The sequence below is a fragment of the Rhizobium sp. R86522 genome (assembly GCF_042466255.1).
Classification (GTDB): domain Bacteria; phylum Pseudomonadota; class Alphaproteobacteria; order Rhizobiales; family Rhizobiaceae; genus Allorhizobium.
On sequence record NZ_JAXHBX010000001.1, the window covers coordinates 3,882,501 to 3,997,843 of the forward strand.

The window sequence follows — 115,343 nt, forward strand, 5'->3', positions numbered from 1 at the left end:
TATCTCCCGAGATCATGTCCAGGGCGAACTGGCGGAGCTGGTCAAGGGTCATCGTGGGCGCCGGAGCGGCGAGGACATCACTTTGTTTAAATCCGTGGGCGCGGCGCTCGAGGATCTTGCCGGCGCGATCCTCGCTTACGAGACCGCCAGCCAGGACAGTGCAGCTTCGTGACACCTTCGCTTCCGCTTCTTCCGATCAGCGATCGTCTCGACCAGCTCGGCATGGCTCTCGCGCAGGGCAACCGGGCGGTGCTGTCGGCGCCCCCCGGCGCCGGCAAGACGACGATCGTTCCCTTGCATCTGCTTGGCCAGCCCTGGCGTGGCAACGGCCGGATCATCCTGCTGGAGCCTCGGCGACTTGCCGCACGGGCGGCCGCGTCCCGAATGGCCGGGCTGCTCGACGAAGCCGTCGGCGAGACCGTTGGATACAGGATGCGGCTGGACAACCGGATCAGTGGCCGGACGCGCATCGAGGTGGTCACGGAAGGCGTCTTCGTGCGCATGATCCTCGACGACCCGGAATTGACCGGTGTGTCCACCGTCCTTTTCGACGAGTTCCACGAACGGTCGCTGGACGCCGATCTCGGACTGGCGCTGGCGCTCGATGCCCAATCGGCGCTCAGGCCGGATCTGCGGATCGTCGTGATGTCGGCAACACTGGATATCGAGCGCATCGGGCAGTTGCTTGAAGATCCACCTGTCATCATCAGTGAGGGGCGAAGCTTTCCGGTCGAGATCCGCCACCGGGACCGCTCGGGCGACGAGCGGATTGAAGATGCGGTCACCGCGACCATTTTGAAGACGCTGTCGGACGAAACGGGATCGATCCTCGTCTTTCTGCCGGGACAGGCGGAGATCCGGCGGACAGTCGAGCGGCTTGAAAACAGGATCGGGCAGGATGTCGTCATCACACCTCTCTATGGCGTGCTGAGCCAGGCGGACCAGGACGCGGCGATTCGTCCGGCGGCACCGGGCAAACGCAAGGTCGTGCTGTCGACATCGATCGCGGAGACCTCGATCACCATCGACGGTGTGCGCGTGGTCATCGACAGCGGGTTGCAGCGGCTTCCCGTGTTTGAAGCATCGACAGGGATCACGCGTCTCGAAACGGTCCGGGTGTCCCGAGCTTCCGCCGACCAGCGGGCCGGTCGCGCGGGGCGAACGGAACCGGGGATTGCGATCCGGCTCTGGCATGCTGGACAAACAGCAGCCCTTCCTGCCTTCACGCCACCTGAAATCCTGTCGAGCGACCTTTCCGGCCTTGCGCTGGATCTTGCCCATTGGGGGGTTGCGGATCCAGGCCAGCTCCTTCTCATCGACATGCCGCCTGAGGCTGCCCTCAAGGAGGCGCGCCAGTTGCTGATCGGGCTCGGGGCGCTCGACGAAAAGCTGCAGTTGACCGCCAAGGGGCGACGCATGCGGGATTTCGGACTGCCACCCCGGCTGTCTGCCATGGTGCTTGGCGCGTCCGAGCATGGCGAAGCCCAAGCCGCCGCAGAGTTGGCGGTTCTCCTCACCGAACAGGGACTGGGCGGCAATGATCTCGATCTCGATGAGCGGCTGAGGCAGTTCCGCCGGGATCGCGGCGAGCGGGCCCGCAATGCCCGCAATCTCGCACAGAGGCTGTCGTCCGGCCTCAATCACCGTGAGGAAGGCAATATAGCGCCTGTTTCCGCCGGCGCCCTGCTCATCCACGCCTTCCCGGACAGGATCGCGCGCCAAAGGGGTGGGCGCGGCCGGTTCGTCATGGCCAATGGCCGGGGAGCAGAGATCCCCGCATCGGAACGCCTGGCGGGTGCCGAGCTGCTTGTCATCGCCGATCTGACCGGCAAGGCGGCGCAGGGGCGTGTGCTCGCAGCAGCCGAAACCTCACACGGCGACATCGAGACACTTCTCCCCAAGGCCATCACGACGTCGGAGGAAAGCGGCTTCGATACCGCGAGCCGCCAGGTGCGGGCACGACGGGTGACGCGACTGGGCGCGATCATCTTCGACGAACACCCCCTGCCGAAGCCAAAGGGAGAGAATGCTGCCAGAGCACTTGCCGAAGGGGTCCGCCTTCTGGGTGTCGCCGCCCTGCCCTTCTCGAAGGCGGCGGCCCAGTTGCGACAGAGGCTCGGCTTTCTTTACCGAAGCCTCGGCGAGCCATGGCCGGATACCAGCGATAACGGTCTCATTGCGAGGCTGGACGACTGGTTCGTGCCCTTCCAGTCGGGCGTGACGAGCTTTCAGGAGATCGGTGCCGGCAGCCTGCATGACGGACTGATGGCGCTGGTCCCTGGAGGATCGCAGCGGGAGCTCGACCGGCTCGTCCCGACGCATTTCACCGCGCCGACCGGACAATCCCATCCGATCCGCTACGAGGGCGATGAGCCTGTCCTGCAGATCCGGGTGCAGGAGCTTTTCGGGTTGAAGACGCACCCCACGATCGGCGGCGGCAAATTGCCACTGCTTCTGGAGTTGACCTCGCCCGCCCATCGACCCATTCAGACAACACGGGATCTTCCGGGGTTCTGGACCGGATCGTGGAAGGATGTGCGCGCCGACATGCGTGGTCGCTATCCGAAGCATCCCTGGCCAGAGGACCCTGCTGCGGCAGATCCCACGACACGAGCGAAACCCCGCGGAACCTGATGGCGCGGCAGAACAGGGAATAGTGATGACCATGGATCTGGCAGCCAAATTCGGTCCGAGCAGCCGGCGCCTGCGTCTCGAAACCCTGGTGAAGCTCCGCTGGGTGGCCGTAGCGGGGCAATTGCTGACCATTCTGGTCGTGGCGCTCTGGTTCGAATTTCCCCTGCCGCTCGTGACATGTCTGGGGCTGATCGCCGCACTGGCTGCGGCCAATTCGTTGATGTCGGTGGCCTTCCCGCCCACCTACCGCCTGGAGCCGGCGGCAGCCTTTGCGGTGCTTGCGCTGGATCTCTTCCAAATGGGTGCGCTGCTCTTCATCACCGGCGGGCTCAACAACCCGTTTGCGCCGCTGATCTGCATTCCCGTCATCATCTCCTTTGCGTCGCAGCCGAGCCGTCACTCGATCGCGCTTTTTGTAACCGCGCTCGCCTTCATCACCCTGCTTGCGTTCACACCCTATCCCCTGCCCTGGTTCGAGGGTCGCACGCTCGAGGTGCACCCGCTTCTGCAGCTCGGCATGTGGAGCTCTATTGTCTCGATGACGGCCTTTGCCGCCTTTTATGCCTATCGCGTCTCCCAAGAAGCGACCCTGCTTGCCGACGCCCTGACCGCGACCGAACTCATCCTGCAGCGGGAAAAGCATTTGCATCAGCTCGATGGTCTCGCAGCAGCGGCTGCGCATGAACTGGGTACACCGCTGGCAACGATCAGCGTGGTAGCCAAGGAGATGGAGCGGGATCTTGGTCAGGACGAGCGCTACCGGGAGGATGTGCAGCTGCTGCGTAGCCAGAGCGAGCGCTGCCGCGACATCCTGCGCCGCCTGACCTCGCTCGCCACGGAAGGCGAAGCCCACATGCGCGAGCTGCCGCTCTCCTCGATGATGGAGGAGGTCATTGCGCCGCATCGGGAATTCGGGGTGAAGGTTGAGCTGATCGAGCTGTCCGACCGGGCACTCGAGCCGGTCGGGACCCGCAATCCCGCCATTCTCTATGGTCTCGGCAACCTGCTCGAGAATGCGGTCGATTATGCCAAGTCCAAAGTCATGGTCAGCGTGGAGCATACAGCCGCCGAGGTAACCGTCACGATCGAGGACGACGGAGCCGGTTTCTCCGCGGGGGTCTTGCAAAGAATTGGCGAGCCCTATGTTACAAGCAGGCAGAATGAAACGCGCGCCGGGGGTCTCGGCCTTGGGCTGTTCATCGCAAAGACACTGCTCGAACGGTCCGGAGCCAGCCTGCGCTTCGAAAATCGCAGCCCGGAAGGGTCCGGGGCGCGCGTCATGGTGATCTGGCCCCGTGAATACATGGAATTGGACACGTCGTTATGACTTTACCTGTAGGGTCTTGGCACGCATAAGGTCGGCAGCGAAGTTTTTGGAACAGTCGCAGGAACGAGAAGATGGCAGACGCAGCATCACAGGTCGCAAAACCAGCCGCCGGCACGCAAGCAGCGGGCAGTCACGATCTCGGCCCTGACCCTTCGCTGCTGATCGTCGATGACGATGCGCCGTTTCTGCGTCGCCTGGCGCGCGCCATGGAAAGCCGCGGCTTCACGGTGGAGCTCGCCGGCTCCGTCGCCGAGGGCATGGCGAAAGTCAAGGAAGCAGCACCTGCCTATGCCGTGGTCGATCTGCGGTTGGGTGACGGAACCGGGCTCGACGTCATCGAGGCGATCCGGGAGCGCCGTTCCGACACACGGATCATCGTGCTGACAGGTTATGGCAATATCGCCACGGCCGTTACCGCGGTCAAACTCGGGGCGCTCGACTATCTGGCGAAGCCCGCAGACGCCGACGATGTCTATCTGGCACTGACCCAACGACCAGGCGAGAAGGCCGAGATCCCCGAAAACCCGATGTCGGCCGACCGGATCCGCTGGGAGCATATCCAGCGCGTCTATGAGAGCTGCGAGAGGAATGTCTCCGAGACAGCTCGTCGCCTCAACATGCATCGCCGGACACTGCAGCGCATACTGGCCAAACGCGCCCCGAAGTAATCAGACAGACTTGAGCTGGGCCGCCCATTCCGCGGCCATGAGCCTCTGGGCGGCAGTCCTCGAAAAATCGAGGGTAACCGACTTCCGCGTTGCAGGCGGAAGGCGGTGCTCGGGAGCGTCCCGCAACAGGTGGCCCGAATACCCATCCGATAGAAAGAGGCCGCAGTCTTCCGGGAAGATCTCGAGAGGCACACCGGCGTGGGTGGCAAAAAACAATCGGTCGCAGTAGCGACGATAATCCGGCCATTTCCGGTCGACGCGAAAGTCCTCGACCGAGGATTTGATCTCGACGATCCAGATCTCGCCCTTGTCTGAAAGGGCGATCAGGTCAGCACGACGTCCATTGGAGAGCGTCAGTTCCGGCAGGATGGCAAAACGCATCTCCGCCAGAAGGATCTGGACACCACGCCGAATCATCATGGCGCGATCCGACTGCCGCCCGTCGATTAAGGGGTTGTTTACTGCGACAGAGACTAAGGTCATGGACAACTCCGCTCCGCACGCTCAAGTCTGTTGCAAAAAAGCAATGCGGAGTCATTTTGCAGCGCCGAAGACATTCGGCGGAAGTACGGCACTTGCGTCGCCGAGATTAATTCAAAATAAACCATAATCAAAGATGGTCACAAGACCGTCTCTCAGCCATCACCCACGAGCTTTATCATGCGCTTCCGCAACATCTTGACCGCGCTTGGCCTGGTTATGTCCCTAGGCCTCGCGGGCTGCACAACGACGACCGGCGACAAGGCCGAAGTGGCCGAAACCACCAAGGTCGAGATCTTCAGCGACACCTATGGTTCGGTAACGGATGCAGGTTATGCCCTGCCGGCGATTCCGATCCAGAAAGTCGACAAGAAGTTTCACCGACAAATTGTCGATTATGCGACCAAGGAAAAACCCGGCACGGTCGTTGTCAACACGCGCGAGCGCTTCCTCTATTACGTGCTGCCGCGCGGCAAAGCGGTCCGTTATGGGATCGGCGTCGGCAAGCAGGGTTTTGCTTGGCAGGGTGAGGCCTATATCGCCTGGAAGCAGGCCTGGCCGACCTGGCATCCGCCGAAGGAAATGGCGGAACGGAAGCCCGAAGTCGCCAAGTATGTCGAAAAGGGCATGGAACCCGGCCTGCGCAACCCGCTCGGCGCCCGCGCCATGTATCTCTTCAACGAGAAGGGACAGGACACGCTGTTCCGCCTGCACGGCACGCCGGAATGGGCATCGATCGGAACGGCTGCTTCGTCGGGCTGCATCCGCATGATGAACCAGGACGTGATCGACCTCTACAACCGCGTCAAGCCGGGCCGGAACTCCAAGGTCGTGGTTCAGCAGTAAGCTGCACAGAAGCAGAATACGAAAAGCCCCGCCGGAGCGATCCGGCGGGGCTTTTTCTTATCGGCAAAGGCCGGCTGTCAGGCCGCAGACTTTGCCTTCAGCTCGATGCGGCGACGATGGAGAACAGGTTCGGTGTAGCCGTTCGGTTGCTCCCTGCCCTTCAGCACGAGGTCAAGCGCCGCCTGGAAGGCAACCGAGCCGTCGTAATCCTTCGCCATCGGCACATAGACCGGGTCAGTGGCATTCTGGTCGTCGACAACCATCGCCATGCGCTTCAGCGTCTCGACGACCTGTTCTTCCGTTACCACGCCGTGATGCAGCCAGTTTGCCATGTGCTGGGCGGAGATGCGGAGCGTTGCGCGATCCTCCATCAGACCGACATTGTTGATGTCCGGCACCTTGGAGCAGCCGACGCCCTGGTCGATCCAGCGGACGACATAGCCGAGAATACCCTGGGCATTGTTGTCGAGTTCCCGCTGGATTTCTTCCGGGGTCCAGTTCGGACGCGTCGCGACCGGAACCGACAGAATATCCGACAGCTTGGCGCGCGAGCGGGACTTCAGGCTTTCCTGAACGCCCGCGACATTGACACTGTGATAGTGTGTGGCGTGCAGCGTTGCTGCCGTCGGCGACGGAACCCAGGCCGTGTTGGCCCCGGCCTTCGGATGGGCAATTTTCTGCTCCAGCATGGCCGCCATCAGATCCGGCATGGCCCACATGCCCTTGCCGATCTGGGCATTGCCGGACAGGCCGCATTCAAGGCCAATATCGACGTTCCAGTTTTCATAGGCTGCGATCCAGGCGGCCTGCTTCATGTCGCCCTTGCGGATCATCGGGCCCGCTTCCATCGAAGTGTGAATTTCGTCGCCCGTGCGATCGAGGAAGCCGGTGTTGATGAAGACGACGCGGTCTCGGGCCGCGCGAATGCACTCCTTGAGATTGACGGTGGTGCGGCGCTCCTCGTCCATGATCCCCATCTTGATCGTGTTGGGAGCCATGCCGACGAGTTCCTCGACGCGGGAGAAGATCTCGCAGGCGAAGGCGACCTCTTCTGGACCATGCATCTTCGGCTTCACGACATACATCGAGCCTGCGCGGGAGTTCTTCCGGCGGCCATTCGGGCCGATGTCATGCAGCGCGACGAGAGCGGTGATCGCGGCATCCAGGATGCCTTCCGGCACCTCATGGCCGTCCCTGTCGGTGATCGCGGGATTGGTCATGAGGTGACCGACATTGCGGATGAGCATCAGAGATCGGCCCGGCAGTGTCACCTCACCGCCGTCAACGCCGGTCAGTTCGAGGTCATTGTTCAGGGAACGGGTGAAGGTCTTGCCGCCCTTCGTAACTTCCTCCGTCAGGTCACCCTTCATCAGGCCGAGCCAGTTGGAATAGACGGCGATCTTGTCCTCGGCGTCGACGGCCGCGACCGAATCCTCGCAGTCCATGATGGTGGTGAGTGCCAATTCAAGCCCGACATCGGCGATGCCGGCGGGGTCGTCCTTGCCGATCAGGCTGTCTGGATCGACGAAGACGAGGGTGTGCAGGCCATTGGTGCGGAAATAGAGGCGGTATGCCTTTTCGCTCTCACGCTTGAAGCCGACATATTGGTCGGGACTGGAAAGGCCTGTCCGGCCGCTGGCGGTCTCGACGAAGAGCGCGCCGTTTTCAAAGTCGAAGCCTGTAACGTCAGCCCAGCTGCCGCCGGCGAGCGGCAGGCTCCGGTCGAGAAAGGACTTCGCCCACGCCACGACCTTGCCACCGCGAACCGGATTGTAGCCCTTGCCCTTGTCCGCGCCATCAGCCTCGGAAATCGCATCCGTGCCGTAAAGCGCGTCGTAAAGCGAACCCCAGCGGGCATTGGCGGCGTTCAGCGCATAACGCGCGTTCATGACCGGCACGACGAGCTGCGGACCGGCGATCGACGAAATCTCCGGATCGACATTGGCCGTCTCGATCTTGAAGTCGGGGCCCTCGGGCAGGAGATAGCCGATTTCACGCAGGAAGCTTTCATAGGCGGCGAGATCGGCGGGCGCGCCGTTCTTGCGATACCAGGCGTCAATCTGGGCCTGCAGGTCATCCCGCTTGGCGAGCAAGGCGCGGTTTTTCGGCGCCAAGTCGTGAACGATCCGGGAGAAGCCGGCGAAGAAGGCATCGGCCTCGACTTGCGTTCCCGGGATCGCCTGGGTCACGATGAAATCGTAGAGGCGCTTGTCGATCGAAAGGCCGTGAGCTTCAATAGATGTCATGACGTCATTCCTCTTACTGGACTGGCTTTGGCACGCAGCATGGCTGAAACCGATTAGCAGTCAATCCGTCACAAATAAGAAATATTGTTTCCAAAATCGAAAGTCAGCCGCGTGCAGTCCTGGGGCGACCCGAGGCCGTCGCCGTGATCCGCGCTTCCACGAGCTTGCGGCGTCCCTCGATCTCAGGTGCATCGAGCTCCTCCCGGATGATCAGCACGACATCCACAGCACCACTGGCTTCGGCCCTTGCACGCGCGAGTTCGGTCGCCCTTGTCCTCGCCCTTTCCAGGGCAACGGCTTCATCCGTCGCCCGCTCGCTGTCGCCGCCGCCGGTGATCATGAAAAGCCCCTCCTCCGGCGATCCGACAGTGACGGAAACACTGCTGCGCACCTGCCCGACGACAGCGCCGACGGCATTGGCCACATCGGCATCCGCAGGCACGGCGACATCGGAAGCCAGCATCTCGGCGATCGCCGGGTAGTAGACGCCGGCCGAGGCACCGAGGCCGATCAATGGCCGGTCGAGCGAGAGGTTGAAGCGGGCGATACCCGCCTGTCGCTTGAGCGCGCGATCGATCAGCACCGATTTCGCAGGCTCGATGTCGGCAAGGCCATCTTCGGCAAGCGCTGCGGAGAGAATGACTTCGGCCGACTGGCGCGTCAGGCGATCAACGATCAACTGGGCAAGCACTTCCGGCGATGACGCGATCGGCTGGCCAGAACCATCCTTCTGTCGGATCGCCAGCGCCATGCCGAGTTCGGCCGCCTTGCGATCCCATTGGCCCTGACGCCCAAGGACATGCATGGCGTCGGATGGCGTGAGCCCACAGAGATGCACGAGGCCACGGGCGACGAGACGGTCGAGTGTCGCCTTCTGCTGGGTGAAGCTGATCAGCTGGTCCAGGGGAAGCGGCACGCTGCCGATCTTTTGAAAGAGTGCTGCCTCCTGCGGCTGGAGACCGGCCGCCAGATGATCCGGGACGCCGGTGCGGACCGCGAAGCGCCCATCGTGACGTCCGAGATGTGGCGCGCGGAGCTGGCGCTCGAGTACGTCAGTGATGGACGCTCCATGCAGGGCTGCCGCAAGGCTCAAGGGGACAAGGCGGCGTGGGCCGAGGTCGATCTTCGCCGCAAGGCCCCGGTCGTCAAAGCGGACTTCCGAATCGCCTCCAAGGCCAAAGGTGCGCATGGCGACTGCTTCCACCATGGTTCGGTAACCGCCGACGACGGCGCCATCCTGATCAAGCCGCGGCTGACCGGCCTCCATGACGGCGACGTCGGTCGTCGTGCCACCGATATCGGACACGACGGCATCATCAAGGCCGGTCAGGTGGCGTGCGCCGACGAGGCTCGCGGCGGGACCGGAGAGAATGGTCTCGATCGGTCGCAACCGAGCTTCGGCTGCCGAGATCAACGCGCCGTCACCACGCACGACCATCAGTGGCGCATGGATGCCGCGCTCCCCGAGATAGCGCTCGGCAGAGCCGATCAACCGGTCGATCATCGAGACCAGGCGGGCATTGAGAAGGGTTGTCAGTGCCCGTCTTGGCCCGCCGAGCTTGGAGGAAAGCTCGTGGCTGCAGGTGACGGGCAGGCCGGAATGCCGGCGAATGATCTCGCGCGCCCGCTGCTCGTGCGCCGGATTGCGAACCGCAAAATAACCGGCGATCGCGAAGGATGAGACATTGGCCGAAAGCTCGGGCAGTGCTGCTTCCAGCGCCGCCTGGTCGAAAAGTGTCTCGGTGCCATGAACGTCATGACCGCCGGCAATGAAGAGGACCGGATCATTGCCAAGCGCATCGGCCAGGCCATCGCGCTTCATATCGTCTGGCCCGAACCCGATCATGATCAGACCGGCGCGGCCGCCCTGCCCTTCCACCAGCGCATTGGTCGCGAGCGTCGTCGACAACGAGACGAGGCCGATCGCCGAGGGATCAATTGCTGATTCGGCAAGCACGCTTTCAAGCGCGCCGGAAATGCCGATCGACAGGTCGTGCCGGGTGGTGAGCGACTTCGCCTTGGCGACGATCCCATGCGTCTCGCTGTAGATCACGGCGTCCGTGTAGGTGCCGCCGGTATCGATGCCCAGCATGTAATCGGATGTCACGCAGTCTTCCCCATCTTCCCCGCCACTACGGCGACGCATCCCTTATGGCACAGGGCTTAGTGCGATTTCCAGCGAGGGAGCGGCAGGAACACGCCGCATTACGGCTTGCGCGGCGTGACCCGCATCGGCAGGCCGCCAGCTGGCTGGGTGGTAAGCTTCTGAACCGGCCAGGGTTTCGTCTGCGGCGTCGTCGCGAAACGATATCGCTGCATCAGCACCGCGAGCGCGATCACGGCTTCCTGTAACGCAAAGGTGGCGCCGATGCAGACGCGTGGACCGGCGCCAAATGGCAGATACTGAAAGCGGCCGATCTTCTCGCGCTCCCATGGCAGAAAGCGGGAGGGGTCAAAGATCCGTGGCTTGTCCCAGTAAAGCTCGTGGCGATGCAGCGTCCAGGGCATGACAAGGACAGTGGCGCCCTTCGCAATCTCGACGGTCTCGCCACTGGGCGCCGTATAGCGATCGTCGGCGATCGCATCGCGGTTGATTGAGGGCGCCGGCGGATAGAGCCGCATCGCCTCTTCGAAAGAGGCTCGCACATGCGGCATCTGCTCAAGCCAATCGACCGGATCGGCGCCGGACGCTATGACCTCATCGATTTCCCGCTCCATTGCGTCCATGACATCCGGACAGTGGGCCACGCAATACAAGGTCCAGGCCAGGGCACGCGCCGTCGTCTCGTGCCCGGCCCCGATGAAGGTCAGGATATTGTCCTCGATCTCTTCCGAGGTCAGACCGTCAGGTCCTTCCAGCTCGAGAAGCAATGTCAAGAAATCGTCCGGTGCGTTCTCCCGATCCGTCTTGATGATGGCCCGGCGGTGATCCATCGTCCGTCGCACGAGTTCGCGGAACTTGCGCAAGACGCCGAGACCCCGGATTTGGGTCAGGCGCGGGATCCATCTCGGAGCTTTCAACAAGTCCAGCGGATCGATCCGTCCCATGCTGTGCAGGAGATCGTCGACATCCTTGGCGAAATCGCCCTGTTCGGAGACGATCCCGCCGGAGAAGAGAGTTTCGGAAAGGATCGCATAAGTCAGTTCGGTCATGTCGACGGCGATATCGCGGACGACGCCCTCGGTCCCCGCTTCGTAACGTTCAAGAAAAAGTTCGCTCTGCTCGCGCATCTGGCGGGCGAAGCCGCGGGCATGGCGAGGAGTGAAGACCGGCGCCATGGCCTTGCGCGAGCGTTTCCACACGGGACCTTCGGCCGTCAGTAGGCCATCGCGCAGAATGGGGCGCAGGACAAGCTGGCGGATCTCGGACATCTCGTAATTCGAGGCGTTGTCGACGAGCACATGGCGGATCAGACCTGGGTCATTGGCAATGATGGTGGTCTGGCCAAAAAAGCGAGTGACGATCCAGGGCCAAGTGTAGGACGGCTGCCCCCAAAGTTCGAGCGGGTTCCTCAGCACTGTGCGGATGATTTCCAGTCGGCTGGGCGGGACCGTCCGCGGCACAGGCGCCGGCGGCTCGAAAGTCGATTTGCGCAGACTGGCGTCCATGTGATGCTCCCTCGAAGGGTTGGAGCCCCCCTGAAGGAATTAGAGCAGGGACTCCAACTCGTCCAGCCGATCATTGATCAGCCAGCCGTAATAGTTTTCTTCCGGCCAATTCGCCGCACCGCTCACCCGCTTTGCCGCCAGAGCACGGGCCCGCTGCTGCGAGCCGCCAATGTTGAAAAGCGTCGCCGTAACACCCGGGTTCCCCGAGATATCGACATCTGCGATCTGTCTGTAGTCGTCAATCGACTTGCGGATGACCGCTGCCATGAAGGCGAGCGAGATGTCGGGATCCATGATCGCCTTGTAGACGCCCGCCGCGTCGTTCTCGTCGAGCCGGGCATAGCCGGACTTCTGATGCACGAGATCCGACAGCATGAGGGCCGTCAAAGGATTGATTTGCCCCAGACCAAAGGTCTGACCCGCATAGAAGGGCTGGAAGAACACGGCGCTGAAGCGATTGTTCGGATAGGACTTGCCGCCGACGGATTTGCCGCGGAAGCGATCCTGCCACACATCTTCGCGGCAGGTCCAGAGACGGTAGGAGTCAGAATAGCCGTTGCATTCGGCAAATTCCGGCCGGCCGACGAAGTCGGCAATGCTCTCGTCCTTGTAGCCGAATCGGAAGCTGTTGCCGGCGTAAGACGCGGCCTTCACGTAATAGCTCTGGAGGCTGTCATAGGCGTCGACATTGTAGGTGTGCTCGCCGACGATGGCACCCACCATATGGATGGGCGCAATGCCATAGGCGGCGGCCGTCTTCTTGAGCTTGCCCACCAGCTTCGAGTCCGTCTTCAGGAGATCGCGGACCTTTTCATATTTCAGATCGAAGCTGGTCTTGCCCGCTTTGGTACGCCGCACGGAGGCGCCGGGAATGGCCGGCTGTTCGGCATTGCGATTTCCCGAGGGGACCTTGTCGTCAGCAAGCGACACTGCGGGCACAAGCCCGGCGAGCGTAATGGCGACGATGAGATTTCTTGCAATAGTAAGCACGATGCGCGGCCCCTGGACATTTGTCCTCGAACGGATTGCCAGCGCATTCGCGGGCAGCGTCCGACTGCGGCCCTCCTTACATAAGAGGCACCTGTATTGTCGATATGGGCCGCTTTCACTTTCCCGGCACGCCGGGGGCGAAAGCGACCCATAGATGCACAAAGATCACAGGATGTAGCGGCTAAGGTCCGTGTTGGCGGCGAGATCGCCGACATGCTCCTGCACATAAGCCGAGTCGATCATCACTTCCGAGCCACCGCGGTCCGGTGCATGGAAGGAAATCTCGTCGAGCACCCGCTCCATCACCGTCTGCAGGCGACGGGCACCGATGTTCTCAACCGTTTCGTTGAGCTGAACCGCGACATCGGCGAGAGCATCGATCGCATCCTCGGTGAAGTCGAGATTGAGCTCCTCGGTTGCCATCAGCGCCTTGTACTGGCGGATCAGGCTCGCTTCGGTCTCTGTCAGGATGCGGCGGAAATCTTCCTTGGTCAGCGGCTTCAGCTCGACGCGGATCGGCAGGCGGCCCTGAAGCTCCGGCAGAAGGTCGGAGGGCTTGGACACATGAAATGCGCCAGACGCGATGAAGAGGATGTGGTCGGTCTTCACCGGACCGTATTTGGTCGCGACCGTCGTCCCTTCGACCAGCGGCAGGAGGTCACGCTGCACGCCTTCGCGCGAAACGCCTGCACCCATGGCACCCTCGCGGGCGGCGATCTTGTCGATTTCGTCGAGGAAGACGATGCCGTCATTCTCGACGGAACGCAGCGCTTCGCGCTGGATGACTTCGTTGTCGATCAGCTTGTCGGACTCGTCGCGGATCAGGTCGGCATAGGATGCCTTGACGGTGGTCCGGACCTTCTTGGTACGGTTACCCATGGCCTTGCCGAACATTTCCGACAGGTTGAGGATGCCGATGTTGGCACCGGGCATGCCGGGAACTTCGAAGCCGGGCGCGCCGGAGCCGCTGTCGGCCACTTCGATATCGATTTCCTTGTCATCGAGCTCGCCGTTGCGGAGCTTCTTGCGGAAGCTGTCCCGTGTAGCCGGAGATGCCGTGGCGCCGACCAGGGCATCGAGCACGCGCTCTTCGGCCAGCTGATGCGCCTTGGCCTGCACTTCCAGACGCTTCTTGTCGCGGATGAGTGCGATGCCGATCTCGACCAGATCGCGGATGATCTGCTCGACATCGCGGCCGACATAACCGACTTCGGTGAACTTTGTCGCCTCCACCTTGATGAAGGGCGCGCCGGCGAGCTTGGCCAGGCGGCGGGAGATTTCCGTCTTGCCGACGCCGGTCGGTCCGATCATCAGGATATTCTTCGGCATCACCTCGTCGCGCAGATCTTCTGATAGCTGCTGGCGGCGCCAGCGGTTGCGCAAGGCGATCGCGACCGCGCGCTTGGCGTCATGCTGACCTATGATATGGCGGTCGAGCTCGGAAACGATCTCGCGCGGGGAGAAATTGGTCATTTCAGGTTGCTCCTCACGATGCCGCGGACCCGCGCATCGTCTCTTGGTGTGGAATTCGATCGGCAGCCGTCAGTCGGCGTCGAGGGTTTCGACCACCATGTTGTTGTTGGTGTAGACGCAGATCTCGCCGGCGATGGTGAGCGCACGTCTGGCGATGTCCTCGGCCGAGCGATCGGTATCCATCAGGGCGCGGGCAGCCGCATAGGCGAAGTTGCCGCCGGAGCCGATGGCGATGGTGCCGTGTTCGGGTTCCAACACATCACCATTGCCGGTGATCGCGAGCGTGATCGACTTGTCGGCCACCAGCATCATGGCTTCGAGATTGCGCAGATACTTGTCGGTGCGCCAGTCCTTGGCGAGCTCGACGGCGGCGCGCATCAGCTGGCCGGGATATTGCTCGAGTTTCTTTTCGAGACGATCGAGCAGCGTAAAGGCATCGGCTGTTGCGCCGGCAAAGCCGGCGATCACATCGCCGCCTTTGCCGATGCGGCGGACCTTGCGGGCATTGCCCTTCATCACGGTCTGGCCAAGGCTGACCTGTCCGTCACCGGCCATCACCACCTTGCCGTCCTTGCGTACGGTAACAATCGTTGTCATCAATCACCTGTCACCCGCCTCTGCGGGCCTTGTGGAACGGGCTTTGAGGCCCGGTTTGTCGGTTCCTATGTAAGTGGGCTTTCAACGATTGCAATCTGCGGCAAAAGCTCCAGCGCCGCCTTGCGGCAGCGCAATGTAACTTCTGGATATTTCACCGCCCTGCTGTTATGGGAGGGCCGAGATCCTCATGGAGCAGCCAAATGGCAGAGCGTAAAGGCGAAGTTTCCCGCAAAACCAACGAAACCTCGGTCTCGGTTTCCGTCCATATTGACGGCACCGGCACGGGCAAGATTTCGACCGGCGTGGGCTTCTTCGATCACATGCTCGACCAGCTCTGCCGCCATTCGCTGATCGACATGGATATCGATGTGAAGGGCGACCTGCATATCGACGATCACCATACCGTCGAGGATACGGGCATTGCGCTCGGTCAGGCCATTTCCAAGGCGCTCGGCGACCGCAAGGGCATCACGCGCTATGCCTCGATCGACCTTGCCATGGACGAGACGATGACCAAGGCGGCTATCGACGTCTCCGGCCGCCCGTTTCTGGTCTGGAACGTCAATTTCAGTGCGCCGAAGATCGGCACTTTCGACACCGAACTGGTGCGCGAATTCTTCCAGGCTCTCGCCCAGAACGCCGGGATCACGCTGCATGTGCTGAACCATTACGGCGCGAACAACCATCATATCGCCGAGACCTGCTTCAAGGCAGTCGCGCGCGCGCTTCGGACGGCAACGGAAGTCGATCCGCGGCAGGCAAACCGTATCCCCTCCACCAAGGGCACCCTGGTTTAAGGGGCAGTTTCCCGAGTGAGACTGCCACCTTGCTCCGGTTCGGACGTTGAAGCCGAACCGTCGAGCAGAAAGGACTGGAAGACATGCGTGTAGCTATCATCGACTACGGCTCGGGCAATCTGCGCTCGGCCACCAAGGCCTTTGAACGGGCCGCCCGCGAGGCCGGCCTTAACGCCGAAATCGAACTCACCGACAAGGCGGACCGTGTCGCCATCGCCGACCGAATCGTGCTTCCGGGTGTCGGGGCCTATGCCGACTGCCGCAAGGGGCTCGATGCCGTTCCCGGCATGCATGACGCGATTGCTGATGTCGTCGAGAAGAAGGGCCGCCCCTTCTTCGGTATCTGCGTCGGAATGCAGCTCATGTCGTCGCGTGGTCTTGAGAAGACCGTGACCGACGGCTTCGGCTGGATTGAAGGCGATGTCGTCGAAATGACGCCGTCCGATCCATCCCTCAAGATCCCGCAGATCGGCTGGAACACGCTCACACTCAACCGGCCACATCCGCTGTTCGACGGCATTCCGACGGGGTCGGACGGGCTGCACGCCTATTTCGTTCATTCCTATCACCTTGCTGCGCGCAAGCCCGAGGACGTGATTGCAACGACCGACTATGGTGGCGCGATGACCGCCTTTGTCGGGCGTGACAACATGGTCGGTGCGCAATTCCATCCCGAGAAAAGCCAGGCCCTCGGCCTGAAGCTCATCGCCAATTTCCTGACCTGGACGCCCTGAAGGGCACGGATACACTCAATGATCCTCTTTCCCGCCATCGACCTCAAGGACGGCCAGTGCGTACGCCTCAAGCTTGGCGATATGGACCAGGCCACCGTCTACAACCCCGATCCGGCAGCACAGGCGCGCGCCTTCGAAGACCAGGGCTTCGAATGGCTGCATGTCGTCGACTTGAACGGCGCCTTTGCCGGTGAAAGCGTCAATGGCGCTGCCGTTGATGCGATCCTGAAGGCGACGAAGAACCCGGTGCAGCTGGGCGGTGGCATTCGCACGCTCGACCATATCGAGAGCTGGCTGTCGCGTGGGCTGTCGCGGGTGATCCTCGGTACGGTTGCCGTGCGTGATCCGGCCCTCGTCATCGAAGCCTGCAAGCGTTTCCCGGGCAAGGTCGCCGTTGGTATCGATGCCAAGGTTGGCAAGGTTGCTGTCGAAGGCTGGGCGGAAGCCTCCGAACTCGGCGTGATCGAACTCGCGCAGCGTTTCGAAGGCGCAGGAGTCGCCGCAATCATCTATACCGATATCGACCGCGACGGGATCCTGACCGGCATCAACTGGGCCTCGACGCTGGAACTGGCCGCTGCCGTTTCGATCCCCGTGATTGCATCGGGTGGCCTCGCCTCGATCGAGGACATCAAGCGCATGCTCGAGCCGGATGCGCAAAAGCTCGAAGGTGCGATTTCCGGTCGCGCGCTTTATGATGGGCGCATCGACCCTGCGGAAGCGCTGGCGCTGATCAAGGCTGCGAGAGGCTGAGGACAAGACCATGACACTCAAGGCACGCGTGATCCCCTGTCTCGACGTCAAGGACGGCCGCGTCGTCAAGGGCGTCAACTTCGTCGATCTGATCGATGCCGGTGACCCGGTCGAGGCGGCCAAGGCCTACGATGCAGCCGGCGCCGACGAGCTCTGCTTTCTCGACATCACCGCATCCTCGGACAATCGCGACACGATCTTCGACGTCGTGGCCCAGACGGCCGATCATTGCTTCATGCCGCTGACGGTCGGCGGTGGTGTCCGTGCCGTTGCCGATATTCGCAAGCTGCTGCTGTGCGGCGCCGACAAGGTGTCGATCAATTCGGCAGCGGTGAAGAACCCCGATTTTGTGGCAGAAGCCGCCGACAAGTTCGGCAACCAGTGCATCGTCGTGTCGATCGATGCGAAGAAGGTTTCAGCTGCGGGCGAAACGGATCGCTGGGAGATCTTTACCCATGGCGGACGCCAGCCGACCGGGATCGATGCGGTGGAATTCGCGGTGAAGATGGTCGAGCGCGGGGCCGGCGAACTTCTGGTCACCTCGATGGACCGGGATGGAACGAAGAGCGGTTACGATATTGGCCTAACCCGTACGATCGCCGACAGCGTCCGCGTCCCCGTCATCGCCTCGGGCGGCGTCGGCAATCTCGATGATCTGGTCGCCGGCATCCGCGATGGTCACGCAACAGCGGTTCTCGCTGCCTCGATCTTCCACTTCGGCACCTATTCGATTGCAGAGGCCAAGGCCCATATGGCCGCAGCCGGCATCGCCATGCGTCTCGACTGACGCGGAAGGACCCGTGATGAGCAGTTTCACCCTTGCCGATCTCGAAGCCATTGTAGCCAGCCGGGCCCAGGCGGATCCAAGCCAATCCTGGACGGCAAAACTCGTGGCAGGCGGCCAGGACAAGGCTGCAAAAAAACTCGGCGAAGAGGCGATCGAGGCTGTGATGGCCGCAGTCAAACAAGACCGCGAGAACCTCGTCTACGAGAGCGCGGACCTCCTTTATCACCTGATGGTCGTATTGAAAATTGCGGACATCCCTTTACAAGCAGTAATGCAGGAACTTGAGCGCCGCACTGCTCAGACAGGCCTGAGCGAGAAGGCCAGTCGGCAGGATCCATGACGATAGCTATGCGGGACCCCGAAACGCCAGACGTCCTCGACCATTTCCAGGCGAACGGCTATTCCCCCTATCACTTCTTCGATTCCGAAGAATGGGCGCATTTCCGCGCCGATACGCCGCTGACCCTGACAGCTGACGAGGTTCACCGGCTCCGCTCGATCGATGATCCGATCGATCTCAATGAAGTCCGGCGGATCTATCTGTCGCTCTCGCGCCTGTTGTCTTCACATGTGGAATCCTCGCAGCTGTTGTTCGAGCAGCGCAACCGCTTCCTCAGCCTTTCCGACGTCTTCAAGACGCCGTTTGTGATCGGCATTGCCGGATCCGTTGCCGTGGGCAAATCGACGACCGCGCGTGTTCTGAAAGAACTTCTGGCGCGTTGGCCATCCAGCCCGAAGGTCGACCTCGTGACGACCGACGGCTTCCTGTATCCGAACGCGCATCTGGTGAAGAACGGCATCCTGAACCGCAAAGGCTTCCCGGAAAGCTACGACATCGGTGCGCTCCTGCGCTTCCTGTCGGCGATCAAGGCGGGACTGCCGAATGTCAAGGCGCCCAGCTATTCGCACTTGACCTATGACGTGCTGCCGAACGAGCACCGGGTGATCGACCGTCCGGATATCCTGATCTTCGAGGGCATCAATGTCCTTCAGTCGCGCAACCTTCCAGCCGATGGCAAGATCGTACCAATGGTCTCGGATTTCTTCGATTTTTCGATCTATATCGACGCGGACGAGGACGCGACCCACCGCTGGTATGTCGACCGCTTCATGAAACTGCGGCAAACCGCGTTCCGCGATCCTAACTCCTACTTCCATCGCTATGCGACCATCAGCGAGGACGAGGCCAAGGAGATCGCCGAGGGGCTCTGGACGAATATCAACCTGAAGAACCTCAGGGAAAACATCCTGCCGACCCGGCCACGCGCCGATCTGATCCTGCGCAAGGGTGACAATCACCTCGTCGAAACCGTGGCGCTGAGAAAACTGTAGGCGATCGATCGCCGGCTATGGATTGACCCGGCGCAGGGTCAGATTGATGCGCCCACCCGATTTCAGAAGGGTCGAGGTCCCGGGATAGATGCGGTCTACCCCGTGGAAGCAGAGGCGCCCCTCCCCTCCCAGCAAGAAAACGTCGCCGCTTTCCAGCTTCAGCGATTGGGTGCGATCGGTCCGTGCCAATCCCCCGATGCGAAACAGGCAGGTATTACCGAGAGAGATCGACAGCACCGGTGCGGCAAATTCCGTTTCGTCGCGGTCCTGATGCAGGCCCATCTTGGCGTCGTCGGCATAGAAATTGACGAGACAGGCCTCGGGGTCTTTCGGATAGCCTGAAAGCTCGCGCCAGAGATCAAGAAGAACGTCCGGGATTGCCGGCCAGGGCTCGCCCGTCATCGGGTGGGTTGACTGGTAGCGATAGCCGCGCTCCTTGTCCGTCACCCAGCCGAGCGGTCCGCAATTTGTCATCCGGACAGACATGGGCCTGCCGGAACCCGGCATGACCGGCACATAAAGCGGCGCTTCAGTGACGACGCCGCGAATGATCTCGACGAGGTTTTCCTGCTCTTCACGCGCCAGCCGGCCCGGCAGGTAACGAAGACCGGATGAAAGGCTGATCTCGGCTTTCGCTGCGGCCACGCTCAGTCCCCCGTCGGTTTTCCGCGCATCTTCTTCACATCCGAGCGGCCGGATTTCGCCTTGAGGCGCCGTTCGATCGAACCCTTGGTCGGTTTCGTCTTCTTGCGCGGCGGCGGCGGTGGCTTGGCGGCCTCGAGGAGCAATTCCTTCAACCGTTTCCGTGCATCTTCGCGATTGCGATCCTGGCTGCGGAAGCGGCTGGCCTCGATCATCAACACGCCTTCCTTGGACAGGCGTTTGCCGGCGAGCTTCGCCGCATTCTGCTTCACGCGGTCGTTCAGCGAGGGCGATCCGAGCAGGTTGAAGAAGAGCTGGACCGCAGTCGAAACCTTGTTGACGTTCTGGCCACCAGGGCCCCCGGCCAGCACGAACTGCTCCGTCAATTCCCAGCCGGCTATCGTGATGCGGTTGTTGATCTCGAGTGGTTCGCTTGCCATGTCATCGGTCTCTTGGTCAGGCCTCCATATCGGCCGTGACCGCAGCAAAGGCAAGCCGGAAGCAGAAGAGGCCCGGCAGCAAAGCTACCGGGCCTCCTTCATCTTCGGGAATTCAGTCGTTCATTCCGCCGCGAGGCGAATGCCCGGGGCCGCATCACGAACCTTGCCGTCGACATGAGCTTCGAACTTGGCGAAGTTGTCGATGAACATGCCGACCAGCTTCTTGGCCTGCGCGTCGTAGGCCGCACCATCGGCCCAAGTCGAACGCGGGTCGAGGATCTTGGTATCGACGCCATCAACGGCGACCGGAACCGCGAAACCGAAGTTCGCATCTGTGCGCATCTCGACCTTCTTCAATTCGCCGGTCAGTGCTGCGGTCAGCAGCGCGCGCGTCGCCTTGATCGGCATGCGATTACCGATCCCGTAGGCACCTCCGGTCCAGCCGGTGTTGACCAGCCAGCAATCGACCTGATGACGGGCGATCAGATCACGCAGCAGGTTGCCATATTCGGTCGGATGGCGCGGCATGAAGGGTGCGCCAAAGCATGTCGAGAAGGTCGCTTCCGGTTCGGTCACGCCCTTTTCAGTGCCGGCTACCTTTGCAGTATAGCCGGACAGGAAGTGGTACATGGCCTGTTCCGGCGTGAGCTTCGCGATCGGCGGCAACACGCCGAAGGCATCCGCCGTCAGCATGATGATCGTCTTCGGATGCGGCGCGATTCCGGTTTCCGACGCATTCGGGATGAAATGCAGCGGATAGGCGCAACGGGTGTTTTCCGTCAACGAGCCATCGTTGAAGTCAGGCACGCGGTTCTCGTCGAGAATGACGTTTTCCAGCACCGTGCCGAAACGCTTGGTCGTTGCGAAGATCTCCGGCTCGGCTTCGGCCGAGAGACGGATGGTCTTGGCGTAGCAGCCACCTTCGAAATTGAAGATACCGTTTTCGCCCCAGCCATGCTCGTCGTCACCGACCAGCGTGCGTTTTGGATCGGCCGAGAGCGTCGTCTTGCCGGTGCCGGACAGGCCGAAGAAGACAGCCGCATCGCCATCTGGACCGACATTTGCCGAGCAATGCATCGGCATGACGCCCTTCGCCGGCAGCAGGTAGTTGAGGACGGTAAAGACCGACTTCTTCATCTCGCCGGCGTAGGACGTGCCGCCGATGAGGACGATGCCATTGGTCAGGTCGCAGGCAATGACGGTTTCGGTGCGGCAGCCATGGCGGGCCGGATCGGCGCGGAAGCTCGGCAGATCGATGATGGTCAGCTTCGCCAGGAAACCTTCCAAGGCGTCACGCTCGGGACGAATCAGCAGATTGCGGATGAAGAGCGAGTGCCAGGCGAATTCGGTCACTACCCGCGTTGGCAAGGCGTTATCCGCGTCGGCGCCGCCGATCAGGTCCTGAACGAAAAGATCGCGGCCTTCGGCATGGGCCAGCATGTCCTGATGCAACACGGCGAAATGTTCCGGCGACATCGGCTTGTTGTTGTCCCACCAGATCTGGCCGTCGGTATTGCCGTCGCGGACGACGAACTTGTCCTTGGCAGAACGGCCGGTGTGCTGACCGGTCAGCGCACGAAGTGCACCATCTGCTGTCAGCTCCGCCTCGCCGCGACGGATCGCCTCTTCATAAAGAGCCGCTTCCAGGAAGTTGTAGCGAACGCTGGCAGCCTTCCCCAAGCCGATTTCCGCGATCCCCGCAGCCGGGTTCCTCACGCCGAATTCCTCCATGGTCCGCTTTCCTCTCACATGGGCCAGAACTTTGAATGAGCGAAACCTAAACGGCAGAGCAGTGAAATGCAAGGCAGCAGGGCGAAAAATATAATGATATCAATTATTTAATCGATTTAAAACGGAAAACACTCTTTTTAAATCGTTTAGTTCCGCTTCCATTCCGCCATCATCGGGGGCCGCGATGGACGGAAAACGGCGGACGAAACGAAATCCGCTGTCCCTGCCCCTTCCCCTCTGCCACAATTTGTTCCACCTTTATCCCCATATCGCACTGCCATGGAACCAGAGCTGGGCTGGACAGACCAGGAGCAGCGCAACGATGACGGAGACGTACCCTATGCAGACGATCGCCCTCGTGGATGACGACCGCAATATTCTGACTTCGGTTTCCATCGCACTCGAAGCGGAAGGCTATAAGGTCGAAACCTACACCGATGGCGCCTCGGCTCTTGACGGTCTTCTGGCCCGACCGCCACAGCTCGCCATCTTCGACATCAAGATGCCGCGCATGGATGGCATGGAGCTGCTGCGTCGCCTGCGCCAGAAGTCGGATATCCCGGTGATCTTCCTGACCTCGAAGGACGAGGAAATCGACGAGCTCTTCGGCTTGAAGATGGGCGCTGATGATTTCATCACCAAGCCCTTCTCGCAGCGCCTGCTGGTGGAGCGCGTGAAAGCGATCCTGCGACGGTCTGCAAGCCGCGAGAGCTTTGCTGCGGGTAACGGCCCTGCAAAGGGAAGCCCCGAGCAACAGGCCCGCACGCTGGAGCGCGGACAGCTGGTGATGGACCAGGAACGCCATACCTGCACCTGGAAGGGTGATCCGGTGACGCTGACCGTGACCGAATTCCTCATCCTGCAGTCGCTGGCGCAGCGCCCCGGCGTGGTCAAGAGCCGTGACGCCTTGATGGACGCGGCCTATGACGAGCAGGTCTATGTTGACGACCGCACGATCGACAGCCACATCAAGCGGCTGCGCAAGAAGTTCAAGATGGTCGATACCGACTTCGACATGATTGAAACGCTTTACGGTGTCGGCTACCGCTTCCGCGAAGCAGCGTAAGATCCCGCCGTAGCAGCCTTGATGGCTGACAGGACGGGCGAAAGGCAAAGGTTTGACCCAGCAGGTTGACGAGGGACATCTGGAGGAGACGGATTCCGGCTCCGAGCAGCGTCGGCTGTTCAGCCATCCCTTCACGCTCATCCGCCGGATCTTCGGCCACGCGCTGTTTTCCAGCCTGACGCGCCGGATCGTCTTCTTCAATCTCGCAGCGCTCATCGTGCTCGTCGGCGGCATCATGTATCTCAATCAGTTCCGCGAGGGACTGATCGATGCACGCGTCGAGAGCCTTCTGACGCAGGGCGAGATCATCGCGGCGGCCGTATCGGCTTCTGCCTCTGTCGATACGAACTCGATCACGATCGATCCGGAGAAACTGCTCGAACTGCAGGCCGGACAGAGCATCACGCCGGTTCCGAACGACGAAGATCTCGAGTTTCCGATCAATCCGGAACGCGTGGCACCGGTTCTTCGGCGCTTGATCTCCCCGACGCGCATCCGCGCCCGCCTCTTCGACGCCGATGCCAACCTGCTGCTTGATTCGCGGCATCTCTATTCGCGCGGCCAGGTTCTGCGCTTCGACCTGCCGCCGGTCGACAATGATTCCACCAGCTTTACCGACTGGATCACTCGCCTCTTCAACACGATCCTGCAGCCCGGCAATCTGCCGGTCTATCGGGAAGCGCCTGGCGGTGACGGCTCGATCTATCCGGAGGTCATGAACGCGCTGACCGGGGTTCGCGGTGCGGTCGTCCGCGTGACCGACCAGGGAGAATTGATCGTCTCTGTCGCAGTGCCGGTACAGCGCTCGCGTGCTGTCCTCGGTGTGCTCCTGCTATCAACCCAGGCCGGGGACATCGACAAGATCGTCCATGCGGAACGCCTCGCCATCCTGCGGGTGTTCGGGGTAGCGACCCTCGTCAACATCGTCGTTTCGCTGCTCTTGTCATCGACCATCGCAAACCCGCTGCGTCGCCTCTCGGCTGCCGCCATCCGTGTTCGCCGTGGCGCAAAGGAGCGTGAGGAAATCCCCGACTTCTCCATCCGACAGGATGAGATCGGCAACCTTTCCATCGCGCTGCGCGAAATGACGACAGCGCTCTACGATCGCATTGATGCGATCGAGAGTTTCGCTGCCGACGTCAGCCACGAGCTCAAGAACCCGCTGACCTCGCTGCGTTCGGCCGTCGAAACCCTGCCGCTCGCCAAGACAGACCAGTCCCGGCAGCGGCTTATGGATATCATCCAGCACGACGTCCGCCGTCTCGACCGTCTGATCAGCGACATCTCCGACGCCTCACGCCTCGACGCGGAACTGGCGCGCTCGGACGCAAAGCCTGTCGATCTCGGGGTGCTCGTTTCTAGCCTCGTCGACATCTCCAGGGAAATCCGCAGCGGCAAGAAGGCCGTTCAGATCGACTACGTGATCGATCAGAAACCCGGATCGAACCAGCATTTCGTGGTCCACGGGCACGACCTGCGTCTCGGACAAATCGTCACCAACCTGATCGAGAATGCACGGTCCTTCGTGCCAGAAGACAGCGGCCGGATCCTCGTCAAGCTGTCGCGCAATCGCACGCGGTGCCAGATCCAGGTGGAGGACAACGGGCCCGGCATTCAGGCCGAGGACATCGACCGCATCTTCGAGCGTTTCTATACCGACCGACCAGAGGGCGAGAGCTTCGGCCAGAATTCCGGTCTCGGACTTTCGATCAGCCGACAGATCGCCGAGGCCCATGGCGGCACCCTGCGGGCCGAAAACGTCGTGGACCCGGCATCGGGCCGCATCACCGGCGCCCGCTTCGTCCTGTCCCTGCCCGTAGAAACTGCGGCATGACGGGCGAGACCCACAACATCCACGCGACGGCGATCAGCGTCGATGGTCTCGGCTTGGCATTTGTCGGGACATCGGGCAGCGGCAAGTCGAGCCTTGCTTTCGATTGCCTCGCAGAAGCCAGGCTCGCCAATATCCCGGCTGCGCTAATCTCGGATGACCGTGTCATCATATCGCTTGAGAACGGCCAGGTCTTTGCCTCCTGCCCCGAACCGATCCGCGGTCTGATCGAACTCCGATACAGCGGTATCGTCTCCGTCGATCATGTGGACCGCGCCGAACTGAGCTATATTGTGCTGCCGGTCGGCGCGGATGAAAGACATCGGTTGCCGCCGGACGACGAGCAAGCCGAGCTTATCGCGGGACTTAGCCTTCCGGTCGTCAGGGTGCCGATGTGGAGCCGTTTTCCACTCAGCCTGATCTTGGCGCGTATTCGAACCCTTGCAGCGAACCGGCAATTTACACGCTGATTTGGCTTGCACTTCCCGCTTTGATCGACAAGATGGCGTCCTACTGATGGACGAAACGCCAATCTTGAGCTATTTGGCGAGAGTTGCGCTAAGGGGCAGTAGAGAATGATCGGACTTGTGCTTGTCACGCATGGCAAGCTGGCTGAAGAGTTTCACCACGCGGTGGAGCACGTCGTAGGCCCACAAAAATGCATCGAGACCGTCTCGATCGGCCCCGAAGATGACATGGATCAGCGTCGTCAGGACATTCTTGATGCCGTGTCACGTGCCGATGATGGCCATGGCGTAATCATCCTCACCGACATGTTCGGTGGTACGCCCTCGAACCTCGCGATCTCCGTGATGAACACCGGCCGGATCGAAGTGATCGCCGGGGTCAATCTGCCGATGCTGATCAAGCTTGCCGGCGTTCGCGGCGACAACGACATGGATCGCGCCCTCGTCGAGGCCTCCGAGGCTGGGCGCAAGTACATCAATGTTGCAAGCCGCGTCTTGAGTGGCAAATGACTGCGATGGCCGACCCGATCTCCCGCGATCTTTTGATCATCAACAAGCGTGGCCTCCATGCGCGCGCCTCCGCCAAATTCGTACAGACCGTCAGCGGCTTCGATGCGAGCGTCAGTGTCTCCAAGGATGGAACGACTGTCGGCGGCACCTCGATCATGGGTTTGATGATGCTGGCGGCAAGCCCGGGGTGCTCGATCTGCGTCTCGGCTTCGGGCAGTCAGGCCGAGGACGTCATGAACGCACTTGCCGCTCTGGTCGCGGACCGCTTTGGTGAAGAGATGTAAAGCATCGCGACATAAAGACATAAAGACTTCTTTATGTCAGATTGCGTTTGATGCGGTTCCCTGCTAGAAGACGACCAGCCCTGCAGCCAGATCTGCGGGAGAGCCAGTTAATCCATCCGCCATGAGATGCGGATCGGGTCGGATCCAGCCGGAGAATCCCATGAGCAAACATGACTATGTGATCGCTGATATCGGTCTTGCCGATTTCGGCCGCAAGGAAATCAGCATCGCTGAAACCGAAATGCCGGGCCTGATGGCCTGCCGCGAAGAATTCGGCGCGAGCCAGCCGCTGAAGGGTGCACGGATCACCGGTTCGCTGCATATGACGATCCAGACCGCTGTTCTGATCGAAACGCTCGTCGCGCTCGGTGCCGATGTCCGCTGGGCATCCTGCAACATCTTCTCCACCCAGGACCACGCCGCTGCAGCGATCGCCGCTGCCGGCATCCCGGTCTTTGCGATCAAGGGCGAGTCGCTCACCGATTACTGGGAATACACCGACAAGATCTTCCAGTGGACCGACGGCGGCTTCTCCAACATGATCCTCGATGATGGCGGCGATGCCACCATGTACATCCTGCTCGGCGCTCGCGCCGAAGCCGGCGAGGACGTTCTTTCCAATCCGCAGTCGGAAGAAGAAGAAATCCTGGTTGCGCAGATCAAGAAGCGTCTCGCCGCTTCGCCTGGCTGGTTCACCAAGCAGCGCGATGCGATCAAGGGTGTCACCGAAGAAACCACCACCGGCGTGCATCGCCTTTATGAACTCGCCAAGAAGGGCCTCCTCCCCTTCCCGGCCATCAACGTCAACGACTCGGTCACCAAGTCGAAGTTCGACAACAAGTATGGCTGCAAGGAATCGCTGGTCGACGGCATTCGCCGCGGTACCGACGTGATGATGGCCGGCAAGGTCGCTGTCGTCTGCGGTTACGGCGACGTCGGCAAGGGTTCGGCCGCCTCGCTGCGCGGCGCCGGCGCCCGCGTCAAGGTGACGGAAGTCGATCCGATCTGCGCCCTGCAGGCCGCCATGGACGGCTTTGAAGTGGTCACGCTGGAAGACGTGGTCTCCTCGGCCGACATCTTCATCACCACGACCGGCAACAAGGACGTCATCCGCATCGAGCATATGCGCGAGATGAAGGACATGGCGATCGTCGGCAATATCGGCCACTTCGACAACGAGATTCAGGTCGCTTCTCTGAAGAACCTGCGTTGGACGAACATCAAGCCGCAGGTCGACATGATCGAGTTCCCGAAGGGCAACCGCATGATTCTGCTGTCTGAGGGTCGTCTCTTGAACCTCGGAAATGCAACGGGTCACCCGTCCTTCGTGATGTCTGCGTCGTTCACCAACCAGGTTCTCGGCCAGATCGAACTCTTCGCCAAGACCGACGAGTACAAGCCGGGCGTCTACGTCCTGCCGAAGCACCTCGACGAAAAGGTCGCTCGCCTGCACCTCGAAAAGCTCGGCGTGAAGCTGACGACGCTCTCGGACGAACAGGCCGCCTATATCGGCGTCACGGCGCAGGGTCCGTTCAAGGCAGAACACTACCGCTATTAAAATATAGCTGGATAATATCTACATCTAGTGGGCGGCGCCTTGACAAAGGCGCCGCCTTCTTTTTTGGACGCTGGCCTTCCCGACCCTATCCATCGAAGGTATTGTTTTAGGACTTGATTCGTGAACTGCACGAGCGGTCCGCGAATACGGATGTCTTGTCGACGATGCGGCACATAATGAGACGGAGACAGACCGAGAATGTCGGTAGATCAACGCGCCCCGCGTCAGCGGGATACGGCTATGACGGCCGGTTTTTCGAGCCTCTGGCGGCCAGTTTCTGAGCAAAAACACGGGATGCTTCACGAGCTGTCCCATCGTCCCGCCTTGGCGATGAGAAGGCGTGTTCTGGCTTGCGGAAGTGCGCTCGCGAGCCTGTTTGCTCCGGGCCTTGCGTATGCGCAGGCGACGACCGCCATGCGCGGCTTCAACAGCATCGACGTCGCCGGATATGCGGTGCTTCTCGGTTCGGTTTCGGCCGCCCTGATCTTCGCGGCTGTTCTCTTGCGTCAACGCAACAAACTCGATGGCGAAGTGCGCGAACTGCGCTCCGCCTATTCGGACAGCCAGCAGAAGATCTCACGCTATCAGACGCTGATTGCCGACAAGAATCGCCGCACGGTGATCTGGGACGGTCACAACGGCCGCGCCGAGCTTCTCGGACAGCTCCCGGCGGAGACGGGTGCTCCCCAGCAGGATCCGGACTTTCTGGCGTTCGGACGCTGGCTGAAGCCTCATTCCGCCAGTGAGGTGGAGCGCGCAATCGAGGCACTCCGGCTGAACGCCAAGACTTTCGATCTCGTGGTCGAGACCCAGCGCGGAGACGTTCTGGAGGTTCAGGGCAACCTCTACGGTGGCCGCGCCTATGCGCATTTCGTGGCGCTGGACAATCTGCGTGCAGAACTCGCTGAACTCAAGATCGAACGCAACCGGTTGCGAAGCTCGATCGCGACCTTCGAATCGCTGCTCGATTCGATCGAACAGCCGGTCTGGCAGCGGGATAGCGACGGGCGTCTCGTCTGGGTGAACCAAGCCTATAGCGATGCCGTTGAATCCACGTCACCGCAACAGGCGGTGCAGGAAGGACGCGAGATCCTGGGCACTCTGACGCGTGAGAAGATCAAGGCTTCCGCAACGCCGGAATCACCGTTCCACGATACCGTTTCGACCGCCGTCCGCGGCGCACGCACCTTCTTCGACGTCGTCGATGTGCGGGGGCCTGGCGGCTCCTGCGGCATGGCAATCGACGTCTCCTCCTCCGAAACACTCAGGGAGGAACTTGCGCGGACGCTTAAGAGCCACGCCGATACGCTCGATCATCTCGCGACCCCGGTTGCGATCTTCGACGCTGATCGTCGCCTGCAGTTCTACAATCAGGCTTTCCTCCAGCTCTGGGGTCTCGAGACCAAGTTCCTTGAAAGCCGACCGGATCATGCCGAACTGCTCGACCGCTTGCGCGCCGCGCACAAGCTGCCGGAGCAGCTGAGCTGGAAAGCCTGGAAGGACAATTGCCTTTCTGTCTATCGGGCGCTCGAAACCCAGACCGACCTATGGCATCTGCCCAACGGCCAGACGCTGCGCGTGATCGCCTCGGCTCACCCGCAGGGCGGCGCGACCTGGGTCTTTGAAAACCTGACCGAACAATTCAATCTGGAAACCCGCTACAATACGCTGGTCCAGGTGCAGGGCGAAACCATCGACCATCTGTCGGAGGGTGTTGCCGTTTTCGGGCCCGATGGCCGGATTCAGCTCTCCAACCCCGCCTTCCGGGCACTCTGGGGCATCACCGAGACCCAGGCGGCGGTCGGCACGCATATCCGGCTGCTCGAAGCCGCCTGTGCGCCGTCCTATGACAAGCCGGACGGCTGGAAAGCCTACGGCAAGATGATCACCAGCTTCGAGGACGAACGTCCTTCCAGCCAGGGGACGCTCGAACTCTATTCCGGCCTCGTCCTCGACTATGCCGTGACGCCACTGCCCAACGCACAGACCATGCTGACCTTCGTCAACATGACGGACAGCGTCCGGGCGGAACGGGCCTTGAAGGAGAAGAATGAAGCGCTGCGGAAGGCCGACGAGCTGAAGAACGATTTCGTCCAGCACGTCTCCTACGAACTTCGCTCGCCGCTCACCAACATCATCGGCTTCACCGATCTTCTGAAGACACCGACGATCGGTCCGCTCAACGAGCGGCAGGCCGAATACATCGATCATATTTCGACGTCGTCGTCCGTCCTCCTGACCATCGTCAACGACATCCTAGATCTCGCGACCGTGGATGCCGGGATCATGCAGCTCGACTATTCAGAGATCGATCTGAGCGACCTGCTCGACGATGTCTCCATGCAGATGACCGATCGGCTCCAGGAGAGCAGCGTGACGCTGGAGATTGCTGCCCCTGCCCAGCTCGGCCACCTGATCGCAGACCGGCAGCGGTTGAAGCAGATCCTCATCAAGATCCTGACGAACGCCGTCAATTTCGCACCCGAAGGCAGCGTGGTTTCCATGAAATGCTGGCGCGACGGCACCGACTTCTCGTTCTCGGTGACTGACAGTGGCTGCGGCATGAGCGCCGATCTCCTGTCCTCGGCCTTCGATCGATTTTCGACGAGCGCCAAGGGTGGCAAGCGCAGCGGACCGGGCCTTGGTCTGTCGATCGTCCAGAGCTTCGTCAATCTCCACAAGGGAGACGTCAAGATCGAGAGCGAGCCAGGTCAGGGTACCACGGTTCATTGCCGCATCCCCAATGCCAGTATACCGCAGATGATCGCCGCCGCAGAATGAACTCCGAGCCGTCCACGCTTGTCGTTCACCTCGCCGATGATGCCGCCACGGCACTGTTCGGCGAGGATCTGTTGCTGGCACTTCAGGTCGGCGATTGTGTCGCGCTGGACGGCGATCTCGGGGCCGGCAAATCGAGTTTGAGCCGGGCATTCATACGCGCCCTGGCCGATGATCCCGATCTTGAAGTGCCCAGCCCGACATTCACGCTGGTTCAGAATTATGATCTCAGTATTCCCGTTGCCCACTTCGACCTTTACCGGCTCTCCGATCCGAGCGAACTGGATGAACTGGGGCTGGAAGAAGCCTTGGCCGATGGCATATGCCTCGTCGAGTGGCCGGGCAAGGCAGGCCGCGCGCTTCCTAGAACCCGGATCGAGATCGAGTTTCAATTCGCGTCCAATGGCGGGCGAAACCTGGTAATCCGCGCGCCAGAGGCAAAACTGGCCCGGCTTCGGCGCGTGGATGAAATCCGCCGCTTCCTGAAGAGATGCGGATACGGAGATGCCCATCGACGGCATTTGACGGGCGACGCTTCCAACCGGGCCTATGAGCACGTCTATCCTGCCGACGGCAGTGCCCGCCTCGTCCTGATGGATGCGCCCAAGCGGCCGAACGGTCCGCCGATCCGGGACGGCAAGCCCTATTCGCAGCTCGTGCATCTGGCCGAGGATGTGCGTCCCTTCGTGGCCATCGGACAGGCGCTGCGCGAGCGCGGCTTTGCCGCTCCCGAAGTCCTGGAACAGGATCTCGACGCAGGTCTGTTGCTTCTCGAAGATCTCGGCGAAGGCGGTGTTCTCGACGAACAGGGAAAGCCGATCGCTGACCGCTACCGTGCCAGTGCGGCTTGTCTGGCCGCCATTCATGACACGCCCTTCGATCGGGAGATCGTCATTGCGGGCGGGCATAAACACGTCATTCCCGATTTCGATCGCGCGGCGATGAAGTTCGAGGTGGAGCTGCTTCTTGACTGGCACCTGCCCTGGAAACGCAAGGGGCAACAGGCGACAGCGGAAGAACGTGCCAGCTATCTCGCCATCTGGGACCAACTGATCGACGAGTTGGCGGGCTCCGATACGTCCATCGTCATGCGTGACTTCCACTCGCCCAACATCATCTGGCGCGATGATCGCGAAGGGCATGACAGGGTCGGCCTTATCGATTTCCAGGATGCGATGATTGGCCCCTCGGCCTATGATCTCGTCTCGCTGGTCCAGGATGCGCGGGTGACGATCGAGCGGCCGCTTATGGACCAGCTGATGGCCGACTATCTTTCAGCGCGTGCCAGGAAAGCGGATTTCAACGAAGCCGCATTCCTGAAAAGCTGGGCGATCATGTCGGCGCAGCGCGCCTGCAAGTTGAACGGGCTCTGGGTGCGCCTCAAGGACCGGGACGGCAAGCCGGGCTATATGCGCCATCTTCCCCGCACACTCTGGCACTTGAGCGTTGCTTTTGAGCATCCTGTTCTCGCCCCCTTGCGGAACTGGTGCATAGAGGCTGGAATCGAGCTTCCCGAATCACCGGCCTGAGCAAATGATCATCAAGCAAGCCATGGTGCTCGCGGCCGGACTCGGTACGCGGATGCGCCCCATTACAGAGACGACCCCGAAGCCGCTGGTTCAGATCGGCGGAAAGCCGATGATCGACTATGTGCTCGACGCGCTTGTTGAAACCGGTGTCAAGACGGTCGTCGTCAACGTGCATCACCATGCCGATCAGATGGAGGCCCATCTCGCCGGGGAGACACGGGCCGAGATCCGGATCTCCGACGAACGGGAGCGGTTGATGGATTCGGGCGGTGGTCTGGCCAAGGGCCTCAAGCTGCTCGACCAAGACCAGCCGGCACTCGTCATGAATGCGGACCTGTTCTGGGTCGGAGAACGGGATGATGAGCCGCGCAATCTTGTCCGGCTGGCGCAACAGTTCGATCCCTCCCGGATGGACATTGCGATGCTCTGTGTCGAGCAGGAACGGACCAAGGGCCACAACGGCAAGAACGATTTCTCGATGGCGGATGACGGCAAGCTCACCCGCTATGTCTCGGGCGCACCGAACCCGGTCGTCTATGCCGGGGCCTTAGCGCTGATGCCGCATCTCTTCGACGATGCGCCGGATGGCCCCTTCAACCTCAACATCTATTTCGATCGTGCGATTGCCGCCTGTCGGCTATTCGGTACGGACCTTAATGGACAGTGGCTGACCGTCGGCACACCCGACGCGATCGCGCCTGCCGAAGCCGTGGTGGCCCGCTACGGCAGGGGCCTTTGAGATGGTGAGCAAGGCGCCGCGTCTGCTGACGATCCCTCCAGGCCGGCCCTTCCTCAGGACGCTGACGGAAGCGCTGCTCGACGGTCGTCTCACCGACGGTTTTCGCTATGACCCCGCCGATCCGCTTACGCTCGCAGGCGTCACTCTGCTGGTTCCCACCCGGCGCGCAGCCCGCGTGTTGCGGTCCGAGTTCGTCGATCTGCTCGGCGGACGCGCGGCGATCCTTCCCGATATTCGCACGCTGGGTGAAACCGACGACGACAGCGGCTTTTTCGACCTCGATGCGCCGCAGTTGATGGATCTCGCCCCGGCGGTGAGCGGGACCGTCATGCTTCTGGAACTCGCCCGGCTGATCCTGGCCTGGCGCAACCAGCTGCCCGACATCGTCCGGTCTATTCATTCGGATACGCCGCTCGTCGCGCCCGCGAGCCCGGCAGATGCCGTCTGGCTGGCTCGGGCCCTGGTCGAGCTGATCGAAGCGGCGGAAACCGAAGGCTGCGACTGGAAGGACCTCGAAAAGCTGCAATCGGCGGATTTCGGCTCCTGGTGGCAGCTGACGCTCGAGTTTCTGACGATCGCAACGGAGTTCTGGCCTGCACGGCTGCAGGAGCTGGTGCGGTCGTCTCCGGCACGCCACCGCGATGCGGTGCTGAGGGCAGAGGCCGAGCGCTTCCGCAGGCAGGGTTCGGCCGGCCCCGTCATCGTTGCGGGCTCCACCGGCTCGATCCCGGCAGCGGCCGAGCTCATTGCTGCGATTGCCGAACTCGACCAGGGGGTCGTGGTGCTGCCCGGGCTCGATCTCGACATGCCGGATGAGGACTGGGCGAAGCTCAACGACCGCGAGATCTCGGTGATCCGTCCAAGCCCTGCCGTGCGCGGGCATCCGCAATATGGCCTTGCACATCTGCTGCGGCATATGAAACTTGAACGCGCCGATGTTCAGGCTCTCGAAGCCTCCGATCCGGCGCTCCGGGATCGAGCCGAATTTCTGTCGCGTGCCATGGCGCCCGCCGAGGCGACCGACACCTGGAAGGCCTGGCGGCAGGATATCGACGATTCACGCCTGCTCGCGGCATTTCGCGATGTCGCCCTGATCGAGACGGCCAATGAGCGCGAAGAAGCAACGGCGATTGCAATTGCGCTCCGGCTGGGGCTCGAAGAGGTTTCCGACAATCCCGAAAGCCGGGTGGCGCTGATCACGCCCGATCGCGCGCTGGCGCGGCGTGTGATGTCCGAGCTCGCGCGGTTCGGGATCGAGGCGGATGATTCCGCGGGTACGCCGATGACCGGGACCCAGGCTGCGATGCTGACCCAGGTGGTGGCCGAGGCCTGCCTGCGTCCGGGTGACCCTGTGGCGATCGTCTCGCTCATCAAGCATCCGCTGGCACGCTTCGGCTTCACGGTCGAGGATATGCGCAAGGCCGCCGACGCGCTGGAACGCATCGCGCTGCGTGGCGGTCTGAAGAGCCTCGACCTTGCCGAGATGGAACCGTTGTTTGCGGAAGGGCTCGAAGCGCATCTGGCCGACCGTCACAAGCCGCAATGGCGCATCTCGATTGCATCACAAGAGATCGAGCTTGCTCGTCTGCTGGCGGGCCGGGTAGCCCAAGCGGTCGAGCCGCTCGTCTCGTCCGTCATACGGTCGACCGACGGGCGCGTGCTGTCGCAGAGATTGACCGTCAGCGATTGGGCAGAGCGCACGGGCCGCGTGCTGGAAGCCGTCACTGTCGACGAGCGGGGTGACCTTGCCGGTCTCTGGGGCGATGCGGCGGGCGAGGCTCTGGCGCGGCTTCTGGCCGAAGTTCTGGAGACGGACGGGCAGATCGAGGCGGACGGCCCGCAATGGGTTGATATCCTGACGGCGCTGATGGCCGGCCAGGCGGTCAAGCCACGCGCCATGCGGCATCCGCGCGTCTTCATCTTCGGGACGCTCGAAGCACGCCTGCAGAATGTCGACATGATGGTCATCGGCGGCATGAACGAGGGGAGCTGGCCCAGCCAGACCAAGAACAATCCCTTCCTCTCGCGCGTCATGAAGACCGAAGTCGGGCTTGAGCCACCCGAACGCCAGATCGGCCAGGTGGCGCATGACTTCCAGATGGCCTGCGGCACCCGCAAGCTGATCTTCTCGCGTTCGCTTCGCCAGGGGTCCGCGCCGACGGTTGCCTCGCGCTGGCTGCAGCGCCTGATGGCGCTCGGCGGGCCCGTGCTTGAAGACGAGATGCGAAAGCGCGGCCAGATCTATCGCCGTTACGCCGATCTCATCGACCAAGGCGAAAACCAGGCACCGGCTCAGCGCCCCGCGCCACGGCCGCGCGCCGAACTGCAGCCACGCTCCTTCAGTTTTTCCGAAGTCGGACGCTTCCGGCGCGATCCCTACTCGATCTATGCGCGGCGAATCCTGCGTCTCGATCCCGTCGATCCCTTCAACCAAGATCCGGGGGCGGCCGAGCGTGGAACTCTCTATCACCGTATCGTCGAGCGGTTTATCCGCGAGGATCATGACCCGGCCCGGCTGGACGCGCTCGATATCCTGCACCGGATCACCGATGAGGAGTTCCTGACGGAGGCTCTGCCGCTGCACATCGATATCGTCTGGCGGCAGCGCTTCTACAGTGTCGCCTCGGCCTTTCTCAGCTGGGAGCGGCAGCAGAGACCGGAAATCAAGCGCTCGCTGACGGAAGTCAGAGGCAATGTGCAGCTTCGCCCTGTTGATATCACCATTAGCGGGATAGCGGACCGGATCGATATCCGAGGCGGCGGCTTTGCCGATATCATCGACTACAAGACGGGCCTCAACCCGAGCGCCAATCAGGCGCGCAGCCTGCTTGACCCACAATTGGCGCTGGAGGCGGCGGCCCTTCTCCAAGGCGCCTTCAAGCCTGCCGGTGACGTGAAACCTCTCAATCTTGTCTATGTACGCCTGAGACCTGGCGATCGCTTTTCGGCAGACCAGGTGAACAACGAAATGGCAACGCGGGGCGACAGCAAGAAGTCTGCGCTTGAGCTTGCCACGCAATCGGTCGACGAGCTCGGCCGTTTCGTCCAGGCGCTGCAGAGCGGCGAGCGCGGTTACGTCTCCCGTCTGATCCCGGCTGAACAGAACGCCTATGGCGGCGAATACGACCATCTGGCGCGAGTTGCGGAGTGGTCGACGGCGGAAGCCGAGGAAGGAGCCGGCGATGAGTGATCAGCGCTTTGCCCTGGACGAGCTACCGACCGGCAGCGATCCGGCCACCTGGCTCGGCTGGACGACGCTCGCCCAGTCAAAAGCATCCCATCCCGGCCAGTCGGCCTGGGTGTCGGCGAATGCCGGCTCCGGCAAGACGCATGTGCTGACGCAGCGGGTGATCCGGCTTCTGCTGGCCGGCGCCCGCCCCTCGTCCATCCTCTGCCTCACCTATACCAAGGCCGCCGCCTCCGAAATGTCGAACCGCGTCTTCGAGCGCCTCGCGGAATGGGCAACGCTGGATGACCTCGAACTTGCCAAACGGATTGCGGCCATCGAGCAGAAGGAGCCGGATCGGGCGACGCTCGCGGCCGCACGGCGGCTGTTCGCCAAGGCTCTGGAAACGCCCGGTGGGCTGAAGATCCAGACGATCCACGCCTTCTGCGAAGCGTTGCTGCACCAGTTTCCACTCGAAGCCAATGTCGCCGGGCATTTCAACGTCCTCGACGATCGCGCCGCGGTCACCGTTCTGGCGGAAGCGCGACGATCGCTGCTGACGGCCACGTCGACGGAGAATGATGCAGCTCTCGCCGAAGCCTTCTCGCAGGTCTTGAGCATTGCCGATGAAAGCGGGCTCGAAGGCTTGATTGCCGATACCGTCGCCAACCGCCATGCTGTCAGAGACTTCCGGCAGCGGGCGGAACGGACAGGAGGCCTTGATGCGACCCTGCGGAAAGGCCTCGGCATCGGTCCGCTGGAGAGCGAGACCAGCCGCGCCGAGGATTACTGGCCGCTTGCCGGTTTGTCCGGCGGCAATTTCAGTCGCTACATCCAGCTTGCCCTCGAAAAGGGCGGCGAGAAAGTGCGGGCTGTCGCGGAAGTGCTGGAACGGGCGCTGGTGGAAGCCGATCCGCTGGAGCGAGCGAAGCTTCTGGACCAGGCTTTCCTGACGGCACAGGAAGCGCCAAAGGCCGACAGCTCGCTGATTGCCGCCGCCATGACCAAGGTCGCGCCTGATCTCAAGGATGCTGTCATCGCAGCCCGGGATCATGTGGTCGCCATGCGGGACCGGCTGCGCATTTTCCGCATGTACGAGGCGACGCGATCGGCGCTGACGCTCGCCGTGCGTCTCGACACGGACTACGAGGAACTGAAGAAGCGGCGTTCGCAGCTCGATTTCGAGGATCTGATCGTGCGAACCGCGCGGCTTCTGACGCGCGGCGATGTCGGCGCCTGGGTGCATTACAAGCTGGACCAGGGCATCGACCATATCCTCGTCGACGAAGCGCAGGATACGAGCCCAGTGCAATGGGATGTCATCCGGTCGCTGCGCGAAGACTTCTTTACCGGTTTGAGTGCCCGGCCGGGGATCCGCACCTTCTTTGCGGTTGGGGACGAGAAGCAGTCGATCTATTCCTTCCAGGGGGCGCGCCCGGAGCAGTTCTCGCAGGAAGCGCGCCAGACCGAGCGGGCGGTCACGGAAAGCGGGCAGAACTTCAACACGGTGCGTCTGCCGCTCTCCTTCCGCTCGACGCAATCGGTGCTTGCGGCCGTCGACCAGGTCTTCAGCCTGCCGGAAAACAGCCGGGGCCTCAGTGCCGGCGGGGACCCCGTCATCCACCAATCGAGCCGCATCGGACATCCGGGGACCGTCGATGTCTGGGACATGATTGCGGCGGAGAAGCAGGAGAAAGACGAGGACTGGACCGCCCCCTTCGATGCGACGCCGGAAAGCGCACCTTCGGCAATTCTCGCACGACGCGTGGCGCATCAGATCAGCCAGATCGTCGGACGGGAAACGATTATCGAGAAGGGCAACAAGCGGCTGATCCGCCCAGGCGACATTCTCGTGCTCGTGCGCAAGCGCGATGGTTTCGTCAATGCGCTGACACGCGCGCTGAAACGCCCGTATAACGTACCGGTCGCCGGTGCAGACCGCCTGAAGCTGACAAGCCATATTGCCGTGCAGGACATGCTGGCGCTTGGGCGTTTCCTGCTGCTGCCCGGAGACGATCTGTCGCTCGCTTCGCTCCTGAAGAGCCCGCTCTTCAACCATTGCGAAGACGACTTGATGCAGCTTGCTGCCGAGCGGCCGGAAGCGCAGAGCCTCTGGGCGAGACTGACAGAGCAGGCTGAGACGGATACAGCCTGGAAGAAGACCTACGACCGGCTCACACTGTTTCTCGAACAGGCGCGGGAGTACTCCGTCCATGATTTCTATGCCCGGGTGCTCAGCGTTCATGGTGGTCGAAGGGCCTATCTTGGGCGCCTAGGCTCCGAGGTCAGCGACATCATCGACGAGTTCCTGACCTTTGCCCTCTCCTTCGAGACCAGCGGATTGCCCGGCTTGCAATCCTTCGTTTCGACGCTCGAGATGGAAGCGCCTGAGGTCAAGCGCGAACAGGACAAGGAGCGCAACGAAGTCCGGATCATGACGGTTCATGCCTCGAAGGGACTTGAGGCGCCAATCGTCTTCCTGATCGATGGCGGCTCGAAGCCCTTCAATTCGAACCATGTGGCAAAGCTCAGGATCATCGGGACGGCTGAAGGCATGCCCTTCCCGATCTGGGTGCCGTCGAAGTCGCTCGGCAATTCGATCTCCGCTGCCGACATGGATCGGCGCAAGGATCAGGCCGAGGAGGAATATCGCCGGCTGCTCTATGTCGCGATGACCCGCGCTGCCGACCGTCTGATCGTCGGTGGTTATCGCGGCGTGCAGGACACGGGCGAGATCTGGCACAAGATGATCGCGCGGGCGCTGAGCGCCGACGAAACGCGCTGCAAACAGGTCGAATTCACCGGGCCGGATGGCAGCTGGGCCGGATTGCGCTGGTCTCTCGGCGAGGCAGAGCATGATCTGCCGGTGACCGAAGAGGGCGCCGAAAGCGAGGAGAGCCACAGCCTTCCCTCGACGCTCTGGAAGCCGCTGCCGCCACCGATCAGCCTACCGAGACCGCTCAGCCCATCGGGTGCCGGCAGCATCGTCATCGACGAAGACGAGGATGCGTTGACGGCCTCTGCGCTGTTCTCGACGACGGAAAAGGCGGATCTCGCTCTGCAGCGCGGGCGGCTCATCCATAGGATGCTGCAGAATTTGCCGGGCGTTCCGGAGGGTGACCGCCGTGAGGCAGCTGAGCGTTATGCAGAACGTGCTGCCCGGTTCTGGCCGGCAGAGCAGCGACAGAGACTGGTCTCTACTGTGATCACCGTTCTCGAAGACGAGGCGCTTCGCCCGCTGTTCGATACCGGCAGTCGCGCGGAAGTTTCGGTCATGGGCACGATGCGGCTGAAGGGAGAATTGCGTGCGGTCTCCGGCCGGATCGACCGCATGACCGTGCTTGCCGACCGGGTGATCATCGCCGACTACAAGACCAACCGGAATCCACCACTGGAGGCGGCCCAATGCCCCCTCTCCCATCGGGTGCAGCTCGCCATCTATCGCGAGATCCTGCAGCCGCTCTATCCTGGCAAACAGGTCGACTGCTGGCTGATCTACACCGAAAACGGCAGCCTCATTCCCCTCGATGACAGCCTTCTTCAGCGGTCCCTTGCCGACCTCGAAACATCATGAGATACCGCATATTGAAATTGCTGCCGCGCGGCATCACATATCTAGTCAATTCCGTATTTATGAAGGGAGAGCCCCATGGCTACCGTTAAAGTCGACAAGTCCAATTTCCAGGCCGAGGTTCTCGACGCTTCCGAACCAGTTGTCGTGGATTTCTGGGCTGAATGGTGCGGCCCGTGCAAGATGATTGCCCCGAGCCTCGAAGAAATCTCCAACGAACTCGCCGGCAAGGTGAAGATCGCCAAGCTCAACATCGATGAAAACCCGGAACTGGCTGCCCAGTTCGGTGTTCGCTCGATCCCGACGCTTGCCGTCTTCAAGGGTGGTGAAGTGGCCGATATCAAGGTGGGTGCGGCTCCGAAGACTGCGCTTTCCAGCTGGATCGCCGGCGCGGCATAAGCCTTTCGCCATTGATTGAATAAAGGAAAAGCCCGGTTACAGCCGGGCTTTTTTCATTTGGGGATGGTGCCGTTTTCGGCGAGCACATTGCCCGCCAGATAAAGCGAGCCGCCGATCATGATGCGGGGCGGAACGCCATCTTCACTGCGTTCGCGGATTGCGTCCAGCGCCTGGCCAAGCGACTCCATCGGAAGGGCCTTCAAACCAGCCTCAGCTGCCGACTGGGCAAGTGCCACCGGGTCGAGGCCAACGTCAGAGCCCGTTATCGGGACAGTGTAGACGTTATGGGCGATATCCACGAAAGCGCGGAAGAAGCCGATCGGATCCTTGGTGTTGATCATGCCGATGACCAGATGCAGCGGTCGCGCCTGGCGTTCTTCCATGGATGCCATGGCCTCCGCGATCACTTCGCCTGCGCCGGGATTGTGGCCTCCGTCGAGCCAGATTTCAGCGCCGGCCGGCGCACGCTCCACCAGCCGACCCTCGGTGAGCTTCTGCAGGCGGCCCGGCCATTCGACCGACAGCATGGCCTTTTCGGCGATCTCTTCGGTGACGGAGTAGCCGGCTGCCTTGACCGCACGGATGGCGGTTGCGGCATTGCCGATCTGGTGCCGACCCGGCAGACGCGGCAGCGGCAGGTCCATCAGACCGAATTCGTCCTGGTAGACGAGCCGTCCGAATTCTTCGTACGCCAGGAAATCCTGGGCGAAGACGGTGAGAGGACAGCCGAGGCGTTCGGCCGTGCTGATCAGCACATCCTTGGCGCCGTCGAACTCCTGGTGTCCAATCACCACGGGGACGCCGCGCTTCATGATTCCGGCCTTTTCGGCGGCGATCAGTTCGACGCGATCGCCGAGATAGGCCTGATGATCGAGCGAGATCGGCTGAATGATGCAGACAGCCGGCTTTTCGACGACATTGGTGGCGTCGAAGCGGCCGCCAAGACCGACCTCCAGCACGACGACGTCGGCAGGCTGTTCGGAAAAGAGAATGAATGTCACCGCCGTCAGGATCTCGAAGACGGTGATCGGTTTGCCGCCGTTTGCCTCGGCAACGCGGCGCAGAGCATCGGCAAACAGTTCATCGTCGACGATCTGACCGGGGCCACCCTTTACGCCGATGCGATAGCGCTCATGCCAGCGCACCAGATGCGGCGAGGTGTGGACGTGGACGGACAGGCACTGGGCCTCCAGAAGCGCCCGGCAAAAAGCCGAGGCCGACCCCTTGCCGTTTGTGCCGGCCACATGAATGACCGGCGGCAGCTTCAGATGCGGGTTACCCAGAACCTCAAGGAGGCGGCGGATACGGTCGAGCGACAGATCGTAGCCCTTGGGGTGCAGCCCCATGAGTTTTTCGATCTCGGCATCGGCCTGGCTGACGATGGGGGCTGTCATCACTTTCGTTCCGCGACCGCGGCCTCACAGAAAACGCGGCTCAGGCCGAGGCCTTCTCGACCGGCTCTGCCACCTTCGCAGGGACCGCCGTGTCGTTGGCAGGGCGCTTGGTCATAATCTTCAGGACGCGCGCGAGCGTGTCAGGAATGTCGTGACGCTTGACGACCATGTCGACCATGCCGTGTTCCAGCAGGTATTCCGAGGTCTGGAAGCCTTCAGGCAGCTTCTCGCGGATCGTCTGCTCGATAACGCGCTTGCCGGCAAAGCAGATCTCGGCACCCGGTTCGGCAATGTGGAGGTCGCCCAGCATGGCGTAAGATGCCGTTACGCCGCCCGTAGTCGGGTTGGTGAGGACGACGATGTAGGGCTGGCCGGCTTCCTTCAGCATGTCGACGGCAACCGTGGTGCGCGGCAGCTGCATCAGCGAGAGGATACCCTCCTGCATGCGGGCGCCACCCGAAGCCGGGAACATGACCAGCGGGCACTTTTCCTTGATGGCGCGTTCGAAGGCCTTCACGATCGCTTCGCCAGCGGCAATGCCGAGCGAACCGCCCATGAAGTTGAACTCGTGGACGACGGCAACGAGCTTCAGGCCCTGCACCGTGCCGACGCCGGCAACGATCGTGTCTTCCTGATCCGTCTTCACGCGGCTGTCACGAAGACGGTCGGTGTATTTCTTGGAATCGCGGAACTTCAGCGGATCCTGCGCGACTTTCGGCTGCGGCAGGGCTTCGAACTGGCCTCCGTCGAAGAGATCGATCAGGCGCGACTTCGCCGGCATCTTCATGTGATAGCCGGAAGCCGGGATCACCCACTTGTTCTCTTCCAGGTCCTTATGGAAGACCATCTCGCCCGTTTCCGGGCACTTGATCCAGAGATTTTCCGGAACTTCGCGGCGACCCAGCATGGAATTGATGCGCGGGCGCACATAGTTGGTGATCCAGTTCACGCGGCTTACTCCTGATATTTAAAGCCCATATGGGATGCTTATTCGGCAGCAGCAAGGCGTGCAGACCGCACGCCGGTTGCCAGTCCGCGCACCAGCGTGGCGACGGCCTGAACCGTATCCGCCGTCGCTTTGCCATCGGCTGTGAGATTTGTAGCAACCTGATTGACGATCGCGGTCCCAACCACGACGCCATCGGCATTGGCGCCGATCAGGCGGGCATGCTCGGCGGTCTTGACGCCGAAGCCGACGCAGATCGGCAGGTCTGTATGCGCCTTGATGCGCTGGACGGCACCGGCAACACGCGAGGGATCCGGCAGTGCCGAACCGGTGATGCCGTTCATCGAGACGTAATACACGAAGCCCGAGGTGTTCTTGAGAACGGTGGGCAAACGCTTGTCGTCGGTTGTCGGGGTTGCCAGACGGATGAAGTTGATGTCCCGGCTACGGGCCGGGATGCAAAGTTCGTCATCCATTTCCGGCGGCAGATCGACAACGATCAGGCCATCGATGCCGGCAGCCAATGCGTCGTCGAGGAAACGCTCGACGCCATAGACGTAGATCGGGTTGTAGTAACCCATCATGACGATCGGCGTTTCGTTGTCCGTCTTGCGGAATTCACGCGCCAGATCGAGCGTGCGAACGAGGGTTTGGCCGGCTTTGAGGGCCCGCTGGCCGGCAAGCTGGATCGCCGGGCCATCGGCCATGGGATCCGAGAAGGGCATGCCGAGCTCGATAACGTCGGCGCCGGCTTCCGGCAGAGCCTTCATGATCGCGAGCGACGTGTCGTAGTCCGGATCGCCACCCATGAAATAGGTGACGAGAGCCGGGCGGCCTTCTGCTTTCAGTGCAGCGAAACGTTGGTCCATACGCGCAGTCATGATCAGAGCCCCATACCGAGAATCTTGCCGACAGTGAAGATATCCTTGTCGCCGCGGCCGCAGAGGTTCATCACAATGATCTGGTCCTTGTCCATCTTCGGGGCGCGCTTGACGACTTCGGCGAGCGCATGGCTCGGCTCGAGCGCCGGGATGATGCCTTCGGTGCGCGTCAGCAGCTGGAAGGCGGCGAGCGCCTCGTCGTCCCTGATCGGAACGTATTCGACGCGGCCCATATCCTTCAGCCAGGAATGCTCCGGGCCAATACCCGGATAATCGAGGCCGGCGGAGATCGAGTGACCTTCCTTGATCTGGCCGTCGCCGTCCTGCAGCAGATAGGTGCGGTTGCCATGCAGGACACCGGGCGTACCTGCGGTCAGCGAAGCGCAGTGCTCCTCGCCTTCGAGGCCCTTGCCACCGGCTTCGACGCCAACGATGCGGACACTCTCGTCATCCAGGAAGGGATGGAAGAGGCCGATCGCGTTCGAACCACCACCGACGGCAGCAATCAGCATGTCCGGCAGGCGGCCTTCCGCAGCCAGCATCTGCTCGCGCGTTTCGCGGCCGATGACCGACTGGAAGTCGCGGACCATTTCCGGATAGGGATGCGGGCCGGCGGCTGTGCCGATCATGTAATAGGTGTCGTCGACATTGGTGACCCAGTCGCGCAACGCCTCGTTCATTGCGTCCTTGAGGGTGCCATGGCCAGAGGTTACCGGCTTCACTTCGGCACCGAGCAGCTTCATGCGGAAAACGTTCGGCGCCTGGCGCTCGACGTCGGTCGCGCCCATGTAGACGACGCAAGGGATGCCGAAGCGAGCGGCGACCGTGGCAGAGGCCACACCATGCTGGCCGGCGCCGGTTTCAGCGATGATACGGGTCTTGCCCATGCGCTTGGCGAGCAGGATCTGGCCGAGGCAGTTGTTGATCTTGTGCGAACCGGTGTGGTTCAGCTCATCGCGCTTGAAGTAGATCTTTGCGCCACCGAGTTCTTCGGTCAGACGCTCGGCGAAATAGAGCGGGCTTGGGCGACCGGTATAATGGGTGTTGAGATGCGCCAGTTCGGCCTGGAATTCCGGATCCGTTTTCGCCTTTTCCCATTCCGCCTGCAGGTCCAGGATCAGCGGCATCAGCGTCTCGGCGACGAAACGGCCACCGAAGATGCCGAAGCGGCCGTCTTCGTCTGGACCTTCACGGAAGGAATTGGGTTTCGGTGACTGGTTCACTTGACACTCCCTGAAACCGGCTGTGCACGACTTGCCTCGGCAACGGCCGCAAAAAACTCATTCATTATCTGCAGATCCTTGACGCCCGGCGCAGATTCCACGCCAGAGGATACGTCGATTGCCCGTGCTCCGGTTTCCCGCAGGGCCTCTGCGATATTGGCCTTGTTGAGGCCTCCGGAAAGCATGTAATCGACGCTGTCGTCAAGCGAACGCAAGAGACGCCAATCGAAGGTGACGCCATTGCCGCCGGGCAAATCGGAGCCCACAGGCGGTTTGGCATCGAAGAGAAAACGATCAGCAATCCCGATATAGGGCTCGATACGCCTCAGGTCATCGGCATCGCGAATGGAAAATGCCTTCATAATCGGAAGACCGGTGACCGCCTTGACTGTCAGCAGCCGTTCCGGGCTTTCGTGGCCATGGAACTGCAGGATATCAGGACGCATAAGCGCAATAATCTCGTCGAGATCGTCATTGTCTGCATCGACTGTCACCGCGACGCTTTTCACCCGGCCGCGAACGCGGTCTGCGAGCACACCTGCGATATCAGGCTCGATGTTGCGCGGGCTCTTTTCAAAGAAAATGAAGCCGATATGGCTCGCGCCGCGGTCGGCCGCACGATCGACCGCCTCCGGCGTCTTCAGTCCGCAGATCTTGATATCGGGTCTCATGGCAGCGAAGTCGCACGAAATCAAAAAAGAGTCGAGCCAATTTGCGACAGAGGCTGAAAGGTCGCGGGGTCAATCAGTCGAAGTCTATAGCATGAAGGGCCGAGCCATGACGCTTCAGCCAGGACTTCGCTTCGTCCATGGGTGGGCAGAGCTCCTTGCAAAGTGCCCAGAAGGCCGGACCGTGGTTCATCTCCCGCAAATGCGCAACCTCGTGAGCAGCGAGATAGTCGATGACCAGAGGCGGCGCCATGACAATGCGCCAGGAAAAGCTCAGCTTGCCGTCCCAGGAACAGGATCCCCATCTGCTGCGGGTATCCTTCAGCGTCATGCTCTTGACTGGCTTGCCGACATTTCTGGCATGCAGAGCCACGAGGCGCTCGAGGTCATGGCGTGCTTCCTTCTTGAGGAAATCGGCGACGCGCCTCGGCAAATGGTCCTCAAGGCCGCTGACGCTGAGGACATGGCCAATCTCGCTGTCGATCGATTGGGTCAGGCCGCGCAACTGACCTGTATGGACGATACGATGGGGAATGCCTCGGAGTAGAATGTCTCCGCCATCCTCAATGGCGCCGACCGTTTTCTGGCGCTTGAGCTTGGTGCTGAGCCAGCCCTGGTGGCGATCGAGAAAGTCATCGATGTCCCGTTCGCGCAGCCCTGGCGGAATTGTCATCTTCAAAGCGCGCCCGCCGGGCTCGATCCTGAGCGTGATGCGGGTCGCGCGGCTGTTCTTTCTGATGGTCAGCGGAATGGACCGTCCATCCACGGCAATCGCCCGCTCCAGCTGGATCGCCGGGGCTCTCTGCGGTGTCAGCTTTTTCAGCAGGGGAAACATGCGTGTGTTCTAGCCGATTCGGGAGCTCTTCTTGCAACAAAAAAGGTCGGCGCACGAGCGCCGACCCCGGTTGCGACAGGATGGCTCGACCGGTCAGTTGCCGGTGAAACCCTGGGCGGGACCGCCCTCGCCTGAAGTCTTCATCTGCTGACGGTCGCGCATGAAGCGGTCGAACTCTTCCTGGTCCTTCGCCCGACGCAGTTCGCGGGCGTAGTTGTCGAATTCGGCACGCATCTCATCGAGACGGCGACGTTCTTCGTCGAGACGCTCGAGTTCGGTCTTGCGCCACTCGTCGAAGGCGACATTCCCGGTTGAGGCAGGCGCAGTATAGCTGTTGGAGCGGCACCAGGCGAAGGCACTATCCGCCTTCTGATTGGCTTCCCGCTTGAAGTTCTGAAACTTCTCGCCGAACAGGATATAGGCAAGCATGGCCAGACCGAGCGGCCAGAAGACCATGAAGCCGAGCACCATCAAGGCGACGGTTGCCGGAGTCCAATCCGGCCGAAGCAGTGCTGACTGGTTCATCATCGATAACCTCGTTTTGCGCGGACAGCGGAATGCCGTCCGATGGTTTCGATGTGGGAAATGCCGCCCTGCCCTTCAAGAAAGAAGCGGACCCAATCGGAGAACCGACTGAATCCGCTTCTTAAATTCGGAATGACGAAAATGTCAGAGAGCCTTGCCGCCCTTGATGACCCGCTTAACCGGAGTGGTGGTCTTGGCCTTCTTGCCGTGTGTGCGGGCGAATTCGACAATCCGCGGCGCGATTTCGCGACGGAAACGCGAGCCATTGAAGACGCCGTAGTGGCCAACGTCCGGCTGCATGTAGTGCAGGCGCATATCGTCGGGGATGTTGGTGCAGATCGTCTGCGCCGCCTTGGTCTGACCGAGACCCGAGATGTCGTCGTTTTCGCCTTCGACTGTCAAAAGCGCGACGTTGCGGATCGCTGTCGTGTCGACGCGCTTGTTGCGATGCATCATCTCACCCTTGGGCAGGGAGTGCTTGATGAACACCGTCTCGACGGTCTGAAGATAGAATTCCGCCGTGAGGTCCATGACCGCCAGATATTCATCGTAGAAGTCGCGGTGCTTCTCGGCCGGTTCCCCGTCGTTCTTGACGAGGTGCATGTAAAACTCCTTGTGCGCAATCATGTGCCGATCAAGGTTCATCGACATAAATCCCGAGAGCTGCAGGAAGCCCGGATAGACCTGACGCATGAAGCCGGGCTGCGGCCACGGCACCTGCATGATGACGTTGTCGCGGAACCATTCGAGCGGCTTGTCCTGGGCCAGTTGATTGACGGCCGTCGGGTTGATGCGCGTGTCGATGGGGCCACCCATGAGTGTCATCGAGGACGGTGCGCAGACGTCCCCCTCACCTTCCATGACGGCGACGGCGGCCAGCACGGGAACGGAGGGCTGACAGACCGCGACCACATGGGTGTCAGGACCGAGGTGATGAAGGATGTCGATGACGTAATCGATATAGTCGTCGAGATCGAAATCGCCTTCGGTCACCGGCACCATACGGGCATCGATCCAGTCGGTGATGTAAAGGTCCGCACTCGGCAGCAGTGCCTCTACCGTCCCACGGAGCAAGGTCGCGTAGTGGCCCGACATGGGTGCGACGATGAGGATGCGCGGACCCTTTTCGGTGCCGGCTGGAAGATGGCGCTTGAAATGGATCAGGTCGCAGAAAGGCTTGCGCCAGACGATTTCTTCCTCGACCGTGACGCTTTCATCCCCGATCCTGGTTGTCGGGAGGCCGAAGGCGGGCTTGCCGTAGCGGCGCGTCACACGTTCGAAAACTTCAAAGCCCGCTGAGAATGAACGCCCGACGACCGTATGGGACCAAGGGTTGAGCGGGTTTCTCCATGCCAGGTTCATCGCGTCCGCTGTTGCCCGGAATGGCGCCATGAATGCATGGTTCAGTTCATAGAGCTGATAGAACATGGGTTCTGTACCTTTTTGTCGGACCAGAGGGTCCGCGTTCATTCGCTACACTAACAGACTTTGTGCATCGCAAAAGCCCGGATTATCCCTCCTTTCGCAGCACATAAAGTCTCATGACTTCGGATGATGTTCGAAAAGCCTTAAGGTTCCCTCCCCTCGATGGGGTTAATCAACGATCACAGTGTTCACCCGAATTTGCAGCCGCGACCCTTTCCGAGGCTTGCGAATTGATGTTTGTTCCATCCGTCATCCCAAGACATGTGTGAAGGAACACCATGACCAGCAGCAATCACCGCCAGTCCGAATACAATGTGGACCCGATCTTTCTCGATCGATGGTCGCCGCGTGCCTTTGACGGAAGCACGATGCCGAAGGAAGATCTCCTGACCATCCTCGATGCCGCCCATTGGGCGCCGTCAGCGTTCAACTACCAGCCCTGGCGCTTCATCTACGCCCTGAAGGGAACACCTGAGTTCGACAAGTTTCTCGCTATCCTGATCGAGTTCAACCAGGGTTGGGCCAAGAATGCCGCGGCCCTCGTCTTCATCTTTTCCGACACGCTGAGCCGTCCGGCTGATGGTTCGGAGCCGAAGTCCTATCGCAGCCACAGTTTCGACGCGGGTGCTGCCTGGGGTCTGCTCTCGGTTCAGGCCATCAAGTCGGGCTATTTCGCCCACGCGATGACCGGCTTCGACTTCGATCGGGCCGTCTCCGAGCTGGGCGCGCCTGATGGTTTCCACATCAACGCAGCGGTGGCCATCGGCAAGCTGGGTGACAAGGAAGCGCTGCCGGAAGGTCTGCGTTCGAAGGAAACGCCGAATGGTCGCAAGGCTCTGGCTGAAGTGGCATTCGAGGGACGTTTCTGAGCCCGCGCATTCATGGTTTCACGTGAATCACGTTAACCATCTCAACAACGAAACCTGTTGATCAAGAAAAAGGGCCGCTCCTGAGGAGCGGCCCTTTTGACTTGCCATCTGCAGATCTCAGATGTCGAGGTTGGCGACGCTGAGCGCGTTGTCCTGAATGAACTCGCGGCGAGGTTCGACCTCGTCGCCCATGAGGCGCGAGAACAGGCCGTCGGCGTCGGTCGCGTCGTTGACCCGGACCTGAAGTAGAGAGCGTACGTTCGGATCGAGCGTGGTTTCCCATAGCTGCTCGGCATTCATTTCACCGAGACCCTTGTATCGCTGCATGGAAAGGCCCTTGCGGCCGGTTGCAAAGATCGAATCCAGAAGGGCGCGCGGGCCGGACATGTCGCTACGGCCGTCCTTACGGGTGAGAACCGGCGGTTCGGAGTAGATCTCGCGCAGGCGGGCGGACATCTGGTCCATGTGGCGAGCGTCCGCCGAACCTATGAGGGCCACATCTACGGCAGCGACTTCCTTGACGCCGCGGACCATACGCTCGAAGCGAAGGCCGCCTTCGTCGGTGACGAAACCTTGCCAGCCCCGTTCGGTGTCTTCGGCGATCATGTCGAGCCGGCTTGCGACAAGCGCTGCTGTCGCTTCCGCCTGCTGGCGGTTGCCCGTCAGCTCCGGGTTCAGCGCGCCGGCAATTGCTGCCTGCTCGATGACATTGCGGTTGTAGCGGGAATGCATGCCGTCGATGAGTGACCGCAGACGCAACGCGTCCTGGATCACGTCGCGCAGGTCCTGGCCGGCGCGGACTTCGCCATTGGCGAGCGTCAGCGTTGCCTCTTCGAGACCCATGGTGATCAGATAGTCTTCCAGCGCCTTCTCGTCCTTTAGGTACTGGACGGACTTGCCGCGCGAAACCTTATAGAGCGGCGGCTGGGCGATGTAGAGATGGCCGCGCTCGATCAATTCCGGCATCTGACGGAAGAAGAATGTCAGCAGAAGCGTTCTGATATGTGCGCCGTCGACGTCAGCATCGGTCATGATGATGATCTTGTGGTAGCGCAGCTTGTCGGCGTTGAACTCGTCCTTGCCGATGGATGTGCCGAGCGCTGTGATCAGCGTGCCGATTTCCTGGCTCGAGAGCATCTTGTCGAAGCGGGCGCGCTCGACGTTGAGGATCTTACCACGCAGCGGCAGGATCGCCTGGTTTTCGCGCGAACGGCCCTGCTTCGCGGAGCCACCTGCCGAGTCACCCTCGACGAGGAAGAGTTCGGATTTGGCCGGATCGCGCTCGGAGCAGTCGGCGAGCTTGCCGGGGAGAGAAGCGATATCGAGTGCGCCCTTGCGGCGGGTGAGTTCACGCGCCTTGCGGGCGGCTTCGCGGGCAACAGCGGCCTCGACCACCTTGCCGACCAGGATCTTGGCTTCCGTGGGGTGTTCCTCGAACCAGGTGCTGAGCGCTTCGTTGACGAGGTTTTCGACGACCGGGCGTACCTCGGACGAAACGAGCTTGTCTTTCGTCTGGGACGAGAACTTCGGATCCGGTACCTTTACCGAGAGGACAGCCGAAAGACCTTCGCGGCAGTCTTCACCCTGCAGCGACACCTTCTCCTTCTTGGTGATCCCCGAGCTATCCGCATAGGACGTCACCTGACGGGTCAGAGCGGCGCGGAAGCCGGCCATATGGGTGCCGCCGTCGCGTTGGGGAATGTTGTTGGTGAAGCAGAGCACATTCTCGTGGTAGCTGTCATTCCACCACATGGCGACTTCGACGGTGATCCCATCCTTCTCACCCTTGATGGCGACAGGCTTGTCGACGAGCGGCTTCTTGGAGCGATCGAGATAGCGGACAAAGGCTTCGAGACCGCCGTCATAGAGCATTTCTTCCTGGCGGATGTCGGACTTGCGCTTGTCGGTCAGAAGAATGCGGACACCGGAATTCAGGAAGGCGAGCTCGCGAAGGCGATGCTCGAGCGTTCCATAGTCGAAATCGACCTTGGTGAAGGTCTCGGTGCTCGGAAGGAAGGTGACTTCCGTTCCCGAACGGCCCTCATATTCACCGATCACCTTCAGCGGACCGTCGGCTACGCCATGGGTAAAAGTGATTTCATGCAGCTTGTTGTTGCGGCGGATCTTGAGGGTGAGTTTGACCGATAGCGCATTGACGACGGATACGCCGACGCCGTGCAGACCGCCGGAGACCTTGTAGGAATTCTGGTCGAACTTACCGCCGGCATGCAGCTGGGTCATGATGACCTCGGCAGCCGAAACGCCTTCGCCGGTGTGGATATCCGTCGGAATACCACGACCGTTGTCGGTTACCGTGACCGAACCATCCGCGTTCAAGGTGACCGTGACGATGTCAGCGTGACCAGCCAGGGCCTCATCGATCGCGTTGTCGACGACTTCATAAACCATGTGGTGAAGGCCCGAGCCGTCGTCTGTGTCACCGATATACATGCCGGGGCGCTTGCGGACGGCGTCCAGTCCCTTCAGAACCTTGATCGAGTCAGCGCCATATTCGGCCGGTGCATCATTTTCCGCGATCGGCAAGTCGGTCATTCAGCAATCTTTCCAGTCAATTCTCAAAGGCCCGGCTGATTCGAATCAGCAGCTTCAAGTGGCCCGACTATAGGGGTTTTGGCCTGAGTTCCAAAGGCGAGGGCGTTGTTTCTGGTGGATAGAGAGGGCTTTTCAACCCCTTCACGGCCGTTTTTTGGCGCCATCCAGAATATCCTGCATGTCTCGTATCACATCCGGGGAGAGCTGGCGAATCAGCTTCGAAAGATCGTTGGCGAAAGCCGTGTATTCCGGCTTCATGCCTGATGTGTCCACGACCACTCGTGGATCGGAACGGCCGGCCGTCGAGAAGAGCTCCTCCGCCTCGTCCCAGATAATGTTGAAATAGCCTGCAACGCGCTGGAGAAAGTCGAAATTTGGTAGGCCGCGCCGGCCGTGTTCGAGTGCCGAGAGATAGGCTGGAGAGACCCCGATCGCTGCGGCCATCTCCTTCTGAGAGACACCCTTGCGTTCCCGCAACTGCCGTAACGCGTCACCGAAAGGCGTCATCAGCGCTCCTGTCCGCGGCGGGAGAGCCGCACATAAAGAGCCCCCTCCCCGCCATGCTGACGTGCGGCAGGCTCGTAGGAGGAAATCAGGAAACGGAATTCCGGCAGGGAAAACCAGAGCGGCACCGCGCGCTTCAAGGCGCCTTCACTCCCCAGCGAGCTTCCCTTGCCAGTAATCACGAGGACATGGCGCAAACCCCGATCATGCGCCCGGATGAGGAAATCGAGCAGCATTCCATGCGCCTCACTCTGGATCAGTCCGTGCAGATCGATCCGAGCTTCAAGCGCCAGGTGACCGCGAGAGAGCTTGCGCTTGACCGGTTTTTCGAGGGGGTGGTGGATTCGGGGTGCGGACTTACGCTCAGGATCAGTGGCCGAGGTCGACGATGAGATGGCGGTCCGATTGAGAGCGGGCACGTCCTTCTCTTCTACCGGAGTCTCGAACTGATCTTCGAAACTCAGCAGGTCTTCCATACGTCCGGGCATCGGGCGGGTCGAACGCGCGACCTTGCCCCAGAGGATGCGATCTTCCGGATTGAGCTTTGGTCCACCCGACACTCAGACAAACCTCTCTGCCGCCTGCTTCGGGATGAGTATATAGAAGTCGGCTGCGTTGCGCACGGCCCCTGCCAACTCGCCCGCCTCATCTCCGGAGCCCGTAAAGATATCCCCGCGTGCAGGTCCGACGATTGCAGAACCGGTATCGAGCGCCAGCATGGTCCGCGCGAAATCGCGTCCGCCATCCATATGCGTCAATCCCTTGGCATGGATGAAGAAAGGAAATCCGAAAGTATGGATTTGGCGATCAACCGCGAGAGATCGGCCCGCAATCAGCGGTACCTTGGCGGCCGCAATCGGACCACGGGTGAGATCGTCAACCTCCGCCTCCCGGAAGAGGATGTAGGATCGGTTGTGCCAGAGGATCTCGTCGACGCGATCCGGATGAGCAGCGAGCCAGGCCCTGATCGACTGCATGGAGATATTGGCTTCCGGGATCTCCCCCCTATCGATCAGCAGGCGCCCAATGCCGGAGAAAGGATGACCGGCCTTGGCCGCATAGGTTATCCGACGCAGGCGTCCATCGGGATATCGCAACCGTGCAGCACCCTGGACATGGGCGAAGAACACATCGACCTTCGAGCGAGCCCAGGCGATTTCGAGCCCTCTGCCTTCGAGCCAGCCCCGATCAATGTCGCGGCGATCCGGATACGGCTTGAGGCCATTGTCTGTGCGTAGAGCGAATGCGTAACCGACTTCAAGGTCGGCGGTTCGGTTGGCGTCATCCACGTCCACGAGATCCAGAGGACGACGATAGAAGGGATGGCGGTATTCGTCATCGGGCCGATCGCTGACAGCGACTTCAGGCTCGTAGAATGCCGTGACCAGACCTGCGTTTTGGCCGTTGGGCTCGACCAGGAAGGGTCGCGTTCGCTGTTCGAAGAAAAGCCGCGCCTGAGCTGCGTTATCCGGACTGTGCGTCGATGCAGCGTCCAGCAGAGGCATCAGATCTTCGGCGGTCAGTCCCAAGGCACCTGGCTTATATGGTTTGACCGACTGCAGGTATCTCCTACAGTCGGTCAAGGCAGGCCAAAGGGATGACGGATCGTCGGATGACCAGCCGGGCAGATCATCGAAGGATGCCGGCCTCAGACGACAGGCGCTGAGATCGTTCATTGTTCTGCTTCGGTCGCGATCAGCTTCCAGTTCGGATCGCGCGAGCGCACATCGCGGGCGAAGGTCCACACGTCATTCACCTCGGACACCGCCTCGGCATCGCCATCAATGATGTCGCCCACCTTGTCGTAGGTGGCCGTGATCAACTGGCTGACGATGCGAACGGTCACCTGCTCCTCGTTCTCACGAGCGGATGCCTGGATGATGTCCGCCTTCTCGATGCCGACAAAAGTCGACTTCACGATCTCGCCGCGGCTCTCGCGATCGGCGATTGCGCTTTCGAAACCGTCGAAGACCTCGCGGGAGAGCAGTCCTTTCAAAGCCTTCCGGTCGCCATCGGCATAGGCCATGACGATCATCTCGTAAGCGATCTTGGCACCGTTCAGGAATTCCTTCGGGTTGAAGCTCGCGTCGTGGCGCAGAAGTTCGCGCAGCTGATCGTTCAGGGCTGTGCCGGCAGGCGCGTAGGCGTCCACGGCCACATAGCGATCTTCAGCGTTGCCATCCTCGCGGCGCGGAAGGGTGACAACCTTGCCATCGTCTCGCGCTGCACCCTTGGCCAGATCGCGCTGTGCGAACGGATCGAACGGCGGCTTTTCATGGCCCGTGCGTCGTCCAAGCACGCTACGGAGCTGAAAGAAGATCAGAACCGCCGCGACCAGGAAGAACAATGTAACGAAATCACTAGACCCCATGAATACCGCCAGGCTTGATTGAATTTGATTTTTCCTTCTCCCATATAGTCCGCAGCGCCGCATCATTCAAATGGCGCAATGCATTCTTTGCATCGAGTAAGCGCCGACTCTTGCGATATCCGGATCACAAAGGCGTTTGGAGCAGCCCATGCGCCTTCCCCTGGTGCTTTTTCTCATCGCACCGCTCATTGAAATCGCCAGCTTTATCCTGGTCGGGCAAGCCATCGGCGTGTTGCCGACCCTGGCGCTGATCATTCTGTCGGCATTCGCAGGTGTCATACTGCTTCGCTATCAGGGGGCGGGTATCCTGCGCCGATTGCAGAGCGAGGCGCAGCGAGGCATGGATCCCGGACGGGAACTGGTTCACGGTGCACTTCTGGTGGTGGCTGCCTTTCTTCTGATCGTGCCCGGCTTCTTTGGCGATATCATCGGAATTCTGCTCTTCCTACCCTTCGTTCGTGATCTCGCCTGGCGTCTGATCAAGCCGCGGCTCGTTGTCCGCAGCAGTTTTTCCGAGGCAGGTTTCAGGACGAGCCGCCCCAAAGACGAGAATGTGGTCGACCTCGGCGACGACGAGTATCAGCGTGAACCGGACCCGAACTCGCCTTGGCGGGATCCGCGGATCGGCCGCGACTGACGCTCCGCGGCACTGGCCGGCAGGGTTGTAAGCGCCAGTTTCAAATGTTAGATGGCCTTAGCAATTCATCTTCAAGGACACGCCCTATGGCCGACAACAATCAGGGAACGGCTTCTCCGTCCCTCAATATTCTCGCCCAGTACATCAAGGATCTTTCGTTTGAAAATCCGGGTGCACCCCGCTCGCTTCAAGCGCGCGACAAGGCGCCGGCCATCAACATAAACGTCAATGTCAATGCAAACCCGCTTTCCGACAACGACTTCGACGTCGTCCTGGCGCTGAATGCGGAAGCCAAGGATGGCGACAAGGTCGTGTTCGTGACCGAACTGATCTATGGCGGCGTCTTCCGCATCTCAGGCTTCCCGCAGGAACACATGCTGCCGGTTCTCTTCATCGAGTGCCCGCGCCTGCTCTTCCCCTTTGCCCGTCAGATCATCGCCGACGCGACCCGCAACGGCGGCTTCCCGCCGCTGATGATCGATCCGATCGACTTCGCCCAGATGTTCGCTCAGCGTGTTGCCGAAGAGCAGTCCCGCGCGAAGACGCAGTCGGTGCCGAACTGAGACAGCATTCTCTATCTGCCAAAGCAAAGGGCCCTTTTGGGCCCTTTTTTCATGCGTCGTATTTTGACCAGATCGCTTTGCCGCCAAGACGCCCGACGAGTTTGGCATGGCCTTCCACCTCGGCCGCAGAGAGACGTGGTGCAAGAGCACGCGGACGGTCGTAGCTGATCTCGATCACGTCATCGACTTCGCTCGTCTGGCTCCGGCGCGTGTCGATGGTCGTCAGACCCAGTGCTGCCTGCCGCCCGCCGAGCATCTCGATATAGACTTCGGCCAGCAGTTCGGAGTCGAGCAGAGCGCCGTGCTTCGTACGGTGCGAGTTGTCGATGCCGTATCGACGGCAGAGGGCGTCCAGCGAGTTCGGCCCCATCGGATGCTTGCGGCGTGCGAGCGCCAGCGTGTCGATCACCATATCGGACGGGACCGGTGCGAGGCTCAGGCGCTCGAACTCAGCGTTGATGAAACCCATGTCGAATGAGGCGTTGTGCGCGATCCACTTGGCGCCTTCAAAGAATTCCTGGAGCTCGGAAACGATCTCTGCGAAGACCGGCTTGTCCTTCAGAAATTCGTCGGTGATACCGTGCACCGCCAATGCATCGGGATGAACCTTTCGGTCGGCAGGGTTTATGTAGACATGAAAGGTGCGACCGGTTGGGAAATGGTTGAGCAATTCGATGCCACCGATTTCGATCACCCGGTCGGCCTTGTTGTCGAGCCCGGTCGTTTCCGTATCGAAAATGATCTCACGCATTGTCTGTCCGCTCCGCCTGTTCGCGTAGTCCTTTGACGATCGTTTTGACCTGCGCCCGCGCGCTGTCAATCCCGTGACCGGTATCAATGACGTAATCGGCCCTCGCACGCTTCTGGGCGTCCGGAACCTGCCTGGAGAGGATCAACTGGAACTTCTCTTCGGTCATCCCAGGCCGTGCCAGCACCCGCGCTCTCTGCATCTCGGGTTCGCAACTCACGACAACGATCCGGTCAACACGCTTTTCACCGCCGGTCTCGAACAACAAGGGAATGTCGAGCACGACAAAAGCATGGCCGAGTGCGCGTTGCTGCTCGAGAAAAGTCAATTCCCTGTTCCGCACCAGAGGATGCACGATCGCTTCGAGCTCTTTAAATTTAGCCGGATTCTTTGCCAGATTCGCCGACAGTTTGGCGCGATCGACAATGCCGTCGACAATGGTATCGGGGAAGATGCGTGCGACGGGCTCGACGGCTTCCGAGCGGTAGAGTTCGTGAACCACGCGATCCGCATCATTGACGGGCACACCTTCGTCGGCAAAGAGCGCAGCCGTTGTGGACTTGCCCATGCCGATCGAGCCTGTGAGCCCCACGATGATCATGCATGCGCCTCGATGTCGTCGAGCACGAGTTGGCGCAACTCAGCAGTCACTTCGGGCTTTTGTCCGAACCATCGTTCAAATCCAGGCACGGCCTGGTGCAGAAGCATGCCGAGACCATCGACCGTCGGCAGACCAATCTGCTCTGCCTGCTGAAGGAAGGGTGTCTTCAAAGGGACGTAGACGATATCGGTGACAAGGGCGTCGTTCTTCATCCTGTCAAAGGGAAGAAGGGGCGCAGCCGTGCCATCCATGCCCAAAGATGTCGTGTTCACGAACAGCCCGGCACCTTCCAGAAGGGAATTGAGGGCGTCCATGCCGTGCGCATGGAGCGGTGCCCCGAACCTGTCCACGAGTTCCCGGGCGCGATCGACCGTCCGGTTGACGACATGAACTTCTGAGATGCCGCGATCGCGAAGAGCCTGCAGAATGGCACGGCTGGCTCCCCCTGCTCCCAGAACCACGGCGCGATCGACCTTATCCCATCCCGGGTGCTGTGCATCGAGATTTGCAACAAAGCCGATGCCGTCGGTGTTCGTCGCGTGAAGCAAGCCGTCTTCACGCCAGAGCGTATTGGCTGCTCCGAGCTCTTCTGCCACCGGGTCAATCCGATCGACAAGTCTGCTCGCCGCCTCCTTGTGCGGGATCGTGATGTTGCCGCCCCGATAGGAACTGTCTGCGTCTTTGAGACGAAGCATGAAATCGCCAAAGTCCTCCGGGGCCACCGCAATCTTCTCATAGGTACCCGGCAGACCGTAGGATTGAAGCCAGTGCCCATGGATCACAGGCGAGCGAGAATGCTTGATTGGATAGCCGGCGACAAAAGCACGAGCAAAAGATGTTTCACGTGAATCACGCATGGTTAATCTCGTGCTGACGAAGGGCTGCGAGGAGAGGCAAAAGCGGTAGGCCGAGAATGGTGAAATAGTCGCCGGCGATGGCATCAAAGAGCTGAATGCCCTCCCCTTCGAGCTGATAGCAGCCGACGCTGGACAAGATCGACTTGCCGTTGCGCTCGATGTAGCCGTCCAGGAACTCATCTGAAAAGTCACGAACCTGCATGCAGGCTTTCGTCACGTCGCTCCAGATCAACTCGCCATCCCGAACCAGACAGACTGCGCTATTCAGGAAGTGTGCCTTGCCGCGCAGGCTGATCAAGGTCTGCCGTGCCTCATCCAGAGAAGCGGCCTTGTGAAAGATCTGGTTTCCGAGAGACATGGTCTGGTCGCAGCCGATGACGAAGGCGCCTGGAGCGCGCTCCGACACATCCACGGCCTTGGCCAGCGCCAGGTGCCGGGCAACCGATACCGGGTCTCGTCCTGCGAGCGGCAGATTTTCCTCGATCGCTCTTTCATCCACCGTCGCCGGGATCGCGATAAAGTCGAGGCCGGCATTTTTCAGAAGCATCTGGCGCGCCGTGCTGCCCGACGCGAGAATCAAGGGTGAGCCCATGCTGAGACCTTCGTGATGGTAGTGTCCTGAATTAGCGCGGCTTGGGACGCAGAGCAACAATCGCCGCCGCCGTCTCCTCGATCGACCGGCGCGTCACGTCGATCAGCGGCCAGTTGTTGCGCGCACACAGCGAACGGGCATATTTCAGCTCTTCCGTGATTGAGGCCCGGTCGACATACTCGCTGCGGTCATAGCCGGTTGTCGCGCCAAGGACCCGGTTCTCGCGAACCTGGGAAATCCGATCCGACGTGGCGATGAGACCAACGATCAGAGGCCGTGTTGCTTTCAGCAATCCGTCGGGCAGCGGAACGCCCGGGACGATCGGCAGGTTCGCGGTCTTGATGCCGCGGTTGGCGAGATAGATGCTCGTCGGGGTCTTGGAGGTGCGGCTGATGCCGATGATCACGACATCGGCCTGATCATAATCCTCCGGCGCCTGGCCATCGTCATGGTCCATGGTGAAATTCAACGCTTCAATGCGTGCGAAATATTCGGCGTTCAGAACATGCTGAGCACCGACGCGGCCGCGGGACGGCGCGCCCAGATAGTCCTGAAACTTCTCGATGATCGGGGCCAGCACGTTGACGCAGGGCAAGCCCAGTTCATGACATCCCGTTTCGACAAGTGCTGCGAGATCCTGGTCGACGATCGTGTAGAGCACGATACCGGGTTCGCGATCGAGCGCATCGATCAACGCCTTGATCTGTTTCTTGCTGCGGATCAGGGGATAAACATGCTCGATGGCATTTGAACCGCGAAATTGCGCGGCGGCTGCTCGGCCTGCCGAGATCAGAGTCTCCCCCGTTGAGTTAGAAATCAAGTGGAGATGGAAGAAGTTTTTCCGGTTCTCCACGTTCTTCACCGCACCCTGTTGATAGTCTGGGATAAACAGAGGCCACGGCGGGCGGGGCGGACCAGGGACGGGAAAAGTGCCGATTTATCCACAATTGGACCCCGAGAGGCTCTCGATTCCAGGGGGTTGTGAATTACGGTAATGACAGAAGATTGTTCTTCGCATTTCGACTCCTTCTCCTCCGTTAACCCGGATTCTGTCCGGATCGCAAATCCATGGAATCACGGGTTAATTTGCAGTTATCCCCATTATCCCAGAGCCGGAGCGAACTTGGTGGCCTCGACTATCGACTGAGATCCCGGATTGCGAACAAGCTGTGATCGTCGATTAATCCTTGATAGTCAGAGACTCTTAGAAATAGAAGAAGATTCAATATCTCTTTTCTTTTTTGAAAGGGCTTGAGCCTTGAGCACGCCGAACCGAAAAGTCCTCGACGTTCTGAATGGGAAAACGGTCACACCACCGCCCATCTGGCTCATGAGACAAGCAGGCCGTTATCTCCCGGAGTATCGGGAAACACGGAAGAAGGCCGGGAGCTTTCTCGATCTCTGTTACTCCCCCGAGTATGCGACGGAGGTAACCCTTCAGCCGATCCGCCGATATGGCTTTGATGCAGCCATCCTGTTTTCGGATATTCTGGTCATCCCGGATGCGCTTCATCGCAACGTGACCTTCACTGAAGGCCATGGTCCGCAGATGGACCCCATCGACACGGACGGCATACTGGCGCTTTCGCAGGAAGGCGTCCTGGATCACCTCAAGCCGGTCATGGAGACGGTTTCACGGCTGCGTGGGGCACTGCCCAACGAAACCACCCTGCTTGGCTTCTGTGGAGCTCCCTGGACGGTGGCGACCTACATGATCGCTGGACATGGCACACCCGACCAGGCGCCTGCCCGTCTCTTCGCCTATCGTCATCCGGAGGTTTTTGCCCGTCTCCTCGATTTTCTCGCCGATGTCTCCGCCGACTACCTCGTCGCGCAGATCGATGCCGGTGCAGACGCCGTGCAGATCTTCGATTCCTGGGCAGGTGTTCTGGGCGAGGCGGAATTCGAGGCTTTCGCCGTGCGGCCCGTTCGCCGCATCATCGACTCGGTCAAGTCGCGTCGTCCTCAGGCGAAGGTGATCGCCTTTGCCAAGGGCGCGGGGATCTTGTTGAAAAATTTTCGTGAGGTCACCCGTGCCGACGCCATCGGTCTCGATTGGTCGGTTCCGTTGAGCTTCGCTGTCGAGCTGCAGAAGGATGGTCCGGTTCAAGGCAATCTGGATCCGATGCGTGTCGTTGCTGGTGGCGCAGCGCTCAAGGACGGCATCGACGCGATCCTCCAGGCGCTCGGCCATGGACCGCTGATCTTCAATCTTGGCCACGGGATTACGCCGCAGGCTGATCCGGAGCATGTGACCGAACTCGTCGCCCAGGTTCGGAGTTTCGGCTAACCATGGAAAAGCAGATCGACGACAAGCCCGGGATGCGCGCAGCGAGAAAGGCTGCGTCCGCTCTCGTGTTTTTCGGGATCGTCGGTGCCGGTATCATGCTGGCCGGACCAGATCAGGCTTACCCCTGGATCAAAGCGCTGCATGTCATCGCGATCATCTCGTGGATGGCAGGCATGCTCTACCTGCCGCGACTGTTCATCTATCATTCGGACTGTGATCCATCGTCACAGCAGGCAAAAACGTTTGCCGTCATGGAAACCAGGCTGATGAAGGTGATCATGACGCCGGCGATGGTCGTTTCCTGGATTCTGGGATTGTATCTGGCCTGGCAGGTTTTTGCGTTCCAGGGTGGTTGGCTGCATGCCAAGATCGCAGCCGTTGTCGCATTGTCCGGCGTTCACGGCTATTTCGCCAAGGCTGTCAAATCGTTCGGGCGTGGCGAGTACGTGGGAACGCCGCGTTACTGGCGCATGATGAACGAGGCGCCTACCCTGCTGATGATCCTGATTGTGGTCCTTGCGGTCGTGAAGCCCTTCTGATCGCGGCGCGATCACGCATTATTTTCGGTGGTGCCGGCTTTTCGCTTGCGGTCGAATCCGCGAGTCGCTATTTTCGCGCTACTTCCTCCCTTGGCTTGCGTACTATTCAGTCATTTGCGGCTCTCGCGATCGTACCGAATTCCACCAGCTCGCCGTTCCCCTTGAAAATTCTATCTGACGTGGTCCCTCTTCATGGCTGAAATGAAGCTACAAGAACTCAAAAGCAAATCGCCGACCGATCTCCTGACCTTTGCTGAATCGCTCGAAGTTGAAAACGCGAGCACGATGCGCAAGCAGGAGCTGATGTTTGCGATCCTGAAGATGCTGGCGAGCCAGGATGTTGAGATCATCGGCGAAGGCGTGGTGGAAGTCCTGCAGGATGGCTTCGGTTTCCTGCGTTCGGCCAATGCGAACTATCTCCCAGGCCCTGACGATATCTACATTTCGCCCTCACAGATCCGCCGCTTCTCGCTGAAGACCGGTGATACCGTCGAGGGTCCAATCCGGGGACCGAAGGAAGGCGAACGCTATTTCGCGCTGCTGAAGGTCAACACGATCAATTTCGAGGATCCAGAAAAGATCCGCCACAAGGTGCATTTCGACAACCTGACGCCGCTCTATCCGAACGAGCGCTTCAAGATGGAACTCGATGTTCCGACGTCGAAGGACCTGTCTGCACGTGTCATCGATCTCGTGGCGCCACTCGGCAAGGGCCAGCGTGGCCTGATCGTCGCACCACCGCGCACCGGTAAGACGGTCATTCTCCAGAATATCGCGCATTCTATCACGGCCAACCATCCGGAATGTTATCTGATCGTCCTTCTGATCGACGAACGTCCGGAAGAAGTGACCGACATGCAGCGTTCGGTCCGCGGTGAAGTCGTGTCTTCGACCTTCGACGAGCCCGCGGTTCGTCACGTTCAGGTGGCAGAAATGGTCATCGAGAAGGCCAAGCGTCTTGTCGAACATGGCCGAGACGTCGTCATTCTGCTCGATTCCATCACGCGCCTCGGCCGCGCCTACAACACCGTTGTGCCGTCGTCCGGCAAAGTCTTGACCGGTGGTGTCGATGCCAATGCATTGCAGCGCCCGAAGCGCTTCTTCGGTGCAGCGCGCAACATCGAAGAAGGCGGTTCGCTGACGATCATCGCAACGGCACTGATCGACACTGGTAGCCGTATGGACGAAGTCATCTTTGAAGAGTTCAAGGGCACCGGTAACTCGGAAATCGTTCTCGATCGGAAGGTCGCGGACAAGCGCATCTTCCCGGCCATGGACATCCTCAAGTCCGGTACGCGTAAGGAAGATCTGTTGGTCCCGCGCCAGGATCTCCAGAAGATTTTCGTTCTGCGCCGTATTCTTGCGCCGATGGGCACGACCGATGCCATCGAATTCCTCATCGACAAGCTCAAGCAGACGAAGAACAACGGCGACTTCTTCGACTCGATGAACACCTGATGTGGTGCCGGTTTCGGCCGGCAGCCTCAGGCTTCGCCTGTGAGTGATCTCGTGACCGCTCGTTCCGATACGATTTGTGCTCTTGCGTCCGGCGGTTTACCCGCCGGCGTTGCTGTTATCAGGGTCAGTGGTCCTAGCAGCTTCGAAGCTGTCAGTCAGATGGTTGGCTCACTGCCCGAACCGCGCCTGGCAGCCTTGCGGACATTGCGGACCACGAGCGGTGAGTTTCTTGATCGGGGTCTTGTTCTCGTTTTCCCAGCACCCAATTCCTTCACCGGTGAGGACTGTGTGGAATTGCATCTGCATGGTGGCCGCGCCGTTGTGAACGCGGCACTTCGATCATTAGCCGGATTCAACGGGATTAGATTGGCCGAAGCCGGAGAGTTCTCGAAACGCGCGTTTGAAAACGGCAAGATGGATCTTGTCGAGGTCGAAGGTCTCGCCGATCTCCTTAGCGCCGAGACCGAGATGCAGAGAAGGCTTGCGGGTGAACAGGCCAATGGTCATCTGTCCGCTGTCTACGACGAATGGCGTGAGAAACTTGTATTCGTACGCGCCATGCTCGAAGCAGAACTGGACTTCAGTGACGAGGGCGACATTCCAGGTTCGGTGTCCGATCGTATCTGGGCCGACGTCGGCGAGCTAAAGTTACAGGTGGACCGGGCAATCGGCAATCTTCGGGCCGGCGAGATCATCCGTGATGGTTTCAAGGTGGCCCTTGCCGGCCTGCCGAATGCCGGGAAATCAAGCCTGATGAATGCGTTGGCGCAGCGCGACGTGGCAATTGTGACACCTGTAGCCGGTACGACGCGCGATGTTGTTCGCTGTGAACTGGACATCGACGGATACAAGTTTGAACTCTCCGATACTGCTGGTCTCAGAGACACAGACGATCTGGTTGAGCAGGAGGGGATCCGTCGTGCGTTCAGGACGATCAATGATGCAGACCTTGTTCTGCATTTAATCGATCTGTCCGAGCAACCGAAAGCGCAACCGATAGATTTCGACCGCCCCACACTGTGTATCGGGACGAAGAGCGACCTTGCCAGCAATCTAGTGCCTAACTCTGCTTGCGCTTTCCACGTTTCATCAGCGTCAGGAGAAGGGCTGGAAACCCTGAGGCTACGGCTGCTTGATGCGGTGCGTAGCCATACGCAGGTCGAGAGCCTTGCAATTCCCAGTCGTTTGAGGCATGCAGAGCGCCTTCGGCTCGCGTCGAGACATCTTGCGTCCGCGCTCGAGGGTAGTTCGTTGCCCCTCGAGATCCGTGCCGAAGAGCTGCGACTGGCGTCCGTCGAATTGGCGAGAGTGACCGGTCGAATCGATACCGAAACGCTTTTGGGTAAAATCTTCTCCGAATTCTGTGTCGGGAAGTGATTCACGTGAAACAGGCTGTACCGCGATCATGTCTGAGAGACATTTCGATGTAATTGTTGTTGGTGGCGGTCATGCCGGTACCGAAGCAGCCGCAGCGGCTGCACGCATGGGTGCAAAAACCGCGCTCGTGACCCACAAGGCTGAAACAATCGGCGTCATGTCCTGCAATCCGGCGATTGGCGGCTTAGGAAAAGGGCATCTTGTCCGTGAGATCGATGCGCTTGACGGCATTATGGGTCGCGCGGCGGACGAGGGCGGCATTCAGTTTCGTATGCTGAACCGGAGGAAGGGCCCGGCTGTTTGGGGGCCGCGCACGCAGGCGGATCGAAAGCTTTATCGACGGGCTGTTCAGCGTTTGCTCGCGGAGATTCCTAATCTCGACATCATCGAAGGTGGCGTGGTCGGATTTGTTCGTGACTCTACCGAAATAAATGGTGTGATCCTTGGTGACGGGCTGCAGCTTCGTGCTGCAGCAGTCGTCTTGACAACCGGTACCTTTCTCAACGGTCTGATCCACATCGGTGACAGAAAGATTGCTGCTGGCCGTGTTGGCGAGGCCCCTGCCCTGGGTGTCAGCGATGACTTGGCAGCGTTGGGCCTGAAGCTTGGTCGCCTCAAGACCGGGACCCCGGCGCGCCTCGATCGCAAAACGATCCGCTGGGACGAGCTTGAACTTCAGGAAGCGGATGAGAATCCCATCCCATTCTCATTCATGACGGAAACGGTAACGACGCCACAGATCGCTTGCGGTATCACGCGAACGACGACTGAAACCCATCGGATCATCCGGGAGAACATCGACCGCTCTGCCATGTATTCCGGCCAAATCGAAGGTGTCGGTCCGCGGTATTGTCCGTCCATTGAGGACAAGATCAATCGCTTCGGCGATCGTGATGGTCATCAGATCTTTCTCGAGCCGGAAGGATTGGATGACGACACCATCTATCCGAACGGAATCTCGACCTCGCTGCCGGAGGATGTCCAGGAGCTGTTCATACGGTCGATCCCAGGCCTCGAGAATGTCCGAATCCTCCAGCCCGGTTATGCCATCGAGTATGACTATGTCGATCCACAGCAGCTGGACCTATCTCTGGCAGTGAAAGGTATGAAGGGTTTGTATCTCGCTGGTCAGATCAATGGTACAACTGGTTATGAAGAGGCCGGGGCTCAAGGCTTGCTGGCAGGGATCAACGCAGCCCGGCTCGCGGCCGGTGAAAGCGGTTTCTCCTTCAGCCGTACGGATTCTTATATCGGCGTAATGATCGATGACCTGACATCGCGCGGCGTTGCAGAGCCCTATCGTATGTTTACCTCGCGGGCCGAGTATCGGTTGTCGTTGAGGGCTGACAATGCCGACATGCGGCTTACGCCCTATGGCATTGAGCTTGGTTGCGTATCTTCTGAACGGGCCAGAAAATTTGAGACTTATCGCGCTCAGCGGGAAGGGCTGTATGAACAGCTTGGAGCGCTTACCGCCTCGCCTAATGAGATGGCTATCGCCGGAGTTGCGATCAACCAGGATGGTCGTCGTCGTTCGGCTCGAGAGATCCTGTCCTATCCGGACATAAGCTGGGATCAGGTTGTTCAAGTCTGGCCCGAACTAAAGTCCACGGATGCGAAGATCGCAACCGCCGTCGAGATCGATTGCCTCTACCATGTCTACCTTGAAAGGCAGTCGGCGGATATCGAAGGCTTGCGGGCCGAGGAAGAGCGCGTGATTCCCGATGATTTCGACTATTCGGTGTTATCTGGTCTCTCTAATGAGCTGAAGGCCAAGTTGATTGCCAGAAAGCCCCGCAATATTGCCCAGGCAAGTCGGCTCGAAGGGATGACTCCTGCGGCTGTCGCTTTGCTTGTCGCCCACCTGCGCAAAACCCAAGTTAATAAATTGGCATCCTGATATGCAAAGAACGAAAAGTGCCCCTTATGGAATCGATGTTTCACGTGAAACGCAGGAGCGCCTTGATCGCTTTGCCAACCTCTTTCTGAAATGGGCTGCTAGAATCAATCTCATAGCGCCTTCGACGCTGGAACAGCTATGGACGCGGCATATTGCGGACTCGTTGCAACTCCGAAACATTGTGCCGACACCGGGCCAGTGGATCGATCTCGGAAGCGGCGGGGGATTTCCGGGTATCATCACGGCGATCACCCTGGCGGAAAGCCAAGCTGGATGGGTCGATCTCGTCGAAAGCAACAATAAGAAGTGTGGCTTCCTGCGGACGGCGATTTTGGAGACAGGCGCTCGGGCGTCCGTGTACCCTCTCCGGATCGAGGATGCCTCTTCGAAGCTTCCCGCGCCCGACTTCATATCCGCGCGTGCACTTGCCGAACTTGATTTGCTGTTCGCTTATGCCCATCCCTGGGCACTTGCCAATCCAAATCTGAAGTTGATTTTCCATAAAGGTCGGGATTACCAGTCCGAGATCGATAAAGCGCGTGGTCGCTGGGACTTCGATCTGGTAAAACATCAAAGCGTTGTCGAGGCAGATTCCGTGATCTTGGAGATCACCTCTCTGACGCGCAGGGTTTAACGGTTCGGGTGCCAAATGAGTCTCGAGAAAAACCGCATCATCACCATCGCCAACCAAAAGGGTGGCGTGGGCAAGACCACGACAGCGATCAACCTGGCGACAGCCCTGGCGGCGATCGGAGAGCGTGTGCTCATCGTTGACCTGGACCCGCAGGGAAATGCCAGTACCGGCCTCGGTATCGACCGTCGTGACCGGCGCCTGTCTTCCTACGATGTGCTGATCGGGACCCATTCGGTCAGCGAAGCGGTCCTCGAAACGGCTGTGCCGAACCTCTCGATCGTCCCATCAACGATGGACCTGCTCGGTTTCGAAATGGAAATCTCGCAGCAGGCGGATCGGGTCTTTCGTCTGAGAAGAGCCCTCAACCAGGATGATGCGCGCGCTTATAGCTATGTGCTGCTCGACTGCCCGCCCTCGTTCAACCTTTTGACGATGAATGCCATGGCGGCGGCGCATTCGGTTCTGGTGCCTTTGCAGTGCGAGTTCTTTGCGCTCGAAGGTCTCAGCCAGCTGCTCGACACCATCAACCAAGTGCGTCAGACGGTGAATCCGACCCTCGATATCCAGGGAATCGTCCTGACGATGTTCGATTCCCGCAATAATCTCGCGCAACAGGTGGTCAGCGATGTCCGCGAGCATCTCGGCGAGAAGGTTTACGCGACGCTCATTCCGAGAAATGTGCGGGTCTCCGAAGCGCCATCGTATGGTAAGCCGGCTATCCTTTATGATCTCAAATGCGCCGGCAGCCAGGCCTATCTGCAGCTGGCTTCGGAAGTCATTCAGCGCGAGCGGCAGCGCAAAGCCGCCTAATCTTCGTACAAGGGTGTGAGTATGAGCGAAGACGTATCGAAACGGCGCCTCGGGCGTGGACTTGCAGCGCTGATCGGCGAGATGGATCAGCCAGTTCCCGTCGGCGAGGCGCGCCCGACCGTTAGCGCGGACCGGACCGTTCCGATCGAATTCGTGGCCCGTAGCCCGAAGAACCCTCGCCGGTATTTCGACGAGGCCGAACTTCAGGATCTGGCCGGATCCATTCGCCAGCACGGGATCGTTCAACCTGTCGTCGTACGGACCACGAGCAGCGATCGCTACGAAATCATTGCTGGCGAACGTCGCTGGCGCGCGGCACAACTCGCCGGCCTCGTTGAGATCCCCGTCATCGTTCGCGATGTCGATGACCGGACAGCACTTGAACTGGCGATCGTCGAAAACGTTCAGCGCGCCGATCTCAATCCGCTGGAAGAAGCTCTTGGCTACGAGCAGCTCATCGCCGAACATGGCTATACCCAGAATGATCTGGGTGAGATCATCGGCAAGAGCCGCAGCCATGTTGCCAACAGTCTTCGACTGTTGAAACTCCCTGATCCGGTTCGGGACATGCTGGCTGATGGCAGCCTCTCAGCGGGTCATGCGCGCGCGCTTGTGTCCACTCCGGATCCCCTCGTTCTTGCCAAGACGATCGCCCAGAAGGGGCTTTCCGTTCGCGATGCCGAGAAGCTGGCGCAGAACCATATCAAGGCACAGCAGTCCCCTGCGCCCGCGGATGTGCGTGAATCCAAGGATTCCGATACCATCGCCCTGGAGCGCAGCCTCTCAGATCGCCTCGGATTATCCGTGTCGATCAACCACAAGGGCGGCGGCGGTCAGTTGAAGATCAATTACAAGACGCTCGATCAGCTCGAAGAGATCTGCCGCTTGCTCGAAGCACGCTGATCAGGCGCGGCGATTCCTTCGAGCTGACTGAAGCGTTGTCGCAAGAAGCGTCTGGATTGCCAGATTGTCTTCAAGCTGCGCGTTCTGCCGGCTTTGGAGGATCGCGGTGTTCAGTCTTGCGCTTTCCCGGGCCAGCTCAGAACTGTTCCAGTTCCGTAACGCTTTCTCGATTATCGGTTTGCGCTTGAAGTGAATTCCCCGCCCATGCGTCTGCATGGCCTGCGAAGCCTGCTGCTGGCGCTCTTCCATCTCGAGGCGCATGGTTTCCAGCAGCTGCATCTGTTTCATCGTGCCCTGCAGGACGAGGAAGACAGCGGTCTTGGAGGCAATGACCTTCTGGACGGCATGGAGAAATCCATCAGGATCGCCTGACAAAACGGCATCGACCACTTCGTCAGTCGATACTGCGCTCGCATCGCCAACGATCTCGAGCACATGGTTCTCGTCGATCAACTCGTCCTTCATGCAGTAGATGACCAGCTTCTGTATTTCATTGCGAGACGCAATCCGATCGCCACCAATCGATTCCAGCAGAAGTTCGCGTGCTGCCGGCGTAATGCGCAAATTGGCAGCCGCCAGTTCCGCGTCGATCAGGCTATTCAGTGCTCGTGCATCATCCTGGTAGCAGGCGATGCAGGCGATGCTGCGCTCTCCCTCGGCGACCTTGCGAAGTGCTGACCCCTTCTTGAGGTCACCGGCTTCGATCAGAAGATAGCTGCCCTCGGGTGGATGTGCCGCGAGATGCGCCAAACCGTCGACTAACTGTTTCTCGTTGGCGGCGCCTCGAACCCAAATCAGCTTCTCACCGCCGAACAGCCCGAAGGCGTTGACCTCGTCGATGAGGCGACCCGGATCAGATTGGATGTCGGAGGCATCCAGACGGATCAGTGCAAAGCCGTCGTTGAGATCAACACCGGTTGTCTTTGCAACCTGTGAGGCGCGCTCTGCAACGAGTCCACGATCAGGCCCGTAGATAACGAACATCCGATAGTGCCTGGCCGATTTGGCCAGGAACCCTTCGAATTCATGCGATTTGACCTCAACCATGGCCGCAGATCAGCGACCGAGAGCCATGGCAAGATCGGCATAGATGATTTCAGCAAGCTCGCGGGCGGCCCGTGTCTCCGCGTCACGCACGGCACGGAGCTTTGCGAACTCCTGCCGCGGATAATCGAAGAGAGCTACCCCCGAACGACGGCCTGTCTTCAGCACCGTGTCGTCCGATATCCGCTTCAGCGTATAAGTGCCCATGACGACGGCTCGACCCGAGTTTGCCGTATCGGAGGTTTCATCGAGAAGAATACCCTCGACACCACCGCTGACAGTCAGGTCGACCCGATATTCCGGGGTCTTCGTTTCGTCACCGCCGCTGGTCAAGAAGATCAATCGGTTGCGCGTCTCGAGGCCGATGCGGCTGGTCGCTTCGGAATAGGCGATCGCAGCCAATGCGCCGCGGGTTTCGCCATTGGTGTCCTGATAGAGCGGACGAGCCTGGCAGCCCGCCATCAGCAGAGCCGTGCCGATCAGAACCGAGCGCCGAAGCAGCTTGGAAGGCTTGAATTCAGAGGACAATGTTCACGATCCTTAGCGGGACAACGATGATCTTCTTCGGGGCCTGGCCATTGAGAACGGCTTTGACGGCGTCGAGCGCCAGAACGGCTTCCTGGACGGCATTCTGGTCTGCGTCGCGCGCGATTGTCAATTCGGCACGCTTCTTACCATTGATCTGCACCGGCAGAACGATCTCGTTTTCGGCGACCAGCGCCTCGTCGAACTGAGGCCAGTCTGTCTTGGCGATCAGGCCGTCATTTCCGAGAACTGACCAGCATTCCTCGGCGAGATGCGGGGTCATTGGAGCGATTAGGTGCACCAGGATCTCTGCTGCGTTGCGGGCAGCGGCCAGGTATGCTGCATCTCCCTGCCCTGCCGCAACATTCGTCAGCGGTGCAGCCAGCGCATTGACCAGTTCGTAGATGCGCGCAATCGCCTTGTTGAAGGCCAGCTTGTCGAGGTCACCCTGGACAGCCTTCAAGGTCTTGTGCGCCGCCTGCGAGATTACCAGTCCGTCGCCGTCCTTAGCCGGATTCGAAGGTACGGACTTCAACCGCTCGGCAGCTTCCGAGACGAGACGCCAGACGCGTTGAACGAAGCGGTGCGCGCCTTCGACGCCCGATTCCGACCAGATGACGTCACGATCTGGAGGCGAGTCTGAGAGAACGAAGAAGCGGGCGGTATCGGCGCCGTAGGAGCCGATGATGTCATCGGGATCGACGACATTCTTCTTCGACTTCGACATCTTTTCGATCGAGCCGATCCTGGCTTCCTGACCATTGCTGAGCAGGAACGCGCGACGTGCACCATCGGTCTCTTCGATACGCAGATCTGCCGGGGCGACCCACTCGCGCTGCAGACCTTCGCCGATGCTGTAGGTTTCGTGCACGACCATGCCCTGGGTGAAGAGGCCCTTGAAGGGTTCCTTCAGATCGAGATGACCGGTTTCGCGCATGGCGCGCGTGAAGAAGCGCGAATAGAGCAGGTGCAGGATCGCGTGCTCAATGCCGCCGATATACTGGTCGACCGGCAGCCAGCGGTTGGCAACGGCGGGATCCGTCGGATTGTCTTCCCAGGGTGCCGTGAAACGCGCGAAATACCAGCTCGAATCGACGAAGGTATCCATGGTGTCCGTCTCGCGACGGGCGTCTTTGCCGCAGTGGGGGCAGGCAACGTGTCGCCAGGTCGCGTGACGGTCGAGAGGATTGCCCGGCTTGTCGAAGCTGACGTCGTCAGGCAGCTTCACCGGCAAATCCTTCTTCGGGACCGGCACGACGCCGCAGTCATCGCAATGGATGACCGGGATCGGGCAGCCCCAATAGCGCTGGCGGGAGATACCCCAGTCGCGCAGGCGGAAATTGACCTTGCGTTCGCCCTGCGGCGTGCCGTTGAGCTGCTGGGACGAAAGGCGGTTTGCGACGTCTTCGAAGGCTTCCGCTGTGGAGAGCCCATCCAGGAAGCGCGAATTGATCATCACGCCGTCATCGGTGAACGCGGTGTCGCCGACTGCAAAGCTTGCGGCGTCACCATCCCTCGGCATAACGACCGGGACGACGGGCAGGTCATACTTGCGGGCGAAATCGAGGTCGCGCTGGTCGCCGGAGGGGCAGCCGAAGATCGCGCCCGTGCCGTATTCCATGAGCACGAAGTTCGCGACATAGACCGGCAGCTCCCAGTTCGCATCGAGCGGGTGCTTCACGCGGATACCGGTGTCGATACCCTTCTTCTCGGCCGTCTCCAGCGCTGCGAGCGACGTGCCTGCATGGCGGCATTCCTGGCAGAAGGCGTCTACGGCTGCGTCGCGCGCGGCGGCTTCCTTGGCCAAGGGGTGATCAGCGGCGATTGCCAGGAAAGATGCGCCAAAGAGGGTATCGGGCCGGGTGGTGTAAACGGTCACTTCGCCGGCTTCGCTGCCGGAGGCGACTTCCCAGCGGATGGCCATGCCTTCCGAGCGGCCAATCCAGTTCTTCTGCATCAACCGGACCTTTTCCGGCCAGTTATCGAGTTCGTCGAGCGCGTCGAGCAGGTCCTGGCTGAAGTCGGTGATCTTGAAGAACCACTGGGTCAGTTCCCGCTGTTCGACCAGCGCGCCGGAGCGCCATCCACGGCCATCGATGACCTGCTCATTGGCGAGCACGGTCATGTCTTCCGGGTCCCAGTTGACCTTGGAGTTCTTTCGATAGACCAGGCCCTTTTCCAGGAAGTCCAGGAAGAGGTGCTGCTGGCGATGGTAGTAGTCGACGTCACAGGTCGCGAATTCGCGCGACCAGTCGAGCGACAGGCCCATGGACTTCAGCTGACCGCGCATGGTCGCGATGTTCTCATAGGTCCAGGCCTTGGGGTGGACCTTGTTCTTCATCGCGGCATTTTCCGCCGGCATGCCGAAGGCGTCCCAGCCCATCGGATGCAGCACATTGTAGCCCCGTGCCCTTTTGTAGCGTGCGACGACATCGCCCATCGCATAGTTGCGGACATGGCCCATATGGATGCGTCCCGACGGATAGGGGAACATCTCAAGCACGTAGTATTTCTCGCGCGGGTCGGCATTGTCGGTCTCGAAGACCTTGTCTTCGGACCATTTCGCCTGCCAACGGGGCTCGGCGTCGCGCGGATTGTAACGTTCGGTAGCCATGGATCGCATTTCCGGGAATAGCATCAAAAAGAGAGGGCCGACCTTCATCATGAAACCGGCCAAGCGTCAAGTTTTTGAGGCATTCGCAAGGCCTTTCCCGCCAAGCGCTTGCCATGGCCGCAGCCTGCCTTTAACCCCTTGCCGAAAGATCTGATGACACCAGATATCGGGCAGATGAAAACGAGGGTTGGGCATGTCGGTTGAAGAGCGGCTCCAGGACGTCCGGGGCAAAATCGCTAAGGCTGCACAGGAGGCCGGTCGTGAGCCGGATTCGATTTCACTCGTCGCGGTTTCCAAGACCTTCGATGCCGAGCATATCCGCCCGACGATTGTCGAGGGTCAGCGGGTGTTCGGGGAAAACCGTGTGCAGGAAGCCCAGGGGAAATGGCCTGATCTGAAGGCGGAAACCCCTGATCTCGAACTGCATCTGATCGGCCCGCTTCAGTCGAACAAGGCAGCCGATGCTGTCGCGCTGTTCGATGTCATCGAGACAGTCGATCGCGAGAAGATCGCCCGAGCGCTCGCAGAGGAGACAAAGCGGCAGGGCCGGTCGATACGGTTTTACATCCAGGTCAACACCGGTCTCGAGCCTCAGAAGGCGGGGATTGCGCCCGATGATGTTGGGTCTTTTGTCGCGCTTTGCCGCGATGAACTTGCGATGCAAGTCGAGGGCCTCATGTGCATCCCGCCGGTCGATGAGAATCCCGGGCCACATTTCGCTCTGCTTACCAAACTCGCCGAAGAAAACGGGCTTTCGAAGCTGTCGATGGGCATGTCCGGCGATTTCGAGACCGCCATCGGCTTTGGAGCAACGAGCGTCAGAGTCGGATCGGCAATTTTTGGCACACGTTAAGTTGCCTTAGACCTTCGGCATAGCGCTTTGGTCTCTCTTTCCTCCTTCCTTCGTCGATCCTAAAATGATGCCAAAGGCGAAAGCCTCAAGCGTTGTCATGGGAGGATCGACATGCGCGAGAGCTATCAGGACATCTACGATTCCTGGACAGCAGATCCGGAGGGCTTCTGGGCCACGGCTGCGGAACAGGTTCATTGGTTCAAGGCGCCGGACGCGGTCTTCGACGCCTCACAAGGCACCTATGGTCGCTGGTTTCTCGGTGGAGAGACCAATACCTGCTACAATTGCATCGACCGTCATGTGGAAGCCGGGCGTGGTGCTGATACGGCCGTCATCTATGACAGTCCAATGACCGGTCAAACGGCACGTTACAGTTATGACCAGGTGCTGACGGAAGTCTCTGCGATAGCGGCCGTCTTGCGCAATCACGGCGTCGCGAAGGGCGATAGGGTCATCATCTACATGCCGATGATCCCGGAAGCCGTCTTCTCGATGCTTGCCTGCGCGCGTATCGGCGCCGTGCATTCCGTGGTCTTCGGCGGCTTTGCGGCGCATGAGCTCGCGACCCGCATCGACGATTCCGGCGCCAAAGTGGTTATCGGCGCGAGCTGCGGTCTCGAGCCTGGACGTATCGTCCCCTACAAGCCGATGCTCGACCAGGCAATCGACATGGCTAAGGTGAAGCCCGATTACTGCCTGATTTTGCAGCGCGACCAGTATCACGCGCCGCTCCGCTACGAGCATGGCGATGTCGATCTGGCCCAGGCGATCGAACAGGAAAAGATCAACGGCTCGTCTGTCGAATGCGTGCCGGTGGCCGCGACCGACCCGCTTTACGTTCTCTATACATCGGGAACGACCGGTCAGCCCAAGGGCGTGGTGCGCGATAATGGCGGCCATATGGTCGCTCTCAACTGGACCATGAAGAACATCTACGGCGTCAAGCCTGGAGAAGTCTTCTGGGCCGCCTCCGACATCGGATGGGTCGTCGGCCATTCCTACATTGTCTATGGTCCGCTCTTGGCCGGCAATGCCACCGTGATCTTCGAGGGCAAGCCGGTGGGCACGCCGGATGCCGGCACCTTCTGGCGTGTGGTGAGCGACCATGATGTGAAGGCGCTGTTCACGGCGCCGACGGCCTTCCGTGCGATCCGTCGTGACGACCCCGAGGGCGAACATGTCGCGCGCTATGACATCTCCGGTCTTCGCGCACTCTTCCTGGCCGGTGAGCGGGCCGATCCGGAAACGCTGAAATGGGCAGAACGGATCCTGAAAATTCCTGTCATCGACCATTGGTGGCAGACGGAAACAGGTTGGGCGATCGCCGCAAACCCGGCGGGCTTGGGGCTGCTTCCCGTGAAACACGGATCCCCGACCAAGGCCATGCCGGGTTACACGCTCGAAGTGCTCGACGACGCGGGACATCCGGTCGCTCCTGGCACGCTTGGAAACATCGTCGCGAAGCTTCCCCTTCCTCCGGGTTGTCTGGTTACCTTCTGGAATGCCGACGAGCGTTTTCGCGCCTCTTGCCTCGAAGAGTTTCCCGGCTACTACAAGACGGCGGATGCCGGCATCATTGACGAAGACGGCTATGTCTTCGTCATGGCGCGGACCGACGACATCATCAATTGCGCTGGTCACCGTCTCTCGACCGGTGCCATGGAAGAGGTCTGCGCCATGCATCCCGATGTGGCGGAATGCGCTGTTATCGGGATTGCCGACGAATTGAAGGGACAGATCCCCTGCGGCTTCCTGATCCTGAAGAAGAATGTGCATCGCGACCATGCTGTGATCGCCAAGGAAGTCGTTCAGTTGGTGCGTGACGAAATCGGGCCAGTGGCAGCTTTCAAGATGGTACTGATGGTCGATCGTCTGCCGAAGACGCGCTCGGGCAAGATCCTGCGTGGCACGATGCAGAAGATCGCCGACGGTCTGCCCTGGAAGATGCCCGCGACGATCGACGATCCTGCGATCCTCGACGAGATCACCGCCGTGTTGCAGGCGCATGGTCAGGTCCCGGCATCCACCAAAGCGGTTGCAAGCACCTGAACCATCAGGCGGGCAAGAAAAAACCCCGGCCGCCTTGGGCTGCCGGGGCGCATCGCTTGTACCGATCTCTGATCAGTACTGGTCGTCTTCGTCGTCATTCTTGCGGTCGGACTTGAGCGACTGCAGCTTGGCGAAGACGGCGTTGGCGTCGATTTCCTTCTCTTCTTCGCGCTCGTAGCCGAAGCCGAGGTTTTCAGTCTCGCTTGCAGACTGCAGAGTCGCGCCGAGTTCGGCAGCGGTCGGCAGCGGACGACCCTTCGATGCCTTTTCGACTTCGAGATCGAGGTCGATCTGGCTGCAGAGGCCAAGCGTGACCGGGTCCATCGGTGCGAGGTTGGCCGAGTTCCAGTGCGTGCGCTCGCGGATCTGCTCGATCGTCGACTTGGTGGTGCCGACGAGACGCGAGATCTGGGCGTCCTTCAGTTCCGGATGGTTGCGAACCAGCCAGAGGATGGCATTCGGACGATCCTGACGCTTCGAGACCGGCGTATAACGCGGGCCGCGGCGCTTCGAGTCGGGGACGCGGACCTTCGGCTCGGAAATCTTCAGCTTGTAGTTCACGTCCTTTTCAGCGCGTGCGATTTCGTCGCGCGAGAGCTGGCCGGTCGCAATCGGGTCGAGGCCCTTGATGCCCTGAGCTGCTTCGCCGTCTGCAATTGCCTTCACCTCGAGCGGGTGCAGCTTGCAGAACTGCGCGATCTGGTCGAATGACAGCGCGGTATTGTCGACGAGCCATACAGCGGTCGCCTTCGGCATGAGCAGTGTCTGGGCCATGGATACAATCCTTCTGAGGGTCCGCGCCGGTTGTCGCGGGCCGTGGGTTTAAACCACTATTTCCGGGAATTCGGCGTCCTTATAGCGATTATGTAACGAAATTGCAATTCGCGAAGTCACGAATGACCTTTGTCTAATTGCTGGCCATGTTGCACCTGCTATGAATGGCGGCGATAGGCCGGGGAGGACGGTCCTGGTCGCCATTAGTGGCCCGTCAACATGAGGAGGAGTTCATGTCAGCCAAAACCTATCCGGTGCTGAAATCGGCAAAAACCCGCGCCCTGATCGATGATGACAAATACCAGAAATGGTATCAGGAGAGCATCGAGGACCCCGAGAAGTTCTGGGGCAAACACGGCAAGCGGATCGACTGGTTCAAGCCGTATACGAAGGTCAAGAATACGTCCTTCAAGGGCAAGGTTCCCGTCAAGTGGTTCGAAGACGGCCTCACCAACGTCTCCTATAACTGCATCGACCGCCACCTCAAGACGCATGGCGAACAGACCGCCATCATCTGGGAAGGCGACAACCCCTATATCGACAAGAAGATCACCTATAACGAGCTCTACGAGCATGTTTGCCGTATGGCGAACGTCTTGAAGAAGCACGGCGTCAAGAAGGGTGATCGCGTCACCATCTACATGCCGATGATTCCGGAAGCGGCCTATGCAATGCTGGCCTGCGCCCGCATTGGTGCCATCCATTCGGTCGTCTTCGGCGGCTTCTCGCCGGAAGCACTCGCAGGCCGTATCGTCGACTGCGAATCAACCTTCGTGATTACCTGCGATGAGGGCGTTCGCGGCGGCAAGCCGGTGCCGCTCAAGGAAAACACCGACATCGCGATCGACATCGCCGCCAAGCAGTATGTCATCGTCAACAAGGTTCTGGTCGTGCGCCGCACCGGTGGCAAGATCGGCTGGGCACCGGGCCGCGACATCTGGCATCACCAGGAAGTGCATACGGTCAAGGCAGACTGCCCGCCGGTGAAGATGAAGGCAGAAGATCCGCTGTTCATCCTCTACACCTCCGGTTCAACGGGCAAGCCGAAGGGTGTCATGCACACCACGGGCGGTTACCTTGTCTATGCCTCGATGACGCATGAATATGTCTTCGACTATCACGATGGGGACGTCTACTGGTGTACGGCCGATGTCGGCTGGGTCACAGGGCACTCCTACATCGTATACGGGCCGCTTTCGAACTGCGCGACGACGCTGATGTTCGAAGGCATTCCGACCTTCCCCGATCAGGGACGGTTCTGGGAAGTGATCGAGAAGCACAAGGTCAACATCTTCTACACCGCCCCGACCGCGATCCGCTCGCTGATGGGTGCGGGTGACGATTTCGTCAAGCGTTCGGACCGTTCGTCGCTCCGTCTTTTGGGTTCCGTCGGCGAGCCGATCAATCCGGAAGCCTGGGAATGGTATTACAACGTCGTCGGCGAGCAGAAGTCGCCTGTTGTCGATACCTGGTGGCAGACCGAAACCGGCGGGATCATGATCACGCCGCTGCCGGGTGCGACCAATCTCAAGCCGGGTTCGGCAACCAAGCCATTCTTCGGGATCAAGCCTGAGCTTGTTGACAATGAAGGCAATGTTCTGGAGGGGGCGACCGACGGCAATCTCTGCATCACCGACAGCTGGCCTGGTCAGGCACGCTCCGTCTATGGCGACCACGACCGTTATGTGCAGACCTACTTCTCCACCTACAAGGGCAAGTACTTCACAGGTGACGGCTGCCGCCGGGACGAAGACGGCTATTACTGGATCACGGGCCGCGTCGACGACGTCCTGAACGTGTCCGGTCACCGCCTCGGAACGGCGGAAGTCGAATCGGCTCTGGTTTCGCACCACCTCGTTTCCGAAGCGGCCGTCGTCGGCTATCCGCACACTATCAAGGGCCAGGGCATCTATTGCTATGTCACCCTGATGTCGGGTCACGAGGGCAATGATGCGCTCAGAGCCGATCTGGTGAAGCATGTGCGGACGGAAATCGGTCCGATCGCGACGCCGGACAAGATCCAGTTTGCACCCGGTCTGCCGAAGACGCGCTCGGGCAAGATCATGCGCCGCATTCTGCGCAAGATCGCCGAGGACGATTTCGGCGCGCTTGGCGATACCTCGACGCTGGCCGATCCGGCTGTCGTGGACGACCTGATCGCGAACCGCCAGAACAAGATCGCCTGATCAAAACAGATCTCAATCAAAAGAGGGGCTTCCGCCGGGAGCCCCTTTTTCGTGTCAGTCATTTGGGCAGGGCCGCTTGCTTTTCGTCCGCCCGTTATAGGGTTCGACCAGACCTGCCTGTAGGAGAAGCTCCGCCGGTCGAGTGCCATTCGACAATTTGAGATCGGCGACTACGCGGCCGAAATACTTGTCGCCGGAGATTGCGGTCAACTGCACCATCCGCTCGCCCTCGACCAGGCTCGTGAGCTCGCTCTTCGCCTCAAGGGCCGCCTCACGAAAGGCGGGGCATTTCGACCCCAGCTCGGGCGCATCGATGCCGCGCAGGCGCACATAGGTGCTAACCTTGTGATCTGGCCAAGGCATTGCTTCCACAAGGACCGTGTCGCCATCGATGATCTTCACGACCTCGGCCGTAACAGGCCCTTCGATCTGGCGGCTGGATGCGCTTACCGGCGCTTCGGACGCCAGCATCAGGAAAACTGTCAAAGGAACAAGTGCTGATCGGAACATTCTAGGAATGTATTCCGACATTTGACCCAAATCAATGGGTAATTATTCCTCAAAAATCGATCGCGCGACCCTTGATCTCCCAATCTCCGAAGCGCGCTGGATCGGCACCACCGCGTCCGCCGATTTCGGGCGGCATCTGCTGAGCTTCCTCCTTCCGGCGTCGCTCCTCCGCTTCGGCGAGTGCCCGTTTCGCAGCCGGGCTCAGTTCACGCGGCTTTTCCTCGACACTGCCTTCGGCTTCACGATCTTCTGACATCACATCGTCCTTTGCTGAGACGGCATTTCATGCGCAAACATTGAAATTGGGGTCGGCGCTTTTTAAATCAACAGGCGAAAACGGCAACAGAATTGCCAAGAGCGCTGCTTTTAGAGGACCACGACATGAATACCATGCGGACTGCCATGCTGCTCGCCTTCATGACTGCCCTCTTCATGGGCGTCGGCTTCCTGATCGGAGGCAGAGGCGGTATGATGATTGCCTTCGTTGTCGCTGCGGGCATGAACTTCTTTTCCTATTGGAATTCTGACAAGATGGTGCTGCGCGCCTATCGCGCCCAGGAGGTCGATGAGCGGACGGCTCCCGAATTCTACGTCATGGTGCGGGATCTGGCGCGCAATGCGGGTCTGCCCATGCCGAAGGTCTATGTCTTCGACAACCCGCAGCCGAATGCCTTTGCGACAGGGCGCAATCCGCAGAATGCAGCCGTTGCTGCGTCCACCGGGCTGTTGCAGCGGCTCAGCCCGGAAGAGGTCGCAGGTGTCATGGCCCACGAGCTGGCCCATATCGAGAACCGCGACACGCTCACCATGACCATCACCGCCACACTGGCGGGTGCGATCTCGATGCTGTCGAACTTCGCCTTCCTGTTTTCCAGCGGGCGTGACGATCGCAACAATCCGCTCGGCTTTGTCGGTGTCCTCATCGCGATGATTGTTGCCCCGCTGGCTGCCATGCTGGTCCAGATGGCCATCAGCCGGACGCGCGAATATGCGGCCGACCGCCGCGGGGCGGAGATCTGCGGGCAGCCCCGCTGGCTCGCATCGGCCCTGCAGAAGATCGCCGGCGACGCGTCTCACATCGAGAACGTGGAGGCGGAGCGCAATCCGGCGACCGCCCATATGTTCATCATCAATCCCTTGAACGGTCAGCGGATGGACAATCTCTTTTCGACTCATCCCAACACGCGCAATCGCATCGAAGCGCTAATGGCCATGAGCGATATCCGGCCTGGGGGATCGACGCCGCCTGAGGCCCCTGTTAAGGCAACGCGAACTGCGCGTTCTGTTCCGACCACCGGTTGGGGACGCGGTAAAGCCGAACCACCCAAGGGACCATGGTCTTGAACGACACATCGACGGGCAAACCGAAAAGCAAGCACAATGGCAACAGGAAGCATGGAGATCATGCCTCTCGGCAGCCCTTGAAGCCGGGGCTCGAAGCCCGAATTGCCGCAAGCCGGATCCTGGCAGCGGTAATCGATCGGAAGACGTCGCTCGACGGCATGCTGGATTCAGAGCATGGCAATCCTGCATTTTTGCCGTTGAACGATGCCGATCGCGGCCTCGTGAAGGCCATCCTTCAGAGCGCACTGCGCCATCTGCCGCGGATCGAGGCGATAATTGCGGAACTGCTAGACACTCCGCTGCCGGACGGCGCCCGCTCCCTGCATCACCTTCTGATCGTGGCTGCGGCGCAGATGCTCTATCTCGATGTGCCCGATCATTCGGCTGTTGACCTTGCTGTGGAGCAGGCCAATGGCGATCCCAGAAGTCGTCGTTTCTCGAAGCTGGTAAATGCCATCTTGCGCCGCATCGGTCGTGAGAAGGCGGAGCTTCTCGCTGCCGTGGATGATCTTCCCTGTATGCCGGATTGGTTTATGGCGCGCCTGACGGCAGTCTATGGTGATCAGCGAGCACTTGCGATCGCTGCGTCCCAGCTGGAGTCCCCGACGATCGATTTGACCGTAAAGTCGGATGCAGCCGGCTGGGCTGCGCGGCTTGGCGGACAGGTTTTGCCGACCGGCAGTGTCCGTCTCGAGCGGTTTCGTGGATCGGTGACCGCACTCGAAGGTTTCGAGGATGGTGAGTGGTGGGTGCAGGATGCCGCCGCCGCGATTCCGGCAAAGTTGTTCGGTGATCTCACAGGAAAACGGGTTGCCGATCTTTGCGCCGCACCTGGCGGCAAGACGGCACAGTTGGTGCTCGCCGGCGGCGATGTTCTGGCCGTCGAGCAATCGAAGTCGCGCCTGAAGCGTCTGGAGTCCAATCTCCAGCGCCTGGGAGTTTCGGTCGAAATCCGGTGTGCGAACCTGCTCGACCTCGACGAGAACGAGACGTTCGATGCGATCCTGCTCGATACACCCTGTTCATCGACCGGCACGACGCGTCGCCACCCGGATGTTCTCTGGACGAAGAATGCGGCCGATATCGCCAAGCTCGCCGAGCTGCAGGAGAAGTTGCTGCGTCACGCCGTAACACTGTTGAAGCCGGGTGGCTGTCTGGTCTTTTCCAACTGCTCCATTGACCCTTCCGAAGGCGAAGAGATTGTTGCCCGGGTGTTGGCGGAGATCCCTGACCTGCGCCTGCAGCCGATCGATCCGGCCGACTGGCCCGGACTGGAAGCAGCGATCACCGCCAAGGGTGAATTCAGGACCACGCCCGACATGCTTCGAGAAAATGGCGGGCTTGATGGCTTCTACGCCGCGGTCATTGCTAAAACTTAACTAATATCTCAATAAACCTGTTGGGAAGTCTGCGTGAACGTGGACCGTTGCTCCGCATGACCGGGGCACGGCGATATGACTTGTCATTTCGTGCCCATCGCCAGGAGCCCGAAGGCCCTATCCCTTCGCATTGCTCGGGCTCGGACAACCGGAATGGCTGGATCATCATGATCTGGTGACAGGAACCATTATGCGAATCAATGATCGCGTCCGACTGATCTCGCTGCACGTCGCCGAAACCTGGCGACGCATGCGGCAGGCGGCTGCCATCGTTATGCCTTCGGCGGTGCAGCGCGGGGCTTTCCGCGTGAACCGAGTCGTCGTGGCACCGACAGATCTCAGGGCGATCGACTCGTTTGTGGCGGATGAGATCGTCAACGGGCGCTTTCCACTCGCCGGACGTGTTCTGGATACCGAGGGTCAATCTCCCTTCGAACTGGAGCTGCCGTCCGTCCAGTTTGCACGCCGCCTGCACGGTTTTGGCTGGCTGCGCCATATTCGCGCCGACAAGACGGCTGCCGCCTGCGACAACGCGCGATGGATCACGGACCAGTGGATCAGCCTGCATGGCGGCCGTAGCAAGGGTGTCGCCTGGGACAATGAGGTCGTGTCCCGGCGGATCATCAGCTGGCTTTCGCATTCACCGATCGTGCTGCACGAAGCCGATGCGGGCTTCTACCGTCGGTTCACGTCCTCACTTGGGCAGCAGGTGCGCCACCTTCAGCGCCGTGCTGATTCGATGCCCGACGGTCTCCCGCGCCTCAAGGCGCGCATCGCCATCGCCATGGCGTCGATCGCAGCCGAGGCGCGTCCGGCGGCAGTCCGCCGCGCGGGACGGTTGCTTGACCGGGAGCTTGAGCGGCAGGTTCTGGCGGATGGAAGCCATGTCTCGCGCAATCCGCAGGCCTCTGTCGATCTGCTTTTCGACCTTCTGCCTCTGCGCCAAAGCTATATCAATCTCGGTCATGAGGTTCCCGCCAAGCTTATTCCGGTCATCGACCGCATGTACCCGGCCGTGCGTTTCTTCCGCCACAGCAGCGGCGATTTGGCTCTGTTCAACGGTGCAAGTTCCTCGCTGGCCACCGATCTCATGAGTGTTCTCAGATATGACGAGACGGCTGGGCAGCCCTTCAAGGCCTTGCCGCATGGGGGCTATCAGCGGCTTTCCGGTGGTGACACGACGATCCTGGTCGACACAGGCAAACCCCTCTCGGCACGGCTTTCGAGCACGGCCCACGCCGGTTGTCTCTCGTTCGAATTGTCCTCCGGACGGAACCGTTTCCTCATCAATAGCGGCTCACCGCGCTTTGCAGGGGAGCGGCTCCGTCAATTGGCGCGTGCTACGGCTGCCCATAGCACCGTGTGCATTGGTGACGTTTCCTCGGCGCGGATCGCGCAGTCGTCCCGCCTCGGCACGATCATGCTGTCGGGCCCCTCCAAAATCGAGGTCGAACGACAGACCGGTCCCGATGGCAGTGACCGGCTGTCGGCACGGCACGACGGCTATGTGAAGCGTTTCGGTGTCCTGCATGAGCGAGAGATCCGGATCAACGAGCAGGGCACCAAGATCGCCGGGCGGGACCGCCTGCTGTTGCCGGACGGCCTGCCGACTCCCAATCTGCCGGGTGCAGAGGTCATTGCGCGTTTCCATGTTCATCCGACAATCACCGTCGAGCGTTCCGACGATCGGAAGATCAGGCTGGTGGCTCCTGATGGCGAGAGCTGGTCCTTCTCCATCCCGGTCGGCGAAATCGCCATTGGTGAAGATGTCTTCTTCGCCGATGTTTCGGGCATCCGTCCGTCGCAGCAGCTGGAGATCGTCTTCGAGGGGCCGGAAATACGCTGGTTTCTCGCGCATCACGCCTGATGGCGGGGATCTTGCGGTTTCCTCACAGGTGAAGCTGTGCTAGGCGGCGGCATCGCGCCCGCTGCCGCATTTCCGGGCGCCCGCCAGCTCGGAGTGAACCATGGCCGTCGTTTCCAAAAAGATCCCCGCCCCTGACCTCGTGCGCGTGCGTACCGCACTTCTCTCGGTGTCCGACAAGACCGGTATCGTCGAATTCGCGCAGGCGCTGCACCAGCGCGGCGTACGTCTTCTGTCGACTGGCGGCACCCACAAGGCTCTTGCTGCGGCCGGCTTGCCGGTCATCGACGTCTCCGAGATCACGGGCTTCCCCGAGATCATGGATGGCCGCGTCAAGACGCTGCATCCGCTGGTCCATGGTGGTCTGCTGTCGATCCGGGATGATGCAGAGCATGTCGAGGCGATGAAGGCGCATGGCATCGAAGCCATCGATCTCTCGGTGATCAACCTCTATCCCTTCGAGCAGGTTCGCGCGGCCGGTGGCGACTATCCGACCACCGTTGAAAACATCGACATTGGTGGACCGGCCATGATCCGCGCTTCGGCGAAGAACCACGCCTATGTCACGGTCGTCACCGATGCTGCCGACTATGCCGAGGTGATTGCCGCGCTCTCCGAAAATGACGGCCAGACGACCTATGCGCTGCGCCAACGGCTTGCGGCCAAAGCTTATGCCCGCACCGCTGCCTATGACACTGCGATCTCCAACTGGTTTGCAGAAGCGCTCGAGATCGAGATGCCTGCCTACCGGACCGTTGGCGGCGTCTTGAAGGAAAAGATGCGCTACGGCGAGAACCCGCATCAGAGCGCGGGCTTCTATGTCACCGGCGACCACCGTCCCGGTGTTGCGACCGCGACGCTGCTGCAGGGCAAGCAGCTTTCATACAACAACATCAACGATACGGATGCGGCGTTCGAACTCGTCGCCGAATTCCCGCCGGAAAACGGCCCGGCCTGCGCGATCATCAAGCATGCCAATCCTTGCGGCGTCGCGACAGGTTCAAGCCTGGTCGAGGCCTACAAGCGAGCGCTCGCCTGCGACAGCACCTCGGCGTTCGGCGGCATCATCGCGCTCAACCAGCTCCTCGATGCCGAGACCGCGCAGGAAATCGTCAAGCTCTTCACCGAAGTCATTATTGCGCCTGAAGTCACCGACGAGGCCAAGGCGATCATCGCCGCCAAGCCGAACCTGCGCTTGCTGACCACGGGCGCCCTGCCCGATCCGCGCGCCCGCGGCGTCATGGCCAAGACGGTCTCCGGTGGTCTGCTTGTCCAGAGCCGCGACAATGTCATGGTCGAGGATCTCGACCTCAAGGTGGTGACCAAGCGCGCGCCGACCGCCACCGAGCTCGAGGACATGAAGTTCGCCTTCAAGATCGCCAAGCACGTGAAGTCGAATGCCGTCATCTACGCCAAGGACGGCCAGACCGCCGGCATCGGCGCCGGCCAGATGAGCCGCGTCGATTCCGCCCGCATTGCAGCGCTGAAGGCCGAAGACGCTGCCAAGGCTCTCGGCCTTGCGGCACCGCTGACCAAGGGGTCGGCCGTTGCATCCGAGGCATTCTATCCCTTCGCTGACGGTCTTCTGGCAGCGATCGCAGCAGGTGCCACGGCTGTCATCCAGCCCGGTGGTTCGATGCGCGACGAAGAAGTGATTGCAGCCGCCGACGAGCACGGCGTGGCGATGGTCTTTACCGGCGTCCGTCACTTCCGCCATTGAGGAAGCCCGATCGCTGATGAAAACAAATGGCCGGTGGGGCGATCCACCGGCCTTTTTTTATAGGCTCGTCCCCTTGTCCGTTGCCGGGTAATTCGTCCTCAAGAGAAGGACGAGGCCGCCAATCAGAAAAACCAGCAGTGTGGCCATGCCGGCGCGTGGCGAGCCCGACCAGGCCGTTACCACCGAAAAGGAGAGCGTCGCGAGGAAGCTCGTCGCGCGACCTGACAAGGAGTAGATACCGAAATAACGGCCGGCTTCGTGCAGTTCGACGCTGCGGGCGAGATAGGAGCGCGACGAGGCCTGGACAGGGCCGAAGGACATGCCAATCAACAGGCCGTAGAGGACGTAGGCCTTTTCGGCGGGGGTGGCGAACAGTCCGTCGGTGCCTGTGATCGGCAGGCTCACCAGCCCGAAGAGGGTGAAGTCGACGCCGGTCGAGATGATCCCGAAGGTGGCAATGATCAGCAATCCTAAGCTCACCAGGACCACCACTTTGGAGCCGAGTGCCCTATCCACGCGACCGGCCACGAGGCAGCCGAAGATCGCGACGATGTTGAGGATGATCCCGTAGATGCCGATTTCCATCGTCGACCAGCCGAACATGGCTGCAGCGAAGACACCGCCCAGCACGAGAAGTCCGTTGACGCCGTCCTGATAGATCATACGGGCGATGAGGAAACGCAGGATATTGCTGCGGTGGCGTAATTCGCCAAGTGTCGAGCGGATCTCGCGAAGACCCGACCGGACGGCCGCTCCGAAAGCTTTGCCCTTCGCTGCATCCGGGGTGAAGAAGAACATCGGCAAGATGAAGATCAGATACCAGACCGCGGAAATCGGGCCGGTGATGCGAGCATCCTCGCCGGCTGCCGGGTCCAGCCCGAACAGCGGATCGAACCCGATCAGCGTCTTTCCGGTCGTCGGGTTGCCGGCAAGGAAGAGCACCACGAAGATCAGCACGATCATGCCGCCCATGTAGCCCATGCCCCAGGCAATGTTGGACACGCGCCCGACATCCTGCTGGCTGACGAGGCGCGGCATCATGGAATCATTGAAGACGATGGAAAACTCCGCTGCGATACTGGCGAGGATCATCAACAGCATCACGAGAGCGACGGGCGATCCCGGAGCGGCTGTCCAGAGAAGGGCGAGGCAGGCGATCTTGATCAGCGCGAAGAAGGCGATCCAGGGCTTCCTGGACCCGGACTCGTCGGCGATTGAACCGAGAATGGGTGCAAGGATGGCAATGATGACGCCGGAAATCGTCGCGGCATTGCTCCAGGCGGTCTGTGCGCTTACCGGATCATCGGTCATCCGCGAGACGAAATACGGACCGAAGATGAAGGTCGTGACTACGGTGAAGAAGGGCTGCGCTGCCCAGTCAAAAAACATCCAGCCACGGACACCCCTGTCGATGGGGCCGTGGCTGGTCTTCACGTCTTCACTTGTCGTCACAGGCATCCCCCAGAGGCTCTAAAGCCCCGGGACAGTGTCACCTCACGTGGTCCTGTGCAAGATCACCCAGAAGTCCGGCAGCGACCGCGAGCTTGGAAATGCTCGGTTCGCCGCTGTCGACGATCGATGCCAGTTCCTTGCCGATCCGCTCGACACGGTTCTTGTCCGTCGCGATCCATGCCTGAACCGGTTGTGGATCCTGGCCGTGGCTCGTCAGCGCCACACAGACGATCTGTCTGCGTGCCTGACCGATCCGGTCGAGGCTGCGCGTCAGGGCCAGACTGTCATAGTGGTCCGTCGTCTGGATCCGTCCGGCATTCTCGATGATGCGGCCGATACGGAAGGCCTCGGAGACAGCGAAGAAGCCGCGCATGGCTCCAGCGAAATCGGCGCCGGTTCGCTCGGCAATCTGCAGGATCTCGGGCAGCAGCTGCATGGTCTGCAGATTGACGACCTCAGCCGCCAGGGCTTGCGGTGCGCCGGCTTCGATGAGGGCGGCAATCTGGTCGTCGAAATGCTGTCGAAGGGCGGCCGGAACCGTCTTCTTGAACACGGGTGACGCCGAAGCCACCGCAGCCTTCAACTGCGTCACGGCATCGCCGATCGATCCCTTGACGAAGCCGGTATCGATCAGCAACCGGGTCATGGCCGCATAGATCTCCGAGATGATCGCGTAGAGCCTGTTCTGCGTCTGCCCCGGGATGCGGGCGTCCAGGGCGTCGATCTTGTCCCAGAGCGGCGTCAGACCGAGCGCCTCGCGGGTGACCAGTGCGGCCTTGACGACGGTGTCAGGAGAGCTCCCCGTCGCGTCGCAGACCGAAACGACAAAACCGGGGCCGCCTCGGTTGATGGCGTGGTTGGCAAGAACCGTCGCGATGATTTCACGGCGGAGGCGATGTGCAGCGATGTCGGTCGCAAAGGTATCGCGCATGGCGGCCGGGAAGTAATTGAACAGCGTCGCCTCGCAGTAACTGTCGTCCGGAAGATCCGACTCGATCAACTGATCGAAGAGCACGATCTTCGCATAGGAGAGAAGCACGCCGATTTCCGGTCGGGTCAGCGCCTTGCCCGAGACGTAGCGCTCTGCGACGCCTGCGGAATCCGGAAGTGTCTCGACCTTGCGGTTAAGGCGTCCCATGCCCTCGAGATAATCCATGAGCCGGCTCAGCTCTTCGCGGTTGCCGGCACCCTTGGCTTCAGTAAGTGAGATCGACAGCGACTGGAGATAGTTGTTGCGCAACACGAGATCTGCAACTTCGTCCGTCATCTCGGCGAGCAGCACATTGCGCTTCTCCCGTGGCAGACGCCCCTCCAGCATGGCCGGGCTCAGGGCGATCTTGATGTTGACCTCGACGTCCGAGGAATTCACCCCGGCCGAGTTGTCGATCGCATCGGAATTGCAGCGGCCACCATTCAAGGCGTAGGCGATACGGCCCTTCTGGGTCACACCCAGGTTGGCACCTTCGCCGATGACCTTGGCGCGGACATCCGCGGCGCTCACACGGATCGCATCATTGGCGCGATCACCGACCTCGGCGTCGGTCTCCGCCGCCGCCTTGATGTAGGTGCCGATGCCGCCGAACCAGAGGAGATCGACCGGCGCCTTCAAGATTGCCGTCATGATGTCCATCGGCGTGGCGGTGGTCGTTGCAAGGCCGATTGCCTCGGCCGCCTCCGGGGTGAGTTTCACGGATTTCTCTGCACGAGAGATGATCATCGCCCCGGCCGACAGGGTCGAGCGGTCATAGTCCTGCCAACTGGATCGCGGCAGGTTGAACATCCGCTTGCGTTCGGCAAACGAGATGGCCGGATCGGGATTGGGATCGATGAAGATGTCGCGATGGTCGAAGGCCGCGATCAGCCTGATCTGTTCCGACAGCAGCATGCCGTTGCCGAAGACGTCGCCCGACATGTCGCCGACGCCAGCCACGGTGAACGGCGTCTTCTGGATGTCGGTATCGATTTCACGGAAGTGACGCTTGACCGTTTCCCAGGCGCCGCGGGCGGTAATGCCCATCTTCTTGTGGTCGTATCCAGCAGAACCGCCAGAGGCGAAGGCATCGTCGAGCCAGAAGCCGGCTTCCTGAGCGAGGCCGTTCGCCGTGTCGGAGAAGGTCGCCGTGCCCTTGTCGGCGGCCACGACGAAATAGGGATCATCGCCATCCGGCCGGAGGGTCTCCGCTGGCGGAACGATCTCACCGGCAACGATGTTGTCGGTGATCGACAGGAGGGTGCGGATGTAGGTCTTGTAGGCTTCCGTGCCGGCTGCGAACCAGGCTTCGCGGTTGGTCGCAGGGGGGAGCTGTTTGGGGAAGAAGCCGCCCTTCGCACCGACCGGCACGATCACGGCATTCTTGACTTGCTGCGCCTTGACGAGGCCAAGCACTTCCGTGCGGTAGTCCTGCGCGCGATCCGACCAGCGCAGACCGCCTCTGGCGACCTTGCCGAAGCGCAGATGGACGCCTTCGACCTCGACGCCGTAGATGAAGATTTCGCGGAACGGACGCGGTTCGGGTAGGCCTTCCAGCTTGTGCGGATCGAACTTGAAGGCAAGCATCGGGCGATCGCTCTGTTGATAGCCCTTCTGGTAGAAGTTGGTTCTGAGTGTCGCCTCGATCGCATTGATGTAGCGACGCACGATGCGGTCTTCATCAAGGATCTTGACGTCGTTCAGCTTGCTTTCCAGCGCGTCAAGCAGTTCTGCGTGGCGGGTCTTGCGGCTTTTCTCAGCCAGCGAGACATCGAAGCGGTTCTTGAAGAGGGTCACCAGGTCGGCTGCGATGGCCGGGTGTTTGGTCAGCGTTTCCGCCATGTAGGTCAGGGGATAGACCGCGCCGGCCTGCCGGAGATAGGCGGCATAGGCCCTCAGTACCGATGCTTCGCGGGCAGTGACGCTTGCCGCCAGGATCAGGCGGTTGAATGCGTCGTTATCGACTGCACCCGTAAAGGCCGCAAGAAAGGCCTCTTCAACCTGTGTCGCATGCTGTTTGATGTCGAAGTTTATCCCGTCTGGAACCTGCAGTTCCATGTCGTGGAGAACGACAACACTCTGGTCGTCGTCGGAGCGACCGATGCCGATGTCGAAGGTGCGCTCGCTGATCACCCGGAAACCGAGGTTTTCAAGCAGAGGGACACGACGCGACAGGGGCAGATGATCACCCATGTGGAAGATCTTGAGATAGAGAAGCGGGCCGCGCTCGTCCGTCACCTGGTGGAATTCGAGCGACAGCGGGGCTCCTGCGATGCAGGCCTTGATGTGCTTGAGATCGCTGACCGCCTCTTCGGGGGTAAAGGCTTCCTCGAATGCCTGCCCCACTTCAAGCGTCGGCGCGCCTTTGCCGGCAAGGGCCGCGAACCGATCCGCCCAGCGAGCAGTGATCTGGCGAACCGCCTCTTCAAGCGTTGCTTGAGGGATCTGAGGAGTCGTCCCTTCGCGTCGGCCGATGATGATGTGCACGCGGGCCACGCCGCCTTCGGGGAAGGCCGGATAGAAGGCTGAAACATGCCCCTTGTAGACGGACTGGAAATAAAGGCCGATCTTCTCGCGGACCATGGAGTTGTAGTCTTCGCGGGGGACGTAAACGATCAGGGAGACGAAACGATCGAAATGGTCGATGCGCGGCAAGACGCGCACCCGCGGGCGTTCGGAGAGATCGTTGATCTGTTCGCAGAACTTTGCCAGCAGGTCGGGTGTGATCTGGAAGAGGTCGTCGCGGGGATAGTTTTCCAGCGTGTTCTGCAGCATGCGGCCGGAATGGCTACGAGGGTCGAAGTCGAAATGGGACACGACCTTCTCGACCTTGGCGCGCAAGAGCGGGATCTGATTGACCGAGCGCGTATAGGCGGTGGCTGTAAACAGGCCGACGATGCGGAGCTCGCCTGCGACCTTGCCGTTCGGTCCGAAGCGCTTGATGCCGACATAGTCCATGTAGGCGCGGCGGTGGACGACGGATTTGACATTCGCCTTGGTGACGATGAGGTAGTCGGGACCTTGCAGGAAGGCGAGGATCTCGGGGGTCGTCGTCACCTGGTTCTGCCCCTGGCGAAGCACGCGAACATCAGGGTCCGAGAGAATGCCGAGGCCGCTGCCCTTGTCGCGCTCAACGGTCGCTTCGGCTCCATCGCCCGAATAGGTGTATTCCCGCATGCCGAGGAAGGTGAAATTGTTGTTACGGAGCCACTCGATGAAGGCAACCGCCTCGTCGCGCTCGGCTTCGGTCCGTCCGGCAGACAGGTCCCGAAGCTCGGAAAGCGCTGTTTCCAGCAGATTCAGCATGGGCTTCCAGTCGGTCGCCGCCATCTTGACCTGCGCCAGCACGTTCTGGAGCCGCCCTATCAAATCGGCGGACTGCTCCGCTGAGAGCGGCGCCAGATGAAGTTGAATATAGCTGACCTTGATCGCACCTTCCGGATCCGAATCCGGGTTGGAGAGCGAGATGTCACCGCGCGGTGTCACGGCTAGGATAGGATGGACCGCCATATAGATGTCGCGATAGTGGCTGGTCACCTCGCCCATCAGCGAATCGTAGAGGAAGGACTTGTTATGGTCGACGATGGAGAGAACGCTGACCGGAATGCCGTTCGGGCTCACGCCCTCGATGGTATCGATGCTGATATGGGGTGTCGTGCGATCCCAACCCGCAATGTCACTTGCGGCTCTCGAGGCCGATCGTGCCAGCATGGACGCTTCGTAGCGATCCAGGTCGTCGTTGCTTGCCCTTCCGAATATGACTTTGGGCGATACATGGGCTCCGCCCTGTTCTCGCGCCATCTGCTCCGCATTTTCCAGCAACTCATCCCGCTTGCTGAACCCGGTCCTGCCCATGTACCCCTCCGTAAATCGCGCCTTTGCGCTTCATCTTCACGCAAATGGCTTGCAAAAGTATGTATGGAACAGGAATAGGAAAAAATCAGGCGAAAATATGCGGTCAAATTCGTAATATTCAGGAAATTTTTGTACCAGATGGTGTCTTTCCAGTTCGATTGCTGGCTTAGAAAGCGAATCACATAAAATGCGCGAATTCAGCAAGGGTGCAGTTATCGTCATTTCGAGCCATGTGGTCCGAGGATCCGTGGGCAACAGAGCCGCCGTGTTCGCCCTGGAAGTCCTGGGTCGGCCAGTCTGGGCACTTCCGACAATCGTGCTTCCCTGGCATCCGGGACATGGTCCGGCGACGCGTCTGCGATTTCCCGATGACGACTTCGACAGCGTGATCGATGACCTGATCAGGGCGCCCTGGCTCGGAGAGGTTTCCGCGATATTATCCGGATACTTCGGCAGCGCCCGCCAGCCGGCAGCCGTGGCTCGTCTCGTCGAAGCTGCAAAAGAAAAGAATCCGGATCTGATCTATGTGTGCGATCCCGTGATTGGCGATCTCGGAGGACTTTACGTGCCGGTCGAAACCGCAACGGCCATCCGAGAGCGGCTCATTCCGCTTGCCGATCTTGCGACACCCAATCGCTATGAACTGCAGTGGATGGCAGGACGCGAGCTGCCAAGCAACCAGGCGATCATAGAAGCGGCGGGCGATCTCGGACCGAAACGCATGCTGGTCACCTCCGCGGTGCCAATGATGGCCAAGGGAACAGGAAACCTCCTGCTCAGCGGTCGCTCGGCCCTGCTCGCCGAGCACCGGCTCATCGACAATCCGCCAAACGGCCTGGGCGATCTCCTGGCCGCCGTCTTTCTGGCGCGTCTTCTCGAAGGCATGGACGAAGAAAAAGCGCTGCAACTGGCGACGTCCAGTGTCTTCGAAATTCTGATGCAAACAGCCAAGCGCGGCGGTGACGAGCTGACTCTGGAGAGTGACGCCTCCAGCCTTTCGACCCCCATGGCCATGGTACAGATGCGCCGCCTCTTGCATCCCGCCGTGCGGAGGCCCGGTAGCGGCTCCTGATTTCCCAGGCAATTCTCTGGCGGCACTTGGTTGCCAGTGCCGTTCACGCGCTGTAATCGGTAGCGATGAGCCAATTTCCCTCCGCACTTCTCAACGGCTATCGCAACTTCATGAGCGGCCGGTATCACGATCAGCGTGACCGCTATCGCGTCCTTGCCGAGCAGGGGCAAAAGCCCAATACGCTGGTGATTGCGTGCTGCGATTCCCGGGCTGCGCCCGAGGTGATCTTCGATTCCATTCCGGGCGAGCTCTTCGTTGTCCGCAATGTTGCCAATATGGTGCCGCCCTACGAGCCGGACGGGCAGTACCACTCAACCTCGGCTGCCCTCGAATTCGCCGTCCAGGCCTTGCGTGTGCAGGACATCATCGTCATGGGCCACGGGCGATGCGGCGGTATTCGTGCAGCCCTTGATCCGAACGCCGAGCCACTCTCGCCGGGAGATTTCATCGGCAAGTGGATGAACCTCGTCGCGCCCGCTGCCGAGCAGATCCAGGGCAACTCCACCATGACGCCAGCCGAGCGCCAGACGGCCCTCGAGCGCATCTCCATCCGAAATTCGATTGCCAATCTGCGGACTTTCCCTTGCGTGAAGATCCTTGAGGAGCGCGGCAAGCTGCGCATCCACGGTGCCTGGTTCGACATCAGCAATGGGGAATTGTGGGTCATGGACCCGAAGACCAGGGACTTCGAACGGCTCGGTGCCGAGACCGGCAATTGATCAGCCTGTTATCGACTTTCACCTTTACCTGAAATGCGAAACGGCGGCCCGTGGCCGCCGTTTGCTTGTCGATTATTCGGCGTCGATCCGCGCGCCGATATAGGCAATTGCCTGCTGGTAGACGCTTGCGGCATTCCAACCCTGGATGGCGGCGTAGTTCGGCTCACCCTGCTGATAGCCGGCGCCTGGCTGCCAGCCATGGCCGCGCAAAAAGTTTGCGGTCGATGCGAGAGCGTCGGCGCGCGAACGGACCATGTCGATATGGCCATCGCCGTCACCGTCGACACCGAAGCGAATGACGTTGCGCGGCAGAAACTGTGTCTGGCCGATTTCGCCGTGGGCTGCGCCCTTGGCGTTCACATCGAGGTTGCCGGCCTGAACGAGTTCCAGCGCTGCGTAGAACTGGTCGGTGAAGAATGCGCTGCGGCGGCAATCGAAGGCGAGCGTGGCGACGGCCGAGAGGGTGTGCTCCTTGCCGAGGAAGGAGCCGAATCCGGTCTCCATGCCCCAGATGGCGATCAGCGGACCTGCCGGGACGCCATAACGCTTCTCAAGCCGTGCAAAGAGAGCCGCGTTGTTCTTCTTCATCGTCTTGCCGCGGTTGATGATAGTCTGTCCGCCGCGCTTCTGCATGAACTGATCGAAGGAGAGCTTGAAGCTCTTCTGACCGCGGTCTGCACTGATGGTGCTGCGGCTATAGTTGACCGCGGAGAAAACCTTATCGAGCATGCGCGGGCTGAAGCCCTGGGCAGCAGCCTGCTGCTTGAAAGCGGCGCTCCAATCTTCAAAGCCAGCGGAAGTGTTGCTGCAAGCAGCGGCGGCGGCGTGTTGCGTGCCGGCGAACAGCGCGACGACGGAAACGAGAGCCGCCGACAAAGTGGATGTCAGTCGCATTGATGCCTCATAACGGACTGTGGAGGGCGATTCGGCCGCACCATGCCAGTGAAAGATGACTTTGTCATCCGTCCAAAGCTAATGTAGGGCCGTGAAGGTCTCAAATCGGATCACTTTCAGCTGAAAGCGCCGTTCGAGGCTTCCCGTGTTCAATCGGGAAGCCTCTGCAGTAATAGATCAAGCGGCTGCGCGGGGCTTGATCAAGCCGCGATTGACGAGCAGCTCGGCAATCTGGATGGCGTTGAGGGCTGCACCCTTGCGCAGGTTGTCGGAGACGACCCACATGTTGAGACCGTTCTCAACCGTCGCATCCTCGCGGATACGGGAAATAAATGTGGCATCTTCTCCGGCGCATTCGACGGGCGTGATGTAGCCGCCGTTTTCATGCTTGTCGATGACAAGGCAGCCCGGAGCCTCGCGCAGGATGTCGCGGGCCTGATCGGCTGTGATCTCGTTCTCGAACTCGATGTTGACGGATTCCGAATGACCAATGAAGACCGGAACGCGCACGGCAGTGCAGGTCACCTTGATCTTCGGATCGAGCATCTTCTTCGTCTCGGCCAGAACCTTCCACTCTTCCTTCGTGTAGCCGTCTTCCATGAAGCTATCGATATGCGGGATGACGTTGAAGGCGATGCGCTTGGTGAACTTCTTCGACTCGACCGGATCGGCGACGAACACGGCGCGGGTCTGCGTGAACAGTTCGTCCATGCCTTCCTTGCCGGCGCCGGAAACCGACTGGTAGGTCGAGACGACGACGCGCTTGATCTTGGCGACATCATGCAGCGGCTTCAGAGCTACGACGAGCTGGGCGGTCGAGCAGTTCGGATTGGCGATGATGTTGCGCTTCTTGAAATCGACGATGGCGTCCGGATTGACTTCCGGAACGATCAGCGGAACGTCCGAATCGTAACGCCAGGCCGAGGAGTTGTCGATGACGACGCAGCCCTGCGCGCCGATCTTCGGCGACCACTTCTGGGAGATGGTGCCACCGGCCGACATCAGGCAAATGTCCGTGTCGGAGAAATCGTAATTGTCGAGGTTGGAAACCTTCAGGACCTTGTCACCGAAGGAGACTTCCGTGCCCTGCGAGCGCGCCGAGGCAAGTGCCACGACTTCCGATGCCGGAAAGCCGCGCTCGGAGAGGATGTTCAGCATTTCGCGCCCGACATTGCCGGTTGCGCCTACGACTGCAATCTTGAAACCCATGTCTATGCTCTCTTTCTGTCTCTCCTCGGGTGGTGAGGGGGAAGCTCGCGACGGGTGCGCAACCTTCCTTGTCCCCGGCCGTGCCGGGGAGAGAGCGGTGGCCGAAGACGTCAGACGGTTTTCGTCGTCGTTTTGGCCTTGGTCGTGGATGCAAGAGAAAGGCATGCGCCACCGGCAGCAGACTGCTGCAGGGGGTGGAAGACCGCAAAGGGTTGCCCGAAAGCGTGCATGGACCGAATTCCTCTTCGCGGCGAGGGATTACAAGGTTTTCAGCGCGAGTCAAGCCGACACACCCGCCGCTTCGGCGAAAAGCGAAGGTGTTGGGATCGATCGCAGTGTCACCGTTACACTCCGGCGCTTGTCTCGCCTGTCAGCACGTGGATAAACAAGCAGGTTGACCGGAGTAGTTGCATGAATCTCGAAATTCGCGACCTGATCCCTGACGACCTTCCGCAGGTGACTGCAATCTACGCAGACGCCGTGGTCAACGGAACCGCAAGCTATGAGCTCGTTTCGCCCGATCTCGAAGAGATGTCGGGGAGATTTGCCGCCCTCAAGGCCAAGGGCTATCCCTATCTCGCGGCGGTCGATGAAAAGGGATTGCTTGCAGGCTATGCCTATGCATCGGCCTTCAGAACCCGTCCGGCCTATCGATGGCTCGTCGAAGATTCCATCTATATCGCCCCTTCGGCTCGCGGTCGCGGTGTCGGGAAGGCTCTGCTGAGAGAACTGCTGATACGGTGCGAGGCGCTGGGTTTTCGCCAGATGATCGCGGTCATCGGCGGTGCGAGCGAGGCGTCCATGGCGGTGCATCGCAGTTGTGGCTTCGAACCCGCCGGACGCCTGGTCGGAACCGGCTTCAAGCATGGCCTGTGGCTCGATACGGTCTTCATGCAGAAGGTGCTGGGCGAGGGGAATTCGACCATGCCCGATCTGTCCAGCTATCCCGGCACGATGCCTTGATCGTCAGTCGAGGGCTTTCAACGCCTTGTCAAAAATCTTGAGGACCTGGCGAAGGTCGTGGCCGCGCTTCAGGATCCGGCCATCCGTTGCGATAACCGAAAATGCGCCCTGCTTGGCCGCAAGCTTCGGATTCTTTTCGATGCGGTAGAGCGGATATTCGCCTGACCTTTTGAAGACGGAAAAGACGGCTCGATCCTTGAGGTGATCGATCGCATAGTCGCGCCATTCACCCTCCCCGACCATGCGGCCATAGATCCAGAGGATCGCGTCCAGTTCGCGGCGATGGAACGTGACGGGAAGAGGGTCGAAGGATTGCCTGTATATGCCGAGATCGACTACGCCGGTGGCGCTTTTCTCGGCTCCCTCGTCTTCACGGCGCTGCCCTTCCGGCTGCTCTGTCATCAATGCTCCATGAGCTGCGATTCATGACGGCTGGGTGACAGTGTGCCTGACATGCCCGAAATTGCAAGCTTATCGGGGTCCCGCGACCATGGTCTCACCGTCCCCTGCTCAGGAATCGACTGAGCAGCAGCTCACGCAGCCGTGCGGCGATCGGCGACAGACGTTTGCCGCTCAGGGTGATCAGATGATAGGGCGTCACTTCGATTGGCGTATCGAGTTTCAGCGTGGTCAGGTCGCCGACGGGCGTCTGTCGACAGAGAAGATCGGCGACTTCACGCGACATGGGAGCGATCGCGTTGGACGAGGCGAGCATCGCGATCATGACCAGAAGAGATGTGGTGTTGACAATGTTGCGCGGAATGGGGGCGCCTTCTTCGATGAAGACATTCTCCACCGCCTGGCGCAGGGGGGTGCCGGGCGCCTGCATGACCCAGGGGAAATGGGCCATGTCCGAGATGTTGAGCCGGTCCACGTTGACCAGCGGATGAATGCGGTGCACGACGATCTCCACCTCTTCCATGGTCGCGCCGTCGACATGGAACTGTCGCGCGTCGATGCCGGCCGGGATGCGCCCGAGAACGAAGTCGTACTGGCCTGACAGAAGATCGCGGATCATCTCGCCGCTCGGTGCAACGTCGACATGTATGTCGACGGTGGAGGCTTCAGCCTTCAACGCGCGGATGGCGGGCACAACGTAACCGACCGCTCCGCCGGTGACGGCGCCGATCCTGACCTTGCCTGTCAGCCCGCGCTGGATGGCTTCCACCTCGCGGGCGGCTTCGCGCATTTCCTCCAGTACGTTCTGTGCACGGCGAGCAAGCGCACTGCCGACAGCTGTCGGCTCCATGCCTTTGGGCGTGCGGACGAAGATCGGTGACCCGACATAGCGTTCGATTTCGCCCAACATGCGGGAAGCCGCAGGCTGCGTCAGCGCAAGCTCCTGAGCGGCCAAGCTTAATTGCCCGAGCTCCGCGATCGAGCGGATGAGGTTCAGATGCTTTGGTTGCAATCGGTGGACATGAATTTCGGCCATAAAGGACATATCAACCATGGTATGCAGAAAGTCAAAATAATCATTTGATCGGTATATTGGCCACGATAAGACTCGCCACGGAGCTGGGGGCTGCCGCGTCAGCCGCTCGTTCTTGTTTCAGCGAGTGCCAGGAGGAGCTTGGCCTCGCACGGTATGACCAGGGAGGTTACCATGAAGAAACTTGGCGCCCTGATTGCGTCGCTCGCAATCGGCATCGCATCATTCGCGCCCGCGTCCTTCGCACAGGACAAGGGCATGGTCGGCATTTCGATGCCGACGAAGACGTCGACCCGCTGGATCTCCGATGGCGAGACCATGGAAAAGCTGTTCCAGGACGCTGGCTACACGCCGGACCTGCAGTTCGCTGACGACGACATTCCGAACCAGCTGGCCCAGATCGAAAACATGGTCACCAAGGGTGCCAAGGTTCTCGTGATCGGCGCCATCGACGGCACCACGCTCTCCGACATCCTGCAGAAGGCCGCCGATGCCGGCGTCAAGGTCATCGCTTATGACCGCCTGATCCGTGACTCGGGCAATGTCGACTACTACGCCACCTTCGACAACTTCCAGGTCGGCGTTCTCCAGGCAACCAGCCTCGTTGATGGCCTCAAGGCCAAGTTCCCGGACACCAAGCCGTGGAACGTCGAACTCTTCGGCGGTTCGCCTGACGACAACAACGCCTTCTTCTTCTACGACGGCGCCATGTCGGTTCTGCAGCCGCTCATCGACAGCGGCGACATCGTGATCAAGTCCGGCCAGCAGGGCATGGACCAGGTCGGTACGCTGCGTTGGGACGGCACCGTTGCCCAGGCTCGTATGGAAAACCTGCTGTCCTCGACCTACACCGAAGACAAGCTGCATGGCGCTCTGTCTCCTTATGACGGCCTCTCGATCGGCATCCTGTCTGCTCTCAAGGGCGTAGGCTACGGTTCGGGCGACATGGCGATGCCGGTTGTCACCGGTCAGGACGCCGAGCTGCCCTCGATCAAGTCGATGCTTGCCGACGAGCAGTACTCGACCGTCTTCAAGGACACCCGCGAACTCGCCAAGGTTGCCGTCTCGATGGTCGAAGCCATCATGGAAGGCAAGGAGCCCGAGATCAACGACAACGAGACCTACAACAATGGTGTTAAGGTCGTTCCGTCCTACCTGCTGAAGCCTGTCGCTCTCGACAAGTCGAATGCCAAGGACGTTCTCGTCGGCGCCGGTTACTACACCGCCGATCAGATCGACAACTGATCCTTCGGATCGCATCCGGGTCCGCGATCCGTCGCGGACCCCTTTTCTATACGCATTGAGGGAGCTCGCGCCTCCGGCTCGATCCAGATAGGATCGCTGGCTTGGTGCAGGAATTCTGTACATGGACAACATCATTCTCGAGATGCGCGGCATCACAAAGACATTCCCCGGCGTGAAAGCGCTGGACAATGTCAGCTTCAAGGTGCGCGAGGGGGAGATCCACGCGCTGGTCGGCGAAAATGGCGCCGGCAAGTCCACGCTGATGAAGGTCCTGAGCGGCGTCTATCCTGCGGGCACCTATGACGGCGATATCTATTACGACGGCGAAGTCCGTCGCTTCGGCCGTATTTCCGACAGCGAGGAACTCGGCATCATCATCATTCACCAGGAACTGGCACTCGTGCCGCTCCTGTCGATCGCCGAAAACATCTTTCTCGGCAACGAGATCGCCGACAAGGGCGTGATCCACTGGCCCCAGACCTTCGCGCGGACGAAAGAGTTGCTGGCGAAGGTTGGCCTGAAGGATTCTCCTTCCACCCGCATAACCGACATCGGTGTCGGCAAGCAGCAGCTGGTCGAAATCGCCAAGGCGCTGTCGAAGAAGGTCCGGTTGCTCATCCTCGACGAGCCGACCGCTTCTCTCAATGAAACGGATTCGGACGCGCTGCTGACGCTTCTGATGGAATTCCGCAAGCAGGGGATGACCTCGATCATCATCTCCCACAAGCTCAACGAGATCCGCAAGGTCGCCGACAAGATCACCATCATTCGTGACGGTGGCACTGTCGAAACGCTCGACTGTCACACGCAGGAAATCACCGAAGACCGGATCATCAAGGGGATGGTCGGCCGTGACATGGAAGACCGTTATCCGAAGCGCGATCCGAAAATCGGCGACATGCTTCTCGAAGTGAAGAACTGGAACGTCTTCCACCAGAACCACCGTGATCGTCAGTTCCTGCACGATATTGCCTTCAACGTTCGGGCGGGTGAGGTCGTCGGTATCGCCGGGCTCATGGGCGCCGGCCGCACCGAGACGGCGATGAGCATCTTCGGCAAGTCCTGGGGTCACAAGATCACCGGTGACGTCTGGATGCATGGCAAGCCGGTCGACGTCTCGACGATCCCGAAGGCGATCGATGCCGGACTTGCCTACGTGACCGAAGACCGCAAGCATCTCGGTCTGGTCCTTCAGAACAACATCAAGGAAAACACCACGCTCGCCAATCTCGACGGCGTTTCCAGCGGCACCGTCATCGACGATCGCAAGGAAGCCAAGGTGGCGGCCGACTATCGTCAGAAGCTTCGGATCCGCTCACATTCGATCTATCAGGAAGCCGTCAACTTGTCCGGCGGCAACCAGCAGAAGGTCGTGCTGTCGAAGTGGTTGTTCACCAACCCCGAGATCCTGATCCTCGACGAGCCGACCCGCGGCATCGACGTTGGCGCAAAATTCGAAATCTACACCATCATCAACCAGCTTGCCGCCGAAGGTAAGGGCATTCTGATGATCTCATCGGAAATGCCGGAACTGCTCGGCACCTGCGACCGCATCTACGTCATGAACGAAGGTCGCATCGTCGCGGAACTGTCCAAGGAAGAAGCAAGCCAAGAGTCCATCATGCGTGCCATCATGCGCTCTGGGGAGAAACACTAATGGCCATCGACACAAGAACCGAAACCCCCAAGGTCTCCGTGGGCGACTATCTGCGCAACAACATCCGCGAATACGGACTGCTGCTTGCACTCGTCGTCATCATGTTGCTGTTCCAGTTCCTGACCGACGGCGTTCTCTTCCGCCCGGTCAACATCACCAACCTGGTGCTGCAGAACTCGTTCATCGTCATCATGGCGCTCGGCATGTTGCTGATCATCGTGGCGGGGCATATCGATCTGTCGGTCGGCTCGATTGTCGCCTTCATCGGCGGCATATCGGCGATCATGCTGGTCAAATGGGGCTGGCATTTCTCCCTCGTCGTTCCGCTGTGTCTGATGCTCGGCGGCATCATGGGTGCCGCCCAGGGCTACTGGGTCGCCTATCAGAAGATCCCGTCCTTCATCGTGACGCTCGCCGGCATGCTGGTGTTCCGCGGTCTGACCTATGTGGTCCTGCAGGGACGCCCGATCGGTCCGTTCCCGAAGGAATTTACGCTGCTGTCGACCGGCTTCATCCCGGATTTCATGCCGCTGACGGATGTTGCGACGACGGGTATCGCCAACCATGTCGCGATCATCGTGGTCGTGCTGCTCGTTGCTCTCGCCATCTTTAACGGCATGAAGCACCGTCGCCTGAACGAAGAGCATGGCACGGAAAACGAACCCTTCGTCTTCTTCGCCGTGCAGATGGGCATCATCAGCGTTGTCGCGATCTTCCTCGGCTATCAGCTGGCGACCTATCGCGGTCTGCCGAACGTGCTCGTCGTCATGGGCATTCTGATTGCCCTCTATTCCTTCGTCACCACCCGCACGACCATTGGCCGTCGCATCTATGCGCTGGGCGGCAACGAGAAGGCCGCAAAGCTCTCCGGCATCAATACCGAACGCCTGGTGTTCCTGACCTTCGTCAACATGGGCGTTCTCGCAGCGCTCGCCGGCATGATCATTGCGGCGCGCCTCAATTCGGCGACGCCGAAAGCCGGTGTCGGCTTCGAACTCGACGTCATCGCGGCCTGCTTCATCGGCGGTGCTTCTGCATCCGGCGGCGTGGGCAAGATTACCGGTGCTGTCATCGGCGCCCTGATCATGGGTGTCATGAACAACGGCATGTCGATCATGGGTATCGGCATTGACTACCAGCAGCTCATCAAGGGCCTCGTGCTTTTGGCTGCTGTCTTCTTCGACGTTTACAACAAGAACAAAGCAGTCTGAGGATAGGCTTATGTTTCTCTCGCAATTGAAGGCTGGCGGCATCATTTGCCGCCAGGGTGAGGCTGCGCGCCTTGTCCCTGGATTTAACTCCACATACGAACTGGCCAAGGCGGCGATAGCCGCCGGGACCTCCGTGGCCGCCCTGATCGAAAAGCAGGGCCAAGGCGACACCGTCGACCTCGTCGCGCTTGCGGCCGAAGGCAAGCTCGATTGCCCGGTCCGTCATCCGGATCCGGCCCACATGTACCTGACCGGTACGGGTCTCACCCATACGGGTTCGGCATCTGCGCGAGACAACATGCATGCGGACACCGCCGGCATGAGCGACTCGATGAAGATGTTCCGCATGGGTCTGGAAGGCGGCAAGCCGAAGCCCGGCGAAACCGGCGTACAGCCCGAGTGGTTCTACAAGGGCAACGGTTTCAACGCTGTCGCACCCGGCGACGACCTCGTGTCGCCATCGTTCGCTCTCGATGGTGGTGAAGAACCCGAGATGGCCGGTTATTACATCATCGGCGACGATGGCACCGCGCATCGCCTGGGCTTCTCCGTCGCTAACGAATTTTCCGACCACGTGACCGAGAAGATCAACTATCTCTTCCTCGCCCACTCCAAGCTGCGTCCGGCCTCCTTTGGTCCGGAACTGCGCGTCGGCGCCCTACCTGACCACGTCGAAGGTACCTCGCGCATCGTGCGCGGTGGCCAGACCGTATGGGAGAAGCCGTTCCTCTCGGGTGAGGCAAACATGTCGCACACGATCGCGAACCTTGAATACCACCATTTCAAGTATGCGCTCTTCTGCCAGCCCGGCGACCTTCACATCCACATGTACGGCACGGCCACGCTTTCGGTCGCTGACGGGTTCGTCACGCAGGAAGGTGACGTGTTTGAAATCGAGTCGCCGCAATTCGGTCTTCCGCTGCGCAATCGCCTGGCAAAGGCTGCTGCAGAGACCGTCAAGGTGAAGATGCTCTGAGCGGATCGGCCCTCCGACCCGCCCATTCAACAGAGACAGGACGATAGCCATGAGCAAGTTCAAACCGGCGGCCTGGCCGCGCCAACTGAGATCGCAGCACTGGTATGGCGGCACGTCGCGTGACACCATCTACCACCGTGGCTGGATGAAGAACCAGGGTCACCCGCACGACCTGTTCGACGGTCGTCCCGTCATCGGTATTCTGAACACCTGGTCCGACCTCACCCCCTGCAATGGCCATCTGCGCGAATTGGCCGAAAAGGTGAAGGCCGGCGTTTGGGAAGCCGGCGGCTTCCCGGTCGAGATCCCGGTTTTCTCGGCGTCGGAAAATACCTTCCGCCCGACGGCCATGATGTATCGCAACCTTGCGGCGCTCGCCGTCGAGGAAGCCATGCGCGCGCAGCCGATCGATGGTGCGGTCCTGCTAGTCGGCTGTGACAAGACCACGCCGTCGCTGGTGATGGCTGCCGCTTCCACCGACCTTCCGTCGATCGTCGTGACTGGCGGTCCGATGCTGAACGGCTATTTCCGTGGTGAGCGCGTCGGATCCGGCACCCACCTCTGGAAGTTCTCCGAAGCCGTGAAGGCCGGCGAGATGACCCAGGAAGAATTCGTCGAAGCGGAAGCTTCGATGTCGCGTTCCAGTGGTACCTGCAACACCATGGGCACCGCCTCGACCATGGCCTCCATGGTTGAAGCGCTCGGCATGGCTCTGTCCGGCAATGCCGCGATCCCGGCCGTCGACAGCCGCCGCAAGGTGATGGCGCAGCTTTCGGGTCGTCGCATCGTGCAGATGGTCAAGGATGATCTGAAGCCTTCCGACATCATGACCAAGGAAGCCTTCGAAAACGCGATCCGCGTCAATGGCGCGATCGGTGGATCGACCAATGCCGTCATCCACATGCTCGCCATGGCGGGCCGTGTCGGCATCGATCTCACCCTCGACGACTGGGATCGCCTGGGCCGTGACGTACCGATGATCGTGAACCTCATGCCGTCGGGCAAATATCTGATGGAAGAGTTCTTCTATGCCGGTGGCCTGCCTGTCGTCATCAAGATGCTCGGTGAAGCCGGCAAGCTTCACAAGGACGCACTGACTGTCTCTGGCGAAAACATCTGGGACGAGGTCAAGGATGTCCGCAACTGGAACGAGGACGTCATCCTGCCGGTCGACAAGGCGCTGACCCAGCAGGGCGGTATCGTCGTCCTGCGTGGAAATCTCGCACCCAAGGGCTGCGTGCTGAAGCCGTCGGCTGCCTCTCAGCATCTGATGAAGCATCGCGGCCGTGCCGTGGTCTTCGAAGACATCGATGACTACAAGGCGAAAATCAACGACGAGGCGCTCGATATCGACGAAACCTGCGTCATGGTCCTCAAATACTGTGGTCCGCGTGGTTATCCGGGCATGGCCGAGGTCGGCAACATGGGCCTGCCGCCGAAAGTCCTGCGCAAGGGGATCACCGACATGGTCCGCATCTCCGATGCGCGCATGTCCGGTACCGCCTACGGCACTGTCCTGTTGCACACCTCGCCGGAAGCGGCGCGTGGTGGTCCGCTCGCGATCGTCAAGAACGGTGACTTCATCGAAGTCGATGTCGAAGCCCGTCGGGTGCATCTCGACATCTCGGACGAGGAAATGCAGCGGCGTCTGGCCGAATGGCGCCCGCCGGTCGAGCCGCCGGCCAGTGGTTATGCCAAGCTCTTCCACGATCACGTCGAGGGTGCCGATACCGGAGCAGACTTCGACTTCCTGAAGGGTTGCCGCGGTTCGCCGGTCGGCAAGGACGCACACTGAGGGATATCAAGATGGCAGAACGTATCCCGCTGGCGCTGGTCGGCATCGGCAAGATTGCCCGCGACCAACATATTCCGTCGATCGCAGGCGGTGACGACTTTGTCGTTGCCGTCGGCGTCAGCCGGCATGGCAAAGTCGACGGTGCGGAAAACTTCACCGATTTCGATGAGTTTCTCGCAGCGCGCCCGGATATCAAGGTCGTATCGCTCTGCACGCCGCCTGAAGTCCGCTTCGACATGGCAAAGGCTGCGATTGCTGCCGGTCGCCATGTGCTGATGGAAAAGCCGCCTGCAACCACACTCGGCGAAGCGGAGGCCCTTTCGGAGCTTGCCGCCAAGGCTGGCGTCACCTTGTTTGCCACCTGGCATTCGCGCTTTGCGCTCGGTGTTGAGCCTGCGAAGCAGTGGCTCGCAGACAAGGTCATCCAGTCGATCTCGATCGTCTGGAAGGAAGACGTGCGTCGCTGGCATCCCGGCCAGGCCTGGATCTGGGAACCGGGCGGCTTCGGCGTCTTCGATCCCGGTATCAACGCGCTTTCCATTCTGACCGAGATCGTCCCCGGGCATATCATGGTCGAGAAGTCGGTTCTTGAATTCCCTGAAAACAAGAAGCAGCCGATCGCCGCTTCCATCGCCATGCGGACCGTCGAAGGCGCGCCGGTTACGGCCGAATTCGACTGGCGACAGGAAGGCCCGCAGACGTGGGACATCACAGTCCAGACGAATGCCGGCGAGTTGCGTCTTTCAAAGGGCGGCTCGGAACTCTATATCGGGGGTAAGGAACAGGCGTCCGGCCCGGACCGCGAATATGCTGGAATCTACGAACGCTTCGCCCACCTCATCCGCTCCCGCCAGAGCGACACCGACTATCAGCCGCTGCGCATCGTGGCGGATTCGTTCCTTTGCGGGGAACGAAAAGTCGTCGCTCACTTCGAAGACTGACATCAAAAGGAGGCCCATCCCATGGCCTATACACCGACTGGAAAACACCTGATCGCCGGCAACTGGGTTGCCAGCACGGATACTTTCACCTCGTCGCCTGCCACGGGCTCCTCCCACACGTTTTCGAAGGGCACGCCTGCCCTGGTCGATCAGGCGGTCAAGGCCGCCGAAGAGGCCTTCGAAACCTATGCCTATTCGACGCGCGAAGAACGGGCCGCCTTCCTCGATGCCATCGCTGAGGAGATTGATGCACGCGGCGACGCGATCACCGAGATTGGCTCCCAGGAAACCGGCCTGCCGGAAGCCCGCCTGATCGGTGAGCGCGGCCGTACCACCGGCCAGCTTCGCCTGTTTGCCGCCCATATCCGCAAGGGTGATTATCTCGACCGCCGTCACGATGAAGCCCTGCCCGACCGCAAGCCGCTTCCGCGTGCGGACCTCAGAATGGTCCAGCGCCCGATCGGCCCGGTTGCCGTCTTCGGTGCCTCAAACTTTCCGCTTGCCTTCTCGACGGCTGGTGGTGATACGGCTGCAGCCCTCGCTGCCGGCTGCCCCGTCGTGGTCAAGGCGCATGATGCCCATCCGGGCACGGGTGAAATCGTGGCGTCTGCAATCGATGCTGCCATCAAGCGTTGTGGCGTGCATCCGGGCGTTTTCTCGCTCGTGCATGGCGGCAGCCGCGATGTCGGTCAGGCACTGGTCCAGCATCCGCTGATCAAGGCGGTCGGTTTCACCGGTTCGCTCGGTGGTGGTCGCGCACTCTTCGATCTCTGCGCCCAGCGCCCTGAACCGATCCCGTTCTTCGGCGAGCTCGGCTCGGTCAACCCGATGTTCATGTTGCCGAAGGCTGTTGCCACCCGTGGCGAAGCCATCGCCAAGGGCTGGGTCGGTTCGCTGACCATGGGTGCCGGCCAGTTCTGCACCAATCCGGGCATCGTTGTGCTGCTCAAGGGCGCCGACGCCGACAAGTTCGTCGAGACGGCAACCGAGGCCCTTTCGGGTGTCGGACCGCAGACCATGCTGACCGACGGAATCGCCAAGGCCTATCGTGACGGTGCCACTCGCATCGCTGGCACCGAGGGCGTGCGCTCAGTACTCACCTCGACCTGCGACCTGCGCAATGCCACCCCTTACCTGTTCCAGACCACCGCAAAGGACTGGCTCGACAATCACGTCCTCGGCGAGGAAGTCTTCGGACCGCTCGGTCTGATCGTCATCGCGGAAAGCGAAGACGAAATGGTTGCCATGGCCCGCAGCCTTTCCGGCCAGTTGACGGCATCTCTGCATGTTGACGCCGGTGACGAAGCGCTTGGCAAGCGGTTGATGCCGATCCTGGAGCGCAAGGCTGGCCGCGTGCTCGCCAACGGCTTCCCGACTGGTGTCGAAGTGGCCAACTCGATGGTCCACGGCGGCCCCTACCCGGCTTCCACGAACTTTGGCGCGACCTCGGTCGGTACGCTGTCGATCCGTCGCTTCCTGCGGCCGGTCTGCTACCAGGACATCCCGGCGGCGCTTCTGCCGACCGATCTCGCCTGAGGACATCCCGTGACTGCATCAGCCTTTGCCGCGCTCGTCGATTGGGGCACCAGCAACCTGCGTATCTGGCTCGTTGACAGCCAGGGCGCGGTCCTTGGTGAAAGGCAGTCACCCGAGGGAATGGGCAGCCTGGATAAGGCTGCCTATCCTACCGTGCTGGAAGGGCATCTTTCCGCACTCGGCGCGCCATCGGATCTCCCGGTGGTGGTCGCCGGCATGGCCGGTGCCCGCACCGGCTGGCGGGAAGCGCCCTATGTGGAAACGCCAGCACCCCTGGTCGGCCTGTTCCAGCATGCGGTCCAGCCGGAGGGCGTCAATCGCCCGGTCTATATCCTGCCTGGCGTCTGCCAGCGCGAGGGCGGTGCCTTTGACGTCATGCGCGGCGAGGAAACGCAGTTGGCCGGTGCCCTGGAGCAGGGCCTCGACAATGCCCTCTTCTGCCTGCCTGGAACCCATTCCAAATGGGCCTTGGTCGAGAACGGTCAGGTGAAACGCTTCTCGACCGTCATGACCGGTGAGCTGTTCAATCTGATTAGCCGGCAATCGATCCTGCGGCTTTCCGTTCCGGAAGACGGTGATGCGGAAGCCGATCCCGACATTTTCGACGCTGCTGTTGATCAGGCGCTGCAGCCAGGGTTTGCGCTGACCTCCGTGCTGTTTTCGATCCGTGCCGAAAGCCTGCTTGCTGGCCAAGGCGCAAAGGTCAATCCGGCAGCTCGTCTTTCTGGCCTTCTCATCGGTGCCGAGATCGCTGCCATCCGCGATGACCTTCTGCGCCACGGAAAGGCCTATCTGATCGGTACGGGCAAGTTAACTCGTCTTTATGCGCGCGCCATCACCAAGGCCGGCGGTGAGCCTGTACTGCTTGATGGCGGCCTGCTGGTACGCCGTGGCCTGCTCGCCTCGGCGCTTTCGCTTTTCGATCATGAATTCAAGGACTGAACGATGACTGCCTCCGTTGCCTGGCCCGCCCTTCGCCGCAACCTCGTTGCCATCCTGCGCGGCATCAAGCCGACCGAGATCGAGGCAACCGTCGATGTTCTCATCGAGGCTGGCTTCGAAGCGATCGAAGTGCCGCTGAATTCCCCTGATCCCTTCGTCTCGATCGAAAAGGCGCGCAAGCGCGCTCCCGCAAACGTGCTGATCGGCGCCGGCACCGTGCTCGAGGTTGCCCAGGTCGATCGCCTTCATGACGTCGGCGGAAATCTGCTCGTCACCCCGAATGTCGAACCCGACGTTATCAGGCGTGCCGTCGCCCATGGAATGGTCGCAATGCCGGGCGTGTTCACGCCGACCGAAGCGCTTCTCGCTGCCAAGTGTGGTGCTGCTGCGCTGAAGTTCTTCCCGGCAAGCGTTCTCGGACCAGGCGGTATTTCGGCGATCAAGGCCATCCTGCCACCGAATCTGCCGATCGGCGCGGTCGGCGGTGTTTCCGATTCCAACTTTGCCGATTACTGGAAAGTCGGCGTTCGTGCCTTCGGTCTTGGCTCCAGCCTGTACAAGCCGGGCGACGATGCCAAGCTGATTGGCGAGCGTGCGGCTAAAAGCGTGGAGGCCTACGACGCCCTGCAGGGCTAAGTGGGAACGACCTTATCTGCATTAAGAGCCCGTCCGCCTGCCGGACGGGCTTTTTTCGTTTCAACTTATGAATATCGCGTGTGACCGATATCACGCGTCAAATCAGATAAACGTGCAGCTGCCCAAATTTGAACATACCTGCGCCGCTTTTTGCGATATAGTATAACTAACTTGGTTGGCGCGGTGCGCCAAAAGGTCCGGTCTGGCGCATTGACCCCTTACCCCCAGCCCCCCAATGCTTCCGGGCCGGACCACACCAGGTTGTTTTCCCTCACAGCGTATTCGGCTTCACCATCATCATCGTCGCACCGACGATATGGGAGGGGTTTCCTTTTTCATCTGCCGTTTGCAGCAGGATCGCACAGCCGTCGCTCTTGTCGTCGCCCATGCGTCTGGCGGGCAGCGTGATGTCCAGGGGCTTCCCGTCCCACATGCCGACAGTCTGCACATCGGTCACGCTGTGCCAGTAGTCCAGGTTCTGTCCGGTGTTTTCACCCTTCAGGACCTCGACGGTCTGATGCTGGCGGAAGTAAACGACGACAACATTGGCCTTGCCGCGTCCGGCACCCACCGAAATCGTCAGTTGGTCGTCGTGCCGCGAGGCGCGGATGGGCACAAGCAGGCCCTTGCCGGCAGACTGGAGCTTCTGGAGGCGGCGGTCGATATCCGTTGCGTCGGTACCCTTCAGGTGCTCCCGACCGTTGAGAACCGCTTGGGGCGTGTAAACGCCGCTTCGGCCAAAGGCCTTCGCATAGGCATATTGCCGCTCGGTGTTCTCGGGCGTGGCAAGCGTATCGGCCCAACCGAGATAATTCCAGTAATCGACGTGATAGGAGAGTGCCACCACCTCGCCCTGGCGGACCAGTTTCTCGAAGGCGCGATCGGCAGGTGGGCATGAACGGCAGCCCTGCGAGGTGAAGAGCTCGACGACACCCTTAGGTTCGACAAATTCCTCGGCCGTACCTTGCCCCGGAAAGAGGAACAGGCTTGCGGCGGCGAGGGCCACCATTGCCCATGCCGTGACCCATGCCGTTGTCTTGTCAGAATTCTTGTGCCGCATGCTATCGAGATGCCTTCACTTGAGTGCAGCACTGATAGCGCCAAGAGCGCCATGCGGGAAGTCACGATGGGGTGAAACTTTCGGCACCGGCCGAGCGTGCTGGTGCAAAAGAGAAGGCCGCCGGTTTCCCGGCGGCCTCTCTTGGTTTTGTGCTTTAACCGATCAGGCGGCGAGATCGCGCAGAACGGTCTGCAGGATGCCACCATTGTTCATGTAGGTCACTTCGTCGAGCGTATCGATGCGGCAGAGCAGCGGTACGTCCTTCACGGTGCCGTCGGAGTAGGTGATCTTGGCGATCTTCTTCTCGCGCGGCTTGATGTCGCCTTCCAGGCCTTCGATCGTCACGATCTCGTCGCCCTTGAGGTTCAGCGAAGCCCAGGTGGTACCTTCTTCGAAGGTGAAGGGCACGACGCCCATGCCCACGAGGTTCGAGCGGTGGATGCGCTCGAAGGACTGGGCGATCACGGCCTTGACGCCGAGAAGGTTGGTGCCCTTGGCTGCCCAGTCGCGCGACGAACCGTTGCCGTATTCGACGCCGGCGAAGATGACGAGCGGAACGCCCTCTTCCTTGTACATCATGGCTGCATCATAGATCGACAGCTCTTCCTTGGACGGATAGTGGACGGTGTAGCCACCTTCCTTGCCGTTCGGGCCGAGCATGTGGTTGCGGATGCGGATGTTGGCGAAGGTGCCGCGCATCATGACTTCATGATTGCCGCGGCGTGTGCCGTACTGGTTGAAGTCCGCCACGCCGACGCCGTTGTCGGTCAGGTAGGCACCTGCCGGAGACGCTGCCTTGATCGAACCGGCCGGAGAGATGTGGTCGGTGGTGATCTTGTCGCCGAAGAGACCAAGGACGCGGGCGCCGTTGATGTTCTTCAGGCCCGAGCCAGTCTTGCCCATGCCGACGAAGTAAGGCGGGTTCTGGACATAGGTCGACTTGTCATCCCAGGCATAGGTCTGACCGGCGGGGACCTGAACGGCCTGCCAGTTTTCGTCGCCCTTGAAGACGTCGGCATACTTCGATTCGTAAAGTTCGCGCGTGACGTATTTCAGGATGAACTCCTGGATCTCGTGCGAGGTCGGCCAGATGTCCTTGAGGAAGACCGGGTTGCCGTTCTGGTCTTCACCGAGCGGCTCCGTGGTCAGGTCCTTCTGGACCGTGCCGGCAAGCGCGTAGGCAACGACCAGCGGCGGAGATGCCAGGTAGTTGGCCTGGACGTCAGGCGAGATGCGGCCTTCGAAGTTACGGTTACCCGAAAGTACGCCTGCGGTGATCAGGCCCTTGTCGTTGATCGTCTTCGAGATTGGCGCCGGCAACGGGCCGGAGTTGCCGATGCAAGTGGTGCAGCCGAAGCCGACGAGATTGAAGCCGAGGGCATCGAGTGAAGTCTGAAGGCCCGACTTGGCGAGATATTCGCCGACAACCTGAGATCCCGGCGCAAGCGAGGTTTTCACCCACGGCTTGGACTTCAGGCCCTTGGCAACGGCGTTGCGCGCGAGAAGGCCAGCTGCAATCAGCACGCTCGGGTTCGAGGTGTTGGTGCAGGAGGTGATTGCGGCAATCGCCACGTCGCCATGGCCCAGGTCGAAGTCCGTGCCTTCAACCGCGTAGCGGTTCGAGAGCTGGCCGGGCTTCTTGTAATCGCCTTCGAGCGCCGTTGCGAAGTTAGGAGCAATGGTTTCGAGCGGCAGGCGGCCTTCCGGACGCTTCGGGCCGGCCATGGACGGGACAACGTCGCCGAGATCGAGTTCCAGCGTGTCGGTGAAGACGAGATCCGAACCGTCGCTGTCACGCCACATGCCCTGAACCTTCGAATAGGCTTCGACGAGGGCGATACGGTCCTTGGTGCGGCCGGACATGGTCAGGTAGTTGATGGTTTCGCCATCAACCGGGAAGAAGCCGCAGGTCGCGCCGTATTCCGGACCCATGTTGCCGATCGTTGCACGGTCGGCGAGCGACATCGAATCAAGGCCGGGGCCGTAGAATTCGACGAACTTGGAGACGACGCCCTTCTTGCGCAGCATCTGCACGACGGTCAGAACGAGGTCGGTCGCGGTCACGCCTTCCTTGACCTTGCCGGTCAGCTTGAAGCCGATGACTTCAGGCAGCAGCATGGAGACCGGCTGGCCGAGCATGGCGGCTTCGGCTTCGATACCGCCAACACCCCAGCCGAGAACGCCGAGACCGTTGATCATCGTCGTGTGGCTGTCCGTGCCGACGCAGGTGTCCGGGTAGGCGGTGGTTTCGCCGTCCTCATCCTTGGTCCAGACGGTCTGGCCGAGGTATTCCAGATTGACCTGGTGACAGATGCCGGTGCCGGGCGGCACGACGCGGAAATTCTTGAACGCCTGCTGGCCCCACTTCAGGAAGCGGTAGCGCTCGCCGTTGCGCTCGTATTCGAGTTCGACGTTGCGGGCGAAAGCTGTCGGCGTGCCGAATTCGTCGACGATGACAGAGTGGTCGATGACGAGGTCGACCGGAACCAGCGGGTTGATCTTTTCCGGATCACCACCGAGATTGACCATGGCGTCGCGCATGGCAGCGAGGTCGACGACGGCGGGAACGCCGGTGAAGTCCTGCATCAGCACGCGGGCCGGGCGGTAGGCGATTTCTGCCTCGGTCAGGCCCTTGTTAGCAAGCCATTCGGCAACGGCCTGAATGTCCTTCTTGGTGACCGAACGGCCATCTTCGTTACGGAGAAGGTTCTCGAGAAGCACCTTCATCGAGTAAGGGAGCTTCGATACACCGGCAAGACCGTTCGCTTCGGCCTTCGGGATGCTGTAGTAGACATAGTCTTTGCCGTCGACGGTCAAGACCGACCGGCAATTGAAGCTGTCGAGAGATTTAGCCACGGATAGAAACCCCGCATATTCTGATAGCCAACACAATCGTGCGGACGCCTATGCACTTCATGCACATCAGGATGCGGGTACGACCATTTCCGCTGTCCGCACGTGAAAATCGCTCCTCGCGATATTCAAGTTCGGCACAAGGATGAACTTCACGCCGGCCGCTGGCGTGGTTGCAGGTCTTATAGATAATTTCTAAGAAAGGCGCCAGACCGACGAAGGACGAAAACGGAATTTTTTATGAGGCAGGCCTCATCCTGCCAGAAGGCGACCATGATCAGGTTCGAAGCCGAAAATCTCTCAGCGCGCCGTGGCGAGGATCTGATTTTCGTTAATGTTTCCTTTAAGTTGGCTCCAGGAGAAGCGATGGTTCTGACGGGCCGAAACGGCTCCGGAAAATCGACGCTTCTGCGCGTCATTGCCGGACTTCTTCGTCCGGAGACAGGCCGGGCGGTCTGTGTCTCCGACGCGGACGTAGAGGCCCGGCCCGCCGGAGAATTCAGCCATTACCTCGGCCATCGAAACGGCATGAAGCGCGAACTGACGGTCGCCGAGAACCTCGCCTTCTGGAAATCCTTCCTCGGCGATATCGGCGGAGGAGTGGGGCTCAGCGTGGAGGAGGCGGCTGCGGCCGTCGATCTTTCCGGCATCACGCATCTTCCGTACGGCTATCTTTCTGCCGGACAGCAGCGGCGCTTCGCCATGGCGCGGCTTCTTGTCGCGCATCGCCCGGTCTGGATCCTCGACGAGCCGACGGCTGCACTCGACCGCAAGGCGGACGCGATGTTCGAAGAGCTCGTGCGCCGTCACCGGCAGTCTGGCGGTATCGCACTTGCCGCAACCCATCAGCCGCTCGGGATGGAAGGAGCCCAGACCTTGGAGATGCTCGGCTTCGATGGCGTCGAATTGGAGTATTCCGCATGATGGCGCTTTTTCTCCGGGATCTGAAACTCTCCGTCCGTGCCGGCGGCGGCGCGATGATCGGTGTCCTGTTCTTCACCACGGTCGTTGCCGTCATCCCCTTCGGTGTGGGGCCGGATCTCAATCTGCTCTCGCGGATCGGACCTGCCATCGTCTGGATCGGGGCCCTGCTCTCTGCCCTGCTCGGCCTCGATCGGTTGTTCCAGGCCGAACGCGACGACGGGTCGCTCGACATTCTGCTGATGCAGGAAACACCGCTCGTGCTCACAGTGCTTGTCAAATGCCTGGCGCATTGGGTTGCGACCGGTCTGCCGCTCGTGATCGCCTCGCCCCTTCTCGGCCTTTTCATGAACATGGATGAGGTCGCCATCGGCGCCGTGATGCTGACACTGCTGGTCGGATCGCCGGCGATCACCTTCATCGGTGCGGCCGGTGCCGCGGTCGCCGTCGCCCTGCCCCGCGGTGGTCTGCTGGTGTCCATTCTCGTGCTGCCGCTTGCCGTCCCCGTGCTGATCTTCGGTGTCAGTGCCTCCTATGCGGCGGTGGAGGATCCTGCCCCTTTCCTGCCGCCCTTCATGTTCCTTTCGGCCATCACGCTTCTCTTTGCCGTGATCGGACCCGTGGGTGCGGCCGCCGCCTTGCGCAGTTCAGGCGATTGAGACAATTCGGCTTGACTAGGATCAATTGCAGGGCCGGCTGAGACAGGCTAGAACAAGGCATGACCGACAATAGCATCGCCCTGACCAAGATTATCGATCTCGCCAACCCGACGCGATTCCTCGCTTTTGTCGAGCGGGCCCTGCCGTGGTTCGTCGGCATTACCGCGCTCCTCTTTGTCGTGGGGCTATACCTTGGTTTCACGTCAGAGACGGACTACCAGCAGGGTGATACCGTGCGCATCATGTATGTGCATGTGCCTGCCGCTTGGCTCTCGATGATGTGTTATTCCGTGATGGCACTCTCGGCGATCGGCACGCTGGTCTGGCGTCATCCGCTGGCGGATGTCAGCCACAAGGCTGCTGCCCCCCTCGGGGCGGCCTTTACGCTGATTGCTCTCGTCACTGGTTCGCTGTGGGGCAAGCCCATGTGGGGCACCTGGTGGGTCTGGGATGCTCGCCTCACCTCGGTCTTCGTGCTGTTCCTGATGTATCTGGGCCTGATTGCGCTTAATCGATCCATGGACGACCCGTCCAAGGCTGCGCGTGTCAGCGCCGTCCTGATCCTGGTCGGCTTCGTCAACATCCCGATCATCAAGTTCTCGGTCGACTGGTGGAACACGCTGCACCAGCCGGCCAGCGTCATGCGCCTCGACGGTCCTACCATCCATCCCGAGTTTCTCTGGCCGCTCCTCGTCATGGCTCTGGCCTTCACCCTCCTCTTCTTCACGCTGCATCTGATGGCGATGCGCAACGAGATATGGCGCCGCCGTGTCGGCGCACAGCGCCGCATGGCAGCCCGTCAGGCTGGCCGGGAGCATCAGGCATGACGCACGCCTTCTACGTCATTGGATCTTATGTACTGACAGCTGCCATCTGTCTCAGCTTGGCCGTCTGGATCTATCTCGACGGTCGGGCCCGACAGGCGGAACTGAAAGCACTTGAAGGACAGGGCATTCGCCGCCGTTCGGCCTCTGCCGGACAGGACACGTCGGCATGACCGAGCGCAGCGAAACCGAAGTAGCCGGTTCCAAGGGGCGTGGGCGGTACTTCATTGCCGCCTTGCCGCTCGTCCTGTTTGCCGGTCTGGCTGCCGTCTTCATGACCCAGCTTCAATCCGGTCGCGACGTATCGGAGATCCCGTCGGCCCTGATTGGGACCAAGGCACCGGTACTCGATCTTGCCGCTCTTGAGGGCTCCGAGCTCCCAGCACTGACCACGGCCGCCATTTCCGGCAAGCTGACGCTGGTTAACGTGTTTGCCTCCTGGTGCGTGCCCTGCCGCCAGGAACACCCGATGCTGCTCGAACTCTCCAAGGACCCACGCGTCAATGTCGTCGGGATCAATTACAAGGACCGCAACGACAACGCGCTTCGGTTTCTTGGCGAACTCGGCAATC

The 115,343-nt window shown here is 60.6% G+C and carries 100 protein-coding genes (2 of these 100 cut by a window edge); 58 read left to right on the forward strand and 42 right to left on the reverse strand.

Features of this window, described 5'->3' with window-relative positions; translation table 11 throughout:
- The 4 genes from SJY08_RS18820 to SJY08_RS18835 form a co-directional block, all read left to right on the forward strand.
- A protein-coding gene (locus SJY08_RS18820) for an ornithine cyclodeaminase family protein (RefSeq protein WP_377277549.1) crosses the window boundary here: on the forward strand, nucleotides 1–172 show its final stretch. Its footprint begins 782 nt before the window's first position; the window shows 172 of its 954 coding nt (coding positions 783–954); the start codon falls outside the window, past its left edge; it ends in the stop codon at nucleotides 170–172.
- Complete coding sequence (gene hrpB / locus SJY08_RS18825; RefSeq protein ID WP_377277551.1) at nucleotides 169–2,634, forward strand: ATP-dependent helicase HrpB; 2,466 nt, start codon at nucleotides 169–171, stop codon at nucleotides 2,632–2,634. Before SJY08_RS18820 ends, hrpB begins: the two co-directional genes overlap by 4 nt.
- A 25-nt stretch (nucleotides 2,635–2,659) precedes the next feature.
- Nucleotides 2,660–3,961 carry an ActS/PrrB/RegB family redox-sensitive histidine kinase gene (locus SJY08_RS18830; protein ID WP_054149969.1) on the forward strand — a complete coding sequence of 434 codons (1,302 nt, stop codon included), beginning with the start codon at nucleotides 2,660–2,662 and terminating at the stop codon, nucleotides 3,959–3,961.
- Nucleotides 3,962–4,032: 71 nt separating this feature from the next.
- On the forward strand, nucleotides 4,033–4,629 hold the full coding sequence (locus tag SJY08_RS18835; RefSeq protein WP_054149970.1) for an ActR/PrrA/RegA family redox response regulator transcription factor: 597 nt from the start codon (nucleotides 4,033–4,035) through the stop codon (nucleotides 4,627–4,629).
- Here SJY08_RS18835 and SJY08_RS18840 read toward each other — a convergent pair whose 3' ends face one another.
- Entirely contained in the window at nucleotides 4,630–5,112 is a 483-nt protein-coding gene (locus tag SJY08_RS18840; RefSeq protein ID WP_054149971.1) for an MmcB family DNA repair protein, read from the reverse strand. It lies immediately after the preceding gene.
- 177 nt (nucleotides 5,113–5,289) lie between these two features.
- Between SJY08_RS18840 and SJY08_RS18845 the strand changes: the two genes are divergently transcribed.
- Nucleotides 5,290–5,955, forward strand: a complete 666-nt coding sequence (locus SJY08_RS18845; RefSeq protein ID WP_054149972.1) for a L,D-transpeptidase — start codon at nucleotides 5,290–5,292, stop codon at nucleotides 5,953–5,955.
- A gap of 77 nt (nucleotides 5,956–6,032) precedes the next feature.
- On the opposite strand, the gene SJY08_RS18850 is transcribed toward SJY08_RS18845, so the two are convergent.
- From SJY08_RS18850 to hslV, 6 genes are all read right to left on the reverse strand, one after another.
- Nucleotides 6,033–8,201, reverse strand: a complete 2,169-nt coding sequence (locus tag SJY08_RS18850; protein WP_377277554.1) for a malate synthase G — start codon at nucleotides 8,199–8,201, stop codon at nucleotides 6,033–6,035.
- 103 nt (nucleotides 8,202–8,304) lie between these two features.
- A complete protein-coding gene (locus SJY08_RS18855; protein WP_377277556.1) occupies nucleotides 8,305–10,308 on the reverse strand; it encodes a hydantoinase/oxoprolinase N-terminal domain-containing protein in 2,004 nt (667 codons plus the stop codon).
- Between the two features lie 98 nt (nucleotides 10,309–10,406).
- Complete coding sequence (locus SJY08_RS18860; RefSeq protein ID WP_377277558.1) at nucleotides 10,407–11,810, reverse strand: cytochrome P450; 1,404 nt, start codon at nucleotides 11,808–11,810, stop codon at nucleotides 10,407–10,409.
- Nucleotides 11,811–11,849: 39 nt separating this feature from the next.
- Entirely contained in the window at nucleotides 11,850–12,776 is a 927-nt protein-coding gene (locus tag SJY08_RS18865; protein ID WP_377278666.1) for a DUF1402 family protein, read from the reverse strand.
- Between the two features lie 189 nt (nucleotides 12,777–12,965).
- Nucleotides 12,966–14,273 carry an ATP-dependent protease ATPase subunit HslU gene (gene hslU, locus SJY08_RS18870; protein WP_054149976.1) on the reverse strand — a complete coding sequence of 436 codons (1,308 nt, stop codon included), beginning with the start codon at nucleotides 14,271–14,273 and terminating at the stop codon, nucleotides 12,966–12,968.
- Between the two features lie 69 nt (nucleotides 14,274–14,342).
- Nucleotides 14,343–14,870 (reverse strand): ATP-dependent protease subunit HslV, encoded by a 528-nt coding sequence (gene hslV, locus SJY08_RS18875; protein WP_054149977.1) that lies wholly within the window; start codon nucleotides 14,868–14,870, stop codon nucleotides 14,343–14,345.
- A gap of 200 nt (nucleotides 14,871–15,070) precedes the next feature.
- On the opposite strand from hslV, the gene hisB reads away from it, so the two are divergent.
- The 6 genes from hisB to coaA all read left to right on the forward strand — a co-directional run bounded on the left by hisB (nucleotide 15,071) and on the right by coaA (nucleotide 19,273).
- Nucleotides 15,071–15,667, forward strand: coding sequence for an imidazoleglycerol-phosphate dehydratase HisB (hisB, locus tag SJY08_RS18880; protein ID WP_054149978.1), 597 nt, complete (start codon nucleotides 15,071–15,073; stop codon nucleotides 15,665–15,667).
- An 83-nt stretch (nucleotides 15,668–15,750) separates the two neighbouring features.
- Nucleotides 15,751–16,401, forward strand: a complete 651-nt coding sequence (gene hisH / locus SJY08_RS18885) for an imidazole glycerol phosphate synthase subunit HisH (protein ID WP_377277562.1) — start codon at nucleotides 15,751–15,753, stop codon at nucleotides 16,399–16,401.
- Between the two features lie 18 nt (nucleotides 16,402–16,419).
- The gene (hisA, locus tag SJY08_RS18890) at nucleotides 16,420–17,154 is read left to right on the forward strand and encodes a 1-(5-phosphoribosyl)-5-[(5-phosphoribosylamino)methylideneamino]imidazole-4-carboxamide isomerase (protein ID WP_377277564.1); all 735 of its coding nucleotides are present in this window, start codon (nucleotides 16,420–16,422) and stop codon (nucleotides 17,152–17,154) included.
- A gap of 10 nt (nucleotides 17,155–17,164) precedes the next feature.
- Nucleotides 17,165–17,941, forward strand: a complete 777-nt coding sequence (gene hisF, locus SJY08_RS18895) for an imidazole glycerol phosphate synthase subunit HisF (RefSeq protein WP_069042711.1) — start codon at nucleotides 17,165–17,167, stop codon at nucleotides 17,939–17,941.
- A gap of 16 nt (nucleotides 17,942–17,957) precedes the next feature.
- On the forward strand, nucleotides 17,958–18,281 hold the full coding sequence (locus tag SJY08_RS18900) for a phosphoribosyl-ATP diphosphatase (protein WP_054149982.1): 324 nt from the start codon (nucleotides 17,958–17,960) through the stop codon (nucleotides 18,279–18,281).
- Entirely contained in the window at nucleotides 18,278–19,273 is a 996-nt protein-coding gene (gene coaA, locus SJY08_RS18905) for a type I pantothenate kinase (RefSeq protein WP_377277567.1), read from the forward strand. The genes SJY08_RS18900 and coaA overlap by 4 nt, the downstream gene beginning before the upstream one ends.
- A gap of 15 nt (nucleotides 19,274–19,288) precedes the next feature.
- On the opposite strand, the gene SJY08_RS18910 is transcribed toward coaA, so the two are convergent.
- From SJY08_RS18910 to SJY08_RS18920, 3 genes are all read right to left on the reverse strand, one after another.
- The gene (locus tag SJY08_RS18910) at nucleotides 19,289–19,918 is read right to left on the reverse strand and encodes an alpha-ketoglutarate-dependent dioxygenase AlkB family protein (RefSeq protein ID WP_377277569.1); all 630 of its coding nucleotides are present in this window, start codon (nucleotides 19,916–19,918) and stop codon (nucleotides 19,289–19,291) included.
- A gap of 2 nt (nucleotides 19,919–19,920) precedes the next feature.
- Nucleotides 19,921–20,355 carry an alternative ribosome rescue aminoacyl-tRNA hydrolase ArfB gene (gene arfB / locus SJY08_RS18915; RefSeq protein ID WP_377277571.1) on the reverse strand — a complete coding sequence of 145 codons (435 nt, stop codon included), beginning with the start codon at nucleotides 20,353–20,355 and terminating at the stop codon, nucleotides 19,921–19,923.
- A 120-nt stretch (nucleotides 20,356–20,475) separates the two neighbouring features.
- Complete coding sequence (locus SJY08_RS18920) at nucleotides 20,476–22,086, reverse strand: phosphoenolpyruvate carboxykinase (RefSeq protein ID WP_377277573.1); 1,611 nt, start codon at nucleotides 22,084–22,086, stop codon at nucleotides 20,476–20,478.
- A 340-nt stretch (nucleotides 22,087–22,426) separates the two neighbouring features.
- Here SJY08_RS18920 and SJY08_RS18925 point away from each other — a divergent pair, with 340 nt between their 5' ends.
- The 12 genes from SJY08_RS18925 (at nucleotide 22,427) to trxA (ending at nucleotide 39,984) form a co-directional block, all read left to right on the forward strand.
- The gene (locus tag SJY08_RS18925; protein WP_006724182.1) at nucleotides 22,427–23,152 is read left to right on the forward strand and encodes a response regulator transcription factor; all 726 of its coding nucleotides are present in this window, start codon (nucleotides 22,427–22,429) and stop codon (nucleotides 23,150–23,152) included.
- A 52-nt stretch (nucleotides 23,153–23,204) separates the two neighbouring features.
- The gene (locus tag SJY08_RS18930) at nucleotides 23,205–24,986 is read left to right on the forward strand and encodes a sensor histidine kinase (protein WP_054149987.1); all 1,782 of its coding nucleotides are present in this window, start codon (nucleotides 23,205–23,207) and stop codon (nucleotides 24,984–24,986) included.
- A complete protein-coding gene (locus SJY08_RS18935) occupies nucleotides 24,983–25,453 on the forward strand; it encodes an HPr kinase/phosphorylase (RefSeq protein ID WP_377277576.1) in 471 nt (156 codons plus the stop codon). Before SJY08_RS18930 ends, SJY08_RS18935 begins: the two co-directional genes overlap by 4 nt.
- Nucleotides 25,454–25,558: 105 nt before the next feature.
- Nucleotides 25,559–25,960: a PTS sugar transporter subunit IIA gene (locus SJY08_RS18940; protein WP_006724185.1), complete on the forward strand. Its 402-nt coding sequence runs from the start codon at nucleotides 25,559–25,561 to the stop codon at nucleotides 25,958–25,960.
- Nucleotides 25,957–26,244 carry an HPr family phosphocarrier protein gene (locus SJY08_RS18945; protein WP_054149989.1) on the forward strand — a complete coding sequence of 96 codons (288 nt, stop codon included), beginning with the start codon at nucleotides 25,957–25,959 and terminating at the stop codon, nucleotides 26,242–26,244. The genes SJY08_RS18940 and SJY08_RS18945 overlap by 4 nt, the downstream gene beginning before the upstream one ends.
- A gap of 160 nt (nucleotides 26,245–26,404) precedes the next feature.
- The gene (gene ahcY, locus SJY08_RS18950; protein ID WP_054149990.1) at nucleotides 26,405–27,802 is read left to right on the forward strand and encodes an adenosylhomocysteinase; all 1,398 of its coding nucleotides are present in this window, start codon (nucleotides 26,405–26,407) and stop codon (nucleotides 27,800–27,802) included.
- Between the two features lie 240 nt (nucleotides 27,803–28,042).
- Nucleotides 28,043–30,583 carry an ATP-binding protein gene (locus tag SJY08_RS18955; RefSeq protein WP_377278669.1) on the forward strand — a complete coding sequence of 847 codons (2,541 nt, stop codon included), beginning with the start codon at nucleotides 28,043–28,045 and terminating at the stop codon, nucleotides 30,581–30,583.
- Nucleotides 30,580–32,109: a tRNA (adenosine(37)-N6)-threonylcarbamoyltransferase complex ATPase subunit type 1 TsaE gene (tsaE, locus tag SJY08_RS18960; RefSeq protein ID WP_377277578.1), complete on the forward strand. Its 1,530-nt coding sequence runs from the start codon at nucleotides 30,580–30,582 to the stop codon at nucleotides 32,107–32,109. The genes SJY08_RS18955 and tsaE overlap by 4 nt, the downstream gene beginning before the upstream one ends.
- 4 nt (nucleotides 32,110–32,113) lie before the next feature.
- Nucleotides 32,114–32,848 (forward strand): nucleotidyltransferase family protein, encoded by a 735-nt coding sequence (locus tag SJY08_RS18965; RefSeq protein WP_377277580.1) that lies wholly within the window; start codon nucleotides 32,114–32,116, stop codon nucleotides 32,846–32,848.
- Nucleotide 32,849: 1 nt separating this feature from the next.
- Nucleotides 32,850–36,038: a double-strand break repair protein AddB gene (gene addB, locus SJY08_RS18970; protein WP_377277582.1), complete on the forward strand. Its 3,189-nt coding sequence runs from the start codon at nucleotides 32,850–32,852 to the stop codon at nucleotides 36,036–36,038.
- Entirely contained in the window at nucleotides 36,031–39,588 is a 3,558-nt protein-coding gene (addA, locus tag SJY08_RS18975) for a double-strand break repair helicase AddA (protein ID WP_377277584.1), read from the forward strand. The genes addB and addA overlap by 8 nt, the downstream gene beginning before the upstream one ends.
- A 75-nt stretch (nucleotides 39,589–39,663) precedes the next feature.
- Nucleotides 39,664–39,984, forward strand: a complete 321-nt coding sequence (gene trxA, locus SJY08_RS18980; RefSeq protein WP_069042721.1) for a thioredoxin — start codon at nucleotides 39,664–39,666, stop codon at nucleotides 39,982–39,984.
- A gap of 53 nt (nucleotides 39,985–40,037) precedes the next feature.
- On the opposite strand, the gene SJY08_RS18985 is transcribed toward trxA, so the two are convergent.
- The 8 genes from SJY08_RS18985 to SJY08_RS19020 all read right to left on the reverse strand — a co-directional run bounded on the left by SJY08_RS18985 (nucleotide 40,038) and on the right by SJY08_RS19020 (nucleotide 47,884).
- Nucleotides 40,038–41,378 carry a bifunctional folylpolyglutamate synthase/dihydrofolate synthase gene (locus SJY08_RS18985; protein ID WP_377277587.1) on the reverse strand — a complete coding sequence of 447 codons (1,341 nt, stop codon included), beginning with the start codon at nucleotides 41,376–41,378 and terminating at the stop codon, nucleotides 40,038–40,040.
- Nucleotides 41,379–41,418: 40 nt separating this feature from the next.
- Nucleotides 41,419–42,327 (reverse strand): acetyl-CoA carboxylase, carboxyltransferase subunit beta, encoded by a 909-nt coding sequence (accD, locus tag SJY08_RS18990; protein ID WP_054149997.1) that lies wholly within the window; start codon nucleotides 42,325–42,327, stop codon nucleotides 41,419–41,421.
- A gap of 38 nt (nucleotides 42,328–42,365) precedes the next feature.
- A complete protein-coding gene (trpA, locus tag SJY08_RS18995; protein ID WP_069042723.1) occupies nucleotides 42,366–43,205 on the reverse strand; it encodes a tryptophan synthase subunit alpha in 840 nt (279 codons plus the stop codon).
- A 2-nt stretch (nucleotides 43,206–43,207) separates the two neighbouring features.
- Nucleotides 43,208–44,428: a tryptophan synthase subunit beta gene (gene trpB, locus SJY08_RS19000; RefSeq protein ID WP_054149999.1), complete on the reverse strand. Its 1,221-nt coding sequence runs from the start codon at nucleotides 44,426–44,428 to the stop codon at nucleotides 43,208–43,210.
- Nucleotides 44,425–45,099 carry a phosphoribosylanthranilate isomerase gene (locus tag SJY08_RS19005; RefSeq protein ID WP_377277590.1) on the reverse strand — a complete coding sequence of 225 codons (675 nt, stop codon included), beginning with the start codon at nucleotides 45,097–45,099 and terminating at the stop codon, nucleotides 44,425–44,427. Before SJY08_RS19005 ends, trpB begins: the two co-directional genes overlap by 4 nt.
- A 73-nt stretch (nucleotides 45,100–45,172) precedes the next feature.
- Nucleotides 45,173–45,931, reverse strand: coding sequence for a M48 family metallopeptidase (locus SJY08_RS19010; RefSeq protein WP_069042724.1), 759 nt, complete (start codon nucleotides 45,929–45,931; stop codon nucleotides 45,173–45,175).
- A 93-nt stretch (nucleotides 45,932–46,024) separates the two neighbouring features.
- Nucleotides 46,025–46,456, reverse strand: coding sequence for a DUF2852 domain-containing protein (locus SJY08_RS19015; protein ID WP_377278672.1), 432 nt, complete (start codon nucleotides 46,454–46,456; stop codon nucleotides 46,025–46,027).
- 144 nt (nucleotides 46,457–46,600) lie between these two features.
- Nucleotides 46,601–47,884: a polyhydroxyalkanoate depolymerase gene (locus SJY08_RS19020; RefSeq protein ID WP_069042725.1), complete on the reverse strand. Its 1,284-nt coding sequence runs from the start codon at nucleotides 47,882–47,884 to the stop codon at nucleotides 46,601–46,603.
- A gap of 275 nt (nucleotides 47,885–48,159) precedes the next feature.
- On the opposite strand from SJY08_RS19020, the gene SJY08_RS19025 reads away from it, so the two are divergent.
- Nucleotides 48,160–48,750, forward strand: a complete 591-nt coding sequence (locus tag SJY08_RS19025; RefSeq protein WP_377277593.1) for a nitroreductase family protein — start codon at nucleotides 48,160–48,162, stop codon at nucleotides 48,748–48,750.
- 117 nt (nucleotides 48,751–48,867) lie between these two features.
- Here the strand turns inward: SJY08_RS19025 and gyrB are convergent, their stop codons facing one another.
- The 5 genes from gyrB to SJY08_RS19050 form a co-directional block, all read right to left on the reverse strand.
- On the reverse strand, nucleotides 48,868–51,303 hold the full coding sequence (gene gyrB, locus SJY08_RS19030; RefSeq protein ID WP_377277595.1) for a DNA topoisomerase (ATP-hydrolyzing) subunit B: 2,436 nt from the start codon (nucleotides 51,301–51,303) through the stop codon (nucleotides 48,868–48,870).
- Between the two features lie 141 nt (nucleotides 51,304–51,444).
- On the reverse strand, nucleotides 51,445–51,810 hold the full coding sequence (locus SJY08_RS19035; RefSeq protein ID WP_054150005.1) for a helix-turn-helix domain-containing protein: 366 nt from the start codon (nucleotides 51,808–51,810) through the stop codon (nucleotides 51,445–51,447).
- A complete protein-coding gene (locus SJY08_RS19040) occupies nucleotides 51,810–52,367 on the reverse strand; it encodes a Smr/MutS family protein (RefSeq protein ID WP_377277597.1) in 558 nt (185 codons plus the stop codon). Before SJY08_RS19040 ends, SJY08_RS19035 begins: the two co-directional genes overlap by 1 nt.
- Entirely contained in the window at nucleotides 52,368–53,483 is a 1,116-nt protein-coding gene (locus tag SJY08_RS19045; protein ID WP_377277599.1) for a murein transglycosylase A, read from the reverse strand.
- On the reverse strand, nucleotides 53,480–54,178 hold the full coding sequence (locus SJY08_RS19050) for a Tim44/TimA family putative adaptor protein (protein WP_377277601.1): 699 nt from the start codon (nucleotides 54,176–54,178) through the stop codon (nucleotides 53,480–53,482). The genes SJY08_RS19045 and SJY08_RS19050 overlap by 4 nt, the downstream gene beginning before the upstream one ends.
- Before the next feature lie 148 nt (nucleotides 54,179–54,326).
- On the opposite strand from SJY08_RS19050, the gene SJY08_RS19055 reads away from it, so the two are divergent.
- Both SJY08_RS19055 and secB read left to right on the forward strand, forming a co-directional pair.
- Nucleotides 54,327–54,815: an FxsA family protein gene (locus tag SJY08_RS19055; protein ID WP_069042727.1), complete on the forward strand. Its 489-nt coding sequence runs from the start codon at nucleotides 54,327–54,329 to the stop codon at nucleotides 54,813–54,815.
- A gap of 86 nt (nucleotides 54,816–54,901) precedes the next feature.
- Nucleotides 54,902–55,378: a protein-export chaperone SecB gene (gene secB / locus SJY08_RS19060; RefSeq protein ID WP_377277603.1), complete on the forward strand. Its 477-nt coding sequence runs from the start codon at nucleotides 54,902–54,904 to the stop codon at nucleotides 55,376–55,378.
- 49 nt (nucleotides 55,379–55,427) lie between these two features.
- On the opposite strand, the gene dnaQ is transcribed toward secB, so the two are convergent.
- Genes dnaQ through SJY08_RS19085 form a run of 5 tightly spaced genes read right to left on the reverse strand, consistent with a single transcriptional unit; the run spans nucleotide 55,428 to nucleotide 59,029 of the window.
- Entirely contained in the window at nucleotides 55,428–56,129 is a 702-nt protein-coding gene (gene dnaQ, locus SJY08_RS19065) for a DNA polymerase III subunit epsilon (protein WP_377277605.1), read from the reverse strand.
- Nucleotides 56,122–56,727: a dephospho-CoA kinase gene (coaE, locus tag SJY08_RS19070; RefSeq protein ID WP_377277607.1), complete on the reverse strand. Its 606-nt coding sequence runs from the start codon at nucleotides 56,725–56,727 to the stop codon at nucleotides 56,122–56,124. Before coaE ends, dnaQ begins: the two co-directional genes overlap by 8 nt.
- Nucleotides 56,724–57,584, reverse strand: coding sequence for a shikimate dehydrogenase (locus tag SJY08_RS19075; RefSeq protein ID WP_377277609.1), 861 nt, complete (start codon nucleotides 57,582–57,584; stop codon nucleotides 56,724–56,726). Before SJY08_RS19075 ends, coaE begins: the two co-directional genes overlap by 4 nt.
- Entirely contained in the window at nucleotides 57,577–58,176 is a 600-nt protein-coding gene (locus SJY08_RS19080) for a Maf family protein (RefSeq protein WP_300890190.1), read from the reverse strand. Before SJY08_RS19080 ends, SJY08_RS19075 begins: the two co-directional genes overlap by 8 nt.
- Before the next feature lie 31 nt (nucleotides 58,177–58,207).
- On the reverse strand, nucleotides 58,208–59,029 hold the full coding sequence (locus tag SJY08_RS19085) for a pyruvate, water dikinase regulatory protein (protein WP_377277612.1): 822 nt from the start codon (nucleotides 59,027–59,029) through the stop codon (nucleotides 58,208–58,210).
- 405 nt (nucleotides 59,030–59,434) lie between these two features.
- On the opposite strand from SJY08_RS19085, the gene hemE reads away from it, so the two are divergent.
- The 8 genes from hemE (at nucleotide 59,435) to SJY08_RS19125 (ending at nucleotide 68,087) form a co-directional block, all read left to right on the forward strand.
- Entirely contained in the window at nucleotides 59,435–60,466 is a 1,032-nt protein-coding gene (gene hemE / locus SJY08_RS19090) for a uroporphyrinogen decarboxylase (protein ID WP_377277614.1), read from the forward strand.
- Nucleotides 60,467–60,468: 2 nt separating this feature from the next.
- Nucleotides 60,469–61,005, forward strand: coding sequence for a protoporphyrinogen oxidase HemJ (hemJ, locus tag SJY08_RS19095; protein ID WP_377277616.1), 537 nt, complete (start codon nucleotides 60,469–60,471; stop codon nucleotides 61,003–61,005).
- A gap of 192 nt (nucleotides 61,006–61,197) precedes the next feature.
- Nucleotides 61,198–62,463: a transcription termination factor Rho gene (gene rho / locus SJY08_RS19100; RefSeq protein ID WP_085942900.1), complete on the forward strand. Its 1,266-nt coding sequence runs from the start codon at nucleotides 61,198–61,200 to the stop codon at nucleotides 62,461–62,463.
- Nucleotides 62,464–62,514: 51 nt separating this feature from the next.
- Complete coding sequence (gene mnmE / locus SJY08_RS19105) at nucleotides 62,515–63,840, forward strand: tRNA uridine-5-carboxymethylaminomethyl(34) synthesis GTPase MnmE (protein ID WP_377277618.1); 1,326 nt, start codon at nucleotides 62,515–62,517, stop codon at nucleotides 63,838–63,840.
- A gap of 28 nt (nucleotides 63,841–63,868) precedes the next feature.
- Complete coding sequence (mnmG, locus tag SJY08_RS19110; RefSeq protein ID WP_377277620.1) at nucleotides 63,869–65,740, forward strand: tRNA uridine-5-carboxymethylaminomethyl(34) synthesis enzyme MnmG; 1,872 nt, start codon at nucleotides 63,869–63,871, stop codon at nucleotides 65,738–65,740.
- Between the two features lies 1 nt (nucleotide 65,741).
- On the forward strand, nucleotides 65,742–66,374 hold the full coding sequence (rsmG, locus tag SJY08_RS19115; protein ID WP_377277622.1) for a 16S rRNA (guanine(527)-N(7))-methyltransferase RsmG: 633 nt from the start codon (nucleotides 65,742–65,744) through the stop codon (nucleotides 66,372–66,374).
- Between the two features lie 15 nt (nucleotides 66,375–66,389).
- Nucleotides 66,390–67,184 carry a ParA family protein gene (locus tag SJY08_RS19120; RefSeq protein ID WP_054150020.1) on the forward strand — a complete coding sequence of 265 codons (795 nt, stop codon included), beginning with the start codon at nucleotides 66,390–66,392 and terminating at the stop codon, nucleotides 67,182–67,184.
- 21 nt (nucleotides 67,185–67,205) lie between these two features.
- Nucleotides 67,206–68,087 carry a ParB/RepB/Spo0J family partition protein gene (locus SJY08_RS19125; protein ID WP_054150021.1) on the forward strand — a complete coding sequence of 294 codons (882 nt, stop codon included), beginning with the start codon at nucleotides 67,206–67,208 and terminating at the stop codon, nucleotides 68,085–68,087.
- Here the strand turns inward: SJY08_RS19125 and holA are convergent, their stop codons facing one another.
- From holA to leuS, 3 genes are read right to left on the reverse strand one after another with little or no spacing between them, the layout of a single operon-like run.
- Nucleotides 68,088–69,134, reverse strand: coding sequence for a DNA polymerase III subunit delta (holA, locus tag SJY08_RS19130; RefSeq protein ID WP_377277625.1), 1,047 nt, complete (start codon nucleotides 69,132–69,134; stop codon nucleotides 68,088–68,090). It abuts the gene before it with no gap.
- Between the two features lie 9 nt (nucleotides 69,135–69,143).
- Nucleotides 69,144–69,659 carry a hypothetical protein gene (locus tag SJY08_RS19135; protein ID WP_300890198.1) on the reverse strand — a complete coding sequence of 172 codons (516 nt, stop codon included), beginning with the start codon at nucleotides 69,657–69,659 and terminating at the stop codon, nucleotides 69,144–69,146.
- On the reverse strand, nucleotides 69,649–72,270 hold the full coding sequence (gene leuS / locus SJY08_RS19140) for a leucine--tRNA ligase (protein ID WP_300890199.1): 2,622 nt from the start codon (nucleotides 72,268–72,270) through the stop codon (nucleotides 69,649–69,651). Before leuS ends, SJY08_RS19135 begins: the two co-directional genes overlap by 11 nt.
- A 193-nt stretch (nucleotides 72,271–72,463) precedes the next feature.
- Between leuS and SJY08_RS19145 the strand changes: the two genes are divergently transcribed.
- Both SJY08_RS19145 and SJY08_RS19150 read left to right on the forward strand, forming a co-directional pair.
- A complete protein-coding gene (locus SJY08_RS19145) occupies nucleotides 72,464–73,123 on the forward strand; it encodes a YggS family pyridoxal phosphate-dependent enzyme (protein WP_069042740.1) in 660 nt (219 codons plus the stop codon).
- Nucleotides 73,124–73,234: 111 nt separating this feature from the next.
- Entirely contained in the window at nucleotides 73,235–75,172 is a 1,938-nt protein-coding gene (locus SJY08_RS19150; RefSeq protein WP_377277628.1) for a propionyl-CoA synthetase, read from the forward strand.
- 72 nt (nucleotides 75,173–75,244) lie between these two features.
- Here the strand turns inward: SJY08_RS19150 and SJY08_RS19155 are convergent, their stop codons facing one another.
- Nucleotides 75,245–75,946 carry a DUF1013 domain-containing protein gene (locus SJY08_RS19155; protein ID WP_300890201.1) on the reverse strand — a complete coding sequence of 234 codons (702 nt, stop codon included), beginning with the start codon at nucleotides 75,944–75,946 and terminating at the stop codon, nucleotides 75,245–75,247.
- A 233-nt stretch (nucleotides 75,947–76,179) separates the two neighbouring features.
- Here SJY08_RS19155 and acs point away from each other — a divergent pair, with 233 nt between their 5' ends.
- The gene (gene acs / locus SJY08_RS19160) at nucleotides 76,180–78,132 is read left to right on the forward strand and encodes an acetate--CoA ligase (protein ID WP_054150027.1); all 1,953 of its coding nucleotides are present in this window, start codon (nucleotides 76,180–76,182) and stop codon (nucleotides 78,130–78,132) included.
- Nucleotides 78,133–78,186: 54 nt separating this feature from the next.
- On the opposite strand, the gene SJY08_RS19165 is transcribed toward acs, so the two are convergent.
- Together SJY08_RS19165 and SJY08_RS19170 are read right to left on the reverse strand one after the other, a co-directional pair.
- Nucleotides 78,187–78,603: a thermonuclease family protein gene (locus tag SJY08_RS19165; protein ID WP_377277631.1), complete on the reverse strand. Its 417-nt coding sequence runs from the start codon at nucleotides 78,601–78,603 to the stop codon at nucleotides 78,187–78,189.
- A gap of 88 nt (nucleotides 78,604–78,691) precedes the next feature.
- On the reverse strand, nucleotides 78,692–78,898 hold the full coding sequence (locus SJY08_RS19170) for a DUF1674 domain-containing protein (protein ID WP_377277633.1): 207 nt from the start codon (nucleotides 78,896–78,898) through the stop codon (nucleotides 78,692–78,694).
- 125 nt (nucleotides 78,899–79,023) lie between these two features.
- Between SJY08_RS19170 and htpX the strand changes: the two genes are divergently transcribed.
- The 4 genes from htpX (at nucleotide 79,024) to purH (ending at nucleotide 84,949) form a co-directional block, all read left to right on the forward strand.
- On the forward strand, nucleotides 79,024–79,986 hold the full coding sequence (gene htpX, locus SJY08_RS19175) for a zinc metalloprotease HtpX (RefSeq protein WP_377277635.1): 963 nt from the start codon (nucleotides 79,024–79,026) through the stop codon (nucleotides 79,984–79,986).
- Complete coding sequence (locus SJY08_RS19180) at nucleotides 79,977–81,365, forward strand: RsmB/NOP family class I SAM-dependent RNA methyltransferase (protein ID WP_069042746.1); 1,389 nt, start codon at nucleotides 79,977–79,979, stop codon at nucleotides 81,363–81,365. The genes htpX and SJY08_RS19180 overlap by 10 nt, the downstream gene beginning before the upstream one ends.
- 190 nt (nucleotides 81,366–81,555) lie before the next feature.
- Complete coding sequence (locus tag SJY08_RS19185; RefSeq protein WP_377277637.1) at nucleotides 81,556–83,232, forward strand: heparinase II/III family protein; 1,677 nt, start codon at nucleotides 81,556–81,558, stop codon at nucleotides 83,230–83,232.
- A gap of 100 nt (nucleotides 83,233–83,332) precedes the next feature.
- Nucleotides 83,333–84,949, forward strand: coding sequence for a bifunctional phosphoribosylaminoimidazolecarboxamide formyltransferase/IMP cyclohydrolase (gene purH / locus SJY08_RS19190; RefSeq protein ID WP_153763297.1), 1,617 nt, complete (start codon nucleotides 83,333–83,335; stop codon nucleotides 84,947–84,949).
- Nucleotides 84,950–85,006: 57 nt separating this feature from the next.
- Here the strand turns inward: purH and SJY08_RS19195 are convergent, their stop codons facing one another.
- Both SJY08_RS19195 and SJY08_RS19200 read right to left on the reverse strand, forming a co-directional pair.
- Entirely contained in the window at nucleotides 85,007–86,338 is a 1,332-nt protein-coding gene (locus SJY08_RS19195; protein WP_377278674.1) for an MFS transporter, read from the reverse strand.
- A 100-nt stretch (nucleotides 86,339–86,438) separates the two neighbouring features.
- A complete protein-coding gene (locus SJY08_RS19200) occupies nucleotides 86,439–91,226 on the reverse strand; it encodes an NAD-glutamate dehydrogenase (protein WP_377277640.1) in 4,788 nt (1,595 codons plus the stop codon).
- 187 nt (nucleotides 91,227–91,413) lie between these two features.
- Here SJY08_RS19200 and pdxY point away from each other — a divergent pair, with 187 nt between their 5' ends.
- Nucleotides 91,414–92,298, forward strand: a complete 885-nt coding sequence (gene pdxY / locus SJY08_RS19205; RefSeq protein WP_377277642.1) for a pyridoxal kinase PdxY — start codon at nucleotides 91,414–91,416, stop codon at nucleotides 92,296–92,298.
- 65 nt (nucleotides 92,299–92,363) lie between these two features.
- The gene (locus SJY08_RS19210; RefSeq protein ID WP_069042752.1) at nucleotides 92,364–93,017 is read left to right on the forward strand and encodes a carbonic anhydrase; all 654 of its coding nucleotides are present in this window, start codon (nucleotides 92,364–92,366) and stop codon (nucleotides 93,015–93,017) included.
- A gap of 72 nt (nucleotides 93,018–93,089) precedes the next feature.
- Here SJY08_RS19210 and SJY08_RS19215 read toward each other — a convergent pair whose 3' ends face one another.
- Entirely contained in the window at nucleotides 93,090–93,911 is an 822-nt protein-coding gene (locus SJY08_RS19215; RefSeq protein WP_054150038.1) for a lytic transglycosylase domain-containing protein, read from the reverse strand.
- 177 nt (nucleotides 93,912–94,088) lie between these two features.
- Nucleotides 94,089–95,120, reverse strand: coding sequence for an aspartate-semialdehyde dehydrogenase (locus SJY08_RS19220; protein WP_054150039.1), 1,032 nt, complete (start codon nucleotides 95,118–95,120; stop codon nucleotides 94,089–94,091).
- Between the two features lie 411 nt (nucleotides 95,121–95,531).
- On the opposite strand from SJY08_RS19220, the gene SJY08_RS19225 reads away from it, so the two are divergent.
- Complete coding sequence (locus SJY08_RS19225) at nucleotides 95,532–96,083, forward strand: GNAT family N-acetyltransferase (RefSeq protein ID WP_377277645.1); 552 nt, start codon at nucleotides 95,532–95,534, stop codon at nucleotides 96,081–96,083.
- A gap of 3 nt (nucleotides 96,084–96,086) precedes the next feature.
- Here the strand turns inward: SJY08_RS19225 and SJY08_RS19230 are convergent, their stop codons facing one another.
- Both SJY08_RS19230 and SJY08_RS19235 read right to left on the reverse strand, forming a co-directional pair.
- The gene (locus SJY08_RS19230) at nucleotides 96,087–96,485 is read right to left on the reverse strand and encodes a DUF2794 domain-containing protein (RefSeq protein ID WP_377277647.1); all 399 of its coding nucleotides are present in this window, start codon (nucleotides 96,483–96,485) and stop codon (nucleotides 96,087–96,089) included.
- A 94-nt stretch (nucleotides 96,486–96,579) separates the two neighbouring features.
- On the reverse strand, nucleotides 96,580–97,536 hold the full coding sequence (locus SJY08_RS19235) for a LysR family transcriptional regulator (RefSeq protein WP_377277649.1): 957 nt from the start codon (nucleotides 97,534–97,536) through the stop codon (nucleotides 96,580–96,582).
- Between the two features lie 153 nt (nucleotides 97,537–97,689).
- Here SJY08_RS19235 and chvE point away from each other — a divergent pair, with 153 nt between their 5' ends.
- From chvE to SJY08_RS19280, 9 genes are all read left to right on the forward strand, one after another.
- Complete coding sequence (gene chvE / locus SJY08_RS19240; RefSeq protein ID WP_054150043.1) at nucleotides 97,690–98,760, forward strand: multiple monosaccharide ABC transporter substrate-binding protein; 1,071 nt, start codon at nucleotides 97,690–97,692, stop codon at nucleotides 98,758–98,760.
- A gap of 121 nt (nucleotides 98,761–98,881) precedes the next feature.
- On the forward strand, nucleotides 98,882–100,417 hold the full coding sequence (gene mmsA / locus SJY08_RS19245; protein ID WP_054150044.1) for a multiple monosaccharide ABC transporter ATP-binding protein: 1,536 nt from the start codon (nucleotides 98,882–98,884) through the stop codon (nucleotides 100,415–100,417).
- Complete coding sequence (gene mmsB / locus SJY08_RS19250) at nucleotides 100,417–101,628, forward strand: multiple monosaccharide ABC transporter permease (RefSeq protein ID WP_054150045.1); 1,212 nt, start codon at nucleotides 100,417–100,419, stop codon at nucleotides 101,626–101,628. Before mmsA ends, mmsB begins: the two co-directional genes overlap by 1 nt.
- A 10-nt stretch (nucleotides 101,629–101,638) precedes the next feature.
- Nucleotides 101,639–102,604: an AraD1 family protein gene (gene araD1 / locus SJY08_RS19255; RefSeq protein WP_377277652.1), complete on the forward strand. Its 966-nt coding sequence runs from the start codon at nucleotides 101,639–101,641 to the stop codon at nucleotides 102,602–102,604.
- 49 nt (nucleotides 102,605–102,653) lie between these two features.
- Nucleotides 102,654–104,399, forward strand: coding sequence for an L-arabinonate dehydratase (araD, locus tag SJY08_RS19260; RefSeq protein WP_054150047.1), 1,746 nt, complete (start codon nucleotides 102,654–102,656; stop codon nucleotides 104,397–104,399).
- A gap of 11 nt (nucleotides 104,400–104,410) precedes the next feature.
- On the forward strand, nucleotides 104,411–105,340 hold the full coding sequence (locus SJY08_RS19265; protein ID WP_069042756.1) for a Gfo/Idh/MocA family protein: 930 nt from the start codon (nucleotides 104,411–104,413) through the stop codon (nucleotides 105,338–105,340).
- A gap of 21 nt (nucleotides 105,341–105,361) precedes the next feature.
- Entirely contained in the window at nucleotides 105,362–106,876 is a 1,515-nt protein-coding gene (locus SJY08_RS19270; RefSeq protein WP_377277655.1) for an aldehyde dehydrogenase (NADP(+)), read from the forward strand.
- Between the two features lie 9 nt (nucleotides 106,877–106,885).
- Nucleotides 106,886–107,818 (forward strand): 2-dehydro-3-deoxygalactonokinase, encoded by a 933-nt coding sequence (locus tag SJY08_RS19275; protein ID WP_377277657.1) that lies wholly within the window; start codon nucleotides 106,886–106,888, stop codon nucleotides 107,816–107,818.
- 3 nt (nucleotides 107,819–107,821) lie between these two features.
- Nucleotides 107,822–108,454, forward strand: a complete 633-nt coding sequence (locus tag SJY08_RS19280; RefSeq protein ID WP_377277659.1) for a 2-dehydro-3-deoxy-6-phosphogalactonate aldolase — start codon at nucleotides 107,822–107,824, stop codon at nucleotides 108,452–108,454.
- A gap of 271 nt (nucleotides 108,455–108,725) precedes the next feature.
- Here SJY08_RS19280 and SJY08_RS19285 read toward each other — a convergent pair whose 3' ends face one another.
- Nucleotides 108,726–109,514 carry a thioredoxin family protein gene (locus SJY08_RS19285; protein ID WP_054150052.1) on the reverse strand — a complete coding sequence of 263 codons (789 nt, stop codon included), beginning with the start codon at nucleotides 109,512–109,514 and terminating at the stop codon, nucleotides 108,726–108,728.
- Nucleotides 109,515–109,676: 162 nt separating this feature from the next.
- On the reverse strand, nucleotides 109,677–112,370 hold the full coding sequence (acnA, locus tag SJY08_RS19290; RefSeq protein ID WP_054150053.1) for an aconitate hydratase AcnA: 2,694 nt from the start codon (nucleotides 112,368–112,370) through the stop codon (nucleotides 109,677–109,679).
- Between the two features lie 273 nt (nucleotides 112,371–112,643).
- On the opposite strand from acnA, the gene ccmA reads away from it, so the two are divergent.
- The 5 genes in view from ccmA to SJY08_RS19315 are tightly spaced (at most 59 nt apart) and all read left to right on the forward strand, a layout consistent with a single transcriptional unit that may run on beyond the window.
- Nucleotides 112,644–113,291 carry a heme ABC exporter ATP-binding protein CcmA gene (gene ccmA, locus SJY08_RS19295; RefSeq protein WP_300890251.1) on the forward strand — a complete coding sequence of 216 codons (648 nt, stop codon included), beginning with the start codon at nucleotides 112,644–112,646 and terminating at the stop codon, nucleotides 113,289–113,291.
- On the forward strand, nucleotides 113,288–113,947 hold the full coding sequence (gene ccmB, locus SJY08_RS19300; RefSeq protein WP_054150054.1) for a heme exporter protein CcmB: 660 nt from the start codon (nucleotides 113,288–113,290) through the stop codon (nucleotides 113,945–113,947). The genes ccmA and ccmB overlap by 4 nt, the downstream gene beginning before the upstream one ends.
- A 59-nt stretch (nucleotides 113,948–114,006) precedes the next feature.
- Nucleotides 114,007–114,774, forward strand: a complete 768-nt coding sequence (locus SJY08_RS19305) for a heme ABC transporter permease (protein WP_054150055.1) — start codon at nucleotides 114,007–114,009, stop codon at nucleotides 114,772–114,774.
- Nucleotides 114,771–114,944, forward strand: a complete 174-nt coding sequence (gene ccmD, locus SJY08_RS19310) for a heme exporter protein CcmD (RefSeq protein ID WP_054150056.1) — start codon at nucleotides 114,771–114,773, stop codon at nucleotides 114,942–114,944. The genes SJY08_RS19305 and ccmD overlap by 4 nt, the downstream gene beginning before the upstream one ends.
- Nucleotides 114,941–115,343, forward strand: the 5' portion of a protein-coding gene (locus SJY08_RS19315) for a DsbE family thiol:disulfide interchange protein (protein ID WP_069042760.1). 188 nt of this gene lie beyond the right edge of the window; the window shows 403 of its 591 coding nt (coding positions 1–403); it begins with the start codon at nucleotides 114,941–114,943; the stop codon falls past the right edge of the window. Before ccmD ends, SJY08_RS19315 begins: the two co-directional genes overlap by 4 nt.

Excerpts from the sequence above, each read along its gene's own strand:
- hisH (WP_377277562.1), top strand. The coding sequence starts at position 15,751 with ATGCGTGTAGCTATCATCGACTACGGCTCGGGCAATCTGCGCTCGGCC.
- SJY08_RS19080 (WP_300890190.1), bottom strand. The coding sequence starts at position 58,176 with ATGGGCTCACCCTTGATTCTCGCGTCGGGCAGCACGGCGCGCCAGATG.
- ccmD (WP_054150056.1), top strand. The coding sequence starts at position 114,771 with ATGACGCACGCCTTCTACGTCATTGGATCTTATGTACTGACAGCTGCC.
- trpA (WP_069042723.1), bottom strand. The coding sequence starts at position 43,205 with ATGACTGCGCGTATGGACCAACGTTTCGCTGCACTGAAAGCAGAAGGC.
- SJY08_RS19280 (WP_377277659.1), top strand. The coding sequence starts at position 107,822 with ATGACTGCCTCCGTTGCCTGGCCCGCCCTTCGCCGCAACCTCGTTGCC.
- SJY08_RS19020 (WP_069042725.1), bottom strand. The coding sequence starts at position 47,884 with ATGTTCTATCAGCTCTATGAACTGAACCATGCATTCATGGCGCCATTC.
- mnmG (WP_377277620.1), top strand. The coding sequence starts at position 63,869 with ATGTCTGAGAGACATTTCGATGTAATTGTTGTTGGTGGCGGTCATGCC.
- hisA (WP_377277564.1), top strand. The coding sequence starts at position 16,420 with ATGATCCTCTTTCCCGCCATCGACCTCAAGGACGGCCAGTGCGTACGC.
- SJY08_RS19075 (WP_377277609.1), bottom strand. The coding sequence starts at position 57,584 with ATGCGTGATTCACGTGAAACATCTTTTGCTCGTGCTTTTGTCGCCGGC.
- SJY08_RS18840 (WP_054149971.1), bottom strand. The coding sequence starts at position 5,112 with ATGACCTTAGTCTCTGTCGCAGTAAACAACCCCTTAATCGACGGGCGG.
- coaA (WP_377277567.1), top strand. The coding sequence starts at position 18,278 with ATGACGATAGCTATGCGGGACCCCGAAACGCCAGACGTCCTCGACCAT.
- SJY08_RS18845 (WP_054149972.1), top strand. The coding sequence starts at position 5,290 with ATGCGCTTCCGCAACATCTTGACCGCGCTTGGCCTGGTTATGTCCCTA.
- SJY08_RS19200 (WP_377277640.1), bottom strand. The coding sequence starts at position 91,226 with ATGGGCAGGACCGGGTTCAGCAAGCGGGATGAGTTGCTGGAAAATGCG.
- hslV (WP_054149977.1), bottom strand. The coding sequence starts at position 14,870 with ATGACAACGATTGTTACCGTACGCAAGGACGGCAAGGTGGTGATGGCC.
- SJY08_RS19305 (WP_054150055.1), top strand. The coding sequence starts at position 114,007 with ATGACCGACAATAGCATCGCCCTGACCAAGATTATCGATCTCGCCAAC.
- dnaQ (WP_377277605.1), bottom strand. The coding sequence starts at position 56,129 with ATGCGTGAGATCATTTTCGATACGGAAACGACCGGGCTCGACAACAAG.
- SJY08_RS18900 (WP_054149982.1), top strand. The coding sequence starts at position 17,958 with ATGAGCAGTTTCACCCTTGCCGATCTCGAAGCCATTGTAGCCAGCCGG.
- mmsB (WP_054150045.1), top strand. The coding sequence starts at position 100,417 with ATGGCCATCGACACAAGAACCGAAACCCCCAAGGTCTCCGTGGGCGAC.
- SJY08_RS19055 (WP_069042727.1), top strand. The coding sequence starts at position 54,327 with ATGCGCCTTCCCCTGGTGCTTTTTCTCATCGCACCGCTCATTGAAATC.
- SJY08_RS19265 (WP_069042756.1), top strand. The coding sequence starts at position 104,411 with ATGGCAGAACGTATCCCGCTGGCGCTGGTCGGCATCGGCAAGATTGCC.
- SJY08_RS19210 (WP_069042752.1), top strand. The coding sequence starts at position 92,364 with ATGAGCCAATTTCCCTCCGCACTTCTCAACGGCTATCGCAACTTCATG.
- ccmB (WP_054150054.1), top strand. The coding sequence starts at position 113,288 with ATGATGGCGCTTTTTCTCCGGGATCTGAAACTCTCCGTCCGTGCCGGC.
- SJY08_RS19035 (WP_054150005.1), bottom strand. The coding sequence starts at position 51,810 with ATGACGCCTTTCGGTGACGCGTTACGGCAGTTGCGGGAACGCAAGGGT.
- SJY08_RS19285 (WP_054150052.1), bottom strand. The coding sequence starts at position 109,514 with ATGCGGCACAAGAATTCTGACAAGACAACGGCATGGGTCACGGCATGG.
- SJY08_RS18830 (WP_054149969.1), top strand. The coding sequence starts at position 2,660 with ATGACCATGGATCTGGCAGCCAAATTCGGTCCGAGCAGCCGGCGCCTG.
- mmsA (WP_054150044.1), top strand. The coding sequence starts at position 98,882 with ATGGACAACATCATTCTCGAGATGCGCGGCATCACAAAGACATTCCCC.
- SJY08_RS19150 (WP_377277628.1), top strand. The coding sequence starts at position 73,235 with ATGCGCGAGAGCTATCAGGACATCTACGATTCCTGGACAGCAGATCCG.
- arfB (WP_377277571.1), bottom strand. The coding sequence starts at position 20,355 with ATGGCAAGCGAACCACTCGAGATCAACAACCGCATCACGATAGCCGGC.
- SJY08_RS19230 (WP_377277647.1), bottom strand. The coding sequence starts at position 96,485 with ATGACAGAGCAGCCGGAAGGGCAGCGCCGTGAAGACGAGGGAGCCGAG.
- SJY08_RS18920 (WP_377277573.1), bottom strand. The coding sequence starts at position 22,086 with ATGGAGGAATTCGGCGTGAGGAACCCGGCTGCGGGGATCGCGGAAATC.
- SJY08_RS19010 (WP_069042724.1), bottom strand. The coding sequence starts at position 45,931 with ATGTTTCCCCTGCTGAAAAAGCTGACACCGCAGAGAGCCCCGGCGATC.
- SJY08_RS19220 (WP_054150039.1), bottom strand. The coding sequence starts at position 95,120 with ATGGGTTTCAAGATTGCAGTCGTAGGCGCAACCGGCAATGTCGGGCGC.
- SJY08_RS19050 (WP_377277601.1), bottom strand. The coding sequence starts at position 54,178 with ATGGGGTCTAGTGATTTCGTTACATTGTTCTTCCTGGTCGCGGCGGTT.
- hslU (WP_054149976.1), bottom strand. The coding sequence starts at position 14,273 with ATGACCAATTTCTCCCCGCGCGAGATCGTTTCCGAGCTCGACCGCCAT.
- leuS (WP_300890199.1), bottom strand. The coding sequence starts at position 72,270 with ATGGCTACCGAACGTTACAATCCGCGCGACGCCGAGCCCCGTTGGCAG.
- SJY08_RS18940 (WP_006724185.1), top strand. The coding sequence starts at position 25,559 with ATGATCGGACTTGTGCTTGTCACGCATGGCAAGCTGGCTGAAGAGTTT.
- SJY08_RS19170 (WP_377277633.1), bottom strand. The coding sequence starts at position 78,898 with ATGTCAGAAGATCGTGAAGCCGAAGGCAGTGTCGAGGAAAAGCCGCGT.
- SJY08_RS19235 (WP_377277649.1), bottom strand. The coding sequence starts at position 97,536 with ATGGTTGATATGTCCTTTATGGCCGAAATTCATGTCCACCGATTGCAA.
- SJY08_RS18925 (WP_006724182.1), top strand. The coding sequence starts at position 22,427 with ATGCAGACGATCGCCCTCGTGGATGACGACCGCAATATTCTGACTTCG.
- SJY08_RS19180 (WP_069042746.1), top strand. The coding sequence starts at position 79,977 with ATGGTCTTGAACGACACATCGACGGGCAAACCGAAAAGCAAGCACAAT.
- hisB (WP_054149978.1), top strand. The coding sequence starts at position 15,071 with ATGGCAGAGCGTAAAGGCGAAGTTTCCCGCAAAACCAACGAAACCTCG.
- araD (WP_054150047.1), top strand. The coding sequence starts at position 102,654 with ATGAGCAAGTTCAAACCGGCGGCCTGGCCGCGCCAACTGAGATCGCAG.
- SJY08_RS19155 (WP_300890201.1), bottom strand. The coding sequence starts at position 75,946 with ATGGCCCAGACACTGCTCATGCCGAAGGCGACCGCTGTATGGCTCGTC.
- SJY08_RS19120 (WP_054150020.1), top strand. The coding sequence starts at position 66,390 with ATGAGTCTCGAGAAAAACCGCATCATCACCATCGCCAACCAAAAGGGT.
- pdxY (WP_377277642.1), top strand. The coding sequence starts at position 91,414 with ATGCGCGAATTCAGCAAGGGTGCAGTTATCGTCATTTCGAGCCATGTG.
- SJY08_RS19125 (WP_054150021.1), top strand. The coding sequence starts at position 67,206 with ATGAGCGAAGACGTATCGAAACGGCGCCTCGGGCGTGGACTTGCAGCG.
- rsmG (WP_377277622.1), top strand. The coding sequence starts at position 65,742 with ATGCAAAGAACGAAAAGTGCCCCTTATGGAATCGATGTTTCACGTGAA.
- coaE (WP_377277607.1), bottom strand. The coding sequence starts at position 56,727 with ATGATCATCGTGGGGCTCACAGGCTCGATCGGCATGGGCAAGTCCACA.
- SJY08_RS19185 (WP_377277637.1), top strand. The coding sequence starts at position 81,556 with ATGCGAATCAATGATCGCGTCCGACTGATCTCGCTGCACGTCGCCGAA.
- addA (WP_377277584.1), top strand. The coding sequence starts at position 36,031 with ATGAGTGATCAGCGCTTTGCCCTGGACGAGCTACCGACCGGCAGCGAT.
- chvE (WP_054150043.1), top strand. The coding sequence starts at position 97,690 with ATGAAGAAACTTGGCGCCCTGATTGCGTCGCTCGCAATCGGCATCGCA.
- SJY08_RS18935 (WP_377277576.1), top strand. The coding sequence starts at position 24,983 with ATGACGGGCGAGACCCACAACATCCACGCGACGGCGATCAGCGTCGAT.
- SJY08_RS19025 (WP_377277593.1), top strand. The coding sequence starts at position 48,160 with ATGACCAGCAGCAATCACCGCCAGTCCGAATACAATGTGGACCCGATC.
- gyrB (WP_377277595.1), bottom strand. The coding sequence starts at position 51,303 with ATGACCGACTTGCCGATCGCGGAAAATGATGCACCGGCCGAATATGGC.
- rho (WP_085942900.1), top strand. The coding sequence starts at position 61,198 with ATGGCTGAAATGAAGCTACAAGAACTCAAAAGCAAATCGCCGACCGAT.
- trxA (WP_069042721.1), top strand. The coding sequence starts at position 39,664 with ATGGCTACCGTTAAAGTCGACAAGTCCAATTTCCAGGCCGAGGTTCTC.
- holA (WP_377277625.1), bottom strand. The coding sequence starts at position 69,134 with ATGGTTGAGGTCAAATCGCATGAATTCGAAGGGTTCCTGGCCAAATCG.
- secB (WP_377277603.1), top strand. The coding sequence starts at position 54,902 with ATGGCCGACAACAATCAGGGAACGGCTTCTCCGTCCCTCAATATTCTC.
- SJY08_RS18985 (WP_377277587.1), bottom strand. The coding sequence starts at position 41,378 with ATGACAGCCCCCATCGTCAGCCAGGCCGATGCCGAGATCGAAAAACTC.
- SJY08_RS18955 (WP_377278669.1), top strand. The coding sequence starts at position 28,043 with ATGACGGCCGGTTTTTCGAGCCTCTGGCGGCCAGTTTCTGAGCAAAAA.
- SJY08_RS19225 (WP_377277645.1), top strand. The coding sequence starts at position 95,532 with ATGAATCTCGAAATTCGCGACCTGATCCCTGACGACCTTCCGCAGGTG.
- SJY08_RS19215 (WP_054150038.1), bottom strand. The coding sequence starts at position 93,911 with ATGCGACTGACATCCACTTTGTCGGCGGCTCTCGTTTCCGTCGTCGCG.
- hemJ (WP_377277616.1), top strand. The coding sequence starts at position 60,469 with ATGGAAAAGCAGATCGACGACAAGCCCGGGATGCGCGCAGCGAGAAAG.
- htpX (WP_377277635.1), top strand. The coding sequence starts at position 79,024 with ATGAATACCATGCGGACTGCCATGCTGCTCGCCTTCATGACTGCCCTC.
- ahcY (WP_054149990.1), top strand. The coding sequence starts at position 26,405 with ATGAGCAAACATGACTATGTGATCGCTGATATCGGTCTTGCCGATTTC.
- purH (WP_153763297.1), top strand. The coding sequence starts at position 83,333 with ATGGCCGTCGTTTCCAAAAAGATCCCCGCCCCTGACCTCGTGCGCGTG.
- addB (WP_377277582.1), top strand. The coding sequence starts at position 32,850 with ATGGTGAGCAAGGCGCCGCGTCTGCTGACGATCCCTCCAGGCCGGCCC.
- hisF (WP_069042711.1), top strand. The coding sequence starts at position 17,165 with ATGACACTCAAGGCACGCGTGATCCCCTGTCTCGACGTCAAGGACGGC.
- SJY08_RS18850 (WP_377277554.1), bottom strand. The coding sequence starts at position 8,201 with ATGACATCTATTGAAGCTCACGGCCTTTCGATCGACAAGCGCCTCTAC.
- SJY08_RS18835 (WP_054149970.1), top strand. The coding sequence starts at position 4,033 with ATGGCAGACGCAGCATCACAGGTCGCAAAACCAGCCGCCGGCACGCAA.
- SJY08_RS18860 (WP_377277558.1), bottom strand. The coding sequence starts at position 11,810 with ATGGACGCCAGTCTGCGCAAATCGACTTTCGAGCCGCCGGCGCCTGTG.
- SJY08_RS18965 (WP_377277580.1), top strand. The coding sequence starts at position 32,114 with ATGATCATCAAGCAAGCCATGGTGCTCGCGGCCGGACTCGGTACGCGG.
- SJY08_RS19195 (WP_377278674.1), bottom strand. The coding sequence starts at position 86,338 with ATGTTTTTTGACTGGGCAGCGCAGCCCTTCTTCACCGTAGTCACGACC.
- acs (WP_054150027.1), top strand. The coding sequence starts at position 76,180 with ATGTCAGCCAAAACCTATCCGGTGCTGAAATCGGCAAAAACCCGCGCC.
- tsaE (WP_377277578.1), top strand. The coding sequence starts at position 30,580 with ATGAACTCCGAGCCGTCCACGCTTGTCGTTCACCTCGCCGATGATGCC.
- SJY08_RS19005 (WP_377277590.1), bottom strand. The coding sequence starts at position 45,099 with ATGAGACCCGATATCAAGATCTGCGGACTGAAGACGCCGGAGGCGGTC.
- araD1 (WP_377277652.1), top strand. The coding sequence starts at position 101,639 with ATGTTTCTCTCGCAATTGAAGGCTGGCGGCATCATTTGCCGCCAGGGT.
- SJY08_RS19165 (WP_377277631.1), bottom strand. The coding sequence starts at position 78,603 with ATGCTGGCGTCCGAAGCGCCGGTAAGCGCATCCAGCCGCCAGATCGAA.
- SJY08_RS19145 (WP_069042740.1), top strand. The coding sequence starts at position 72,464 with ATGTCGGTTGAAGAGCGGCTCCAGGACGTCCGGGGCAAAATCGCTAAG.
- SJY08_RS18945 (WP_054149989.1), top strand. The coding sequence starts at position 25,957 with ATGACTGCGATGGCCGACCCGATCTCCCGCGATCTTTTGATCATCAAC.
- SJY08_RS19270 (WP_377277655.1), top strand. The coding sequence starts at position 105,362 with ATGGCCTATACACCGACTGGAAAACACCTGATCGCCGGCAACTGGGTT.
- SJY08_RS19015 (WP_377278672.1), bottom strand. The coding sequence starts at position 46,456 with ATGAACCAGTCAGCACTGCTTCGGCCGGATTGGACTCCGGCAACCGTC.
- SJY08_RS19045 (WP_377277599.1), bottom strand. The coding sequence starts at position 53,483 with ATGAACGATCTCAGCGCCTGTCGTCTGAGGCCGGCATCCTTCGATGAT.